The 115,343-nt window shown below is 62.8% G+C and carries 102 protein-coding genes and 5 tRNA genes (1 of these 107 running past the window's edge); 67 read left to right on the forward strand and 40 right to left on the reverse strand.

Going from position 1 to position 115,343, the window contains the following annotated elements:
* The first annotated feature begins 149 nt into the window (after positions 1-149).
* The 7 genes from MWN76_RS17685 (at position 150) to MWN76_RS17715 (ending at position 5,918) form a co-directional block, all read left to right on the forward strand.
* On the forward strand, positions 150-485 hold the full coding sequence (locus MWN76_RS17685; RefSeq protein WP_250463900.1) for a hypothetical protein: 336 nt from the start codon (positions 150-152) through the stop codon (positions 483-485).
* A 7-nt stretch (positions 486-492) separates the two neighbouring features.
* Entirely contained in the window at positions 493-825 is a 333-nt protein-coding gene (locus MWN76_RS17690; RefSeq protein WP_250463903.1) for a hypothetical protein, read from the forward strand.
* 329 nt (positions 826-1,154) lie between these two features.
* A complete protein-coding gene (locus MWN76_RS17695) occupies positions 1,155-1,508 on the forward strand; it encodes a hypothetical protein (RefSeq protein ID WP_250463905.1) in 354 nt (117 codons plus the stop codon).
* A gap of 171 nt (positions 1,509-1,679) precedes the next feature.
* The gene (locus tag MWN76_RS17700; RefSeq protein ID WP_250463910.1) at positions 1,680-2,018 is read left to right on the forward strand and encodes a hypothetical protein; all 339 of its coding nucleotides are present in this window, start codon (positions 1,680-1,682) and stop codon (positions 2,016-2,018) included.
* Positions 2,019-2,069: 51 nt separating this feature from the next.
* Positions 2,070-2,543, forward strand: coding sequence for a hypothetical protein (locus MWN76_RS17705; protein WP_250463912.1), 474 nt, complete (start codon positions 2,070-2,072; stop codon positions 2,541-2,543).
* On the forward strand, positions 2,437-4,065 hold the full coding sequence (locus tag MWN76_RS17710; protein WP_284500686.1) for a BCCT family transporter: 1,629 nt from the start codon (positions 2,437-2,439) through the stop codon (positions 4,063-4,065). The genes MWN76_RS17705 and MWN76_RS17710 overlap by 107 nt, the downstream gene beginning before the upstream one ends.
* A gap of 239 nt (positions 4,066-4,304) precedes the next feature.
* Positions 4,305-5,918, forward strand: a complete 1,614-nt coding sequence (locus tag MWN76_RS17715) for a glycosyl hydrolase family 18 protein (RefSeq protein WP_250463915.1) — start codon at positions 4,305-4,307, stop codon at positions 5,916-5,918.
* A 91-nt stretch (positions 5,919-6,009) separates the two neighbouring features.
* Here MWN76_RS17715 and MWN76_RS17720 read toward each other — a convergent pair.
* Positions 6,010-6,086, reverse strand: a tRNA-Asp gene (locus MWN76_RS17720).
* A 47-nt stretch (positions 6,087-6,133) separates the two neighbouring features.
* Positions 6,134-6,209, reverse strand: a tRNA-Val gene (locus tag MWN76_RS17725).
* A 170-nt stretch (positions 6,210-6,379) separates the two neighbouring features.
* On the opposite strand from MWN76_RS17725, the gene MWN76_RS17730 reads away from it, so the two are divergent.
* A complete protein-coding gene (locus tag MWN76_RS17730; RefSeq protein ID WP_250463917.1) occupies positions 6,380-7,087 on the forward strand; it encodes a DUF4197 domain-containing protein in 708 nt (235 codons plus the stop codon).
* Positions 7,088-7,204: 117 nt separating this feature from the next.
* On the opposite strand, the gene MWN76_RS17735 is transcribed toward MWN76_RS17730, so the two are convergent.
* A tRNA-Asp gene (locus MWN76_RS17735) sits at positions 7,205-7,281 on the reverse strand.
* A 47-nt stretch (positions 7,282-7,328) separates the two neighbouring features.
* Positions 7,329-7,404 (reverse strand) — tRNA-Val (locus MWN76_RS17740).
* A gap of 179 nt (positions 7,405-7,583) precedes the next feature.
* On the opposite strand from MWN76_RS17740, the gene MWN76_RS17745 reads away from it, so the two are divergent.
* The 12 genes from MWN76_RS17745 to MWN76_RS17800 all read left to right on the forward strand — a co-directional run bounded on the left by MWN76_RS17745 (position 7,584) and on the right by MWN76_RS17800 (position 24,671).
* Entirely contained in the window at positions 7,584-8,123 is a 540-nt protein-coding gene (locus MWN76_RS17745) for a cytochrome c-type biogenesis protein (protein ID WP_250463919.1), read from the forward strand.
* A 2-nt stretch (positions 8,124-8,125) separates the two neighbouring features.
* A complete protein-coding gene (gene ccmI, locus MWN76_RS17750; RefSeq protein WP_250463921.1) occupies positions 8,126-9,385 on the forward strand; it encodes a c-type cytochrome biogenesis protein CcmI in 1,260 nt (419 codons plus the stop codon).
* 331 nt (positions 9,386-9,716) lie between these two features.
* Positions 9,717-13,220: a chromosome segregation protein SMC gene (smc, locus tag MWN76_RS17755; protein WP_250463923.1), complete on the forward strand. Its 3,504-nt coding sequence runs from the start codon at positions 9,717-9,719 to the stop codon at positions 13,218-13,220.
* Between the two features lie 24 nt (positions 13,221-13,244).
* On the forward strand, positions 13,245-14,372 hold the full coding sequence (gene zipA, locus MWN76_RS17760) for a cell division protein ZipA (RefSeq protein ID WP_250463927.1): 1,128 nt from the start codon (positions 13,245-13,247) through the stop codon (positions 14,370-14,372).
* Positions 14,373-14,521: 149 nt separating this feature from the next.
* On the forward strand, positions 14,522-16,561 hold the full coding sequence (gene ligA, locus MWN76_RS17765) for an NAD-dependent DNA ligase LigA (RefSeq protein WP_250463930.1): 2,040 nt from the start codon (positions 14,522-14,524) through the stop codon (positions 16,559-16,561).
* 168 nt (positions 16,562-16,729) lie between these two features.
* A complete protein-coding gene (locus tag MWN76_RS17770) occupies positions 16,730-17,164 on the forward strand; it encodes a hypothetical protein (protein WP_250463933.1) in 435 nt (144 codons plus the stop codon).
* Between the two features lie 342 nt (positions 17,165-17,506).
* Positions 17,507-18,901 (forward strand): class II fumarate hydratase, encoded by a 1,395-nt coding sequence (locus tag MWN76_RS17775; RefSeq protein WP_250463936.1) that lies wholly within the window; start codon positions 17,507-17,509, stop codon positions 18,899-18,901.
* Between the two features lie 269 nt (positions 18,902-19,170).
* On the forward strand, positions 19,171-19,374 hold the full coding sequence (locus MWN76_RS17780) for a hypothetical protein (protein ID WP_250463939.1): 204 nt from the start codon (positions 19,171-19,173) through the stop codon (positions 19,372-19,374).
* Positions 19,375-20,460, forward strand: a complete 1,086-nt coding sequence (locus tag MWN76_RS17785) for an AraC family transcriptional regulator (RefSeq protein WP_250463943.1) — start codon at positions 19,375-19,377, stop codon at positions 20,458-20,460. It abuts the gene before it with no gap.
* A gap of 200 nt (positions 20,461-20,660) precedes the next feature.
* Positions 20,661-22,454: an acyl-CoA dehydrogenase C-terminal domain-containing protein gene (locus MWN76_RS17790; RefSeq protein WP_250463946.1), complete on the forward strand. Its 1,794-nt coding sequence runs from the start codon at positions 20,661-20,663 to the stop codon at positions 22,452-22,454.
* A gap of 128 nt (positions 22,455-22,582) precedes the next feature.
* The gene (locus MWN76_RS17795) at positions 22,583-22,852 is read left to right on the forward strand and encodes an SCP2 sterol-binding domain-containing protein (protein ID WP_250463948.1); all 270 of its coding nucleotides are present in this window, start codon (positions 22,583-22,585) and stop codon (positions 22,850-22,852) included.
* A 181-nt stretch (positions 22,853-23,033) separates the two neighbouring features.
* Positions 23,034-24,671, forward strand: a complete 1,638-nt coding sequence (locus tag MWN76_RS17800; RefSeq protein WP_284500689.1) for an AMP-binding protein — start codon at positions 23,034-23,036, stop codon at positions 24,669-24,671.
* 85 nt (positions 24,672-24,756) lie between these two features.
* Here MWN76_RS17800 and MWN76_RS17805 read toward each other — a convergent pair whose 3' ends face one another.
* Positions 24,757-25,659 carry a diguanylate cyclase domain-containing protein gene (locus MWN76_RS17805; protein ID WP_250463950.1) on the reverse strand — a complete coding sequence of 301 codons (903 nt, stop codon included), beginning with the start codon at positions 25,657-25,659 and terminating at the stop codon, positions 24,757-24,759.
* A 294-nt stretch (positions 25,660-25,953) separates the two neighbouring features.
* Here MWN76_RS17805 and MWN76_RS17810 point away from each other — a divergent pair, with 294 nt between their 5' ends.
* Complete coding sequence (locus MWN76_RS17810; RefSeq protein WP_250463952.1) at positions 25,954-26,424, forward strand: phosphate-starvation-inducible PsiE family protein; 471 nt, start codon at positions 25,954-25,956, stop codon at positions 26,422-26,424.
* An 85-nt stretch (positions 26,425-26,509) separates the two neighbouring features.
* Here the strand turns inward: MWN76_RS17810 and MWN76_RS17815 are convergent, their stop codons facing one another.
* From MWN76_RS17815 to MWN76_RS17825, 3 genes are all read right to left on the reverse strand, one after another.
* On the reverse strand, positions 26,510-28,318 hold the full coding sequence (locus MWN76_RS17815; RefSeq protein WP_250463954.1) for a M28 family metallopeptidase: 1,809 nt from the start codon (positions 28,316-28,318) through the stop codon (positions 26,510-26,512).
* A 187-nt stretch (positions 28,319-28,505) separates the two neighbouring features.
* On the reverse strand, positions 28,506-29,627 hold the full coding sequence (locus MWN76_RS17820) for a M14 family metallopeptidase (protein ID WP_250463955.1): 1,122 nt from the start codon (positions 29,625-29,627) through the stop codon (positions 28,506-28,508).
* A 483-nt stretch (positions 29,628-30,110) separates the two neighbouring features.
* Positions 30,111-30,704, reverse strand: a complete 594-nt coding sequence (locus MWN76_RS17825) for a lipid-binding SYLF domain-containing protein (RefSeq protein ID WP_250463957.1) — start codon at positions 30,702-30,704, stop codon at positions 30,111-30,113.
* Positions 30,705-30,887: 183 nt separating this feature from the next.
* Between MWN76_RS17825 and MWN76_RS17830 the strand changes: the two genes are divergently transcribed.
* Both MWN76_RS17830 and MWN76_RS17835 read left to right on the forward strand, forming a co-directional pair.
* Positions 30,888-31,361, forward strand: a complete 474-nt coding sequence (locus MWN76_RS17830) for a hypothetical protein (RefSeq protein WP_250463960.1) — start codon at positions 30,888-30,890, stop codon at positions 31,359-31,361.
* Between the two features lie 72 nt (positions 31,362-31,433).
* A complete protein-coding gene (locus MWN76_RS17835) occupies positions 31,434-32,342 on the forward strand; it encodes a heme-dependent oxidative N-demethylase family protein (protein ID WP_250463962.1) in 909 nt (302 codons plus the stop codon).
* Positions 32,343-32,355: 13 nt separating this feature from the next.
* Here MWN76_RS17835 and MWN76_RS17840 read toward each other — a convergent pair whose 3' ends face one another.
* Positions 32,356-33,765: a helicase HerA-like domain-containing protein gene (locus MWN76_RS17840; RefSeq protein WP_250463965.1), complete on the reverse strand. Its 1,410-nt coding sequence runs from the start codon at positions 33,763-33,765 to the stop codon at positions 32,356-32,358.
* 55 nt (positions 33,766-33,820) lie between these two features.
* On the reverse strand, positions 33,821-34,825 hold the full coding sequence (locus tag MWN76_RS17845) for an AraC family transcriptional regulator (RefSeq protein WP_250463967.1): 1,005 nt from the start codon (positions 34,823-34,825) through the stop codon (positions 33,821-33,823).
* Positions 34,826-34,939: 114 nt separating this feature from the next.
* Here MWN76_RS17845 and MWN76_RS17850 point away from each other — a divergent pair, with 114 nt between their 5' ends.
* From MWN76_RS17850 to MWN76_RS17865, 4 genes are read left to right on the forward strand one after another with little or no spacing between them, the layout of a single operon-like run.
* On the forward strand, positions 34,940-36,283 hold the full coding sequence (locus MWN76_RS17850; protein WP_250463969.1) for a flavin-containing monooxygenase: 1,344 nt from the start codon (positions 34,940-34,942) through the stop codon (positions 36,281-36,283).
* Positions 36,280-37,230, forward strand: coding sequence for a bile acid:sodium symporter family protein (locus MWN76_RS17855; protein WP_250463971.1), 951 nt, complete (start codon positions 36,280-36,282; stop codon positions 37,228-37,230). The genes MWN76_RS17850 and MWN76_RS17855 overlap by 4 nt, the downstream gene beginning before the upstream one ends.
* Before the next feature lie 10 nt (positions 37,231-37,240).
* The gene (locus MWN76_RS17860) at positions 37,241-38,212 is read left to right on the forward strand and encodes an SDR family oxidoreductase (protein ID WP_250463972.1); all 972 of its coding nucleotides are present in this window, start codon (positions 37,241-37,243) and stop codon (positions 38,210-38,212) included.
* Positions 38,213-38,238: 26 nt separating this feature from the next.
* Positions 38,239-39,033, forward strand: a complete 795-nt coding sequence (locus MWN76_RS17865; protein WP_250463974.1) for an SDR family NAD(P)-dependent oxidoreductase — start codon at positions 38,239-38,241, stop codon at positions 39,031-39,033.
* Positions 39,034-39,093: 60 nt separating this feature from the next.
* On the opposite strand, the gene MWN76_RS17870 is transcribed toward MWN76_RS17865, so the two are convergent.
* Positions 39,094-39,687 (reverse strand): LysE family translocator, encoded by a 594-nt coding sequence (locus tag MWN76_RS17870; RefSeq protein WP_250463976.1) that lies wholly within the window; start codon positions 39,685-39,687, stop codon positions 39,094-39,096.
* A 107-nt stretch (positions 39,688-39,794) separates the two neighbouring features.
* Between MWN76_RS17870 and MWN76_RS17875 the strand changes: the two genes are divergently transcribed.
* Both MWN76_RS17875 and MWN76_RS17880 read left to right on the forward strand, forming a co-directional pair.
* On the forward strand, positions 39,795-40,574 hold the full coding sequence (locus MWN76_RS17875) for a TatD family hydrolase (protein WP_250463978.1): 780 nt from the start codon (positions 39,795-39,797) through the stop codon (positions 40,572-40,574).
* Complete coding sequence (locus tag MWN76_RS17880; RefSeq protein WP_250463980.1) at positions 40,564-42,228, forward strand: aminotransferase class V-fold PLP-dependent enzyme; 1,665 nt, start codon at positions 40,564-40,566, stop codon at positions 42,226-42,228. The genes MWN76_RS17875 and MWN76_RS17880 overlap by 11 nt, the downstream gene beginning before the upstream one ends.
* A 15-nt stretch (positions 42,229-42,243) precedes the next feature.
* Here the strand turns inward: MWN76_RS17880 and tcdA are convergent, their stop codons facing one another.
* The 4 genes from tcdA to MWN76_RS17900 form a co-directional block, all read right to left on the reverse strand.
* Positions 42,244-43,044: a tRNA cyclic N6-threonylcarbamoyladenosine(37) synthase TcdA gene (gene tcdA, locus MWN76_RS17885; protein ID WP_250463981.1), complete on the reverse strand. Its 801-nt coding sequence runs from the start codon at positions 43,042-43,044 to the stop codon at positions 42,244-42,246.
* Between the two features lie 38 nt (positions 43,045-43,082).
* Positions 43,083-43,535 (reverse strand): thiol-disulfide oxidoreductase DCC family protein, encoded by a 453-nt coding sequence (locus MWN76_RS17890; RefSeq protein ID WP_250463983.1) that lies wholly within the window; start codon positions 43,533-43,535, stop codon positions 43,083-43,085.
* A 68-nt stretch (positions 43,536-43,603) separates the two neighbouring features.
* Positions 43,604-44,068: an FKBP-type peptidyl-prolyl cis-trans isomerase gene (locus tag MWN76_RS17895; protein ID WP_250463985.1), complete on the reverse strand. Its 465-nt coding sequence runs from the start codon at positions 44,066-44,068 to the stop codon at positions 43,604-43,606.
* Between the two features lie 163 nt (positions 44,069-44,231).
* Positions 44,232-44,591, reverse strand: coding sequence for a globin family protein (locus MWN76_RS17900; protein ID WP_250463987.1), 360 nt, complete (start codon positions 44,589-44,591; stop codon positions 44,232-44,234).
* A gap of 407 nt (positions 44,592-44,998) precedes the next feature.
* Here MWN76_RS17900 and MWN76_RS17905 point away from each other — a divergent pair, with 407 nt between their 5' ends.
* From MWN76_RS17905 to MWN76_RS17920, 4 genes are all read left to right on the forward strand, one after another.
* Positions 44,999-45,424 (forward strand): HIT family protein, encoded by a 426-nt coding sequence (locus MWN76_RS17905; RefSeq protein ID WP_250463989.1) that lies wholly within the window; start codon positions 44,999-45,001, stop codon positions 45,422-45,424.
* 101 nt (positions 45,425-45,525) lie between these two features.
* Complete coding sequence (locus MWN76_RS17910; protein WP_250463991.1) at positions 45,526-46,326, forward strand: GIN domain-containing protein; 801 nt, start codon at positions 45,526-45,528, stop codon at positions 46,324-46,326.
* 180 nt (positions 46,327-46,506) lie between these two features.
* On the forward strand, positions 46,507-47,940 hold the full coding sequence (locus MWN76_RS17915) for a YcjX family protein (RefSeq protein WP_250463993.1): 1,434 nt from the start codon (positions 46,507-46,509) through the stop codon (positions 47,938-47,940).
* The gene (locus MWN76_RS17920) at positions 47,940-49,091 is read left to right on the forward strand and encodes a TIGR01620 family protein (RefSeq protein WP_250463995.1); all 1,152 of its coding nucleotides are present in this window, start codon (positions 47,940-47,942) and stop codon (positions 49,089-49,091) included. The genes MWN76_RS17915 and MWN76_RS17920 overlap by 1 nt, the downstream gene beginning before the upstream one ends.
* A gap of 273 nt (positions 49,092-49,364) precedes the next feature.
* Here MWN76_RS17920 and MWN76_RS17925 read toward each other — a convergent pair whose 3' ends face one another.
* A complete protein-coding gene (locus MWN76_RS17925; protein WP_250463997.1) occupies positions 49,365-49,865 on the reverse strand; it encodes a hypothetical protein in 501 nt (166 codons plus the stop codon).
* A gap of 246 nt (positions 49,866-50,111) precedes the next feature.
* Between MWN76_RS17925 and gorA the strand changes: the two genes are divergently transcribed.
* On the forward strand, positions 50,112-51,467 hold the full coding sequence (gene gorA / locus MWN76_RS17930; protein WP_250464000.1) for a glutathione-disulfide reductase: 1,356 nt from the start codon (positions 50,112-50,114) through the stop codon (positions 51,465-51,467).
* A gap of 294 nt (positions 51,468-51,761) precedes the next feature.
* The gene (locus MWN76_RS17935; RefSeq protein ID WP_250464002.1) at positions 51,762-51,989 is read left to right on the forward strand and encodes a hypothetical protein; all 228 of its coding nucleotides are present in this window, start codon (positions 51,762-51,764) and stop codon (positions 51,987-51,989) included.
* 70 nt (positions 51,990-52,059) lie between these two features.
* On the opposite strand, the gene hpf is transcribed toward MWN76_RS17935, so the two are convergent.
* On the reverse strand, positions 52,060-52,419 hold the full coding sequence (gene hpf, locus MWN76_RS17940; protein WP_250464004.1) for a ribosome hibernation-promoting factor, HPF/YfiA family: 360 nt from the start codon (positions 52,417-52,419) through the stop codon (positions 52,060-52,062).
* A 612-nt stretch (positions 52,420-53,031) separates the two neighbouring features.
* Between hpf and MWN76_RS17945 the strand changes: the two genes are divergently transcribed.
* A complete protein-coding gene (locus MWN76_RS17945; RefSeq protein WP_250464007.1) occupies positions 53,032-53,877 on the forward strand; it encodes a hypothetical protein in 846 nt (281 codons plus the stop codon).
* Between the two features lie 70 nt (positions 53,878-53,947).
* Here MWN76_RS17945 and thpR read toward each other — a convergent pair whose 3' ends face one another.
* Positions 53,948-54,532 carry an RNA 2',3'-cyclic phosphodiesterase gene (gene thpR / locus MWN76_RS17950; RefSeq protein ID WP_250464009.1) on the reverse strand — a complete coding sequence of 195 codons (585 nt, stop codon included), beginning with the start codon at positions 54,530-54,532 and terminating at the stop codon, positions 53,948-53,950.
* Positions 54,533-54,676: 144 nt separating this feature from the next.
* Between thpR and MWN76_RS17955 the strand changes: the two genes are divergently transcribed.
* Both MWN76_RS17955 and MWN76_RS17960 read left to right on the forward strand, forming a co-directional pair.
* On the forward strand, positions 54,677-55,153 hold the full coding sequence (locus MWN76_RS17955) for an Hsp20 family protein (RefSeq protein ID WP_250464011.1): 477 nt from the start codon (positions 54,677-54,679) through the stop codon (positions 55,151-55,153).
* Position 55,154: 1 nt separating this feature from the next.
* Complete coding sequence (locus MWN76_RS17960) at positions 55,155-55,799, forward strand: class I SAM-dependent methyltransferase (RefSeq protein ID WP_250464013.1); 645 nt, start codon at positions 55,155-55,157, stop codon at positions 55,797-55,799.
* Positions 55,800-55,859: 60 nt separating this feature from the next.
* Here MWN76_RS17960 and MWN76_RS17965 read toward each other — a convergent pair whose 3' ends face one another.
* Positions 55,860-56,846, reverse strand: coding sequence for a GlxA family transcriptional regulator (locus tag MWN76_RS17965; protein WP_250464015.1), 987 nt, complete (start codon positions 56,844-56,846; stop codon positions 55,860-55,862).
* 155 nt (positions 56,847-57,001) lie between these two features.
* Between MWN76_RS17965 and MWN76_RS17970 the strand changes: the two genes are divergently transcribed.
* The 11 genes from MWN76_RS17970 (at position 57,002) to MWN76_RS18020 (ending at position 73,243) form a co-directional block, all read left to right on the forward strand.
* Entirely contained in the window at positions 57,002-58,858 is a 1,857-nt protein-coding gene (locus tag MWN76_RS17970) for a beta-ketoacyl synthase (RefSeq protein WP_250464017.1), read from the forward strand.
* Positions 58,859-59,096: 238 nt separating this feature from the next.
* Positions 59,097-59,687: a cupin domain-containing protein gene (locus MWN76_RS17975; protein ID WP_250464019.1), complete on the forward strand. Its 591-nt coding sequence runs from the start codon at positions 59,097-59,099 to the stop codon at positions 59,685-59,687.
* A gap of 415 nt (positions 59,688-60,102) precedes the next feature.
* On the forward strand, positions 60,103-62,262 hold the full coding sequence (gene fadB, locus MWN76_RS17980) for a fatty acid oxidation complex subunit alpha FadB (protein WP_250464021.1): 2,160 nt from the start codon (positions 60,103-60,105) through the stop codon (positions 62,260-62,262).
* Between the two features lie 112 nt (positions 62,263-62,374).
* On the forward strand, positions 62,375-63,550 hold the full coding sequence (gene fadA / locus MWN76_RS17985) for an acetyl-CoA C-acyltransferase FadA (RefSeq protein WP_250464023.1): 1,176 nt from the start codon (positions 62,375-62,377) through the stop codon (positions 63,548-63,550).
* 391 nt (positions 63,551-63,941) lie between these two features.
* Positions 63,942-64,026 (forward strand) — tRNA-Leu (locus MWN76_RS17990).
* A gap of 193 nt (positions 64,027-64,219) precedes the next feature.
* The gene (gene tig / locus MWN76_RS17995) at positions 64,220-65,533 is read left to right on the forward strand and encodes a trigger factor (RefSeq protein ID WP_250464025.1); all 1,314 of its coding nucleotides are present in this window, start codon (positions 64,220-64,222) and stop codon (positions 65,531-65,533) included.
* A gap of 211 nt (positions 65,534-65,744) precedes the next feature.
* Positions 65,745-66,398, forward strand: coding sequence for an ATP-dependent Clp endopeptidase proteolytic subunit ClpP (gene clpP, locus MWN76_RS18000; RefSeq protein WP_284500691.1), 654 nt, complete (start codon positions 65,745-65,747; stop codon positions 66,396-66,398).
* Between the two features lie 173 nt (positions 66,399-66,571).
* Positions 66,572-67,858 carry an ATP-dependent Clp protease ATP-binding subunit ClpX gene (gene clpX / locus MWN76_RS18005; protein WP_250464027.1) on the forward strand — a complete coding sequence of 429 codons (1,287 nt, stop codon included), beginning with the start codon at positions 66,572-66,574 and terminating at the stop codon, positions 67,856-67,858.
* A gap of 371 nt (positions 67,859-68,229) precedes the next feature.
* A complete protein-coding gene (lon, locus tag MWN76_RS18010; RefSeq protein WP_250464029.1) occupies positions 68,230-70,635 on the forward strand; it encodes an endopeptidase La in 2,406 nt (801 codons plus the stop codon).
* A gap of 291 nt (positions 70,636-70,926) precedes the next feature.
* A complete protein-coding gene (locus tag MWN76_RS18015) occupies positions 70,927-71,199 on the forward strand; it encodes an HU family DNA-binding protein (protein ID WP_193165395.1) in 273 nt (90 codons plus the stop codon).
* A 160-nt stretch (positions 71,200-71,359) separates the two neighbouring features.
* On the forward strand, positions 71,360-73,243 hold the full coding sequence (locus tag MWN76_RS18020; RefSeq protein ID WP_250464030.1) for a SurA N-terminal domain-containing protein: 1,884 nt from the start codon (positions 71,360-71,362) through the stop codon (positions 73,241-73,243).
* Positions 73,244-73,344: 101 nt separating this feature from the next.
* On the opposite strand, the gene MWN76_RS18025 is transcribed toward MWN76_RS18020, so the two are convergent.
* Complete coding sequence (locus MWN76_RS18025) at positions 73,345-74,898, reverse strand: LysM peptidoglycan-binding domain-containing protein (protein ID WP_250464031.1); 1,554 nt, start codon at positions 74,896-74,898, stop codon at positions 73,345-73,347.
* Between the two features lie 213 nt (positions 74,899-75,111).
* Entirely contained in the window at positions 75,112-75,885 is a 774-nt protein-coding gene (gloB, locus tag MWN76_RS18030; RefSeq protein ID WP_250464032.1) for a hydroxyacylglutathione hydrolase, read from the reverse strand.
* A 298-nt stretch (positions 75,886-76,183) separates the two neighbouring features.
* Between gloB and MWN76_RS18035 the strand changes: the two genes are divergently transcribed.
* Genes MWN76_RS18035 through dnaQ form a run of 3 tightly spaced genes read left to right on the forward strand, consistent with a single transcriptional unit; the run spans position 76,184 to position 78,172 of the window.
* Positions 76,184-76,972 (forward strand): class I SAM-dependent methyltransferase, encoded by a 789-nt coding sequence (locus MWN76_RS18035; protein WP_250464034.1) that lies wholly within the window; start codon positions 76,184-76,186, stop codon positions 76,970-76,972.
* A gap of 35 nt (positions 76,973-77,007) precedes the next feature.
* Complete coding sequence (rnhA, locus tag MWN76_RS18040; RefSeq protein ID WP_250464036.1) at positions 77,008-77,445, forward strand: ribonuclease HI; 438 nt, start codon at positions 77,008-77,010, stop codon at positions 77,443-77,445.
* 1 nt (position 77,446) lies between these two features.
* Positions 77,447-78,172 carry a DNA polymerase III subunit epsilon gene (gene dnaQ, locus MWN76_RS18045; protein ID WP_250464038.1) on the forward strand — a complete coding sequence of 242 codons (726 nt, stop codon included), beginning with the start codon at positions 77,447-77,449 and terminating at the stop codon, positions 78,170-78,172.
* A 72-nt stretch (positions 78,173-78,244) separates the two neighbouring features.
* Here the strand turns inward: dnaQ and nhaB are convergent, their stop codons facing one another.
* Entirely contained in the window at positions 78,245-79,780 is a 1,536-nt protein-coding gene (gene nhaB, locus MWN76_RS18050; protein WP_250464041.1) for a sodium/proton antiporter NhaB, read from the reverse strand.
* 506 nt (positions 79,781-80,286) lie between these two features.
* On the opposite strand from nhaB, the gene MWN76_RS18055 reads away from it, so the two are divergent.
* The 7 genes from MWN76_RS18055 to MWN76_RS18085 all read left to right on the forward strand — a co-directional run bounded on the left by MWN76_RS18055 (position 80,287) and on the right by MWN76_RS18085 (position 87,946).
* Positions 80,287-81,984, forward strand: coding sequence for a FimL-related protein (locus MWN76_RS18055; RefSeq protein ID WP_250464043.1), 1,698 nt, complete (start codon positions 80,287-80,289; stop codon positions 81,982-81,984).
* A 12-nt stretch (positions 81,985-81,996) separates the two neighbouring features.
* Positions 81,997-82,806 (forward strand): NAD(+) diphosphatase, encoded by an 810-nt coding sequence (gene nudC / locus MWN76_RS18060; protein WP_250464045.1) that lies wholly within the window; start codon positions 81,997-81,999, stop codon positions 82,804-82,806.
* 18 nt (positions 82,807-82,824) lie between these two features.
* A complete protein-coding gene (locus MWN76_RS18065) occupies positions 82,825-83,475 on the forward strand; it encodes a cation/multidrug efflux pump (RefSeq protein ID WP_250464047.1) in 651 nt (216 codons plus the stop codon).
* 33 nt (positions 83,476-83,508) lie between these two features.
* Positions 83,509-84,693 carry a protease SohB gene (gene sohB / locus MWN76_RS18070; RefSeq protein WP_250464049.1) on the forward strand — a complete coding sequence of 395 codons (1,185 nt, stop codon included), beginning with the start codon at positions 83,509-83,511 and terminating at the stop codon, positions 84,691-84,693.
* 100 nt (positions 84,694-84,793) lie between these two features.
* The gene (locus tag MWN76_RS18075; protein WP_250464051.1) at positions 84,794-85,795 is read left to right on the forward strand and encodes a YhdH/YhfP family quinone oxidoreductase; all 1,002 of its coding nucleotides are present in this window, start codon (positions 84,794-84,796) and stop codon (positions 85,793-85,795) included.
* Between the two features lie 215 nt (positions 85,796-86,010).
* Positions 86,011-87,258 carry a patatin-like phospholipase family protein gene (locus MWN76_RS18080; RefSeq protein ID WP_250464053.1) on the forward strand — a complete coding sequence of 416 codons (1,248 nt, stop codon included), beginning with the start codon at positions 86,011-86,013 and terminating at the stop codon, positions 87,256-87,258.
* Positions 87,239-87,946, forward strand: a complete 708-nt coding sequence (locus MWN76_RS18085) for a DUF4919 domain-containing protein (protein WP_250464055.1) — start codon at positions 87,239-87,241, stop codon at positions 87,944-87,946. Before MWN76_RS18080 ends, MWN76_RS18085 begins: the two co-directional genes overlap by 20 nt.
* A 91-nt stretch (positions 87,947-88,037) precedes the next feature.
* Here MWN76_RS18085 and MWN76_RS18090 read toward each other — a convergent pair whose 3' ends face one another.
* The 5 genes from MWN76_RS18090 to MWN76_RS18110 all read right to left on the reverse strand — a co-directional run bounded on the left by MWN76_RS18090 (position 88,038) and on the right by MWN76_RS18110 (position 93,317).
* The gene (locus tag MWN76_RS18090; protein ID WP_250464057.1) at positions 88,038-90,251 is read right to left on the reverse strand and encodes an ATP-dependent helicase; all 2,214 of its coding nucleotides are present in this window, start codon (positions 90,249-90,251) and stop codon (positions 88,038-88,040) included.
* Positions 90,252-90,334: 83 nt separating this feature from the next.
* Positions 90,335-92,053 (reverse strand): SulP family inorganic anion transporter, encoded by a 1,719-nt coding sequence (locus MWN76_RS18095; RefSeq protein ID WP_250464059.1) that lies wholly within the window; start codon positions 92,051-92,053, stop codon positions 90,335-90,337.
* Positions 92,054-92,134: 81 nt separating this feature from the next.
* Entirely contained in the window at positions 92,135-92,554 is a 420-nt protein-coding gene (locus MWN76_RS18100) for a YeeE/YedE family protein (RefSeq protein WP_250464061.1), read from the reverse strand.
* A gap of 4 nt (positions 92,555-92,558) precedes the next feature.
* Entirely contained in the window at positions 92,559-92,993 is a 435-nt protein-coding gene (locus MWN76_RS18105) for a YeeE/YedE family protein (RefSeq protein WP_250464063.1), read from the reverse strand.
* A gap of 9 nt (positions 92,994-93,002) precedes the next feature.
* Entirely contained in the window at positions 93,003-93,317 is a 315-nt protein-coding gene (locus MWN76_RS18110) for an ArsR/SmtB family transcription factor (protein WP_250464065.1), read from the reverse strand.
* 98 nt (positions 93,318-93,415) lie between these two features.
* On the opposite strand from MWN76_RS18110, the gene MWN76_RS18115 reads away from it, so the two are divergent.
* Both MWN76_RS18115 and MWN76_RS18120 read left to right on the forward strand, forming a co-directional pair.
* A complete protein-coding gene (locus MWN76_RS18115; protein ID WP_250464067.1) occupies positions 93,416-94,294 on the forward strand; it encodes an MBL fold metallo-hydrolase in 879 nt (292 codons plus the stop codon).
* Positions 94,295-94,472: 178 nt separating this feature from the next.
* The gene (locus MWN76_RS18120) at positions 94,473-94,880 is read left to right on the forward strand and encodes a protein tyrosine phosphatase family protein (protein ID WP_250464069.1); all 408 of its coding nucleotides are present in this window, start codon (positions 94,473-94,475) and stop codon (positions 94,878-94,880) included.
* A 3-nt stretch (positions 94,881-94,883) separates the two neighbouring features.
* On the opposite strand, the gene MWN76_RS18125 is transcribed toward MWN76_RS18120, so the two are convergent.
* The 9 genes from MWN76_RS18125 to MWN76_RS18165 all read right to left on the reverse strand — a co-directional run bounded on the left by MWN76_RS18125 (position 94,884) and on the right by MWN76_RS18165 (position 105,769).
* Positions 94,884-95,987, reverse strand: coding sequence for an outer membrane protein assembly factor BamB family protein (locus tag MWN76_RS18125; protein ID WP_250464072.1), 1,104 nt, complete (start codon positions 95,985-95,987; stop codon positions 94,884-94,886).
* Positions 95,987-97,888: a toxin-antitoxin system YwqK family antitoxin gene (locus tag MWN76_RS18130; RefSeq protein ID WP_250464074.1), complete on the reverse strand. Its 1,902-nt coding sequence runs from the start codon at positions 97,886-97,888 to the stop codon at positions 95,987-95,989. The genes MWN76_RS18125 and MWN76_RS18130 overlap by 1 nt, the downstream gene beginning before the upstream one ends.
* Before the next feature lie 13 nt (positions 97,889-97,901).
* Entirely contained in the window at positions 97,902-100,136 is a 2,235-nt protein-coding gene (locus tag MWN76_RS18135) for a hypothetical protein (RefSeq protein ID WP_250464076.1), read from the reverse strand.
* Between the two features lie 332 nt (positions 100,137-100,468).
* A complete protein-coding gene (locus tag MWN76_RS18140; RefSeq protein WP_250464078.1) occupies positions 100,469-101,047 on the reverse strand; it encodes a YceI family protein in 579 nt (192 codons plus the stop codon).
* 131 nt (positions 101,048-101,178) lie between these two features.
* A complete protein-coding gene (locus tag MWN76_RS18145; protein WP_250464080.1) occupies positions 101,179-102,429 on the reverse strand; it encodes a family 16 glycosylhydrolase in 1,251 nt (416 codons plus the stop codon).
* Positions 102,430-102,719: 290 nt separating this feature from the next.
* A complete protein-coding gene (locus MWN76_RS18150) occupies positions 102,720-103,220 on the reverse strand; it encodes an arsinothricin resistance N-acetyltransferase ArsN1 family B (protein ID WP_250464082.1) in 501 nt (166 codons plus the stop codon).
* A 108-nt stretch (positions 103,221-103,328) separates the two neighbouring features.
* Positions 103,329-104,027: a glutathione S-transferase family protein gene (locus MWN76_RS18155; RefSeq protein ID WP_250464084.1), complete on the reverse strand. Its 699-nt coding sequence runs from the start codon at positions 104,025-104,027 to the stop codon at positions 103,329-103,331.
* Between the two features lie 84 nt (positions 104,028-104,111).
* Positions 104,112-104,759 (reverse strand): class I SAM-dependent methyltransferase, encoded by a 648-nt coding sequence (locus MWN76_RS18160; protein ID WP_250464086.1) that lies wholly within the window; start codon positions 104,757-104,759, stop codon positions 104,112-104,114.
* 113 nt (positions 104,760-104,872) lie between these two features.
* Positions 104,873-105,769 carry an alpha/beta fold hydrolase gene (locus MWN76_RS18165; RefSeq protein ID WP_284500692.1) on the reverse strand — a complete coding sequence of 299 codons (897 nt, stop codon included), beginning with the start codon at positions 105,767-105,769 and terminating at the stop codon, positions 104,873-104,875.
* 92 nt (positions 105,770-105,861) lie between these two features.
* On the opposite strand from MWN76_RS18165, the gene MWN76_RS18170 reads away from it, so the two are divergent.
* Complete coding sequence (locus tag MWN76_RS18170) at positions 105,862-106,434, forward strand: CGNR zinc finger domain-containing protein (RefSeq protein ID WP_250464088.1); 573 nt, start codon at positions 105,862-105,864, stop codon at positions 106,432-106,434.
* Positions 106,435-106,490: 56 nt separating this feature from the next.
* A complete protein-coding gene (locus MWN76_RS18175) occupies positions 106,491-106,766 on the forward strand; it encodes an SDR family oxidoreductase (protein WP_250464090.1) in 276 nt (91 codons plus the stop codon).
* 131 nt (positions 106,767-106,897) lie between these two features.
* Here MWN76_RS18175 and MWN76_RS18180 read toward each other — a convergent pair whose 3' ends face one another.
* Both MWN76_RS18180 and MWN76_RS18185 read right to left on the reverse strand, forming a co-directional pair.
* A complete protein-coding gene (locus MWN76_RS18180; RefSeq protein ID WP_250464092.1) occupies positions 106,898-107,839 on the reverse strand; it encodes an alpha/beta fold hydrolase in 942 nt (313 codons plus the stop codon).
* Between the two features lie 30 nt (positions 107,840-107,869).
* Positions 107,870-109,093, reverse strand: coding sequence for an MFS transporter (locus MWN76_RS18185; protein ID WP_250464094.1), 1,224 nt, complete (start codon positions 109,091-109,093; stop codon positions 107,870-107,872).
* Between the two features lie 192 nt (positions 109,094-109,285).
* Between MWN76_RS18185 and MWN76_RS18190 the strand changes: the two genes are divergently transcribed.
* Positions 109,286-110,224 carry a LysR family transcriptional regulator gene (locus MWN76_RS18190; protein ID WP_250464096.1) on the forward strand — a complete coding sequence of 313 codons (939 nt, stop codon included), beginning with the start codon at positions 109,286-109,288 and terminating at the stop codon, positions 110,222-110,224.
* Positions 110,225-110,374: 150 nt separating this feature from the next.
* On the opposite strand, the gene ahpF is transcribed toward MWN76_RS18190, so the two are convergent.
* Both ahpF and ahpC read right to left on the reverse strand, forming a co-directional pair.
* Entirely contained in the window at positions 110,375-111,973 is a 1,599-nt protein-coding gene (gene ahpF, locus MWN76_RS18195) for an alkyl hydroperoxide reductase subunit F (protein WP_250464098.1), read from the reverse strand.
* Between the two features lie 294 nt (positions 111,974-112,267).
* Positions 112,268-112,834, reverse strand: a complete 567-nt coding sequence (ahpC, locus tag MWN76_RS18200) for an alkyl hydroperoxide reductase subunit C (RefSeq protein ID WP_250464099.1) — start codon at positions 112,832-112,834, stop codon at positions 112,268-112,270.
* Positions 112,835-113,125: 291 nt separating this feature from the next.
* Between ahpC and MWN76_RS18205 the strand changes: the two genes are divergently transcribed.
* The 3 genes in view from MWN76_RS18205 to MWN76_RS18215 are tightly spaced (at most 2 nt apart) and all read left to right on the forward strand, a layout consistent with a single transcriptional unit that may run on beyond the window.
* Positions 113,126-114,442, forward strand: a complete 1,317-nt coding sequence (locus MWN76_RS18205) for a DUF2157 domain-containing protein (RefSeq protein WP_250464102.1) — start codon at positions 113,126-113,128, stop codon at positions 114,440-114,442.
* A complete protein-coding gene (locus tag MWN76_RS18210; protein WP_250464104.1) occupies positions 114,439-114,966 on the forward strand; it encodes a GDYXXLXY domain-containing protein in 528 nt (175 codons plus the stop codon). The genes MWN76_RS18205 and MWN76_RS18210 overlap by 4 nt, the downstream gene beginning before the upstream one ends.
* Positions 114,967-114,968: 2 nt before the next feature.
* Positions 114,969-115,343, forward strand: partial view of a CPBP family intramembrane glutamic endopeptidase gene (locus MWN76_RS18215; RefSeq protein WP_250464106.1) — the 5' portion only. The gene runs 231 nt beyond the window's last position; only the first 375 of its 606 coding nucleotides appear in the window; the start codon lies at positions 114,969-114,971; the stop codon falls past the right edge of the window.

Raw genomic sequence — 115,343 nt, forward strand, 5'->3', positions numbered from 1 at the left:
GCAGGATCCTATAGGGCTAAGGGGGGATAAACAATTATAGCTATGTCCCCAACCCGATTGTTTGGATAGATCCTTTCGGGCTAACCTGTAAAGAAGCTATTTCTGACCCATCGCGATTACTCCCTGCGCCTAAAGATTCGAATCCTTGGATGCTTGGTACTGCTCTTGAAAGTAATGTAGTTGGGCCTGAAGGGCTAGAAGTGTTTAGAGCTCATGGTGACGGCAGGGCTACTGGTGGATGGGTGACTGTGGAGCCACCACCTAATCGGAGCTATGTACGGTCAGAGCTTGCAGTTGCACCTGAATGGAACGATGCCACAAACTCCTCTAAGATAAAATTAGCACCAGGAACTCGTTATCAATCAGGTATAGCTGGACCGCAGAATTTTCCGGGCGGAACTGGCGGTGGACATCAACTGCAGGTGCTTAATTTCGAAGATATCTTGAAGCAAGAAGTTATCGAAACACACCCATTGCCAGAATAGGTTTAATATGGCTCATTTGATTAAAAAATCTCCTAGTGAGACGAAGGCGGTCAAGTTAACTTTTGAAAGAGAGATTCACTTTGGTCCAATGTTGTTTAATGCAAGCTTTGATGGGTTTAAGCCCAGCGAGGATTTTGGCCCGATTACAGAAGACTTATGCTGGAGCGATGATGAACACTACTTGGCATTAGTTGAAGTTTTTTACGATAAGAACTATAAATCAAACATAAGTCAGCTAAAGGTGGTGGATACTCAGACGGGACTAGTTAATACAGTTTATGAAAAAGAAGGTTTGATTGTTCCAAGGCGTGTATCTAAATCTGGAAATGTAAAATACTAGATAGTTCCCGTTCTGAAACGCACACTTTTCTTGATGTATAGCACCGGAGGCTGATTTTCCCGGCACCGCGCCATTCGGATTCCGTTGTTTAGACCTGAGCGGTTAAAATTTATTCGACTCTGGCTTGAAACTGCTATGCAAAAATCACTTATAAACGAGGAATTAGGCACTTATGATGCCGTTAATAATAGTTGCGTATCGCATGTTTGTGACATTCTGGAGGCGGGTGGTCATAAACCCGTCAATCGACATGAGCTAAGTTACGCTAAGTTCTATAGAAGAAACGGCCTTAAACGGCTTGATGCAGATCCTCTCCCAAGGTAAAGAAAATGGGTCTGATAATTTGTGGCAAACACGGTGAGTCAGGCTTTACTGACCGCGTATCCAAAGAAGTGGCATCATGTATAGATGATGGGACACCGCTAAAGGAGTCTGATTTAAAAGTTGTTGTTATAAGAATGTACGATGAGGATGAGTTCTTAGGCACAAATAAATATTTATTAACCGAGAAGGAGTTCAAAAAATCTGGAATTCCTGAGGTCTCTGTGGTTGACAAGGAGTCCACCTATGACGTAATAAAAGACAAGTTGCCAAGAATGGAAGGGGCCTGCTCAAGTTGTCTAAACAATTTCTATAAAAATAATGACATTGATCCATCTTCAATTGATTTTGAGAGGCTGTAAATAATTCTGTGTGAGCCCTGCCCCAGCAGAAAGCAGTAAATCCAAAATATCCCTTCACTCAAACAGTGAAATTCGATATAAATCGATTATCAAAAAGCACCGATCAGTCAAAGACTGGTCGGTCATTTGACGTGTGAATCATATATAAACAAGAAATGGGGGAGTTCTTCTATGCTGCAGGCGCTAATAGCCGGAGGCGTAATCTACGGTCTGTTTAATTTACTGGAGCGGGGCAAGGACCGTGGCCTGGACGGCTTTACGTCGATCACTTTTGTATTGGTGCCCGCGCTGATGATCTTTCTGGCCCGGCTGGGGTTGGGGTTTGCCGGTCTGCCGCAGGCGTTGTTGTTGCCGTTGGTTGCGCTCTATTTCATCGTGCCCACCTTGATGCTGCGCCTGCAGTTCGAGTTCAGCTGGAAGAACGCCTGTGGTTACGGCGCGCTGGTGCTGGTAGTGGCTGTGGCGGTGGACACCCTTTTCGCCGTAGTATTGGGAGCGATCAGCACATAGGGAAGGGCTCTCGGGCCCGATTCAAAAGCGGAAGGAAAAGGAGGGCAGGGAATGACGAGACTGGTGGCAGTGGCGCTGTTGATGGTGCTTGCCAGGGGTGCGCTGGCCTGTTCCTGTGCCTTTCCGGAGGGAACCCTGGAAGAGAAGGTGCGCGGCTCTTTTGAAACGGCTGCCGCGGTGGTGCTGGCGCGGGCGGAATCGATATCGGAGGCGCAGCTGCCTTCGCCCTTCGGGGGTGCGGATTCCCTGCGGTTGCCCGGTGAAATCACGCATTTCAGCGAAATCCGCTCCTGGAAGGGCAGCCACGGCAAGCAGTTTTATACCAGGATCGTCACGGCCTGCTGTATGTGCGGCAAGTCATTTAGCGAGGGTGACACCTACCTGCTGTATCTCTACGGCCCCGACGACGAGGGCTTCTATGGAGCCAGCACCTGTAGCCGGACCAGCGAACAGTCGCGGATCGAGAAGGGGGAGTTGGAGGCGCTGGACCGGATCGCGGCCGAGCTGGCGGAACAAAAGGAGTAGCCGGATTCCCTACCGCAGCGTATTTTCCAGTCTCAAGCCCATTACCTTCTGGCCGGCCCTGGCCGGGATATTGCTGGTATTGGCGGTAACGGCGGCGGACGAGCAGCGTTTTATCGCCATTGCCACCGCCGTCAACGCCGCCATCATCGATCATTTTTCCGTGCTGTTTCTCTATTCGGCCGTGCTGCTGTTGGGGCTCTGTGTCTACATTTTTTGTTCACCACTGGGAAATGTGCGTATCGGCGGTGAGCGGGCGGACAGGATCTATTCCCCGTTTCGCTGGTTTGCGGTATCCCTGACCACGGTAGTCGCCATGGGTATCCTGTTCTGGGCGGTGGCGGAGCCGGTGGTGCATTTCCGGGAGCCGCCGGGTTTCAGCGGTGTGGAGCCCGGGAGTGATGCAGCGATGGTCTTTTCGCTGTCCACCGTCTTCGTGCACTGGACCCTGGCACCCTATGCGATTTACACCGTCGCCGCGCTGACCTTTGCGCTGGCCTTCTACAACCTCGGCTGCGAATTCTCCGTGGGATCGCTTTTTCGCCCATTGTTGGGGCGGCGGCTGGGTGAGCCCACAGCGGAAGCCATCGACGGGCTGGTACTCTTTGCCGTGGTGGTCGGTATGTCTGCGGTATTGAGCGCGGGGCTGCTGTTGATCGGCGACGGTCTCCTGTATTTGTTTGCGTTGCCCAAATCATCCGGCGTTTACGCTGCCATTGCCGGTTTTATCGTGACGGTGGCACTGCTGTCGGCGGCCAGCGGCCTGCGCCAGGGGATACAGCTGTTTGCCCGTATCAATACCTTTGTGTTCGTATTGCTGCTGTTTTACCTGTTGCTTGTCGGCCCCACTGCGTTTGTCGTGCGGCTCGGTGCGCTGTCGCTGTTCGACTTCCTGGTGGATTTCTTCCCCCGACAATTGCTGTTGAATGAGCCGCAGGGCAGCCGCTGGTCCGGCTGGTGGACAACCGCGTTTTACGCCAGCTGGTTTGCCTGGGCGCCGCTGTCCTGCCTGTTCCTGGGCAAGATTGCGCGCGGCTATACGGTGCGGCAGTTTATCCTGGTCAACCTGGTGTTGCCGTCGCTGTTTGGCATGCTGTGGTTTACGGTCTTTGGTGGTGCGGCCCTTTATTACGACAGTGTTGGTGAGGGCGGTATGTTCGCCGTCTATCGGGACGAGGGCCTGGCGGCCATGACCTACCAGTTGTTCGGCTATCTGCCCGGCAGCAGGGTGCTCAGCGTCTTCTTCGTGTTTGCCTGCTTTATCTCGTTCATTACCGCCACGGATTCGAATACCGATGCTATCGGCGGCCTCTGTATGAAAGCGGTCACCGCCGAGCGCATGGGCTCGCCATTTGTCATCAAGTTGCTCTGGGCGGCTGTGATCGGGGTTATCGGTTGGTGCAGCGCATCCTACCTGGGCGCGGATGGTATCAAGATGTTGGCGAATCTCGCCGGACTTCCCGGTGTGTTGATCGTTCTCGCCAGTGGGGCCTCGTTGTTGGTATTGGCGAGAAAGCTGGCGTGATGGAAATTGTGATGGCTGCGGCGAGGCGCCGGTTGAAAAATCGTCACAAAGTGAACTGCGAGGCAAAGTCCGTATCGGTTGGCGCGTTGATCCACCTCCCAATTGACAGCGTTGTCAGTGCCGGTTAAGGATGACAGCGTTGTCGACTTGAAATCGCACCGGGCGCTCTCGCAGGGAGGGCCAATCGAGTGGTTCTTTCAGCCGAGCGTCCTTCAGAAAACAATAACGGAGATCCAACAATGCTTTCAGACCTGATGGCTCGCGGCTACCGCGGGATCCTGCTCGCGCTGTTTCTGTCGTTCGGCAGTGGTGGCGCCGCGGCCTATGATTGCGCCGGTCTGCCCGAGTGGGACAGTACCGAAGCCTATTCCGGCGGTGCGGAAGTCCAGTACAACGCGATAGCCTATTCGGCCAACTGGTGGAGTCAGGGCGCGAATCCCGAAGCACACTCGGGCCAGTGGCAGGAGTGGGCGGAATTGGGCGCCTGTGACGGCGGTTCCTCGTCCAGCTCTTCCTCATCCAGTTCGTCTTCGAGCAGCTCCTCGTCCTCCAGCAGTTCATCCAGCTCCTCCTCCAGTTCTTCCGGCGGCGGCTCCTGTGATTCTCCGCAGTATGTGGCGGGAACGGCCTACGGCGTCGGCGATCTGGCACAGAATCTCGGTGAGGAATATCGCTGTGATATCGCCGGCTGGTGTTCGTCGACTTCCGCCTGGGCCTATGCGCCGGGGGAGGGCGATCACTGGCAGCAGGCATGGACCCACGTGGGCAGTTGTGGAGGCTCTTCCAGTTCGTCGAGCAGTTCCGGTTCCTCTTCCGGTGGCAGTTCCTCGAGTGGCGGTTCCAGCGGCGGCAACAGCGCGCGGATCATTTCCGGCTACTGGCACAATTTCGACAATGGCTCCGGCGTTATTCCGATCGCCGAAGTGTCGGATGCGTTCGATGCGATCAATGTTTCCTTCGCCGAACCGACCGGCGCGGCGCCGGGCGAGATCGGCTTTGCCCTGGATCCGCTGTTCGATGAGCAGGCGTTTATCGACGGTATCCGCGCGAAGCAGGCCGCGGGCAAGAAAGTCATCATCAGCATCGGTGGCGCCAACGGCCAGGTGCGGCTGGAATCCGCCGCGGCGCGTGACAACTTTGTCAGCTCGATGATTGAAATCATCGACCGCTATGGTTTCGACGGCCTGGACGTGGATTTCGAGGGGCACTCACTGGAGCTGAACGCCGGCGATGTGGATTTCCGCAACCCGACCACGCCGGTCATCGTCAACCTGATCGATGCGCTCAAGGCGCTCACCGCGCACTACGGTGACGATTTTATGCTGACCATGGCTCCGGAGACCTTCTTCGTGCAGCTGGGCTACAGCTTTTACGGCGGTTCCTGTTCCGGTTGCGACCGCCGCGCCGGCGCCTACCTGCCGGTAATCCACGCCATGCGCGACGAGCTCGACTGGTTGCAGGTGCAGCACTACAACTCCGGTGCGATCATCGGCCTCGACGACCAGTACCACACCATGGGTGTGGCGGATTTCCATATCGCCATGGCGGATATGGTGCTAACCGGTTTCAACGTCGGCGGCGATCCGGATTACCATTTCCCGCCGCTGCGCCAGGACCAGGTGTTGATTGGTTTGCCGGCCAATGTGAATGCCGGTGGCGGCTTTACGCCGGTGGGCGAGGTGCACAAGGCGCTGAACTGCCTGGTGAAGCTGCAGGGCTGTACGACCTATACGCCGCACACCCAGAGCGGCTGGACCGGCCTCGGCGGCCTGATGACCTGGTCGATCAACTGGGATGAGTTCAACAGCCTCGAGTTTTCAACCGAGCACCGGGCGTTTCTCGATGATCTCTGAGTAGAGGGGGCGGGGTGGCCCGGTGCGTCCCGATTCCCGAACCGGCAAAAACAGAAAAGCCCCGCTCTCACGAGCGGGGCTTTCTTGTATATGGCGGACCGGACGGGACTCGAACCCGCGACCTCCGGCGTGACAGGCCGGCATTCTAACCAACTGAACTACCGGTCCGCATTCCCGGTTTCCCCGTTAAAACCCGCCTGGCAGGTGAGGGGAAGTGGTGGGTGGTACAGGGGTCGAACCTGTGACCTACGGCTTGTAAGGCCGCCGCTCTCCCAACTGAGCTAACCACCCGTGTCAGGGGTTGCGTATCATAATGAAAAACACTGACCGGTCAACCGGGATCTGAAAATTTCCGGGGCGGTGGCCTGTGCGGAGTAGGGCGACTGAAGCGGGAAGCCTGTCACTGCCCCGGCGTCACAGCTGCGGTAGCATCGGCCCATCGAAAATCAGGAGAATCTCCGATGAAGCAATATTGGGTACTGGCGGGATTGTTGGCGCTGGCGGGTTGCCAGAACATGGAAGCGGTTTCCCCGTGGATCGATGTGGGCAACCAGGTGGCCAGGAATGCGGGCTACGATACCGATTCCAGGCTCGCCGGCGGCATCAGGGAGGTGTTGCTGACCAGTACCGACCGCGCAAGCACCCGCCTGTCGCAGACCGGTGCATTCCGCCTGCAGCTCCCCGCGGCGGCCCGGCCGGTGGCGGACAGCCTGCGCCAGTTCGGGTTTGGCAGCTACGTGGACCAGTTGGAAGACGCGATGAATCGCGGCGCGGAGCAGGCGGTGGCCGAAGCGGCACCGGTGTTCAAGCAGGCGATCACCGGCATGACGGTCACGGATGCCCTGGGCATTGTCCGGGGCGGGGATACGGCGGCCACCGATTACTTTCGCGGGCGCACCGAACGTGCGCTGCGCAGCCGCTACCAGCCGATCGTCGAGGCCAATCTGCGCAAAACCGGTTTCTACGACCAGTACAAGAGCATGCTGGCGGTTTACAACCGGCTGCCGATCGCAAACAAGCCCGGCATGGATCTGGAGCGCCATGTGATCGACAGCAGCATGGCGACGCTGTTTGGCCGCATTGGCGAAGAGGAGGCCCTGATCCGCAAGGATCCGGTCGCGCGGGGCAGTGTGCTGATCGGGCAGGTTTTCGGGGGCGCGCAGGGATAGCCGGGGAGGCTTTTTCTGGGGGGCGGTGCAGTAGTCCGCTGCGCCGCCGTTGCCGGTGGGCGCGTCCATCGTGCAAACAAAAAAGCCCCACTCTCGCGAGCGGGGCTTTTATGTATATGGCGGACCGGACGGGACTCGAACCCGCGACCTCCGGCGTGACAGGCCGGCATTCTAACCAACTGAACTACCGGTCCGCATTCCCGGTTTCCCCGTTAAAACCCGCCTGGCAGGTGGGGGGAAGTGGTGGGTGGTACAGGGGTCGAACCTGTGACCTACGGCTTGTAAGGCCGCCGCTCTCCCAACTGAGCTAACCACCCCGCGTCAGGAGCTGCGTATCTTAATGAAAAAATTTGCCCCGTCAACGCCTTCCGGAAAAATTTTTTGTCTTTCAATAAGTTACCGGGAGAAAGGGACCGTCGTGGCGGGTCCAGGTTAAGGTGTCGGTGGGAACCCCGGCGCTGCTATAATCGCGCAAATTTCCGGCGGAAGAATGATCGTGAGAGACCCTGTGAAACAGTCGCGCTGGCCGGCGCTGGTGGCCGCGGCGCTATGTGCGCTGTGCTTCTCCCTGGCGGGGCGGGCGGCCGTGGAGGTGGAACAGCTGTCGACGCCGGAGCTCGAGGCGCGCTACCACGTACTGATCGAGGAGATGCGCTGCCCCAAATGCCAGAACCAGAACCTGGCCGGTTCCGACTCGCCGGTGGCCGGTGACCTGCGCCGGGAAATCCGCCGCTTGCTGGAAGAGGGCTTCACCGACGAGGAAATCACCGATTATATGGTGGCCCGCTACGGTGATTTCGTGCTCTACCGCCCGCCGCTGCAGCGCAACACCGTCGCACTCTGGGTCGCTCCGGGTATTTTCGCCGCCATCGGCCTGCTGGCCCTGATCGCGATCGTGATGCGTTCGCGCAGCGGCACCGGTGCGCGCCAGGACGATGCCAGTACGGCACTGACCGACGACGAGCGCCAGCGGCTGCAGCGCCTGCTCGGCGATGATATCGGCGGAACCGGCGCCGGCGACAAAAGAGAGAAATAACGATGATTGAACTCTGGATCGGGCTGGCGCTGCTGATGCTGCCGCTGGCATTTGTGCTCCTGTGGCCGGCATTGCGCGGCGCCGGCGCCGATCGCGCCCACTCCGCCGCCAGCAAGCGCGAGACGCTAGCGAACCTCTACCGCGAGCAGCAGGCCGAGCTGAAAGCCGCGCGGGAGAGCGGCGCGCTGGACGACAATCAGTTTGCCGAACTGGAGGCGGAAATGGCCCGCCACCTGCTGGCCGCGGAGGCCTCCATCGACACCGCGGCGCCGGCCCGCCGCGGCCGCGGTGCACTTCTGGCACTGGCGCTGCTGCTGCCGCTGGCGGCGGTGGGCCTCTATATCGGCTCCGGTCACTACAGCGGCCTGACCTTGTACCGGGATATCGCCGCCAGCCAGCAGGGCGCCACCGATGCCGCCACCGAGGCGCGTATCACCCGCGAACTGCAGAAACATGCGCAGGGCCACCCCGACGACCTGACCAGCCGCTATGTGCTGGCCCAGCGCCTGATGGTCACTGGCGATATGCAGGGCGCCGTGGAGGCCTACCGCTATGTGGTGGCGCGCGAGCCCCAGGCCGCCGGCGTCAAGGCAGAGTTGGCGCAGGCGCTGTTTTTCGCCCGCGGCTCGAAGATGGACGGCGAAATCAGCGGCCTGGTGGACGAAGTGCTGGAGGCGCAGCCGGACAACGGCACCGCGCTGGGGCTGGCCGGCATCGCGGCCTTCGAGCGCGGCGACCACCGCGCGGCACGGGATCACTGGCAGCGCGCGCTGGACCAGCTGTCGCCGGGCTCCGCCGCCGCCGAGGCGTTGGCTGCGGGCGTGGCGCGGGCGGAAAAGGCCCTGGCGGATGCCGGCGAGCCGGTGGCGCCCGCCGTCGTGAAAAACGAGCAAGCGCCCGCGCGGGCAGGGGCGGACGCTGCCGGCCCCGCCATCCGCGTGCAGGTAAAGCTGGCCGACGGCGTGGATGCAAAGCCCGATACGCCGGTCTTTATCTATGCCCGCGGCACCGCCAGCCCCATGCCATTGGCGATCGTGCGCCTGCGCGCCGACCAGCTGCCGGCGGAAGTGCTGCTGGACGAGTCCCGTGCGATGATGCCCAGCCAGTCCATTGCCGGTGTGGACGAGGTGCAACTGGTGGCGCGACTCGCTGTCCACGGCGACGCGCGCCCGGCGCCGGGGGACTGGCAGGGCGATATCGAGTCACTGCCGAAAGCGCAGTGGGCAAAACCGCAGACCATCACTATCGATCGCGAACTCTGATTTCCTGGGCGCGCCGGGACTCGGCGTTCCCAGGGCTTTCGGAGCCCGCAAGCTCCGCAGGACGCGCCGTGGCAAGCGCCGCTCTGTATGCGTTGCTTGCATGACCGCCGCTCGTGGTGCCTCGTACCATTGGCGCGACTGCGCGCACGGCGCACCCTGCCTGGAGTCCCGAGTCCCGAGTCCCGAGTCCCGAGTCCCGAGTCCCGAGTCCCGAGTCCCGAGTCCCGAGTCCCGCAAAAACCCGCTGAAACCCCCGCCGCGCCCATGTACAATTGGCGGTTTGCTGGGCCGCTGCCTGCCGGCATAGAACAAATATCGAGTTAACAAATACATGCGTCTGAAGTGCATCAAGCTTGCGGGTTTCAAATCCTTCGTTGACCCGACCACTGTCCATTTCCCCTCCAACCTCAGTGCCGTGGTCGGCCCCAACGGCTGTGGCAAGTCCAACACCATCGACGCGGTGCGCTGGGTAATGGGCGAGTCCTCCGCCAAGAACCTGCGCGGCGACTCCATGACCGATGTGATCTTCAACGGCTCCAGCGGCCGCAAACCGGTGGGCCAGGCCTCGATCGAGCTGGTATTCGACAACTCGGACGGCAAACTCACCGGCCCCTACGCCGGTTTCTCCGAGGTCTCGGTCAAGCGCAAGGTGACCCGCGAGGGCCAGAACAACTACTACCTGAACGGCGACAAATGCCGCCGCCGCGACGTGACCGACCTGTTCCTGGGGACCGGCCTGGGCCCGCGCAGCTACGCCATCATCGAGCAGGGCATGATCTCCAAGCTGATCGAGGCCAAGCCCGAGGAACTGCGCGTCTATATCGAGGAGGCCGCCGGCATCTCCAAGTACAAGGAGCGCCGCCGCGACACCGAAAACCGCATGCGCCGCACCAACGAAAACCTGGAGCGCCTGACGGATATCCGCGACGAGCTGGAGCGCCAGCTGGCGCGCCTGGAGCGCCAGGCCGCGGCGGCGGAAAAATACAGCCGCTTCAAGGAGGAGGAACGCAGCCACAAGGCCCACCTGCAGGCGCTGAAGTACCGCGACCTGAACGACCAGGCGAAGGCCAGGCAGCAGCAGATCTCCGAACTGGAGCTGACGGTCGAGGAGCTGGTCACCCGCCAGGTGAGCTGCGATACCGATATCGAACAGAAGCGCGTCGGCTACCACGAGCTGTCCGACGGTTTCAACGAGGTGCAGGGCCGCTTCTACGCCGTGGGCGCGGATATCGCGCGCCTGGAGCAGAGCATCGCCCACGCCCGCGAGCGCAACACCCGCCTGCAGTCCGACCTGCAGCAGACCGAACAGGAGTTCCGCGAGGCCGAGACCGGCCTGGAAACGGATCGGGAGAAGGCCGCCCAGTTCGAGTCGGAACTGGAAGTCATCCTGCCGGACCTGGAAATGGTCCAGGCCGCCGAAGAGGAATCCGCCCAGGCCCTGCAGAGCGCCGAAGATGCCATGGGCGAATGGCAGCACGAGTGGGACCAGTTCAACCAGGGTGCCTCCGGCTCGCGCCAGAAGGCCGAGGTACAGCAGTCCCGCATCCAGCACCTGGAGACTTCCGGCCAGCGCCTGCAGGACCGCGTCGACAAGCTGCAGTCCGAGAGGGACGGCCTCAGGGACAGCGGCGACGACAGCGAATTCGAACAGCTGAACGAAGAGCTGGCCGAACTGGAGTTGCAAGCCACCGAACGCCGCGAAACCGTGGCGGAAAAGAACGAATCCCTGACCGGGCTGCGCGCCCGCGAGAGCGATATCGCCAGCCAGCTGGACGAACTGCGCCTGCAACTGCAGACCGGCCGCGGCCGCCACGCCTCGCTGGAGGCCCTGCAGCAGGCGGCGCTGGGGCAGGGCAAGGCGGTGCAGAACTGGCTGCAGCAGCAGGCGCTGGCCGACAAGCCGCGCCTGGCCGACCAGATCTCTGCCAGGCCGGGCTGGGAAAAGGCCGTGGAAACCGTGCTCGGCACCCAGTTGCAAGCGGTCTGTGTCGACCAGCTGGAAAGCCTCAGTGACAGCCTGGCCAGCCTCGACAGCGGCCAGGCGGTGTTTATCGACGCCGGCAGCGTCAGCCCCGCCGCCGCCGGCGGCCTGCCCGCGCTGGCGGAACAGGTCGAGGGCCCGCGGTCCCTGGCCGGCCTCCTCGCCGGTATCTACACCGCAGAGGACCTGAACAGCGCACTGGCTAGCCGCGCCCGGCTGCAGGCCCACGAGTCCATCGTCACCCGCGACGGCCTGTGGCTGGGGCCCAACTGGCTGCGGGTCAGCCGCGCCTCCGACGCCGAGGCCGGCGTGCTGGCGCGCAAGCAGGAACTGGAGGAGCTGGAGCAGTCCATCTCCGTCACCGAGGAGCGGATCGAGTCCCTCAGCGAACAGCGCGAGGCACTGCGCCTCGAGGCCGGCGACCTGGAAAGCGCCATCGAACAGTCCCGCAACGACGCCGAACAGCTGGGCCGCCGGGAATCCGAGCTGCGCAGCCAGCTGTCCGCCCGCCGCGCCCGCGCCGAGCAGATGAGCGAGCGCCGCACCCGTGTCGAGCAGGAGATCGGCGAGGTGCGCGAGCAACTCGAGATGGAGGGCGAATCCCTGTCCGAGGCGCGCCTGCTGCTGCAGGAGGCGCTGGAGGCCATGAGCGACGACACCGACCGCCGCGAGACACTGCTGGCCCGCCGCGACCAACTGCGCGAGGCCCTGGATGCGGCGCGCAGCCGCGCCCGCGAAGACAAGGACCGCGCCCATGAGCTGGCCATGCGCGAGCAGTCGGTGCGCACCCAGATGATGTCCCTGGAGCGCACGCTGCAGGTCATGCGCGAACAGCTGGAACGGCTGCGCAGCCGCCGCGAGCTGCTGCAGGAGCAGATGGCCGAAACCGAGGACCCGTCACAGGATTTCCAGGCCGAGCTGGAAGAGAAACTCGGCGAGCGGGTGGAAGTGGAGACCGAGCTGTCCGAAGCGCGCAAGAAGCTCGAGGAAGTCGAGAGCGGCCTGCGCGAACAGGAGCAGGAGCGCCACAAGGTGGAGTCCGCCCTGCAGGGTGTGCGTGCACAGCTGGAGCAGGAGCGCCTCGGCGCACAGACGCTGGAAGTGCAGCGCAACGGCCTGGTGGAGCAACTGAGCGAGGACGACCACGATGTGGAGCAGGTGCTGGAAGAGCTGCCCGGCGACCTGACCATCTCCCAGGTGCAGCAGGAACTGGAACTGGTGGCCGCGCGCATCTCGCGCCTGGGTGCGATCAACCTGGCGGCCATCGACGAGTACAAGCAGGAATCCGAGCGCAAGGAATACCTGGATCGCCAGTACAGTGACCTGACCGACGCGCTGGAAACACTGGAAAACGCGATCAAGAAAATCGACCGCGAGACCCGCACCCGCTTCCGGGAAACCTTCGACCAGGTCAACGGCGGCCTGCAGGAGCTGTTCCCGAAAGTCTTCGGCGGCGGCCACGCCTACCTGGAGCTGACCGGCGAGGACCTGCTCGACACCGGCATCGCGATCATGGCGCGCCCGCCGGGCAAGCGCAACAGCACCATCCACCTGCTGTCCGGCGGTGAGAAGGCGCTGACGGCCATCGCGCTGGTCTTCTCGATTTTCCGCCTGAACCCGGCCCCTTTCTGTATGCTGGACGAGGTGGATGCACCGCTGGACGACGCCAACGTGGGCCGCTATGCGCGTATGGTGGAGGAAATGTCCCAGCACGTGCAGTTCATCTATATTACCCACAACAAGATCGCCATGGAGATGGCCCATCAATTGCTGGGGGTGACCATGCACGAACCGGGCGTATCGCGCCTGGTGACCGTGGATGTGGAAGAGGCGGCCGAACTGGCATCCGCATAAGAGGCGTAAGGGAGAGGCGCTCCGATGGGAAACTGGTTGATCACCATTCTCGCACTGATATTGCTGGCGGCAGTGCTCGACGGCGTGCGCCGCGCGATCCTGCGGCAGCGCGCGTCGATGAAAGTCTCGCGGGACCTGTCGCGGGAAATGCAGCGCGACACCTACGCCGCTGAGGACGCGCTGTCCCCGGCGCGCAGTGCGAACAAGCCCGATAAAAAGAAAACAGGCGACGAGGAATATCTCGACCCGGAAGAGGAAGAGAAACGTCGCCAGATCGCCGCGGAACTGCCGGGCAGCGTGCGCGTGGTGCAGCGCCGTGCACTGGAAGATGCCCTGCAGGTGAACCGCCAGGTACAGGAGAGCTTTATGTCCTCGCGCAAACCGCTCGCCGGCAGCAATCCCGGTCGGGATGAACCGCAGCAGGCGTCGCTGAACCTGGAAGAGCAGGTGCCCACCCTGATGGATTCGGTTGTCGGCGAGGAAGATCGCCGCGAGCCGGAACTCGACGAGTCGGAAAGCCTCGAAGCCCTGGGTACAACAGAAAACCAGAGCGAGGTACCGGAAACCGCGACTGCGGCGCCGGTGCCGGAATCCAGCGATGCGCCGGCCCCGGAAGCTCCCCAGCGGGTGGAGAGGCCCGCGCGCAGGGAGAAGAGGGCCCCGGTGAAAAAGTCAGAGGACAAGAGGGCGGGCAAGCCCCGGGACAAATCCCCGGTCGAGGAAGTGCTGATCATCAATGTGATGGCGCCGGAGGGGGACCCGTTCGAGGGCAACGATATTCTCCGCGCAATGATGGCCGCCGGTCTGCGCTTCGGCGAAATGAACATTTTCCACTACCACCAGGGCGGCAGCGACGACGGCCCGGTGGTGTTCAGCCTGGCCAACATGGTGGTGCCCGGCGTCTTCGACCTGGCGCAGATGGAGGAATTCACCACGCCCGGTGTGAGCCTGTTCCTGGCGCTGCCGATCGAGGGCGAGGCGATCGTGGCGTTCGAACAGCTGCTCGCCACCTCGCGCGAGATCGCCGAACAGCTGGGCGGCGAACTCAAGGACGAAAACCGCAGTGTCTTCACCGCCCAGACCGCCGAGCACTACCGCCAGCGGGTGATGGAATACCAGCGCCGCAAGGCGCTGGCGAGAGCCAAGGCATAACCCGGGAGCGCGGAGCTCCAGCTCCGCTTGCGGGCCATAGGCCCGCCCTGTAGGAGCCTGCCCTGCAGGCGAAAAAATAGCGGAGCCACGATCTTTTTCGCCTGCAAGGCAGGCTCCTACAACGCACTTCTCTGTTTTTACGAACCGCAATGACCAAGAAAAAAATCCCGGTGGAAAAGCGCCAGCGCGCCGAAGAACTGCACAAAATCCTCCAGCGCGCCAACTACCAGTACTATGTCCTCGACGATCCGGAATTGCCGGATGCCGAATACGACCGTCGCCTGCGCGAACTGCAGGAGCTGGAAAGCGAATACCCGCAACTGATCACCCCGGATTCCCCCACCCAGCGCGTCGGCGCCGAGCCGCTGAAAGCGTTTGCCGAAGTGCGCCACGAAGTGCCGATGTTGTCACTGGACAACGCCTTCGATGACGACGAGTTGGTGGAGTTCGATCGCCGCGTGCGCGACCGCCTCAATACCGACAAGCCCGTCGAGTACGCCTGCGAACCGAAACTCGACGGCATCGCCATCAGCCTGCTTTACCGCAACGGCCTGCTGGAGCGCGCGGCGACCCGCGGCGATGGCACCACCGGCGAAGACATCACCCAGAATGTGCGCACCATCGGTTCGGTGCCGCTGAAGCTGCTGGAAGACGGCGTGCCGGATGTGCTCGAGGTGCGCGGCGAGATCTATATGCCCAAGGCCGGCTTTGCCGAGCTGAACCGCGCCGCCGCGGAGGCGGGCGAGAAGACCTTCGTCAATCCGCGCAACGCCGCCGCCGGCAGCCTGCGGCAGCTGGACTCGCGCATCACCGCCAGGCGGCCGCTGGAACTCTGCGCCTATGGCGTGGGCCTGGTGGAGGGGGGCACATTGCCGGGCAGGCACACGGAAATCCTGCAGCAACTGAACCGTTGGGGTTTCCGCATCAACAGCGAGATGACGGCGGCGAAGGATATCCAGGCCTGTATCGACTACCACAGGAAACTCGGCGAGCAGCGCGGCGAACTGGCCTACGATATCGACGGTATCGTCTACAAGGTTAACGATAGCGCGCTGCAGCGCCGCCTGGGTTTTGTCGCCCGCGCGCCGCGCTGGGCCATGGCCTACAAGTTCCCGGCGCAGGAGGAAATGACGCAGCTCAAGGATGTGGAATTCCAGGTGGGCCGCACCGGCGCGGTCACACCGGTGGCGCGCCTGGAACCGGTCTTTGTCGGCGGCGTGACCGTCTCCAACGCCACCTTGCACAACCGCGATGAGATCGAGCGCCTGGGCGTCAAGATCGGCGATACCGTGGTGATCCGCCGCGCCGGCGACGTGATTCCACAGGTGGTGTCGGTGGTCGCCGACAAGCGGCCGAAAGACGCCCGCGATATCGTCTTCCCGGACCACTGCCCGGTGTGTGACTCGCCGGTGGAATCGACCCCCGGCGAGGCGGTGCTGCGCTGCAGCGGCGGCCTGATCTGCAGCGCCCAGCGCAAGCAGGCGATCAAGCACTTCGCCTCGCGCAAGGCGCTGGATATCGACGGTCTCGGCGACAAACTGGTGGAACAGCTGGTGGACGAAGGGCTGTTGCACTCGGTGTCCGGCCTCTATCACCTGACCCTGGAGCAGGTGGCGGGTCTGGAGCGCATGGGGCAGAAGTCCGCCCGGAACCTGTTGGACGCGCTGGAGCGCAGCAAGGACACCACACTGCCGAAATTTCTCTACGCGCTGGGCATCCGCGAAGTGGGCGAGACCACGGCGCGCAACCTGGCGCGCCACTTCGGCGACCTGGAGCCGCTGACGCAGGCGGACGAGGAGGCGCTGCAGGAGGTGGACGACGTGGGCCCGGTGGTGGCGCACTTCGTGGCCGAGTTTTTCCAGCAGCCCCACGCGCAGGAGGAAATCGAGGCGCTGCGCCAGGCCGGCGTGCACTGGGCGCCGGAAGAGCGGGGCGGCGAGGAACAGCCGCTGGCCGGCCAGACCTGGGTGCTGACCGGCAAGCTGGAGACACTGTCGCGCAGCGAGGCCAAGGACTACCTGTTGCAGATGGGCGCCAAAGTGGCCGGCAGTGTCTCCGCCAAGACCGACGCGGTCGTCGCCGGCCCGGGTGCCGGCTCCAAGCTGAACAAGGCGCGGGAACTGGATATTCCGACCATGGACGAGGACGAATTCCTGGCGATGCTGCGCGGGCGCGGTATCGAAATCTGATTCCGCCGCCAGCACCCCTGCTCGGTTTTTATTCAGCAGGGGAATCGCCGATCTATTTGCGACGCCTGTTATGGCTTTCTAACGCCGTCGCCGTTAAAGTGGGCCTTCGAGTTTTCTTGTCTGCCGGCCAGTTTTTGTCCGGCAACGCCGCGCTGAGGACGAACAATAGTGGTACAGGGCGATCAGGAATCCATTGTCTACGGATGTATCAAGGACAGTAACAGCCTGGCCGGCGGCTCCGACCGGCGCCGGGTCAACCGCGAGGCGGTGCTGGCACTGCCCAGCGCCGACGAGTGGCCCTTCCTGTGCCGCGATATGTTTTCCATTCCCACCATCAAGGTCAAGCCGTCCCAGTACCAGACGGATGTGATCCATTTCGGTGCGTCCTATCGCGCGGTCGAGTACGAGTGGAATCATTGGATCCAGAAATTCGAGGAGCTGCTGCGCAGTATGTACTGGGTTTCGGCCACCGTGCATCTGGAGACGGAGCTCTCCGGTATTCACTCCTTCACCTGGGAGGCCGCCGGTCTCTACCACGAGCCCGGCAGTGGCGATATGCAAGTGCGCTGCGAATGGACCCAGGAGGGGCGCGTCAGCGTCTGAGCGGCACCTTTTACTTCTTTCCATTCCCTTTCCCTGCGTCCGGCGCTATACCCCCGAAACGGCGATCCCGACTTGGCGTCCTGCGATTGCGGCGATAAGCTGTGAAACAACGCTGTCCCCACCCGGTGTTCGCGGGTGGATTGTGGCGTTCTTTGAAGTCAGGTTTCGAAATTCGAGATACTGGATCGATCGGAGTAGCCCGGATGGAGCACAGCGGAATCCGGGACAGGGACTGGCCCAGCACCACAATCCCGGATTCCGGCGCTGCGCGCCTCCATCCGGGCTACGCCCTGGCAATCACTCCAGAGTCCGATAGATTCGGGTTTCCCGACGGGATTGATTATGGCTGACAGTTTTCGCACGGAAAAAGACAGCCTGGGAGAGGTGCAGGTGCCCGAGTCGGCCCTGTACGCGGCCCAGACCCAGCGCGCCCTGGACAACTTCGGGATCAGTGGCGAACGCCTGCCGACGGAGTTTATCCGCGCCCTTGTGCTGATCAAGAAATCCGCCGCCCAGGCCAACCGCGAATTGGGCCTGCTCGACGACGATATGGCCTCCGCGATCATCGCGGCCTGTGAACAGGTCGCTGACATGGACGAGTCGGATTTCGCCGCCCAGTTTCCGGTCGACGTTTACCAGACGGGTTCCGGCACCAGCACCAACATGAATGTGAACGAGGTGTTGGCCCATCTCGCGATACGTGACAGTGGCCTGGAAATCGGTGCCAATGATCACATCAACATGAGCCAGAGCAGCAACGATGTGATCCCCAGTGCGATTCACGTATCGGCTCTGCTGGCGGTGCGCGACAGGTTGTTGCCGGCACTGCGGCACCTGCACACGGTTTTGTGTGACAAGGCGGCGACGGTGGAGGATGTGGTCAAGACCGGCCGCACGCACCTGATGGACGCGGTGCCGATGACATTGGCACAGGAGATCAATGCCTGGGCGGCACAGGTCGAGGCCTGCCGCGAGCGCATTCGCGCCACGCTGCCGCGTCTGGCGCAACTGGCCCAGGGCGGCACCGCGATCGGTACCGGCCTCAATGCGCACGGGGATTTCGCCGAGCTCTTTTCGCAGAAACTCAGCGCCAACAGTACCCAGCAGTTCCGCCCGGCGGACAATCGGTTCGCCGCAATCAGCAGTCAGGATACCGCGGTGGAATTGTCCGGCCAGTTGAAGGTGCTGGCGGTGGCACTGATGAAAATCGCCAATGACCTGCGCTGGATGAACAGCGGGCCGCTGGCGGGTTTCCAGGAAATTGAACTGGAGGCCCTGCAGCCGGGCAGCAGTATCATGCCCGGCAAGGTCAATCCGGTGATTGCCGAATCGGTGGCGATGGCGGCCGCCCGGGTGATGGGCAACGACACCACCATCGGTGTGGCCGGACAGAGCGGCAACTTCCAGCTCAACGTGATGCTGCCGCTGATTGCGCAGACGCTGCTGGAAAGTATCCGCCTGCTCGCCGGCAGCTCGCAGATTCTGGCGGACAAGGCGATCGCCACTTTCACGGTCAACCGGCCGCGTATGGAAGAGGTTCTGTCGCGCAACCCGATCCTGGTAACCGCGCTCAATCCGGTGATCGGCTATGCCAGGGCGGCGGAGGTTGCGAAAGAGGCCTACCGCAGCGGTCGCCCGGTGCTGGAGGTCGCGGTGGAGATGACTGACCTGGATGAGGGGGAATTGAAAAAACTGCTCGATCCGGAGCGGCTGGCCCAGGGTGGCCTGATCGAATAGTGCCGCTTCAGGCGAACAGCGCCAGGCCCATCAGTATGGCGACCATGACTGCTGCCAGGCACTCGATCCATGCAAGCAGGCGGCGGATCGTATTCCGGTCCTCACGCTGCAGCATTTTCCCGCCCATGGCAAACTCCCGCGGCGTTGACAGGAATCCGGCGATGTATCACGATTCCGCGCCGCATCGGTCTATCTATCCTTGAAGGATAGTGCGATCGGCTGCGGCCGACCATTCGTTCACTTTTCACCACCGACGTTGCGGGAAACCCATGGCCAAGAAAAGTCGCCGTTCGTTTATCACCAGTGTGCTTGCCTGTGTCGCCTTTGTCGCGGCGGCGATCTGGAGCTGGGACCTGCCGGTCGAAGATGTTCTCTCCTACCTGGTGTTGCTGCTGGTGTTGCTGCTGGTGATTATCGCCGCGGCACTGGCGGGCGGTGCTCTGCTGAACTGGCTGCGCAGGCGCAAAAAATAGATGAGCGTATCGGAAGAGGATATCCGCATACCCATCGCCTATCTCGAGCGGCTGCTGGATGAAGCGGTGCGCCACGGCTGCGATCGCGCAGAGTTGCTGGCCTCCGTGGATATCGACGAGCGCGAACTGGACGGCGTCGCGGCTTTCTCCGCAGTCAAGTACGGCCGGCTTTACCAGCGCGTCATGTGGCAGGTACAGGACGAGTGGTTCGGCATGCTCAGTGGTGGCCGGGTGCGTTCGGGCTCCTTTCGCCTGCTGTGCCTGACCGTGGTCAACTGCGCGACGGTGCGCCAGGCGATCACCCTGAGTGCCGAATTTATGGAGATCTGCCGCGGCTTCAAGGTGAAGCCGATACTCGAGCCGGCCGGCGACGGTCGCGAGCGGGTGGTGATTCGGGGGATCAGTTCGCTGGCGGAGGGCGAGTTCGAGCGGTTGATCGCCGGGACCGATGCCGGTGTGATCCGCACCACGCTGGCGGTTTGGCACCGTTTCTACTGCTGGCTGGTGGGGCGCGAAATCCCGCTGGCGCGGCTGCATTTTTCCTTTCCCTGCCCGGAGGAGTTTCGCACCCTGGCCCAGAGCGAGGCCGGGGAGTTGCTGTTCGACCAGCCGGCCAACGCGCTGGAGTACGACAGCCGCTACCTGGACTACCCGGTGGTGCAAAGCCCGCAGACGCTGGAGGATTTTATCCGTACGGCGCCCTACCACCTGGTGATCAGCGACGGCAATGCCAACAGCATCAAGACCAAGGTCAAGACGATCCTGAACCGCGACGTGAGCGAATCCATGCCCGCGGCGGAGGTGGTGGCCGAGCGCCTGAACATGTCGGTCACGACGCTGCGCAGGCGCCTGCAGCAGGAGGGCACCTCCTACCAGAAATTGAAGGACGAGTGCCGTATGGAGGCCGCCTTCCACTACCTGAGCTGCCCGGATCTCTCCAACGGCCAGATTGCCGAGATGCTCGGTTTTGACGAGTCCAGCGCTTTCTTCCGCGCTTTCAAGAAGTGGACCGGGGTGACGCCCGGCGAATACCGCAGCCGCAAGCCGGCCGACATTGATCCCGTATCAACTATCAATGACCAGTGATTCATCGGTATTTGATATTTGGTTTTTGCTATTTACTTTCCTTTTCCGCGCCCCATTCTGTCATCGCTTTGGACGGATTTCGCCATAGAGCGGCTCGCCGCCTTGCTACTATGATGAACCAATTGTAAGAATGAGTCACAAGCCTGACCGACCGGTTCCCTCTGGTCGGTGGCTTACAACAGTGAATTGAGGGTAGCAGGATGACCGATATCAAGATTCCACTGCGCGATATGCGCTTCGCCATGCGCGAACTGCTGGACTGGGACAAACACTACGAGTCCCTGGGCTACGACGAGGCCACCCCGGATCTGGTGGATGCCATCCTGGAAGAGGGCGCCAAGTTCTGTGAAAACGTCCTCGCGCCGCTGAACCAGGTGGGCGACCAGCAGGGTTGCACCTGGAACGACGGCGAAGTCACCACGCCCGAAGGCTTCAAGGAAGCCTACCAGCAGTTCGTGGAGGCCGGCTGGCCGTCCCTCGCCCACAATCCCGACCACGGTGGCCAGGGTCTGCCGCCGTCGCTGGGGACCGTCATGAGTGAAATGGTGGGCACCAGCAACTGGTCCTGGGGCATGTACCCGGGCCTGTCCCACGGTGCCATGAACACCCTGGAAGCCCATGGCACCGACGAGCAGAAGGAAGCCTACCTGACCAAACTGGTCGAGGGCACCTGGACCGGCACCATGTGCCTGACCGAGCCCCACTGCGGTACCGACCTGGGTATCCTGCGCTCCAAGGCCGAGCCCAATGATGACGGCTCCTACTCCATCACCGGCACCAAGATTTTCATCTCAGCCGGTGAGCACGATATGGCCGAGAACATCGTGCATATCGTGCTGGCGCGCCTGCCCGATGCCCCCGCCGGCACCAAGGGTATCTCCCTGTTTATCGTGCCCAAGTTCCTGCCCAACGCGGACGGTTCCGTCGGCGAGCGCAACGGCGTGACCTGCGGTTCCCTGGAGCACAAGATGGGCATCCACGGCAACGCCACTGCCGTGCTGAATTTCGACGGCGCCAAAGGCTTCCTGATCGGCCCCCCCAACAAGGGCCTGAACTGCATGTTCACCTTCATGAACACCGCGCGCCTGGGCACCGCCCTCCAGGGCCTGGCGCACACCGAGGTGGGCTTCCAGAAGTCCCTCGCCTACGCCAGGGACCGCCTGCAGATGCGCTCCCTGAGTGGCCCGAAAAACCCGGATGGCGTCGCGGACCCGATCATCGTGCATCCGGACGTGCGCCGCATGCTGCTGACCCAGAAGGCGTTTGCCGAGGGCGGCCGCATGCTGGTGATGCTGTGTGCTCAGCAGGTGGACCGCACCCACAAGGGCAGCGAGGATGAGCGGAAAGAGGCCGACGAGCTGCTGGCCTTCCTGACGCCGATCGCCAAGGCCTTCCTGACCGAAACCGGCTTCGAATCCGCCAACCTGGGCCTGCAGTGTTTCGGCGGCCACGGTTACATCGCCGAGTGGGGCATGGAGCAGAACGTGCGCGACGCGCGTATCGCCACCATCTACGAGGGCACCACCGGTATCCAGGCATTGGACCTGCTGGGCCGCAAGGTGCTGATGAGCCAGGGCGAAAAACTGCGCCGTTTCACCAAGATGGTGCACAAGTTCTGCCAGGCCGAGATCGACAACGAAGCGCTGGCGCCCTTCGTCACCAAGCTGCAGGATCTGAACCAGCAGTGGGGCGAGCTGACCATGAATGTCGGCGCCAAGGCGATGGAAAACCCGGACGAGGTTGGGGCGGCTTCCGTCGACTACCTGATGTACTCCGGCTACGCCGTACAGGCATTCCTGTGGGCCCGCGCGGCCAGGGTTGCCAACGACAAGCTGGCCGCCGGCGACGGCGAAGCGGAGTTCTACCGCGCCAAACTGGCCACCGCTCGCTTCTACTTCGACCGCATCCTGCCGCGTACCGCGACCCACGCGGCGGCGATGCAGAGCGGCGCCGACAACCTGATGGAACTGGACGCGGAACACTTCGCTTTCTGATCTCCCGCAGTAATGAAAAACCGCCGGCATCCCGGCGGTTTTTTTATGGCGCCGCCAGCGGCTTTTTTTGAGGGGATCTGATGCAGTTGCCAGACCAGACAGTCGCACGCCTGCGGCGCCTCACTTGTTTGCACCCACTCACTCGGGTACAGTTCCGGCTTCCCGACGCCAGTGATTTCTACGTCCTGTTGTCGCTGGAAGCCGGCGATGTCTCGGCGGTTTCGCACTACGGTGAGACACGCGATCCGGCCCTGACGCTGGAAATGTCGAATGGCACATTAAGTGCTATATTGGATGGCCGCCTCAGCGCCCGACACGCGTTTCTCCTCGGTGAGATCCGCTACTCCGGCGACCGGGACCTGGCCGCTTCGCTGGCCGATCTGTTCCCGGCCGGTTGATTGCGGGCGCGGCGTCTGCCGTCGCCAAGACCGTTATACAAACGAAAGGCAACCGGGAAAGCTCGACGGCACCCGGTTGTACAAAAACAAACAATAATTATTGGTCCGTGGCGATCCGCCTTGCGCGAATTCGTCTATAAACGGACAGGCGACAACAACAAACAGGACTGGGAGAAGACAGTTGGATATCGATCGCAGCATTCTCGACGTATTTTCAAGCGCCTGCGCCAAATTCAGTGAAAGACCGGCATTTACCTGCCTCGGGCAGACGCTCACCATCGGCGACATCGACAGGCTGAGCGCCAGGTTTGCTTCCTACCTGCAGCACCACACCGACCTGGAGCCCGGCGATCGTATCGCAGTCCAGCTGCCCAATGTGCTGCAGTACCCGGTAGTGGTATTCGGTGCCCTGCGCGCCGGCTTGGTGGTCGTGAATACCAACCCGCTCTATACCCATCGCGAACTGAAACACCAGTTGAATGATTCCGGCGCCAAGGCGCTGGTGGTGCTGGCGAACATCGCCGATACCGCCTCCCAGGTCGTCGCCGAGACTGGGGTCAAGCAGGTCATCGTCAGCGAGATCGCCGACCTGCACAGCCCGCTGAAGCGCGTGCTGATCAACAGCGTGGCCAAGTACATCAAGAAAATGGTGCCGGACTTCTCCTTTGCCAACCAGGTGAACTTCCGCGATGCCATGTCCATGGGCGGCAACCAGCCGCACGAGGATGTCCAGCGCTCCCCGGACGATATCGCCGTGCTGCAATATACCGGCGGCACCACCGGCGTCGCCAAGGGCGCTATGCTCACCAACCGCAACCTGGTGGCCAATATGGAGCAGGTGCGCGAGGCACTGGGAGACTCCATGAAGGAGGGCGAGGAGTTCTATGTGGCACCGTTGCCGCTGTACCATATCTACGCCTTCACCATTCACTGCATGTGCCTTTTCTCCTCCGGCAACCACTCGCTGCTGATTCCCAACCCGCGGGACATCCCGGCGTTCGTCAAAACCCTGAAGGGCCTGCGCTTTACCGGTTTTGCCGGCCTGAACACCCTGTTCAACGGCCTGATGCGCAACCCGGAATTTGCCGAGCTGGATTTCAGCAAGCTGCACACCACCTGTTCCGGCGGCATGGCCTTGACGCGCGACACGGCCAAGCGCTGGGAGGAGATGACCGGTTGCGTGGTTACCGAGGGTTACGGCATGACCGAAACCTCCCCGGTAGTTTCCTTCAACCCGGCGGATGCCGTGCAGCTGGGCACCGTGGGTGTACCGGTGCCCGGTACCGAGGCCAAGGTGGTGGACGAGAACGACAACGATCTGCCCAACAATTCCCCGGGCGAACTGTGCGTGCGCGGCCCGCAGGTCATGAAAGGCTACTGGCAGCGCCCGGAGGCCACAGCCGAGACCATCGACAGTGAGGGCTGGTTGCGCACCGGCGATATGGCGGTGATCCAGGACGACGGTTACATCAAGATTGTCGATCGCAAGAAGGATATGATCATCGTGTCCGGCTTCAATGTGTACCCGAACGAGATCGAGGACGTGGTCAGCGCGCACGAGAAAGTGGCCGAGGCCGCGGCCATCGGTGTGCCCAATGAGAAAAGCGGCGAACAGGTCAAGCTGTTCGTGGTCAAGGCGGATGCATCCTTGACCGAGGAAGAGGTGATCGCCTACTGCCGCGAAAACATGACCGCGTACAAAGTGCCGAAGAACATCGAATTCCGGGAAGACCTGCCCAAGACCAACGTCGGCAAGATCCTGCGCCGCGAGCTGCGCGACGAGGAACTGAAGAAGATGGAGACCGCGGTCAGCGCTTGACCGGTTTTCCCCGAAGGTCGCAGGCATAACAAAAAAGCCCCGCCAGTCCGGCGGGGCTTTTTTTGTTGTGCCTGTGAAAACCCGATCAGGGATCCACTGTCTCCCTCTGTGGCGGCGCTTCACTCCAGGTTATAGCGCAACGCTCGTCCCGTTCGCGCGCCGATTTCAGCGCCTGCCTGGCGCGCAGCAGGAGTGTCCCGGCAGTGGCCTGCGGTGTGGGTCGGCAGCTGTGGCCGCCGATGCTGACCGACAGCCATTCGGAAAGCGGCCTGTCCCGCCACCGGAGGCTGTCAATGGCCTGCGCCAGGCGGCGGGTCAGGGCGCCGATACCGGTCGGGTCCGTGCCGGCCAGTATCAGTGCAAATTCATGTTTGCCGATGCGCGCCACGAAGTCGCTCCAGCGGCCGGCATTCCGTTCCAGGCAGCGCGCCAGGCACTGCATGGCGCTGTCGCGCTGTGCCCGCGCCACAACATCTTTTCCTTCCGCCGGCGCGACTGGTCCGGTTTCCAGTAGCAACAGGGACAGGGAGGTGCGCTGGCACACCGCCAGTTTCCACTGGTGCTCGAGTTGTCGTGCGAAGACATCGTATTCCGGTAAACCCGTGACCGGGTCAACCGTGTTGCCGCCCGCGGCAACCTGCAACTGTCGGGCTGGGGCCGCAGGCGCGTCGGAGCGGGCAAGAAACTCCACCAGGTAGGTGATATCGGCGGCATCGAGAAAGTCGACACGGGTGACCCGGGCCAGCCTGTCGGATAGTGGCCCGGTAAACACGGTATCCACCAGGTGTATCTGTCGGTTGCGATTGATTGCCGTCCAGGCAGTCTGCCATGCGGCATCGCTGGCGATATGGTCCGCGAGGCTGTGGTGGCGTTCGCCGGCGAGGAGTGTCTGCAGTTTGCTGCTGAGGGCGATCCAGTTACCGATGCCGTCGCAGATTCCGCTGGGAACCGAGTAGGTGTTGAGTAGTGAAACCAGTTCCGGAGTCATGGTGACAGGGCTTTATCAATTTATCGTGGTTCGCTGTACGTCAAATTGCGACACCCGAGTATAGGTTTCCGTCCCGGACGCGATAGTGGCCGGACATCAAATCGGAGCATCCGGGGTGAATTTCTCCGCCGCGGGGGCGGCAATGGCGCCTGTTTCGTTGGTATAAAGGGCTTCGCGCTTCCGGTATCACCTGCGGTGGTGTTGCCGTGCCGGCTCCCGCCCGGGCCTCCTCGCGCCAGTCTGCGCTATAAGTAGGGGGCAGGGATTTCCTATCGGTGGGTGCTGGAGTGGGCGATGGCAGGTGACAACGAGCGACATACTCTGATTCACGAGGAGTTGCCCAAGGAACACGACGATCCGCTGATCCGTGTGCTGCATGGAATCATCCGCAATTCGGTGCGGTTGCTGGCTGTACTGATGGCATTGGTGATCGTCTGGGGTGTCGCCGATGTGGTCCTGGTGCTGTACGAGCGGCTGATGGCGCCGCCGGTTTTCCTGCTCGATTACAGCGATCTGTTCGATGTATTCGGCGCATTCATGCTGGTGCTGATCGCGATAGAGATCTTTATCAATATCCGACTGTACCTGGGGTCCTATGTCATCCCGATTCAGTTGGTGATCGCAACGGCACTGATGGCCATTGCCAGGAAGGTGATTGTGATGGATCTCGCCGACATAGCGCCCCTGTACATCCTGGCCATCGCGGCAGTGGTGCTGGCGCTGGGTGTGACCTACTGGCTGGTGGCCAAGAAAGATCACTATTGAAAGAAATATCTTCGCTTTCCTGCTTCTTTTTTTGGCCAATAAAAAAGGGCGAACCGCAGTCCGCCCCTTAATAGTCTTTCCCCGTCTACTGCCTGGTATCGGCGCTGCTGTCGCGGATTGCGCGGAACTCGTTGCCCTCGTACCAGTTGGGCCAGTCGCGGCTGTTGGCCAGTTCCAGGCCCAGTTGCAGGCCCAGTTGCAGATCCATGGCGGCGCCCTTCAGGTTCCAGTCCGGATCGTATTCATCGCCGGGTTTGTGATAGGCGTGGGCAGTGTATTCCTCGCTCTTCTGTTGTGCCCACTCGCGGCCGTGCGCGAAGCTGTCGCTGCCCGAGTCGAAGTAGAGCATCGGCACGCCTTTCTTGGCCAGGCTGAAGTGATCGGAGCGGTAGAAGTAGCCGCGTTCCGGATGCTCTTCCGGCGCCAGGTAGCGGCCCTGTTTTTCCGCGGCTTTTTCCAGCAGTTTTTCCAGTTCACTGTTGCCGTAGCCCACCACGATCACATCGCGCATCGGGCCCAGTACGCCCATGGCGTCGAAGTTGATACCGGCAACTGTATTGGCCAGCGGTACCACCGGGTTGGCGGCGTAGTACTTGGAGCCCAGCAGGCCGGATTCCTCGGCGGTGACAGCCACGAATACCAGCGAGCGTTCGGGGCGTTCCGGCATTGCCGCAGCCTGGCGCGCCATGGCCAGCAGGCCGGCGGTGCCGGTGGCATTGTCGACGGCGCCGTTGAAGATGTGGTCCCCGCCCTCGGCATTGTCGTTGATGCCCAGGTGATCCCAGTGCGCGGTATAGATGACCGCCTCATCCGGGTGCTTGCTGCCCGGCAGTTTGGCTACCACGTTGCGCGAGTCGGAGGTGCGCAGCTGGTTCTCCAGCTTGACGCTGGCGTTCAGGCCCAGCGGTTTGGCCTTGAAGTCGCGGGTCTTGGCCGCTTCCATTTCCTCTGCAAGGTCGAGGCCGGCGGCCTCGAAAACGGCTTTGGCGGCATCGTTGGTCATCCAGGATTCCACGGCAATGCGGCCGGCGTTCTTGTCATCCGCCGCCAGGCTGATCTGGGCGCCGGACCAGCTGCCGCTGACCACTTCCCAGGGATAGCCGGCGGCGCCGGTCTCGTGGATGATGATGGCGCCGTCGGCGCCCTGGCGCGCGGCCTCCTCGAATTTGTAGCTCCAGCGGCCGTAGTAAGTCATGGCGTTGCCGTTGAACAGGTTTTTGTCCTGGGTGGCATAGCCCGGGTCGTTGACCAGGATCACGGCGGTTTTGCCGCTCATGTCCAGGCCGGCATAGTCGTTCCAGTCGTTCTCCGGTGCGACGATACCGTAGCCGACGAACACCAGCTCACTGTTGTCCAGTTCGGAAGCGGCGGTCTGGCGCTGGGTGAAGGCGACCATGTCCGTGAGCGGTTGCAGTGACTTGTGGAAGTCCTTTCCCTCGTCGGCGCCGGTGATTTCCATCGGTGTGGATGTGATCTGCATTTCCACCACCGGTACCTGCTGGAACCAGCTGGGATTGCCGTCGGCGTCGGTGGCGCCGGGCTCCAGCCCCAGTTCCTTGAAATGGTCCGCCAGGTAATTGACGGTTTTCTCCTCGCCCTCGGTGGCCGGTGCGCGGCCCTCGTAGGCGTCGGAAGCGAGGATTTCAACATGCTTGTGCAGGTCTGCGGCCATGGCATCCACCTGGGCCTGCTCGGCGTCGCTCAGTTGCGGCTGCTTGGCGGGGGCGGTGCTGTCAGTGTCAGGGGTGGTCTGTGCCGGTTGCGCCTCGCTCGGCGGTGTGGCTTCGGCGCCGGCTTCACTGCCGGGAGCCCGGGTGTCCTTGCCGCAGGCGGTGAGGGCGCCACTGACGGCGACCACCAGGCCGAGATGGCGCCAGAGAGTCGGTATTCGCATGGTTTGTTTCCCGTGAGTTTTATTCTGAACGAATTAAGGTAGCAAAAAGCGCGCCGGTGGCCGAGAGATTCTGTGCTGAATATCCGCAGCAGGGCAGTCGATTTTATCAGTGGGGGCGGTTGTCGGCGGGAAAGGTGTGGCGTCGACCGTCCGCCGGACGGAAGTCCGGCGGGCGGTCCGGGATGGGTCAGAGGCTCTTCAGGGTCTCGCGGATCGGCAGGAAGATGTCCTGCGCCAGTTGCCGGCAGCGCGCCGGCGACCAGCCCTCGATCGGGTCCGGCAGGTTGTCGTTGTCCTTGAACGGCATTTCCAGTGTCAGCGCCAGGGTACGGAACTGGTGCCCGCACCAGTTGGTGCCCACGGTCATGTTGGCCTCGCCGGGCTTGTCCAGGTCGTAGCCGCGTTCGGTCTGGAAGTCGGCACTGGCGCTGGCAAAGGCGCGCTTGAAGGTGTCCTCCAGTTTTGCGTGGCGCTCGTCGTAGCCGGGAATGCCCTCGCAGGCGGCGACGAAATTGAATGGCAGTGCCTCGTCGCCGTGGATATCGAGGAAAATATCGCCGCCGATCTCCAGCATTTTCTCCCGTACCAGGTAGACCTCCGGGCTGCGTTCCATGCTCGGCTCCTGCCACTCGCGATTGAGGTTGGCGCCGGCGGCATTGGTGCGCAGGTGACCGCGCACACTGCCGTCCGGATTCATGTTCGGCACCACGTAGAACACGGTATCGGCGAGCAGGGATCGCGCGGCCGGGTTGGCTTCGTCGAGCAGTGCATCGAGGAATCCCTCCACAAACCATTCCGCCATGGTTTCCCCCGGATGCTGGCGCGCGATCATCCACACCCGGTGCCTGGCCTTCGCCGCGTCGCCGACCGTCAGCAGGCTCATGTCGCGGCCGTCCAGGGTTTTGCCGAGAGTCTGCAGCTGCACCCGCTCGTCGAGCTGTGCCCAGGCAAGCAGGTCCAGGTGCCGCTCCCACGAAAAGGGCGCGAAGTAGGCGAGGTAGATGGCGGGTCTCTCCAGATCGACGGAGAAATCCAGGCTGTGGCCGTCGTAGCCGGCATCGATCCGGAACCAGTTGTGGCGATCGTAGGAGGCGCAGACGCGGTAGTTTTCCCAGCCCTCCGGATAGGCCGCCTTGCCGGCGTTGACGATGCGCAGGGCGTAGCTTTTCCCTGCCTCGCCCTCCAGCCGGAAGTGGAACCACTGGTAAAAATGGGAGTGGTTGTCCTGGCGGATCGCCAGTTCCACCGGGCTGCTGTCGGCGTTGACGACTTCGATGTTGCCGCTGTCAAAATCGCTGGTGATATACATGCAAATGGCTCCAGTCGTTGAATCCGTGGTTGGTGCCCGGCGGTCGGGGGCGGGCAGCCGTTCTCACAGCGCGCCGACCACCAATCACTGGCCACATGAACTGCGCGGAGGATACAGGGGAAGAGGATAGACGGGAAATTTGCTGTGGGATATGGCAATAAAAAAGCACGGTACCGCGGGGGTACCGTGCTTTTGCCATTCCATGGCGGCACCTGCTGCGACTACTACTCCATGGAATTTCCGGTGTTCGACCCCTGGCGACTGCTCACTGCCCGGTCCGACCACAAGTGCGTTGGAACGCACCGCCAGAAATTGTGTACTGCTCCCTTACAATTCGCAGCAGATGCTGATTAAAGTTTAGGCATCGGTTTGCCGGTTGTGGTGGGCTCCCGGCAGGTTGTCGTCGATTTGGTCAACTTCCATTCGATTGCTTCCGGTGTGCGGGGTTGTCGATTTTGTTGCAACAGCGGTAGCGTCGGCCGGTCAATCGTAATTCAGTTCGTCGTCCTTCCAGAACTTGGTGCCCTTGAGGGTGGCCTGCAGCGCAATACCGCTTTCGGTAAGCTGGTACACGCGCATACCGTTCAGTGCCACCTCGGCGCTCACCGCCGCACCTTTCTCCTGTGCCTTGGCCGTGGCATCCGCCTGTCCACCGAAAGCCCAGCCCCGGTTGACGAACCGTTCCATCACGGCCGGCGAGTCGAACAGGAACAGCGCGCGGAAATCCTTGACGCCCAGGCCCAGGCCGAAGCCCAGCTCGCCCATCCTCATATAGGTGCGCTCGCCGGTGCGGTTATTGACCGCCACGCCGTAGCCGGCGGAGGCGCTGGCCAGCAACACATTGACATTGACGTTGCTGAACACGGCGTAGCCCGGTGCCTGCTTGACGTCTTCCTGCAGCCCCGGTGTGCGCTGGTAGAGCTCCGCCCGGACTTCCCGGTCGGTGCGATCGATATACTCGCGCTTGTCCATCCCGGTCTGGCCCGGGGCCGCGCATCCGGACGCCAGCAGGGCTGTGAGGGCGAGACCGCAGAACAGGGTGAAGCGATTGGCGCAGGACGACATGGTGTTCTCCATTGAATCATTCTTTCCCCGATTAAATCAGAGCCGGGCCGAAGGCTCGACTGTTGGTTGCCGGCTTTGCGACCTGTGCCACAATGCGGCTTGCGGCGCCACTTCCTGCGCCGCCCGGCATTCGGTAAGCTTACCGGCCTGTCTGCGGGCTTGTCCGCGCCAATACATTCTAATACGGGAATGACCATGAACAGATCTGTAAAACGCGGCGTCGCCGCCAGCTGCCTGCTCGTACTGATGATGAACCTGACCGCTTGCGGTTACTTCCTGTATCCGGAGCGCAAGGGCCAGACCGGTGGACGGGTCGACCCGGTGGTGGTGATTCTCGACGGTGCCGGGCTGCTGTTCGGCATCCTGCCGGGCATCGTCGCCTTCGCGGTGGACTTCACCAATGGCACCATCTACCTGCCGGCGGGCGGTTCCTCCGCAATCGATCGCCACCTGACGGAGGCGGATATCCGCGATGCGAAGAGAGTGATCGACCAGGACGGCCAGGTATGGCTGCAGCTGCCGATCGACCAGCTGTCCACCCAGGGTGGCGAGCTGCAACAGCTGGGTGAAGCCCTGTCCAGCGAACAGATGGCGGCGCAGGATATCATCTGGCTGGAAGACCTGGCCGCCCTGCGCGCCGCCAGCGCGCGCAATACGGCCTCCCTCTGACGACTGCCCCCGGATCGCGGCGGTTTTCCGCCGCGATTGCCCAACACCGATAACAGGAAGCGCCAGAACGCCATGAGCCGGTCCCGCCTTCCGGGCGAGCGCCGCTACGCCCAGGAGGGTGAAGCACTGCTGCTGCCGTTTATGCAGTCCAGCGAGATGGTGCATATGGGGCTCGGCCGCCTGGATAGCGCGGGCTGGATACCGCCGTGCGCGAAACTGCCCCATTACCTGCACAACAAGCTGCGCGTGCGCCGGCAATTCGGCGAGCGGGTCTGCGCCTGCCTGCCGGGCTCGGCGGCGGCGCAGCGCGAGTTGCACTCGCTGCTGCTGGCACACCTGTGCCGGGATCACGCCCTCCGCTACGCCCTGTCTGCCGGATGCCTGCACTGGCGCGGGCCCGGCGGCGCATTGCGCTGGCCGCTGCACGGCGGCGAGCCGCTCTGGGACGCGAGCTGCTGGATCGCGGACGACCTCTGCATTCTCGAGCCCGGCGAGCGGGGCTATCGGCTCACCGCGGCCTCGCTGGCGGCACCCAGTTACTGGCGGCTGGAAGAGAAGATCGGGCGGCCGCTGGATGCCATCCACGCCCCGGTACCGGGCTTGGCCGGGAAAATCGGCGAGCGGGTGGCGCGATTTTTCGATCACCTGCTGCCGGACTATCCGGTCTGGCGCAGCAACTGGTCGGTGGTGGCATCGCCCGAGCTGTTGCAGCGCGGCGGTGGCGGGGAAGGTGGTAGCGAGCGGGGTGGGGATCTCTACCTGCGCGTCGAGCGGCAGTCGCTGCGGCGCTTGCCGAAAACGGGCGCGGTGGTATTCAGTATCCGGGTCGCGATCAATCCGCTGGCCGATATCCTGCCGGTGCCCGGCGCGCCGGCGGCACTGGCGCGCGCCGTGCGCCAGCTCTCTCCCGACGAGGCGAGGTACAAGTCGCTGGCACCGCTGTTGCCGGCCCTGCACGACTTCCTTGCGACGCGCGGCTGAAAGCCCGCATCGATCAGCGCCTGCGCCCGCCCAGCGCGCCGAGCAGGCCCCGCACCAGTTCCCTGCCCAACTGGCGGCCGAAGCTGTTCGCCATCCTGCCCAGTGCCCGGTCCAGTTCCGGTGTCCCGCAGGTGAGACGGTCGGGTTTGTCCCGCCCGGAGCCACTCCGGCCGGCATCGAGTTGCCGTTGTTGCAGTTTCTCATAGGCGGACTCGCGCTCCACCGGACGCCGGTATTTGTCCGCCAGGACACTGGCCTGCACCAGTTGTTGCAACTCTTCCCCATCCAGCGGGCGCAGGCGGCTGGCGGGCGGCTGGATCAGGGTGCGCGCCACCGGTTGTGGTACACCGCGGCTGTCGAGGCAGGAGACCAGGGCCTCGCCGACCGCCAGCTGGCCGATTGCCGTTTCGGTGTCGAAATCCGGATTGGCGCGAAAGCTCCGCGCGGCCGCGCGCAGGTTGCGCTGCTCGTTGGGGGTGTAGGCCCGCAGCGCATGCTGGACCCGGTTGCCCATTTGTGCGAGCACCGCTTCCGGAATATCCAGCGGGCTCTGGGTGATAAAGAAGATCGCGACGCCGCGGGATCGAATCAGCCGCACTATCTGCTCCACCTGCTCGACCAGGCGCTGGGGCAGGTGGTCGAACAGCAGGTGGGCCTCGTCGAAAAACAGCGCGATCCTGGCCGCGCTGCCGCCGGATTCCGGCAACTGTTGGTAGAGCTCCGCCAGCAGCCACAGCAGCAGTGTGCCGTACACACGCGGATGCATGCGACTGGCATCGAGCAGGTGAATCCTGTCGCCGCGGAGCAGGTCGCCGGGGTCCAGCGCCGGTTCGCCGAACAGGTCGGCGGCGTTGTCGCGCTCACTGGCGAGGAATTTGCGCTTGATGGCGCCGAGGCTGGCGGGGGACAGGGTGCCGTAGCGCTGCGACAGCGCCTTGCGCTCTGTCTCTGCAAGGTGGATCAGCGCCTGCAGGTCCTTCCAGTCGAGCAGTAGCAGTCCCGACTCGTCGGCGATCTTGAACAGCAGTTGCAGCAGGCCGGTCTGGTTGTCGTTCAGTTCCAGCATCTGCGCCAGCAGCTCCGGGCCCAGTTCGCTGGGGGTGAGGCGCAGGGGCAGGGCGGCGGGGCCCCAGGGTTCCACCGGGCTGGCGCGGAAGTAACTCTGGTCCAGCTCGAATGACGCCAGTCGCTCGCGCACCGGCGGGCTGTCGCCGCCGGGCGCCGCCAGGCCGCTCAGGTCGCCCTTGAAGTCGGTGACGAAGACCGGCAGGCCGGCGCGGTTCAGCTGTTCCGCCAGCAGGCGCAGGGTGACTGTCTTGCCGGTACCGGTGGCGCCGCAGATGATGCCGTGGCGGGTGATCATTTCCGGCAGCAGTTCGCAGCGGGCGCCGCCGCTGGCCAGGCCGAGGGAGATGGGTGGCATGCTCGGTTTCCGCAGTGATTACTGCACTACTGTAGCCGAGTGTCGGGGCCGGACTTCAGGACGCGGCCTGCTCCGGCTGGCTGCGGTAGGTGCGGGGGGAGACACCGGTCCAGCGCCGGAAGGCCTTGCCGAAGGCGCTCTCGTCACAGTAGCCGAGGGCCGCGGCGATCTCGGCATTGTTCTGGTCGCCCTGGCGCAGCCACTGGCATGCATAGTGGCTGCGCACCTGGTCCTGGATGGCGCGGAAGCTGGCGTTTTCCTCCAGCAGCTTGCGCCCCAGGTGACGCGGACTGATACACAGGCGGCTGGCCACCTGTTCGCGGGTCAGTTGCGGTTCCTGCTGCAGCAGGTGCGAGACCTGTTGCTGCAGGCTCTTGTGGGTCAGGGCGCGCAACAGGGCGTCGGCCTCCGGTTTGAGGCGCGCCATCACCTGTTGGTCCGCCGCCACCAGCGGGATTTCCAGGTCCTGCGGCCGCAGGCGGATCGCCGATACCGGCGCGTTGAACTGCACCGGTGTCTGCAGTACCTGCTGGTACTGCTGCTGGATGGCCAGGGACGGGGCCGGGTAGGCCAGCTGCACACTCTGGGCGCGGAAGGGGTGGCCGGTCATGCTGCGGGTCTGGGTCAGGCAGGCGGACAGGATCGTCTCCACCCGCAGCCGCGCGCAGCGCAGGAAGCTGGGCTGGTAGCAGAGATCCACATGGTGGGCGCCGCGGCGCAGCTCGAACTGGCCGCCTTCGCCCACCAGCGGGTGGTAGATCAGCAGCTGCTCGATGGCCGCGCCCAGGGTTCTCTGGGTCATCAGCAGGTAGCCCACCAGCCCCATCTGGCTGCTGTGCATCGCCCGGCCGAGCCTGGCGCCCAGCAGTGGGTCCGGGTAGGTTTCCTGCAGCGCCAGCCACAGCTGTTCCTGTACACCCATGGGGACCCGCTGTGATTCGTCGATCCCGGACAGGGCCTTGCGGGCCACTGCGGGAACCTCGAGTCCGAGGCTCTTCAATGCCGCGGAAATTGCGCGTGTGTAGTTCAGGGTGACACTTCTGCAATCGGCCGTTTTCACAAGTCCTGTCCGTAATTAACCACCAGATGCCCGATTATGACGATCTGCCGCAGGCTTGTCACGGTATATTGGCTGGCATACGCAATCGAAGGCGTGGCGATCGGGAGAACAACAATGAAACCCTACGCAGTAATCGGCGCCGGCCCCATGGGCCTCTGCACGGTGCGCAACCTGCACAAGTACGACATTCCCTGTGTCGGTTTTGAAATCCACGGCGATGTGGGCGGGCTCTGGGATATCGACAGCCCCACCAGCACCATGTACGAGTCGGCCCACCTGATCTCGTCGAAGAAAATGACCGAGTTCGCCGAATTTCCGATGGCGGAAGAGGTGGCGCCCTTCCCGCACCACCGCGAATTGCGGCAGTATTTTCGCGATTACGCGCGGGAATTCGGTCTCTACGATCTGTACGAATTCAATACCGAGGTGGTGCACTGCGAGCGCGACGGCGACGACTGGCTGATCACCACCCGCTGCAACGGCGAGGAACAGACGCGCAGTTTCGGCGGCCTGCTGATCGCCAACGGCACCCTGCACCATCCGAATCAGCCGCCGCTACCCGGGGACTTTGCCGGCGAAGTGCTGCATTCGAGTGAATACCGCGATCCCGCCATCTTCGAGGGCAGGCGGGTGCTGCTGGTGGGCTGCGGCAACAGCGGTGCCGATATCGCCGTGGACGCGGTGCACCGGGCGGCCAGCGTGGATATCAGCCTGCGCCGCGGCTACTACTTCCTGCCCAAATTTATCGGCGGCAAACCGACCGATGCCGTGGGCGGCAAAATCAGGCTGCCGCGCTTTGTGCAGCAGCGTGTCAGCGCCGCGTTGAGCCGCTTTATGCTGGGTCGCCCGAGCCAGTACGGTCTGCCGGAGCCGGACTACCGGATGTTCGAGTCGCACCCGGTGATCAACTCGCTGATCCTGCATCATATCGGCCACGGCGATATCCGCCCGCAGGGGGATATCGAGTCGATCGACGGCCATACCGTGACCTTCAGGGATGGCCGCAGCGGTGACTACGATACAATCCTGATGGCCACCGGCTACAAGCTGCACTATCCGTTTATCGACAGCGGGCACCTGAACTGGCAGGGCTTCGCGCCGGGTCTCTACCTGAATGTGTTCCATCCGCAGTACGACAACCTGTTCCTGATGGGCATGGTGGAGGCCGCGGGCCTCGGCTGGGAGGGACGCAACGAGCAGGCGGAGCTGGTGGCACTGTATATCCGCCAGCTGTCCTTCGGTGCCGACTCCGCGCGCCGCTTCCGCGACATCAAGCGCGAAAGGGTCGCGCTGCGCGCCGATGGCGGTATGAACTATCTGCAACTGGAGCGCATGGCCTACTACGTGCACAAGGACACTTACCTGAAAGCACTGCGCGGTCACACTGCGGACTTGCGCCGGGATCTGGCTAGCCGGGATACTGGCCAATTCGTCAGCAGTGCGGGAGCAGCCCGGTGAATCCAACCCTCGATGCCGCCAGCCAGTTCCAGATGTCGCCGGCGGCACTGCTGGTGCTGAACGGAGTACTGGCATTCATGATGTTCGGTGTCTCCCTGGGGCTGCGACCGGCGGATTTCGCCGCGGTGCTGCGCCGGCCGCTGGCACCGGTCACCGGACTGGCGGCGCAGTTCCTGCTGCTGCCGGCGATTACCTGCCTGGTCACCTGGAGGCTGGAAATCGATCCCGGCCTGGCGCTGGGCATGATCCTCGTGTCCTGCTGCCCCGGCGGCACCTTCTCCAATGTGATGACCTGGATCGGTCGCGCCAATGTGGCCACCTCGGTGAGTATGACGGCGGTTTCCAGCCTGGTGGCGGTGGCAATGACCCCGTTCAACTTCGCCCTTTACGGCAGCCTCAATCCCCATACCCGCAGCATGCTGCAGGACATCGCGCTGCCGGCCGGCAATATGGTGGCGCTGGTGGTGCTGGTGCTGGCGGTGCCGATGCTGCTGGGGATGCTGGTGGGCGCCCGCTTTCCGGATTTCGTGCGCCGCAGCGAGCGCTATTTCCGCAGCGGCTCGCTGCTGGTTTTCCTGCTGTTCGTGGCGGTGTCGTTCAGCAAGCACTGGCAGACGGCACTGCAGATCGCCGGTTCGGTGCTGCTGTTGGTGATCGCGCACAATGCGCTGGCCTTCCTGATCGGCAATCTCAGTGCCCGCGCCGCGCGCCTGCCGCTGGCGGACCGGCGCGCAGTCACGATGGAGGTGGGTATCCAGAATTCCGGCCTGGCGCTGGCCATCCTGTTCACCTTCTATCCCGCCGCCGGCGCGATGCTGGTGGTGGCGGGATTCTGGGGTGTCTGGCACCTGGTCTCCGGCCTGGGCCTGGCCGGCTACTGGCATTACCGCGATCGAAAAATACAAGGGGCAGGGCGCCTGCAGGGCGATCCGCAAACCGGGCAATAAGAAAATCACCATGAGCGAAAAGAAAGTGCTGATTACCGGTGCCTCCGGTTATGTGGGGCACCAGTTGGGGGAATTGCTGGCTGGGGAAATGGCGGTGGTGGGGGTGGACCTGCGCCCGCGCCCGGCCGCCTTCCCGATGTTCCAGATGGATATCTGCGACGGCGCCCTGGGCGAACTGTTGCGGGCGGAGGGCGTGACCCATGTGGTGCACCTGGCATCGGTGATGGCGGCGGGTCGCGATAGGGACCTCGAGTACCGCATCGATGTGGAGGGCACCGAGAATGTGCTCAAGGCCTGTATCTACGCGGGCGTCGAACATGTCACCGTGACCAGCAGTGGCGCCGCCTACGGCTACCACGCCGACAATCCCGAATGGCTGCAGGAGCACCACCCGCTGCGCGGCAATCCCGAATTCGGCTATTCCGACCACAAGCGCCTGGTGGAGGAAATGCTGGCCGCCTACCGCCAGCGCTACCCGCGACTGAAACAGCTGGTGTTCCGCCCCTGTTCCATCGTCGGCGCCACCACCAGCAACAAGATCGGTGAGCTGTTTTCCGGCCGCGCCATCCTCGATCCCGGCGGCTACAACTCGCCGTTTGTGTTTGTCTGGGACCGGGACGTGGTGCGCGCCATCCAGTTCGGTGTGCAGCGCGGTGCGGACGGCGTCTACAACCTCGCCGGCGACGGCGCACTGACGCCGCGGGAGATCGCGCGGCTGTTGGGCAAGCCGCTGCGCACACCGCCGGTGTGGCTGGTGAAAGCGCTGCTGTGGATTGGCTACAGCCTGCGCCTGACGGACAGGCAGCCCGGGCAGGTGATGTTCCTGCAGTACCGACCGGTGCTGTCGAACCGACGCTTGAAAGAGGAGCTGGGCTTTGTGCCGGAAAAAACCTCCGCGGAGGCTTTTATCTATTTTGCCCGCGAGGCGCTGGATATCCGCGTGGCTGCGGATGCGGAAATCGCGGAGGGCACCACCGTATGAGTGGGGAAAGCGCGAGGAAAGTTTTTGTGGTAACCGGGGCCGCCGGCGGTCTCGGCTGGGCGACGGTGGAGGCGCTGGCGGCGCGTTACCGGGCGCGCTTTGCGCTGGTCGACCTGCATCGGGAGGCGCTGGAAGCGCGCGCCGAGGCGCTGCGCGACCGCGGCGTCGAGGCCGATCTATTCACCGTCGACCTGTCCGATGAATCGGCCACGGCCGGGCTGGTCGCCGCGCTGCGGGCCCGCTATGCGCGCGTCGATCTGTTGGTCAACAACGCCGGTATCACCCACCGCAGCCTGTCGACCCGCACCAGCAATGCGGTGATCCGCCGGGTGATGGCGGTGGACTATCACGCGCCGGTGGAGCTGGCCCAGGGACTGCTGGCGGAACTGCACGTGGCATCCGGCTGCGTGGTCAATATCAGCTCCATGGCCGGCTGGATGCCGGTGCTCGGTCGCGCCGGTTACTGTGCGGCCAAGAGTGCGCTGCACCAGTATTTCGAGACCTTCCGCGAGGAGGTGCGCGACGAGGGCATTCGCGTATTGATGGTCTACCCGAGTTTCGTCGCCACCGATATCGAACAGAATGCGCTGTCCGGCGACGGCGGTCGGGCGACCCACAAACAGAGCACCGTCGGCCAGGTGCGCAGCGCCGACTGGATGGCGGAAAAGATCGTCACCGCGCTGGAGCGCGGACAGGAGCGGCTCTTCCCGCGGGACCGTAGCCTGCTCGGCGCCTACCTGTACAAGCTGTTTCCACGCCTGTTTATGCAACAGATGGTGAAAAACTTCCGTGTGGAGCTGGATGTTGCCAGGCCTGGTTAGCAGCAGCGGCGTTGGGCCGGTTTGCGCGCGGGTCTCATCGCGCCGCCGGTCCGGCGCCAATCAATCCAGCACCATCGGCACCACACTGGCTGCCAGCAGCACCCCCATGGTGATATTGAAACGGCGCAGGTACAGCGGGTCGTTCAGGACCTGCTTCAGGCCGACGCCGAACAGCAGCCAGATAATAATGCACGGACCGCCGATCGCGATAAATGTCAGCGCAATGCGCGCGATATCCTGCCACATCTCACCGGCTGGGCTGGTGAAGGCCGCCAGCGCGCCCACCGCCATGATCCAGCCCTTGGGATTGACCCACTGAAAGGCCACCGCCTGCAGGAAGGTGAAGGGTTTGCGGTTGTCCGCGGAGCCCACCTCGCGGGTATTGGCGATCACCCACGCCAGGTACAGCAGGTAGGCGATACCCGCCCAGCGAATGATTTCGTGCAGTACCGGGAAGCGGCTGAACAGGGTGCCCAGCCCCAGGCCAATGGCCACAATCATGGCCGGAAAGCCCAGGCAGATACCCAGCAGGTGCGGCAGCGAGCGGTGCACGCCGTAGTTCAGCCCGGACGACATGATCATCAGGTTGTTCGGGCCGGGTGTGATGCTGGTGGAAAAGGTGAACAGGGCGATGGGGATCAGGGCTTCTAACACGGTTGCCTCGGGCCGGATGTACAGGGGGGAGCATATCCCAGGCGCGGCGGTCAGGCGACGGGTCGTGCTAAAATTGGGGAGAATTTTTCTTCCGAAGCGGAAATTCCGTGCGACTGATCGACAGCCACTGCCATTTCGATTTCGATGCGTTCGATCCGGACCGGCACCGCGTCTGGCAACAGTGCCGCCAGGTGGGTGTCGAGCGGCTGGTGATTCCCGCTGTCAGTCCACCGCGCTGGCCGGCGTTGCGGGAGCTGGTGGCACAGCAGCGCGACTGGTATGCGGCGATCGGGCTGCATCCCTGGTGGGTGGCCGAAACGGAAATTGCCCCGGCGGAGTTGCAACGGCAGATTGCGCAACAGGTGGCGGAGTCCCCCTGTGTGGCGATCGGCGAGTGCGGCCTCGACGGGGCCATCGTCACACCGCTGGCGGAGCAGGAACCACTGTTTCGCGCCCAGCTGGCACTGGCCGGCGAACTGAAGTTGCCGCTTATCGTGCACGCCTGTCGCTGCCACAGCGAATTGTTGCGGCTGCTGAAAGAGTACCGCCCCAGCCGCGGCGGCGTGATCCACGCCTTCACTGGCAGCCCGGAGATAGCACGGGAATACTGGAAACTGGGGTTTTACCTCGGCGCCGGCGGTACCATCACCTACCAGCGCGCGGCCAAGACGCGCCGCGCTTTCGCCGCGCTGCCGCTGGAGGCCATACTGCTGGAATCCGACGCGCCGGATATGCCGTTGCAGGGGCACCAGGGCCAGCGCAACAGCCCCGAGTACCTGCCGCATATCGCCGCGGCCCTGGCCGGGCTGCGGGGCATTTCCGTGGCCCGGGTGGCGGAACAGACCCGCCGCAACACTGAACGGTTATTTGCCCTCGATGAATTTTGATCCCCATGCCTTCAAGGAGTGTTTCCCGCTGTTCGCACAGCCGGAAAACAGAGACCTCGTCTACCTGGACAACGCCGCCACCACCCAGAAACCGGAGGTGGTGATCGGCGCGATCGGCGATTTCTACCGGCACTGCAATGCCAACACCCACCGCTCCAGCCACCGGCTCGCGCGCCGCGCCACGGAAATGGTGGAAAGGGTGCGTCGCCAGTCGGCCGCCTTTCTGAACGCGGCCAGTGCCCGCGAGATGATTTTCTGCCGCGGTGCCACCGAAGCCCTCAACCTGCTTGCCTACAGCCTCTGCAGCGAATTGCGCCGCGGCGACGAAATCGTGATTTCCACCGCCGAGCACCACGCCAATATCGTGCCCTGGCAGATGATGGCGCAGCGTCACGGCCTGATGCTGCGCTATGTGCCCCATGTCGCCGGCGTGCCGCAGTTCGGGCGCCTGGACGAAGTGCTGAATGAGCGCACGCGTATCGTCTCGCTGGCCGGGGGCTCCAACGCGCTGGGCCTGCGCCCGGACCTGGCGGATATCGGGCGGCAACTGCGTGGACACAACCTGCGCTGGATTGTCGATGGCGCGCAACTGGCCGCCCACGAAACGGTCGATGTGCGGGCGATCGGCTGCGATTTTTTTGTCTGTTCGGCGCACAAGTTTTACGGTCCCAGTGGCATCGGCCTGCTGTATGGCCGCGAGTCGCTGCTGCGCAACCTGCCACCCTGGCAGGGCGGCGGGGAGATGATCGCCCGGGTCGATCTCTACGCGAGCGAATACGCCGCGCCGCCACACCGGTTCGAGGCGGGCACGTCGCCGCTGGCCGCGATCGCCGGATTGGGCGCTGCGCTGGAATTTCTCACAGCCTGCGATCGTGCAGCCATTGCAACCCACGAGCAGTCGTTGTTGTCTGAGCTGCATCGCGACGTGGCGGCGCTGGCCGGCTTGCGCCTGCTCAGCCAGCCGCGGGACAACCTGGGTATTGTCGCCTTTGCACTGGAGCAAGGCAGTCCGACAGACCTGATGCACTGGCTGGATGAAAAAGAGATCGCCGTGCGCGTGGGGCACCACTGCGCCCAGCCGCTGATACGCGCCGCCGGCGAGACGGTCACCCTGCGCGCGTCGCTGGCCGGTTACAACACGCGCGAGGACATTGAGGCACTGTTGAATGCACTGCGGGACTACCAGTCATTCTCCGGATCTGCAGTCGATACCCCGACACTGTCGCTTGCGGGCGACTGGGATGGTGATGATCTCTCGGGCCTGCCGGTGGAGCAGCTTGCAGCACAGCGCAGCTGGCAGGATCGCTACCGGGAGGTGATGCGCTGGGGCAGGGCCATTGGCCGCAAACCCGCGATTCGCAGGCCGGAAAACCTGGTGCGGGGTTGTGAGTCCGATGCCTGGCTGGTGCACCGGCAGCGGGGTGGGCGGCACTATTTCGCATTGGACAGCGACAGCCGTATCGTCAAGGGGCTGGGGGCCCTGCTGTTGTCGCAGGTGGATGGCCACAGTGCAGCGGAGATTCGCGCGCGCGACCTGGCCGGACTGTTCGCTGAGCTGGGGCTGGAAAAACACCTGAGCGAATCCCGCAGCAACGGTTTTTACGCGCTCTTGCAACAGGTACTGGAATATGCCGGCCGGGCGGGAAGCGCGTAGCCGGCGTATTTCCAGTCAGCGCTGTTTCTGCAGCAGCCGCTCGATCCCCCGCGCTGCGGCGGCGAAGCCGAAGCTGCCGGTGACCATGGTGGCGGCGCCGAAGCCGCCGCTGCAGTCCAGTTTGACGCCGCCCTGCATGGCACTTTTCTGTTGGCATACGGCGCCGTCCGGCTGCGGGTAGACCATCGGTTCCGACGAATAGATGGTGTCGACTCCAAACTGGCGCCTGCGGGATTTCTGGAAGTTGTGGAAGCGATAGAGGTGGCTGCGCACCTTGGCCAGCATCGGGTCGTTGTGGGTGCGGCCCAGGTCGGCGCAGGTAATGCGGGACGGATCGCGCTTGCCGCCGGCGGAGCCCACGCTGACCAGGCGCAGTTTGCGCGCCTTGCAGTAGGCAATCAATGCGGCCTTGACCCGCGCGGCATCGATCGCGTCGATCACCACGTCGATCGGCTGCTGTTCCGGGTCCAGCAGTTCCGCGAAGTTGTCGGCGGCGATGAAATCCTCCACCGCCTCCAGTTGTATTTCCGGGTTGATGCCGCGCAGGCGCTCCGCCATCACTTCCACTTTTACCCGGCCGATGGTGTCGGCCAGGGCGTGGCTCTGGCGATTGCTGTTGGTGATGCAGATATCGTCCAGATCGACCAGCGTGATCCGGCCCACGCCCGAACGCGCCAGCGCCTCGGCGGTCCAGCTGCCGACGCCGCCGATACCGACGACCACGAAGTGGGCGCCGTGCAGCAGCGGCAGGGCATGTTCGCCGTATAGGCGGGCGATACCACCGAAGCGTTGCAGGTATTGTTCAGACAGGTCCATGGACACCTCTATAGATCTCTACTGCGCGGGCGCATGGCTCACCGGGGCTTCCAGGGGGCTCCACTATCGTTCAGATCCTCCAGAAACCGGTGCTCTTCCGCCGCGTCGGGTAGCCGGCACTGCGCGGGGCGGCCGAACAGGCGGTAGCGATTGCGGGCGATCCGGTCGTAGATCCAGTCGCGCAGTGGGCGCGGTACTATACGCAGCAGTGCCAGATGACGCCAGGGGCCCGGTAGCCGGGCGATGATGCGCAGCGCGGCTTCACTGCGGTGGTACTGCTCGCAGTGGTCGCCGCGACACTCCAGCAGGATCACTGTCTCATAGCGATCGAGCGGCAGGCCCAGCCGTGTCAGTAACTGCTGGCCGGCGGGGGACTGTACCCGGCACAGGGTAAATACGGCATCCCGGTCGCGTTCCAGCACAAAGCGGCTCCAGCCGTTGCACAGGTTGCACTGGCTGTCGAACAGGATGATCTTCTCGGGTGGGGGCATGGCGGTTGCAGGCCGGGGAGGGCAGGCCTGGGGCGAGGGGCGGCGGATAGCCGCCCCGGTGTGCAATATCAGTGCACGTGGCCGTGATCAATCTCTTCCGCAGTGGCTTCGCGTACGGAAACCACTTCGATATCGAAGTGCAGTTCCACGCCGGCCAGCGGGTGGTTGCCGTTGATGGTCACGTTGTCGCCGTCGATATCGATAACTTCCACCTCGATCGGCTGGCCCTCGGTGCTCTGGGCGCGAAACGCCATGCCGACTTCCAGCTTATCCACACCGCCAAAGGCACTGCGCGGCAGAGTCTGGATCAGCTCCGGATTCTGGGGGCCGTAGGCCTCTTCCGCCGGGATGACGGCGGTGAACTTGTCGCCGGAGTCTTTCTCGAGCATTTCCCGCTCCAGACCGGGGATGATGTTACCCACGCCCTGCAGGTACTTGAGCGGTTCGCCACCGGAGGAGGAATCGATGACTGTACCGTCGGCATCTTTCAGGGTGTAGTGCATTTCCACTACGGAGTGGTTGGCAATCTTCATGAATAATCTCTGGGAAGGTCGATGAGTGATGTAGCGCTTACCGCATGCGGTGTCTATGGGAAAGGCTGCGAGCGGCCATTGTATTGACAGGTCCGCCGGGTCGCAACCGGCGGCACTGGGGCAAGTATAGAAGGAATGGGGAGGCGGGGGACAGCGGTTGTGTTCAGCAGGCGATGCAGAGGTCTTCCTCGCAGTCCTGGTAGAGGCTCCCGGCGGTCTCGACCAGCTGCGTGCTCAACTGGCAGGAAAAGCCCAGCTCCACCAGGCGCAGTTCGAGAAACTCGAGCATGGCTTCGAACAGGGTGGGGTTGAGGCCGCGGGCGAGAAAGCTGGCCCGGCTGCTGCGGACCGGTTCCGGCTGCGATGAAAGGGCGTGGTTGAGAAACTGTGCCTGGCGCGTCTGTTGCTTGCCGTGATCGCTGGTCTCGAACTGGGACAGGTGGCGGCCGATGGCCTGGTAAAATTCCGCCACCGTCCGGTTTATAAATCGGCTTCCGCCGACCTGGTCCAACAGGTTGCTCATACTCGCTTCCCCCCAAGAGAAGTTGACGCTGTAATCGGATGTAATTCGAAGGGTATCGCCGAGCCAAAAAAGGACGGCAGGTAACTTCGGTCTTGCCGCGGCTCAATGGCGGTAAATCTTTATGGGGCGCAGACTACGGTATAACCTCTGCGCTGCCAACGCGCATTCAAGAAATTGTCATCTTGTTCGTCGGGTTGTCCTTCGGCAACAGGATATGAATTGACGGTCACTGCCGGGCTGCAGGTGCCTGTCTTTGCGCCCGGCGATTCTGTTTTTCGACAACAATGCGCGGGCTGAAACGGGTGGTGTCCGGCGTGGTGCGGGGCGTTGACCGGTGCGGGCCCGCCGCCTTGAAAGCTGGTAGACTCCCGGGTCGGATTCACCCAATTTGACCAGCGAGGTTAGCGATGGCGAGTATCTTTACCCAGATCATCAACGGCGACTTACCGGGGCATTTCATCTGGCGCGACGACAAGGCGGTGGCGATCATGACCATCGCGCCGATCAAACCGGGCCACTGCCTGGTGATTCCGGTGGAAGAGATAAATCACTGGGACGATGTGCCGGAGGACATTGCCGCACACGTGATGCTGGTGGCGCAGAAAGTGGCCAAGGGGCTGAAAGCGGTTTACAAACCGGAGCGGGTCGGTGTGATGGTGGCCGGGCTGGAAGTCCCGCACACCCATTTCCACCTGTTGCCGGTGGACGCCATTTCGGAACTGGATTTTTCCCGCCAGCAGCCTGCGGAATCGGCAGAACTGGCCGCTGAGGCGGAGAAAATCCGCGCCGCGCTCGGCGAAATGGGATACACCGAGGCGAATTGCGGCCAGTGACGGCCCACGGCCCCCGCTGTGATTTTTCCCGGCCCTGCATCCGGGGCCGGCCGGTGGCGCGTCTATTGGACAGAATCGGTAAAAACTACGAGGGGCAACTCATGACCGTCAGGAACTTTCTCGACCGCGTTACAGCGCTGTTGCTGTTGGTCGCTATCGCCGCCAGTGCCGCGGCGCACGCAGATGGCGACAGGCGCCGGCAGTTCGATGCATCGGGCTTTACCCGCATAGAACTGAAAGGCAGTTCGCAACTTGAGGTGGTGCAGAGCGACTCTTTCACCGTCGAGGCCGAGGGCGGCGCGGAGGCGGTGGCGAGTGCCGGCGCCGAAGTGCACGGCGACACGCTGGAGCTCTGGGTCGGCAACAGGCGCGAACACTTTTTCGGCCTGGTGACCATCAGCGGGGACCAGTCGGTCAGGTTTCGGGTAACCCTGCCGGAGGTGGAGGAGATCCTGGTCACCGGCTCCGGCGAAGTGCGTGCCGACACGCTGGAGAGCGAGGCGCTGGCACTTCGGGTCACCGGTTCCGGCGAATTGCAGGTGGACAAGGTGGCTGCCGAATCGCTGCTGGCATCCATCACCGGCTCCGGTGACCTGCTGCTGGGAACAGTGTTGGCGGTGAACGGTGAGGCCTCGATCAAGGGCTCCGGTGATATGCGCCTGGAAAGCTACGCCGGCGAGAGCCTGAAGGCGGAGATCAAGGGCTCCGGCGACATGACCGTCGGCGGCCGCGTGGCCAGTCTCGAAATCGGCCTGATGGGTTCCGGCGACTTTATCGGCCGCAAACTGCATGCGGACAACGCCGGCGGTTCGGTCATGGGGTCCGGCGATATCGTACTCCGCCGGCCGGTGAAGGAATCCTTCTCGGTGATGGGATCCGGCGAGATTGCGCTGGTCGATTGATCGTGCCGCGGGCAGGTCGCGAAGGCGCGCCGGGTGATCCCGGCGCGCTTTTTTCGTTTGGATGTGGTTCCGCTGGCCGTGCGGGTCCACCGGGAGCGTCCCCATTATTCCCGGTATTCTTTATCACCCCGATTAACGCCCCGAGCGCTATTGGCGTCGGGCAGACAGACGGAATAGCCTATGAGCAACAGTGAACAGGTGAGCGGGCGCGGCCAGCGCCTGCGAAGCCGGTTGCGGCAGTGGCGCCGCGAGGCTCGGGAAAAATCCCACTGGGCGGCGGAGCGCCTGCTCGATCGCCGCGTCTGCGTCGGCATCACCGGCCTCAGTGGTGCCGGCAAGTCGACGCTGCTGACCAGCCTGATCTACCAGTTGAGCCATCCCCAGCGGGCGCAGTTGCCGGGCTTTGCGCCCGCCCTGAACGGCGACCTGCTGGGTGCGGAGCTGAAGCCGGCGCTGGATTCGGGGCTGCCGCCGTTTGATTACCCGCCGTGCCTGGAAGCATTGATGGCACAGCCGCCGCGCTGGCCCGAAAGTACCCGGGAAGTATCGGCGATGGAGCTGCATATCCACCTGCGCCACCGACGCCGCCTGGGCGGCAGCAGGACCCGCACCCTGATCCTGGAGTTGCGCGACTATCCGGGCGAGTGGTTGATGGACCTGCCGCTGCTACACCTGGATTACCGCGACTGGTGTCGCCAGCAGGCACACCTGATCGACGGGGATGCGCGCGCTGGACTGGCGCCCGCTGCGATTTCAAAACTGGCGGCCCTGGATCCCGCCGCCAGTGCCGAAGAGACGAGGCTGTCGGCACTGTGGCGCGATTACCGCCAGTTCCTGCTCGACTGCCGCAGCCGGCGAAAACTCAGCTATCTGCAGCCGGGCCGCGCCCTGCTCGACGAGCGCGACTACGGTCTGCTGCCGTTGCTGGACCTGCGCAGCCACTCCGCCGAGGAGTTGGCGGCGCTGCCGGAGGACAGCAACTACAAAACGCTCGCCCGTCGCTACCGCGATTATGTGGAAGGGGAGGTGCTGCCTTTTGTAGAGAGCCATTTCCGCCACCTGGATCGCCAACTGGTACTGGTGGACATGATCGGCACCCTGTTTGCCGGCGAGCAGGCGTTGGACGATATGCGCCTGGCCTTCGGTCATATCGCCGACACCTTTCGTTACGGCAGCACCGGCCTGTTGCGCAAACTGTGGCGACCGCGGGTGGATCGCCTGCTGTTTGCCGCCACCAAGGTGGACCAGGTGCTGGCGGCCGACCACGATGCCTTGCGTCAGCTGCTGGGACAGCAACTGCAACAGGCGTTTTCCGGCGCCCGCCATCGCGGCCTGCCGCTCTACTGCGAGGCGATCGCCGCGGTGCGCTGCTCCAACGAGAGCCAGCGCAACGGCCGCCGCATGCTGGTGGGGCACGATATGCAGGGGCACTACCTGGGGTTTGAGAATGCCGAGATATTCGCCCGCCTGCCGCGCGAGGGAGAGGGTTGGCAACACTACGCCGATGCGGCGCCGCCGCAACTGCGCCCGCCGGCCGGTATGGGGGCGGACCAGTGCATTCCCCATATCCGCGTGGACGCCCTGCTCAATCTGCTGCTCGGAGATAAGGTCTGATGAGTGACGTAAAAGACGAATCCCGGCGTCGACGGACGCGGATCGAGGCCCTGGACGAGCCGGAGGCGGAGACGGTGCACCGGGACGCCACTCGCGTCGAGCCCCTGAGCGAAGAGGGCAGCGAAATACCGCGGTCGATCACAACCGGCGAATCCCTGCCGGACCGGATTTCCTTCACCGAGTTGCGCCTGCCGGTATTCCGGCTGCGCTTCTGGAAGCCCGCGTTGCTGGCGGCACTGGGGCTGGCGGGTGCCGCCGTCGCCTGGGAGCTGCGCCAGCTGTTTCGCTGGGCGGCGGATATTCACTGGAGCCTGGGTGCATTGGCCGGTGTGGTAATCGCCGCTTTCTGCGCCACTATCGCCAGTGCCATCTGGGAGTATTTCCGCGCCGGCAAGCCGCTGCGCAAACTGCAGCGGACCCAGCGACTGGCGGCCGACCTGCGCGATTGTCGCAGTGATGAACAGGCGGAGCCATTTCGCCGGGAGCTGGCAGAGCACTTCGCCGGCAAGCCCCAGGGCGTATTGCTCAGCCGGGTATTGGAGGAAACGCCCGACTACTACGACAGCAGCGAGCTGTTGCGCCACCTGGAAGTGACTTTTCTCGAGGCGCTGGATCAGGAAGCGTTGCGCCGTATCGTACGCCACGGAACCACCACCGGGGCGCTGGTGGGGCTCAGCCCTTTCGCCACCCTGGATGTGCTGGTGGCGCTGCGGCAGTCGCTGCGGATGATCGACGATGTGGCCCAGATCTACGGCGTGCGCCCGTCCATTGTCGTGCGCTGGCGGCTATTCAGGAAAGTGCTGGCCCTGGTGGCCTACAGCGGGGCCAGCGAGTATGCGATCAGTGAACTCTGGCCGGAACTGGTCGGGGACAGTGTACTCAGCAGTGTTTCCGCGCGCTTGGGGCAGGGGATGGGGGCGAGCCTGTTTATGGCGCGCATCGGTCTGGCGGCGGTCCACGCCTGTCGGCCGATTCCCTTTTCGGACAAGCAGCGCCCGCGGCTCGGGGCCCTCACGCGGCGGATTGCCACCAGTCTCAAAGAGCGACTGCTGGGGCAAAGCGGTCGATCGGAGCTCGCCGACCTGCTGGCAGAGAATGCGCGGCACGCCGGCAGTGAATCGCGGCGAAGAGAAAATGGTGGAGATGGCTGAATAATGATACGGGTAAAGCGGATTGCCCGAATAACGGGGGCCTGCCGTAGAGTGTGGCATTGTGCGCCAGGGTGAAAAGTCGGTACTGATCTGGGAGTATCGCGTCTGCGGCGGCGGACACCTCCAGCTCGACGGCATCGCAGATGCCGGTCGACCGTGTGCTGGCCCGGCAACTGGATACGCTGGCCGAGCACCTGCCGGGTGGCGAGGCGAGCAGTTGCGGGAACTGATGGGTCGGTACCGGCCCCGGTGGTGGAGCCGGTACCGCAGCGACTACTGGAACTGCTTCTGCATCAGCATATGGGTGTGGTGCTGGTCTACCAGCTCCGCCAGCGTCTGGTAGCGGCGCTTGATAAACGGGGCCGGGTTGTCGTTGCCGGCGCCGTCCGGGTATTCCACACCCTCGCGCACATGCTGCAGCTCAGTGGCGAGTTGGTTCATTGCGGAAAAGATATCCTGGGTAAGCTGTTCGCTATGGAAAATGCTGCCCTGGCTGGTGTCGAGTAGATAGTCGTTGCATTCGCTCAACCAGCTCTCTCGCTGTTCCAGGAAATTGATGGTGTTGCGGATGCCACCCCGGTAGCGGGGGTCAAAGTTTTCGTTGACATAAGTGTCCAGGCTGCGCATGCCGGAGTTGACAAACTGTTCCACCACACTCCGGCAGTATTTGGGAGTCAGGTACGACGGATGGCTTTTGGCATGGCTCAGGCCGCCGGCCAGCATGAGGCAGAGCAGACACAGGAGTCGCTGGAAGGGAGAAGAGAAGAAGTCCATTTTTAGTGGCCCATAATTTGTTGTTTTCGCTAACAGGCTTCTTTTTGTGATAAACATCACAATAAATATCGAAAGCGTCAGTGGATGTCAACGTGTATTAAGTAAAAACTGTCTCAATTGTACCAATTGAGCACTAACAAATTACAGATTACATTAAATTGATTAAAAGAGCGGCGATTTGCGTTCTTTTCCGGGTATCGCCGCTGTGGCGGTATAGAAGTAGTGTGTTGTCAACAGGAGCCTGTTTTGGCCGAATTCGATTTTGACCTGTTTGTGATTGGCGCCGGTTCCGGCGGCGTGCGCGCTGCGCGTATGGCGGCCAACGCGGGTATGCGCGTGGCGGTTGCGGAAGACCGCTATATGGGGGGGACCTGTGTCAACGTCGGTTGTGTTCCCAAGAAGCTGTTTGTCTTTGCCAGTGGTTACCGCGAGGCGTTCGAGGACGCGCGGGCCTATGGCTGGAGTACCGGTGGGCCCGAGTTCGACTGGCCCACGCTGCGCGACAACAACGCCAGTGAGGTGGCCCGCCTGAATGGCATTTACCGCAACCTGTTGGCAAATGCCGGCGTTACGGTTGTCGATGGCCGCGCGCGGCTGGAGGACCCGCACCGGGTGGCGGTCGGCGATCGCAGCTACTCCGCGGAACACATCCTGGTTGCCACGGGCGGCTGGCCGTTTGTGCCGGATATTGCCGGGCGCGAACACGCGATCACATCCAACGAAGTGTTTTCCATGCCCGAGTTCCCGCGGCGCATCCTGGTGGTGGGTGGCGGTTATATCGCGGTGGAGTTTGCCGGCATCTTTGCGGGGCTGGGAGCCGAGACCCACCTGTCCTATCGTCGGGAGTTGTTCCTGCGTGGCTTTGATCGCGATGTGCGCCATTTCACGCGCGACGAAATGGGCAAGAAGGGGGTACAGCTGCACTTCAACCACCGCATCGAGTCAATCGAGAAACGGAATGACGGCAGCCTGCTGGTTCGTGCCGAAGGGGGCGCAACCCTCGCGGTGGATGCAGTGCTCTACGCCACCGGTCGCCGGCCCAACACCCGGGGGTTGGGCCTGGAGGCACTGGGTGTGGTGATGCACCGGGATGGCACCATCTCCGTCGACGACAACTTTCGCACCAATGTCCGCTCGATTTACGCGCTGGGCGATGTTACCGGTGAGCCGCAGCTGACGCCGGTGGCGCTGGCCGAGGCGATGGCACTGGTAAAACACCTGCAGACCGGGGAGCCGACGCGGATCGACTACAACAATATCCCCACGGCCGTCTTCTGCCAGCCGAATATCGGCACTGTGGGGCTGTCGGAAGAAGAGGCCCGCGACTCGGGGATCGCGGTCACCATCTACAAGGCGGACTTCAAGCCCATGCGCCATTCTGTGAGCGGCCGCGACGAGCGCACGCTGATGAAGCTTGTGGTGGACTCTTCCGATGACAGGGTGATCGGTGCCCATATGGTCGGACCCGAGGCGGGAGAGATCATCCAGGGAATCGCCGTGGCGATAAAGGCGGGGGCTACCAAGGCGGTATTTGACCAGACTGTCGGTATTCACCCGACCTCCGCCGAGGAGTTCGTCACCATGCGCACGCCGGTGGGCTGAAGTACTGTTTTCGGGGTTTCGGTCCCGGCGCTGCGGGAACGCATAGCCGTGGGCACAAAAAAGGCGATGCCACGGCATCGCCTTACTGCTAGCCCGGATATTTCACCAGGCCGCTTAGTATTTAGCGTAATTCTATGTCTTCGTTAATGTTTTCGGGGATCTCCCCCGGGGGCAGATTGTCACCGGCCAACGCTGGCCACGCCTTCGCTTGATCTCTGCACGCTCAGCACATTTTTGCGGCTAATACGTGCAATAAGCATGCATGTACGCCGCACAAATCCTACAGGATAGGATTTGGACGCCCACCAGGGCGCCCGCAGGGTGAAAAACAAGGATGTTTTTCATCCAAAACGCACTGAGCGCACAGATCTCGGCGCGATCATCGTGGCCCCTGATGAAATATCCGGGCTAGTGGGCCGCTCGCAAAGTCAGGTAACAGTTCGCTTCGCCAAATCGTCCAGCTCTGCGTTGAGAAAGCTTGAAATAACGCTGCTATTCCAGCGCTTTCTTGCCTTGACCTGAACGATTTGGCTGTGCTCCTTTGTTACTGTTACCGAACTTTACAAGCGGCCCGTTAGTGTATTTTGTCGTTCTATTCCTCTACCACCACTGCGGCGGCGGACAGCCCCTGGTGCCGTTTGGCCTTGCGCCGCTCGCTGCGCTCCTTCAGGCAGCGCTCGGCTGACTCGAAGGCGCTGTTGACCGCGCGGTGGATGGATTCGTTTTCGTTGCTGATGGTCACGGGGCTGCCGCTCAGCGCGAGTTCGACCGAAGCCTTGTATTGCTTGCCTTTGGTTTTGTGCTGGTGAGGGGCTTCGAGAACAACGCGACTTCGGATGATGTCGCCACAATAACGTTCCAGTTTATGCAGTTTTCTCGATACGGTGTCAGCCAGGGCGGCCGATTTATCGATGTCCCGGAACACGATGTTATCGTTGGGCGCAGATTTCATGGGCAAATACCTCCGGTTAAAAGGAACCTTGCAGGCCGCGTTTGCGGTTTGCTGAAAAGAAGGTAGGGCGCCCTATGGGGAGTGCCGCGTTCGACAGTGGTACCGGAGGCGAGGTCGCAACGAGTGTTTGCTGATTGAACAGCGCTGGGTGTTTTACGCCCGCTCCGGAAAGCCGCTGAGTCCAGCGATCTTCTCCCTAGTACCCATAATGCTTCCGTGCCAAAAAAAATCAAGCGCTGTGAAGGCAAAATGTCACAAAAAGTTCGCGCTACTGTAGCCGGTGTGACATAGGGCGCTATCCCCCGGCGCCGTCCGCCGATGGAACACAACCGCCTGCCGAACGGTCATTGCCCGCGGGGCGGTCGCTGCGTAGAATTAGCCCACAGCGCAATGGGACGACTGTACAAAAAGTGATCCCCGCGCACTTTTCCTATGGATTCAAAAAAACCGGGTAATAGGTTCTTTGCTATGGCGGTAACGCGGTACTGCTCGCTGTTTCTGGCGGGCCTTTTAATGATTGGGGGCGCGGGCGCTGCTACGGCGCAGACACAGGCGACTCTGGCGGCGGAGAAGAATCGGCTGGCGCGGATGGAGCAGTCGCAGGAAAACCGCATGGTTCAGATCGAGGATATCGAAAACGAGATCCTGTCCTACGACTACAAGATCACTCGCGCGGAGAAGTCTCTCGAGGAGGCCCGCCAACACTACGAGGAGAGCCGCAGCGAGCTGGAGCGGGCCGAGAGTGCGCACCAGCAGAAGGGCAACTCCGATACCGAGCGGGAGCTCCACAAGGCCAGGCACGGCTTCAAGATGGCGGAGCGCGGTGTCGACAGCCGCACACGCCGGGTGGAGTTTATTCGCGAGAACTACGGTGAATTGCAGGCCGACCTGAACAAGGCCAGGGATGCCGTCGCCCGCGGCGAGCAGCGCATCTCCGAGCAGGAGCTGAAGATCGAGAAGATGGTCAACACCATGCTGGCCCGGGCCGATGCGGCCAAGCGGCAGGCCTCGGCCAAGAAAGCCGCCGCCCCGGTGGGCAAGCCGGAAGTGCCAGCCCCCTCTGTCGCAGCGGTGGAGCCGCAGAAGCCGGAAGCCGCCGCCGAGCCGGAGCGGGAGATCGACCCGGAACTGCTGGAATACGTCAGGGGCGAGAAGGACCGGCTGGCGAAGCTGCTGGCCGGCGGAGAGGAGGGCAAGCACACCTTCCGCACACTGGACCTGGAGCCGTCGCGCGGCGAGTCGATCCCGTTCGAATTCCTGGGACACAACCAGTACCGTCTGGTGGCGCCGGTGGAATCGGGGCGCCAGACCTACGAGATCAACACCTGGAAGTTCCGCCGCACCATTCCGTCCGACGACGATGGTGTGCGCTACGTGTTCATCTTCGACGGCCGGCGCCTGTCGCGACCGCGCCTGGTGATGTATCCGGAGTATGTGCTGGATTACCTGAAGGACTGATTGGTAAAACGGATTGAGGGGCCCGCTTCGAGCGGGCCTTTTTGTATCAGCAGTAGCGCCACGCGGCTGGTCAGGTAGCCGCCAGCGGCGTCTCATACAGCGGCAGGTACTGGCTGCCACCCGCTGCCAGATGGCTCTGGTAGAGGGCGATGTTGTCGAGCCGCAGCACGAAGTCTGTCGCCAGCGGTTCGAAACCCGCAAATCCACCCCTGGTGCGGGCCAGGGTGATGTGTGGCCGGTAGGTGGCGCTCTCGGGTTTCATGCCGAGATCGATCATCAACCGGCGGCAGGCCCCGTGGAGCCGGTCGAGATCCGGATTGGGGAGCATCTCGGCAGCCAGCAGTCGCGAGCGCCGCTGTGGGAACGGCTGCAATGCCACGATCCGCGCCTCGCACGGGGGCTGTTGCGCGGCGATCTGCTGTAGCCGGTCCTCTATCCGGGCAGTCTGACCGTCGGGAGTCTCGCCGAGGAATGCCAGTGTCAGGTGCCGGTTGCCATGGCTGGTCCAGCGGGTGTCCCCGAACCGGTCGGTCCGCCACCGTTGCCTGCAGTGATTGGCCAGCTCATCCAGGAACTGCTGGGTGCGGGCATCCGGGCGCACGCCGATAAACAGGCGCGAAAATCCCGGTGGTATTTTCCTTCGATCCTGCCGCATAAATTTTTTCCTGTTTCTCTTGAATCCCTTCGCCGCGCCCCTATTTAACCGTTGTGGGTGGCAGGCTCAAGCGAGGTGCCCCCGATCGACGCCCGGTCTGTGGACGGGCGAATTTCAATATTGCTCTGAATTGAGGATATGACAATGCGTAACGTAGATTTTTCCCCCCTGTACCGCTCCGCCATCGGTTTTGATCGCATGGCCAGCCTGCTGGATGCGATGACCGCCAGCGAGCAGAAGCAGCCTTCCTATCCGCCCTATGATATCGAGCTGACCGGTGACGACAGTTACCGTATTACCATGGCGGTGGCCGGCTTCGAGGAATCCGAACTCGATATCCAGCTCGAGCAAAACCGCCTGACGGTCGCCGGCAACAAGGCGGAAGAGAGAGCCGAGTCGAAATATCTGCATCGCGGTATCGCCGCGCGCAATTTCGAGCGCCGCTTCCAGCTTGCCGATCACGTCAAGGTGACCGATGCCAAGCTCGCCAACGGCCTGCTGCATATTGAATTGGTGCGCGAAATTCCCGAGGCGATGAAGCCGCGCAAGATTGAAATCAGCAGCGGCAGCCTGCTGCAACACGGCGCCGCGGAGCGAAAATCCGACACCGCAGCGGCCTGATTTGGCCGGTCCGTGTCCCCTGTGCCGCCAGCCGGTGGCACAGCTGTATCATCGCGATAAATTTCGCAGTTACTACCAGTGCGCCGGGTGCGCACTGGTTTTCGTGCCCGCTGAATATCACCTTTCCCCGGCCGATGAGCGGGCTTACTACGAACTGCACGAGAATTCCCTCGAAGACCCGGGGTACGGCCGGTTTCTCAGCCGCTGTGCAACTCCCCTGCTGAAAGCGTTAAAGCCCCACAGTCAGGGACTGGATTTTGGCTGTGGCCCCGCGCCGCTGTTGGCGAAAATGCTCGCCGGGGCCGGACACCGGGTCGAGCTCTACGACACCTTCTTCCTGCGCAATGTGGATGCAATGCAGCGGGATTACGATTTTGTCGTCGCCACCGAGGTGGTCGAGCACCTGGCCGATCCGGCTGCGGAACTGGAGAGGCTCTGGGCGCGGCTGCGCCCCGGTGGGCTGATGGCGCTGATGACCAAGCTGGTGATCTCGCGCGAGCGCTTTGCCAGTTGGCACTATATCCGCGATCCCACCCACATCTGTTTTTTCAGCGAGCGGACTTTCCGCTGGCTTGCCGGGCGCTTCCCCGCACAGTTGCAGTTCGCCGACAGCGATGTGATTTTCCTGCGCAAGACGTGTACGTAGGGTGTACCGCGCGCACCATTGAACAGTGCGCACGGTAGACCCTGCCGGAGCCCCGGTCTGTCAGGTATTCACCCGGAACAATTTTGCCCGCACGGTAGTGCGGTACTCGCTGGGTGTGGTGGACAGGAATTTCTTGAACAGTGCGGTGAAGTGCCCCATGTCCTGGTAACCGACCTTCTCGGCAATTTCATTGACGGACAGGTTGCTGGACTGCAGCAGTTCACGCGCCGTGTCCACGCGCACATTCTGCAGGTATTGCAGCGGCGTCTGTCCGGTGGCGAGTTTGAAACGCCGGTTGAAGGAGCGCACGCTCATGTCGAAACACGCCGCCACTTCGCTCAGGCGCACCTCCTCGCTGCAGTGCTCCTTCAGCCAGGTCTGGGCCTGGACGATCTCTTCGTCCGGGTGCAGGTGCACGGCGCCCTCGGAGTAGGCGATTTCCTCGAACGGCCGGCGGATTTCGTGGGAGAAGTTGCGTTCCACATGGCTGGCCACGGCCGGGTCGTAGAGCTGGCGGATCAGGTGCACGGTGACATCCGCCAGGGCGTTGACGCTGGCGGCGCAGAACAGCTTGTCGGCCTGGGTGATGAAATACTGCCGCTTCAGTTTCACCTTCGGATAATCGGACGCGAAGCGGTCGAAATAGTGCCAGTGGGTGGTGGCCGGTTTGCCGTCCAGCAGTCCGGCGGCGGCCAGGAAGCAGACCCCGGTGCCCACGGCGCTGATGGCCGCGCCGGCGTCCGCCTGGCGTCGCAGCCAGTCGAGCAGGGCGCCACTGCGCCTGAGCGCCGGGCGGGGATTGCGCCACAGCGCGGGGATATAGACGATATCGCTGTCCGGAGCCTCCGCCAGCGCCACATCCGGGGGGAAGGCGAAACCGGAGCGGGTGCTGACCGGTTCGCCGTCGAGGCTGGCGGTCAGCAGCCGGATGCGGGACTTCTCGCCCTGTACGCGCGCGCGGCTCTCGGCGCCGCGCAGCATTTCCAGTGGCAACACGGTGCCGGTTGCCAGCATCTGATCAATCAGGAGAAATGTGACTGTTCGCATTACTTCTTCAGCACTTCTTCAGCGCACACTGGCGCAATTGGCCAAAAACTCAATTTTGCTGGCCAGTATGCCCATAACCCGGCCGAATCGCCACCCCCTACACTGACCTTCCCTTGGAAATTGTTACTTGAGCAGCGTTTTTGCTGGAGGTCAGGATGCAGCGCCTTCCCGTTATCACCGCTTTCGGCGGCTTCAACCCCGCCGGACGGAGTTCCTTCCACCGCGGTTACCGCCGCCTGGTGCTGGACAAGCTGGGGGCTGCCGAGCGCGCCGATACCCTGTCGGACCTGGCGGCCCTGATGGGCCTGCGCAAGGGTGAGGATGCCGGCGGCCCGCTGGATCCGGCGTTGGAGCAGCAGGTGTTGAACGGGACCCTGGTGCGGGAGCTGGAGAAGCGTTTCTACGACTACCGCAAGTGTCATTTTCACCAGTCGGCAGAGCTCAGCAGTGGCGATGGCTTCACCTTCGAGATGTCCGCGCGACAGCTGCCGGAGCCGCTGCCGGCGGACTGGCGGGTGGAGTCCCTCGGCGATGGCCGGGTGCGTGTCCGCTGCGATGGCCTGTCGGTGATGCTGGACAGCTACCGGGAGATCCCGGTGGCCTCTGCGGGGCAGCTGCCCACCGGTTTCGAGCCCGGCGACGAATACAACTCCCGCTTCCATCCCCGCGGCCTGCAGCTGGCCATTCTCGGCGCTTCCGACGCGGTGCGGTCGCTGGGTATCGACTGGCAGACCGTGGCGGCCGCGGCCGGCCCCGACAGGATTTCCGTCTACGCCAGCTCCGCCATGAGCCAGCTGGACCCCTACGGCAACGGCGGCCTGCTGCAGTCGCGCCTGCGCGGCAACCGCGTCAGTTCGAAGCAGCTGGCCCTGGGCCTGACCAGTATGCCGGCCGATTTCGTCAACGCCTATGTGCTCGGCAGTGTCGGCACCACCGGCGCCGTGGCCGGCGCCTGTGCGACCTATCTCTACAACCTGCGCGCCGCGGTCGAGGATATCCGCAGCGGACGCGCCCGCGTGGCCGTCGTCGGCGCCGCCGAGGCGCCGCTGGTGCCGGAAGTGGTGGATGGTTACGCCACCATGGGCGCGCTGGCCAACCTTGACGGCCTGCGCAAGGTGTTCTCCGGTGAGATCGATTTCCGCCGCGCCAGCCGGCCATTCGGGGAAAACTGCGGTTTTACTCTCGGAGAGGGCAGCCAGTGGGCGATCCTGATGGACGATGCGCTGGCACTGGAGCTGGGCGCGCCCATCCATGGCGCGGTGGCCAATGTGTTCGTCAACGCCGATGGCACCAAGAAGTCCATTTCCGCCCCCGGGCCGGGCAACTACCTGACGGTGGCGCGAGCGCTTTCCGAAACCCGCGCCATTGTCGGCGACGAGAGCCTGCGCCGGCGCAGTTTCGTACAGGCCCACGGCTCCAGTACACCGCAGAACCGGGTCACCGAGTCGGCCATCTTCGATCGGCTGGCGGCCACTTTCGGTATCGAAAGCTGGCCTGTGTGCGCGGTCAAGGCCTACCTGGGGCACACCGTGGGTGCCGCCAGCGGCGACCAGCTGATCACCAGCCTGGGCATGTTCGAGCGCGGCATCCTGCCCGGTGTCACCACCGTCGACCGTATCGCCGATGACGTCCATCACGAGCACCTGGATATCGCCCTGCAGCACACCGAGCGGGAGCCGGAATCCCTGGATGTGGCGTTCCTGAACTCCAAGGGCTTCGGCGGCAATAACGCCACCGCCAGTGTGCTGGCACCGCACCTGGTGCGGCGCATGCTGGCGAAGCGTCACGGGGAAAAGGCACTCACCGGGCACAGCCGGCGCAACGAGGAGGTGAGTGCAAGGGCGGCCGCCTATGACCAGCGCGCCAGCCGCGGGGATCTCGACGCCATCTACCGCTTCGGCGAGGGGCTCGTGGATGAGAGTGCCATCGAGATGTCCGCCGAGCAGGTGACCCTGCCGGGTATTTCGCCGGTGACACTGTCCGGCGAAAACCCGTTCGACGATATGGTCTGATCTCCGCTGCCGAGTGGCCAGCGGTGTGGAATCTGGGGCAAACTGGTGGCCCATGCGGAAAGTTGTGTAACAGTTCGCTGCGCCAAAGCGTCCAGCTCTGCGTTGGGAAAGCTTGAAATAGAACCACTATTCCTGCGCTTCCCCGCCTTGATCTGAACGCTTTGGCTGTGCTCCTTTGTTACCAAACTCTCCGCATGGACCACTTGGGTCATACATCACTGGTCGCTGTTAAAACAACATGGCAAATATGGAATCGGTGCTGCAGTCGCCGGAAGCGGGAAACAACGACGACGTGGGTGCGCGCCTGAAAGTGGTCCGCAAGATGCACGGCTGGTCCCAGCGCGAGCTGGCCAAGCGCGCCGGCGTCACCAACGCCACCATTTCGCTGATCGAACAGGGCCGCGTCAGTCCGTCCGTCGGCTCGCTGAAAAAGGTGCTCGATGGCATCCCGATGTCGTTGGCGGAGTTTTTTACGCTGCGGTTCGACGACAAGTCACAGGTGTTTTTCCGCGCCGACGAAATGCCCAATGTCGGCACCGGCCCTATCCAGTACCGCCTGCTCGGCGCCTCCAACAGCCGGCGGGACATGTCGATTCTCCACGAAACCTATCCGCCGGGGGAGGACACCGGGCCGGACCTGCTCAGCCACGAGGGCGAGGAGGGCGGTATCGTCATCTCGGGCCAGCTCGAGGTCACTGTCGGTGGCGAGGTCGCTGTGCTCGGTCCCGGGGATGGTTACTATTTCAGCAGCCGCCGTCCGCACCGCTTCCGCAATCCCGGCGATACGGACTGTGTTCTCGTCAGTGCAAACTCCCCGCCCAGCGTCTGAACGGATCGCCGGTCGGGACACTCTGTACAGATATAGGCAGATAAAAGCAGAGCCGCGCCACGCGGCTTAATAGTGCCCGCCGCTGCATATAGACTTGCTGCCACACCCGGACTTTCTTGCCGGTGGTGAAATAGTGAACTCCCGCGTCACTGCAGCCATCCAATTTGTAAGAAATGGTATTCAAACAAACGTTTGAATCTGGCTATACTACGGCTGGCTGACCACAATGGGTCTACGCGTCACCGCCCTGCGGAGGCGTGTACGCCCGGTCACGGCAACAGGTTCGCCGGGTGCGGACCTGGCCGACTACCGAGCCACAGGGCGGCGACTGCGCGCGCGCGGACCGCGACTGGATGTGGCGAGATAAACCCGACCCCGGGCTGTGTCTCAAGCCCCGAATACAAGAGGTCATTCAATGTTATTTAGTGGCAAAGCGCTATCGGTGCAGATGCTGGACAACGGCATCGCCGAGCTCAAGTTCGATCTGCAAGGCGAGTCCGTCAACAAGTTCAACCGCCAGACGGTTTCCGAGTTTTCCCAGGCGCTGGACGCGATCGAAAAAGCGGACGGCCTTAAGGGTGTGTTGCTGACCAGTGGCAAGGACGTATTTATCGTCGGCGCGGACATTACCGAATTCGGCGGCGCTTTCTCGGCCGGTCCCGAGGGTATTTCCGAGCTGATGAACAAGAACAATGAAAACATCAGCCGTCTGGAGGACCTGCCGGTACCGAGTGTGGCGGCGATCAACGGCTATGCGCTGGGCGGTGGCTTTGAGGTCTGCCTGGGCTGTGACTACCGGGTGATGGGCGACAGGGCCAAAGTGGGCCTGCCGGAAGTCAAGCTGGGCCTGATCCCCGGCTGGGGTGGCACCGTGCGCCTGCCGCGTATTGTCGGCGTCGATGTGGCGGCCGAGTGGATTGCCGCCGGCAAAGAGCAGAAGCCGGACGCCGCGCTGACCGCCCATGCGGTGGATACGGTCGTGCCTACCGATGAGCTGAAGAATGCGGCGCTGAAACTGCTGGGTCGTGCCATCGACGGCGACCTGGACTACAAGGCGCGCCGCGAGATCAAGAAATCCCCGATCCCGCTGAACGACACCGAAGCCCTGATGGCTTTCTTCACCACCAAGATGTTTGTCGGCCAACAGGCGGGTAAAAACTACCCGTCCCCGGTCGCTGCAGTGACCTCTATCGAACAGGGTTACAAGTTGGAGCGCGATGAAGCGCTGAAGATCGAGCAGCAGCAGTTTATCGAATGCGCCCAGACCGGCACCGCCAAGTCCCTGGTGGGCCTGTTCCTGAACGACCAGAAAATCGGCAAGGTCGCCAAGAACTGGGAGAAGAAGGCCGACAAGAAGATCGAGCGCGCTGCGGTGCTGGGTGCCGGTATCATGGGTGGCGGTATCGCCTATCAGTCCGCCTACAAGGGCACCCCCATCAAGATGAAGGATATCGACCAGAAGGGCATCGACCTGGGCTTGAAAGAGGCCGGCAAGCTGTTGTCCAAAATGGTCGATCGCGGCCGCATGACACCGGAAAAAATGGCCGAAGTACTGAACCGCATCGAACCGACCCTGAGCTACGAGGGCTTTGACGATGTGGATGTGGTCGTTGAGGCCGTGGTTGAAAACCCCAAGGTCAAAAATGCCGTGCTGACCGAGGTGGAAGGCAAGGTGAGCGACGATACCGTGATCGCGTCCAATACCTCCACCATCTCCATTGATTCCCTGGCCGGTCCGCTGAAGCGTCCGGAAAATTTCCTCGGTATGCACTTCTTCAACCCGGTGCACAAAATGCCACTGGTGGAAGTCATCCGGGGTGAGAAAACCTCCGAAAACGCCATTGCGCGCGTCGTGGCCTTCGCCAACAAAATGGGCAAGAAAGCCATCGTTGTGCGCGACTGCCCCGGTTTCCTCGTCAACCGCGTGCTCTTCCCGTACTTCGCCGGCTTCTCCATGCTGGTGCGCGACGGCGCCGACTTCCAGGAAGTGGACAAGGTCATGGAGCGCTGGGGCTGGCCGATGGGCCCGGCGTACCTGATGGACGTGGTGGGTATCGACACCGGTGTTCACGCCGAGAAAGTCATGGCCGAGGGCTTCCCGGAGCGTATGGGTAAATCCTTCAAGGCGGCCTCTGACATCATGTATGAGGCCGAGCGCTACGGCCAGAAGAACGACAAGGGCTTCTACAACTACGAAGAGGACAAGAAAGGCAGGCCGAAGAAAGTGGCTACCGATGAGTCCTACGAGCTGTTGAAACCGCATGTCGCCGAGCGCAAGGAATTCGACAAGACCGAAATTATCGAGCGCATGATGGTGCCCATGGCCACCGAACTGGCGCGCTGCCTGGAAGAGGGCATCGTCGAGTCCCCGGCCGAGGCCGATATGGCACTGATCTACGGCATCGGTTTTCCGCCATTCCGCGGCGGCATCTTCGCCTGGCTCGACAGCATGGGCATGAAGACTTTCGTCGAGATTGCCGACAAGTACGCCGACCTGGGCGAGCTCTACAAGCCGACCGAGCGTATGCGCGAAATGGCCGAGAAAGGCGAGACCTACTACCAGGCCGCCGACTGAAGCGAAATATTGTTGTGGGAGCCCGGATACCCCGCCGGGAGAAATCGCCTGCAGAGCTTACCCCGGACCTGATCCGGGGGCGGGTTCCCGCAGCGAGTGAGGAGAAATTGTAATGAGTTTGAATCCCAGAGATGCAGTGATCGTCGACTATGCGCGTACCGCCATGGGCCGTTCCAAGAACGGCGTCTATCGCAATGTCCGCGCCGACGACATGTCCGCCGAGCTGCTGAAGAAATTCCTGCAGCGTAACGAAAAACTGGATCCGGCCGAAATCGACGACCTGATCTGGGGCTGTGTCATGCAGCGCGACGAGCAGGGCTTCAATGTGGCGCGCATGATCGTGCTGCGTGCCGGCCTGCCACACACCATTCCGGCGCAGACCGTGAACCGCCTGTGCGGTTCCTCCATGTCCTCCCTGCACACGGCCGCGGCCAGCATCCAGGCCGGCCTGGGTGACGTCTATGTGGTCGGTGGGGTCGAGCATATGGGGCACCTGAACATGATGGAGCACGTCAGCCCCAACCCGATGCTGGGTCGCTATATGGCCAAGGCCGCCGGTTCCATGGGCATGACTGCCGAATACCTGGCGATGATGCACGGTATCCAGCGCCAGCAGATGGACGAGTTCGGTGCCCGCTCCCACCAGCGCGCGGCCGCGGCCACCAAAGAGGGCAAGTTCAACCGGGAAATCATCGCCATCGAAGGCCACGACGATGACGGCGTGCCTTTCCTTGTGGAAACCGACCAGACCATCCGCCCGGATACCACGGTGGAAGGGCTGGCACAGCTGAAACCGGCCTTCGACCCGAAGAACGGCCAGGTGACCGCCGGGACCTCCTCGCAGATCACCGACGGCGCCTCCGTGATGCTGGTGATGTCCGCCGAGCGCGCCAAGGCCCTGGGCCTGGAACCGATCGCCAAGGTGCGCGATATGGCGCTGGCGGGCGTGGATCCGTCCATCATGGGTTACGGCCCCGTGCCGTCCACCCGGAAGGCCCTGAAGCGCGCCGGCCTGACCATCGGTGATATCGACAAGGTGGAGCTGAACGAGGCCTTCGCCGCACAGGCGCTGCCGGTGCTGAAGGACCTGGAGCTGCTCGACCAGATGGATGCCAAGGTCAATCTCTATGGCGGCGCCATCGCCCTGGGCCACCCCTTCGGCTGCTCCGGCGTGCGCATTACCGGCACCCTGCTGTCAGTTATGCAGAACGAGGGCGGTGACCTGGGTATCTCGACCATGTGTATCGGTCTGGGGCAGGGGATTACTACGATCCTCGAACGGGTCTAGGCTGGTTTCGGGACTCGGGACTCGGGACTCGGGACTCGGGACTCGGGACTCGGGACTCGGGACGAGGGCGCCTTTCGGGGCGCCCTTTGTCGTTGGGAGGGGAGGCGGAGAACAACTCCGTAGTCTGATGCGAAGGCCCTGCTGCCGGGAGCTATTTGCGGGACCTTATGAGACAGGGATGTCGATTAGAGCCTACATGGATGTATTCACGGCGTGTCCCGCAAATAGCTCCCGGCAGCAGGGTCGCCCGGTACCTGTCTTACTGCCCGGTGCCGGGTTTTGTTGAAGCGCTTATGCGGCTGTGGCACAATCTGCTGCCCTCGTCGCGGGGGTCCGGTGTTTTTGCGTTAAATTGCAGGAATATCAAGGAGTTAGCGCCGAGGACGATTCCGGGGACGTGGTGGAATTGGTAGACACGCCAGATTTAGGTTCTGGTGCCGCAAGGTGTGGGAGTTCAAGTCTCCCCGTCCCCACCAATCGAGTATTCGCGCAGTCCGCACGCTTGCCTCCAGGGGCAGGTGCGGGCTGCTTGTATTTGGCGTCGGTCGGGAATTGCTCTGCAGTTCCGCTGTAAATGCCATGCGAGGCGGTCGGCCGGCTGAGTTCCGGGGCCCCTGTAAAGTTGGTGCCGCGGCGCCGATAGAAAGAGAGAGTCTCACGAGGATTAACATGCAGGTTTCCATCGAAACAACTTCCGGCCTGGAGCGTCGTTTAACGGTTAATTTGCCGGCTGAAACCGTCGACAAAGAAGTTGACAAGCGTCTCCAGCAGGCGGCCAAGACCGTCCGTATGAACGGTTTCCGCAAGGGCAAGGTGCCGCTGAAAGTTGTGCGCCAGCGCTACGGTGCCGGTGTGCGCCAGGAAGTACTGGGCGAAGTGATGAGCCGCTCTTTCTACGAGGCGGTGCAGAAGGAAGACGTCAAGCCGGCTGGCCAGCCGAGCATCGAGGTGGTCAAGAGCGAGCCCGGTGAAAACCTGGAGTACGTGGCCAGCTTCGAAGTCTATCCGGAAGTGGAACTGAAAGACCTGTCCGAAGTCAGTGTCGAGCGCCCGGTGGCCGAAGTGACCGACAAAGACGTCGACAACATGATCGAAGTCCTGCGCAAGCAGCAGTCCGGCTGGAAAGAGACCAAGCGCAAGGCGCAGAAGGGTGACCGCGTAACCATCGACTTCGTCGGCCGCAAGGACGGCGAGGAGTTCGAAGGCGGCAAGGCGGAAGGCCAGCAGCTGGAGCTGGGCTCCGGCCAGATGATCCCCGGTTTCGAAGATGGCATCCTGGGCATGAAGCCGGGTGAGGAAAAAGACATCGAAGTCACCTTCCCGGAAGATTACCAGGCGGAAGACCTGCGCGGCGCGGAAGTGACCTTCAATATCAAGGTAACCGCTTCCGAGAAACCGGAGCTGCCGGCGCTCGACGAAGAGTTCTTCAAGGCCTATGGCGTCGAAGAGGGCGGCGAAGAGAAATTCCGCGAAGAGGTGCGCAACAACATGGGCCGCGAGCTGAAAAACGCGGCCCTGAACAAGGTCAAGACCCAGGTCATGGACCAGCTGTTCGAGAAGCACGAAGTGGAATTGCCCGCTTCACTGGTCGCCGGTGAAGTGAAGACCCTGCGCGGCCAGATGGTGCAGCAGTTCGGCGGCCAGATCAAAGCCGAGGATGCGGAAAAAATGCTGCCGGACACCATGTTTGAAGACCAGGCCAAGCGCCGTGTCGTGCTGGGCCTGGTTGTCGGCGAGATCGTCAAGGAGAACAAGATCTCCGTCGATGCCGATCGCGTCAAGGCCAAGGTGGAAGAACTCGCCTCCACTTACCAGCAGCCGGAGGAAGTGGTCGAGTACTACTACAGCAACCGCGAGCTGCTGTCCGGCGTCGAGTCCGTTGTGCTGGAAGACCAGGTCGTCGATTTTGTGCTGGACAAGGCCAAAGTCGAAGAGGTGCAGAGCAGCTACGACGACGTGATCAAGCCGCAGCAGCAGGGCTGATCATTCCAGTGCGGTGCCGGTGGTTTTGCGCTGCCGGCCCTGGAGATTGGCGACTGGGACTGTCAGTCGCCGATCCTTTCCCCTCCTTTTCCGCTGGCTGGCTTTCTCGCGCCTGACCGGTTAAGCTCAGAAAGACTAAATTTTCAGTCCCCGGCAGGTTGCAGGGCGGGCTGGCTCGCCTGATACGCCACATAAGGAAGCTACGGTATTTATGGCACGATTTGACTATTCCTCCGAAAGGCCCCAGTCCTCAATCGATCCCTCGGCCACCGGCCTGGTGCCCATGGTAGTGGAGCAGACCGCGCGTGGCGAACGCTCCTTCGACATCTATTCCCGCCTGCTCAAGGAGCGGGTGATCTTCCTGGTGGGCCCGGTTGAAGACCAGATGGCCAACCTGGTGGTGGCGCAATTGCTGTTCCTCGAGGCGGAAAACCCGGACAAGGATATCCACTTGTATATCAACTCGCCCGGGGGCTCCGTTACCGCCGGCATGTCGATTTACGACACCATGCAGTTTATCAAGCCCGATGTGAGTACCATGTGCATCGGCCAGGCCTGCAGCATGGGCGCTTTCCTGCTGACTTCCGGCGCCGAGGGCAAGCGTTTCGCAACCCCGAACTCGCGTGTGATGATCCACCAGCCCAGCGGCGGCGCCCAGGGGCAGGCCAGCGATATCCATATCCACGCCCAGGAAATCCTCAAGATCCGCCAGCGCCTGAACGAATTGATGGCCCACCATACCGGCCGCAGCGTGCAGGATATAGAGCGGGATACCGAGCGGGATCACTTCCTGAGCGCCGACGAGGCCCGCGAGTACGGCCTGGTCGACGACGTACTCTCCCACCGCCAGGCGATGAACAAGTAGTGAACCGACCGGGCCTCCAGCGGCCCGGTGCGGTTGCAGCCCGGTGTTCGCGGGGCCCCGACGGGGCCTCTGTGGCACAAAGGGCTTGAAAAACCCGCCGAAAGACAGCATCTTGCTATAGAACGTATGAGTAACGCCGGGCCACGGCTGGCTGCAGACCACGGAGTATTTTGATGACCGACCAGAGCAGCGGAGAAGACAACGGCAAACTGCTGTACTGTTCTTTCTGTGGAAAGAGTCAGCAGGAGGTGCGCAAACTGATCGCCGGACCGTCTGTCTTCATCTGTGACGAGTGCGTCGAGCTGTGCACCGATATCATTCGCGAAGAGGTGCAGGAGAGCTCTGACGGCCCCGAGGGTCGACTGCCCACCCCGCGCGAAATCACCGAGATTCTCGACCAGTATGTCATCGGTCAGGAGCGGGCCAAGCGCGTGCTGGCGGTAGCGGTGTACAACCACTACAAACGGCTGCGCAGCAAGTCCGGAGTCAAGGGCAAGGACGAGGTCGAGCTCAGCAAGTCCAATATCCTGTTGGTGGGCCCCACCGGCAGCGGTAAGACCCTGCTGGCAGAGACCCTCGCGCGCCTGCTGAACGTGCCTTTCACCATTGCCGATGCCACCACCCTCACCGAGGCCGGTTACGTCGGTGAGGACGTGGAAAATATTATCCAGAAGTTGTTGCAGAAGTGCGACTACGACGTCGAGAAGGCCCAGCAGGGCATTGTCTATATCGACGAGATCGACAAGATTTCCCGCAAGTCCGACAACCCGTCCATTACCCGCGACGTGTCCGGCGAGGGTGTGCAGCAGGCCCTGCTGAAGCTGATCGAGGGCACAGTCGCCTCGGTGCCGCCCCAGGGCGGACGCAAGCATCCGCAGCAGGAGTTCCTGCAGGTGGATACCGGCAACATCCTGTTTATCTGTGGCGGTGCCTTTGCCGGCCTGGACAAGGTTATTCGCGACCGTTCCGAGAAGGGTGGTATCGGCTTCAGCGCCGAGGTCAAGTCGAAGGACAGCAACAGCAACTTCGGCGAGATACTGCTGGATCTGGAGCCGGAGGACCTGGTGCGCTACGGCCTGATTCCCGAGTTCGTCGGCCGCCTGCCGGTGACCGCGACCCTGGAAGAGCTCGATCGCGCGGCCCTGGTCGAGATCCTCACCGAGCCGCGCAATGCCCTGACCAAGCAGTACGCCAAGCTGTTTGAGATGGAGGATGTGGAGCTAGACTTCCGCCCGGACGCGCTCGATGCGGTGGCGGACAAGGCCATGGAGCGCAAGACTGGCGCCCGGGGCCTGCGTTCCATTATGGAATCCGTCCTGCTGGAGACCATGTACGACATCCCGTCTAGCGACAATGTTGCCAAAGTCGTAATCGACGAGGCGGTCATCAAAGGCGAGTCGGCACCTCTGCTGGTGTACGAAACCAACGAGACCCCGTCCAAGGCCGCACCGGAAGAGTGATTCCGGTCGCCGGCAGAAGAGCCCCTTCCCGGGGCTTTTCTGTATTCCGGTGATGTTCACCGCCTGTCCCGCACCCCGCCCGCCACAGGCCCCGACGGCGCCCTCTTGGAGCGCAGTTGATGGTCAATTTTTGGGGCGTATTTCTCAACGAATACGTAGTCTCCCGGCGCCCTGGAGTAAGGCCGGATGGCGGTTGCGGCAAAACCGTTTTTTACGGTCGGCACCAATTCACCGTTAGATTAGACTTGTATTCCGCTGTCCCGCCCCCCATCTTCTAGCTCAGATGGGCGCCAGCCGGGCTGCGGAACGTGTCTGCAGTGTGTAATGCCGCGCCAATACAGTACCCCAGTGATCGGGCCGAGAGGAGTTCTATGGATCAGCCATCCGACACCAAACTTGAATTTCCGTTGTTGCCGCTGCGCGATGTCGTGGTCTATCCGCATATGGTGATCCCGCTGTTCGTCGGCCGGGAGAAGTCCATCGACGCGCTCGAAGAGGCAATGCGCGACGACAAGCAGGTTCTGCTGGTGGCGCAACGCCAGGCTTCGGAGGATGATCCGGGCGCGGAGGATATCTACCGCGTCGGCACCGTGGCCAGTGTGTTGCAGCTGCTCAAGCTGCCCGACGGCACAGTGAAGGTGCTGGTCGAGGGCAGTCGCCGGGTCAATATCGCCAATGTGACCGAGGGTGACGGCCACTATCGCGCCACGGTGGAGCCGCTGGAGACCGAGGAGCTGCCCGAAGCCGAGGCGGAGGCACTGGTGCGTTCGGCAATGACACAGTTCGAGCAGTATGTCTCCGTCAGCAAGAAGGTGCCCAATGAGGTGATCACCTCGCTGTCGGGGATCGACGAGCCCGGTCGCCTGGCGGACACCATCGCCGCACACATGTCGCTGGAGTTGCCGCAGAAACAGGAACTGCTAGAAACCACCAGTGTAAAGGAGCGCCTGGAGCACCTGCTGGGCCTGATGGATTCGGAGATCGACCTGATCCAGGTCGAGAAGCGCATCCGTGGCCGTGTGAAAAAGCAGATGGAAAAGAGCCAGCGCGAGTACTACCTGAATGAGCAGATGAAGGCCATCCAGAAGGAACTCGGCGAGATCACCGAAGAGCCGAACGAGATCGAGGAGCTCGAGAAGAAGATTGCCGAGTCCGGCATGAGCGCGGAAGCGGAAAAGAAAACCCGCGCAGAGCTGGCCAAACTGAAGATGATGTCGCCGATGTCCGCCGAGGCCTCGGTGCTGCGCAGCTATATCGACTGGATGTTGAGCGTGCCCTGGAAGAAGGCCAGCCGCGTCCGCCACGACCTGAAAAAGGCCGAGGAGATCCTGGAGAAGGATCACTACGGTCTCAAGGAAGTGAAAGAACGTATTCTCGAATACCTGGCAGTGCAGAAGCGGGTCAAGAAAGTGAAGGGGCCCATCCTCTGCCTGGTGGGACCGCCCGGCGTTGGTAAAACCTCCCTCGGCCAGTCCGTTGCCCGCGCCACCAACCGCAAATATGTGCGCATGGCGCTAGGCGGCGTGCGTGACGAAGCCGAAATCCGCGGCCACCGCCGCACCTATATCGGTTCGCTGCCGGGCAAACTGATCCAGAAAATCTCCAAGGTCGGTGTGAAAAACCCGCTGTTCCTGCTCGACGAAGTGGACAAAATGGGTATGGATCACCGCGGCGACCCCGCCTCGGCGCTGCTGGAAGTACTGGATCCGGAACAGAACAAGACATTCAATGACCACTACCTGGAAGTGGACTACGACCTGTCCGACACGATGTTTGTGTGCACGTCCAACTCGATGAATATTCCCGGCCCATTGCTGGACCGGATGGAAGTGATCCGCCTGCCCGGTTATACCGAGGACGAAAAGGTCAATATCGCGCAGCGCTACCTGGTACCCAAACAGCGCAAGGCCAACGGCTTGAAGGACGACGAGCTGTCACTGTCGGACGAAACCGTGCGCGATATTGTCCGCTACTACACCCGCGAAGCCGGCGTGCGCGGCCTGGACCGCGAGATTGCCAAGATCTGCCGCAAGGTGGTGACCGAGCATGTGCGCGAATCCACGACCGTGAAGGCGACCATTGCGCCGGAACAGCTGGACGACCTGCTGGGTGTGCGCAAGTTCGATTTCGGTCGCGCCGAAGAGGAGAACAAGATCGGCCAGGTTACCGGCCTGGCCTGGACCGAGGTGGGCGGCGAGCTGCTCAGCATCGAGTCCTCCGCCGTTCCCGGCAAGGGGCGGGTCATCAAGACCGGCTCCCTGGGTGACGTGATGCAGGAGTCCATCCAGGCGGCGCTCACCGTCGTGCGCGCCCGCGCCCAGTCGCTGGGTATTGCTCCGGATTTCCACGAGACTCGTGACATCCATATCCACGTGCCGGAAGGCGCCACGCCCAAGGACGGTCCCTCCGCGGGTATCGCCATGTGCACCGCCCTGGCCTCCGTACTGACCGGCATCCCGGTGCGCTCCGATGTGGCGATGACTGGCGAAATCACCCTGCGCGGCGAGGTGTTGCGTATCGGTGGCCTGAAGGAGAAGCTGCTCGCGGCCCACCGCGGTGGCATCCAGACGGTATTGATTCCGGCCGATAACGAGCGGGACCTGAAGGACATCCCGGAGAATATTCTCCAGGATCTGGTGATCAAGCCTGTCAAATGGATCGACCAGGTCCTCGAACTGGCGCTGGAGCACAAGCCGCAATCCCTGACCGACGAGGAGTATTCGGCTCTCCAGAAGCAGGCGGAGGAGCGCTCGCAGCGTTCCATGCGCACCCACTGAGCCGGCGGCGCGCTGCGCGGGCCTGCGCCCCGCCCGGCGACGCCATGCCCCGTTATTATCCGCAACGGCTAAAAAATAATCTGCCGATGGATAAAACCGGGCACAAACTTGTCCAACTGCCCGGAAACCCCCGTGGTTCCTTGACCCACTACCGGGCAGTTGGTATAAAACGTGCCTTATTGGCCGGCGCATATTTTGTCGGTGACCAAAGGCTCGAATGCAAAGCAAGTAAGAAGGTAAGCCCGACCGGGATACCTGAAACATACCTAGAAAAGAACAGAGGGATTAAGCGTGAACAAGTCCGAACTGATTGAAGCGATTGCCGCATCTGCAGACATTCCGAAAGCAGCCGCAGGCCGTGCTCTGGACGCGATGGTAGACAGCATCACTGGTGCCCTGAAAAAAGGCGATCAGGTTGCACTGGTAGGCTTCGGCACTTTTGCCGTTAAAGAGCGCGCAGCCCGCACTGGCCGCAACCCGCGTACCGGCGACCCGATTGAAATCGCAGCGGCAAAAATCCCGAATTTCAAGGCCGGTAAAGCGCTGAAAGACGCAGTCAACTAAGAAGCCTCGAATACAGCCGAAGCTTCAAAGAGGCGTATCTCCCGATGCGCCTTTTTTGTATCTGATCACTGTTTGAATTCAATAATAGGGCGCCCTCAGGAATCGATGCCACAGGCAGTGGATTTTTGGGTTGCCACAAGAGTTAATTTCGGAGCTGAGCATGCTTCAGTCCATGCGAGACAACCTCAAAGGCACCGCGGCGATCATCGTTGCGGCGTTTTTCGGTTTCATTATGGTCATCGGGGGGATCGACTTTTTCTCCGGCGCCAGCGGCGGTTCCGCCGACGAAGTGGCGGAAGTCAACGGCGTGAAAATCAGTAACCTCGATTTGCAACGCGCTATCCAGAATCGCCGCAACATGATCATGAATCAGTACGGCGAAAATGTGCCCCAGGATCTGCTCAGCGATGAAAAGCTGCGCGGACCGGTGTTGCAGCAACTGATTTCCAGCTCGGTCATGCGCCAGGCTGCGAAGGACAGTGGAATGGTCATGAGCGCCGCCGAGGTCGACAGGGAAATCGTGCAGATTCCCGGTTTCCAGGTGAATGAAAAATTCGACCCGCAGATGTACCGCGACGCGCTGCGCCGGATGGGCTACAGCCCGGCCAGTTTCCGCGAGGTGATGGAGCGGGACCTGGTGTTACAGCAGTATGCGGATGGTGTGACCGAGAGCGCATTTACCACCCGCGCCGATGCCGAACAGCTGGTGGCGATTTCCATGGAGGAACGCGACTTCGACTACGCCGTTCTGCCGGTGGCGGACCTGCTCGAGCAGGTTTCCGTCAGCGACGATGAGGTCGAGACCTATTACGGCGAGCACCAGGGTGACTTCCAGCGTCCGGAGCAGGTGGCCATCGAGTATATCGAACTGAAACCGGAGCTGTTCGCCTCGAATATCGATGTTTCCGAACAGGATGTTCGCGCCCAGTACGAACAGGAAGTGGCAAATTTCGCAGCCAGCGAGCGCCGCCACGCAGCGCATATCCTGATCGAGGGCGATGACGAAGCCAAAGTGGCCGAGGTGCAGCAGAAACTGGATGCCGGGGAAGATTTTGCCGAGCTGGCAAAAACCTACTCCGACGATGTGGTCTCCAGCGAGGAGGGCGGTGATGTCGGTTTTACCGGCGGCGATGTGTTCCCGGAGGCGTTCGAGAATGCGCTGGCATCCCTCGAGGTCGGCCAGGTGTCCGGCCCGGTAACCACCGATGCCGGTACCCACTTTATCAAGTTGCTGGAAGTGAAGGGCGACGAGCCGCCGGCTTTTGAGGAGCGTAAGATGGCCATCACCGCCCAGTTGCAGAACGCCGAGGCCGAGCGCGAATTCGTCGGTGCCCTGAGTCGCCTGGCGGATCTCGCCTACAACGCCGAGACGTTGGCCGGGCCGGCCGAGGAGCTGGGTGTACCGGTGGAGTCCACTCCGCTGTTCAGCCGCGAGGGTGGCCCGGGCGTCGCTGCCAACGACAAGGTGGTTGCCGCGGCCTTTGCCCCGGAAGTGATGCTGGATGGCAATACCTCCAATGTTCTGGACCTGAGCAATGACCACTCGGTGGTATTGCGGGTGACCGAGCACAAGCCCGCCGGTGTCTATCCGCTGGAGGAAGTGCGCGAACAGATTGTCGACAGCATCAAGCGGGACAAGGCCAGTGCCCAGCTCGCCGAACGCGCCGATTCACTGCAGGAGCAGCTCCAGGCGGGTGCCGATTTTGCCGAGCTGGCCGAGTCCGAGGGCCTGACGCTGGAGACCAGTGACAAGACCCGCCGCGGCGGCTTCGGCCAGCGCGGCGAGATCATCGAGCAGGCGTTTGAAATGCCGGCACCGGCGTCCGGCAGTGCCGTGAAGACCTTCGCCACCAGCGGTGGAGATCGGGTGGTGCTGGCCCTGCGCGATGCGCGCCCGGGCGAGCTGTCCCGCCAGAGCCCCGAACAGCGCCGCGCACTGATGCAGCAGCTGGCGTCGGCCAGCGGCAGTGCCGAACTGGCGGCAGTACAGGAATACCTGTCCAGCCGTGCGGATGTCGAGATCGCCGAGACGGACAGTCAGTGAGCGTCGGGCCGGCCGGAAGGCCGGCGGCCCTACCCATAAAAAAAGCCCGCATTTGCGGGCTTTTTTATGGGCGGTTGTTCGGGTGCGACTCGCGCTCCGGTTCAACCGCTGGTTGCAGAATCGACAAACAGCGTCAGTCGCTGTCCAGGCTGCAGGTAGCTGGACTTGCTGATCTTGTTCCAGCGCAGGATATCGCCGATATCCAGGCTGAATTTTCTCGCGATGCGGTACAGGGAGTCGCCGCTGCGCACGCGGTAGGAAAGCTTGCGGGTGGTGCGGCTGTTGCCGCCGCCGGAGGCGTAGGCGACCAGCTTGTGGCCCGGGCGCAGGGTGTCGCCGGGCGCCATGCTGTTCCAGCGGGCCAGCTGGCGCACGCTGACGCCCAGCGTGCGCGAGATCTCCCAGAGGGTATCGCCGGGGCGCACGGTATAATCGGTTCTGCGGCCACTGCCGGAGGCCTGGCCGCGTTTTACCCGCTGGTCCAGCGCGTAGGCATATTCCCCAGAGGGGCCGGAAGCGCTCGGGATCAGCAGTGTCTGGCCGGCGCGAATGTTATTGTTGCGCAACTTGTTGGTATCGCGGATGGCTGCCACCGTGGTCTCGTAGCGGCGGGCGATGGTGGACAGGGTGTCGCCGCGGGCGATTCTGTAGCGCTGCCAGGAAACCCGCTGGTCCCTGGGCAGTTTTGCCAGCGCGGCGATGAAGGTATCGCGTTTGTCCCGCGGGATCAGCAGGTCGTGGTCGCCGTTGGGATCGGTGGCCCAGCGGTTGAAGCCGGGGTTCAGCAGGTAGAGTTCCTCGGTTTCGATATCGGCCAATTCCGCCGCCTGGGCCAGGTCGATCTGGCTGCCCACATCCACTTCGGCATAGTAGGGTGCGTTGGGAATTTCGTGCAGCGGCACATGGTAGTAGTCCGGCCGCGAGACCACCTCGGCCAGTGCCAGCAACTGCGGCACATAGCGCTCGGTCTCCCGCGGCAGGTCCAGGTCCCAGAAGCTGGTGCCCCGGCCGCGGCGCTGGTTGCGCTCGACCGCGCGTCGAACCCGGCCCTCGCCGGCATTGTAAGCGGCCAGTGCCAGTTCCCAGTCGCCGTCAAAATGCTCCGACAGGTAGGTGAAGTACTTGATTGCCGCGCGGGTGGATTCGTCCACGTCGCGGCGGCCGTCGTACCACCAGTTCTGGTGCAGCCCGAAGTGGCGGCCGGTGGCGGGAATGAACTGCCACATGCCGGAGGCGCGGGCGTGGGAATAGGCGAACGGGTCGTAGGCGCTCTCCACGATCGGCAGCAGCGCCAGCTCCAGTGGCAGGTTGGCCTCTTCCAGCAACTCCGCTACGTGGAAGATATAGCGCCGCGAGCGTTCGGTAACCCGCGCCATATAACTTTCATTGCGGGAAAAGTAGGTGATGTAGTCCTCGACCTTGGGGTGGTTGGTATGGCGGTCGAGCCGGAAACCGCGGCGCAGGCGTTCCCAGATGTCCGTTGGTGGCAGGGCTTTTTCCGCCGGGCTCCGGACTGGATTGGCGGTGATGTCGGCCGCCAGGGCCCTGGAGGGCTCGGCGCTGGTGTCCTGCGGTGCCGCCGGCCTGTCGGCCATTTGCGCGCAGCCCCCCACCGCCGCTGCCAGTAGCGCAACGGCAAATTTTTTATGAACCATGCTGGTGTCCGCGAGTCGTTGTTCTGATTTACGGGTTCTGGGCACCACTTTGGAGTCGTACCTGAACTTTTCGTTGTAATTGTCTGATTCTAAAGAGGTGGATAAGTTTCGGTCAATGACACCTGGATGGAATTTAGGCAAAAAGTCGGCGTATTCCCCCGCTTGGCGGTAGTTGTTTTTTTGTTCGCTGGGTGTTGTGATAGGGAGAGCTGGTTAAAAATTGTCCTTCCAGCGGCGCAGGCTTGCAAACACTTCCACCTCGTCGGAATTCTCCTTGCCCGCGCACTCGGCCGCGCGGCGGGCCACCGCGGGGACATGACAGCGCAGAAAGGGATTGGTGGCCAGTTCCTCGCCGACGGTCGATGGCAAACTGGGGCGATTGTCGGCGCGCAGGGCCTCCACCTCGGCGATGCGGTTGTGCACGGCGTTATTCCCGGGCTCGGCTGCGGCGGCGAACTTGAGGTTGGCCAGGGTGTATTCATGGGCGCAGTAGACACGGGTTTCCGGCGGCAGGGCGCTGAGTTTGCCCAGGGACGCATACATCTGCGCCGGGGTGCCCTCGAACAGGCGACCGCAGCCGGCGGCAAACAGGGTGTCGCCACAGAACAGGTGGATGTGGGCGCCGCTGCCCTCCGCCGGTTCGCGCAGCAGCAGTGCCAGGTGGTCCAGGGTGTGGCCGGGCACGTCGATCACCTCCGTCGGCATTCCCAGCACGCTGAGGCTGTCGCCGGCGGCGATGGGATGGGTTACGCCATCGATACTGCCGGGGCCATAGACCGGGCAGTCATAGCGTTTGCACAGCGCCGCGATACCGCCGGTGTGATCCGCGTGGTGATGGGTGATCAGGATTCCGTCGAGAGGCTTCCCGTCCAGCGCCTCGACAACCGGCGCCGCATCGCCGGGATCTACCACCCAGTGTTCGCCGCCGCGTTGCAGATGCCAGATATAGTTGTCATTGAAGGCGGGAATAGGGGAGATTGTGAGCATTTTCCAGACCCGGTAAAGTGTACTGTCCCATTGCAAGCGCAGTTGCCCACCGGCTGCGGCAGCCGCTGGATACCCGGTGCATTTACGCAGGCACAGGGCCGTTGCGTCAAGACAATTCAGCGCCGCAAACGGACCCCCGACAATCTGTCCGCCGGGAGTCCTCCAGACCGCAATTGCGTTTAGTATTGGGTCGGACCCTACCATAGGGTAACGGTGGGTTGTTGCGGCACTGCCAGTGTTGCCGGCAATAGCCCGGCAAGCCTCTTTTTCATGGACGACCAGTCGCGCGGGAGACAATATGGCCAAACAGTCCCTATGGGGTCGCAAAAACGGGCCCCGCTCCCTGGCGGATTCCTGTCCGGGTCTGGCGCGCTGGTTCGATAGCGGCCTGGGCCGGGAAATTCTCAGCCAGCAACTGGCGCTGGCGCAGCCGCTGGTGGAGCGCCTGTTCGGCTACCACCTGATGCAGGCCGGTGTTACCAGCGCGGTCGATTTCTCGGCCTGCAGTCGCATCAATCACCGTTTCCGGCTCAGTCCCACGCCCGAGCAGGGCGGTGCCGCACTGGTGGAATTCGAGCAGTTGCCCCTGCCGTCGGAATCCATCGATGTGGTGCTGCTGCACCACCTGCTGGACTTCTCCAGCCACCCGCACCAGGTTCTGCGGGAAGCGGGTCGGGTGTTGATCCCCGGCGGCCACCTGGTGCTGATCGGCTTCAACCCATTCTCGCTGCTGGGATTGTCGCGGGTACTCTTCTCGGGCGGCGCGCACCAGCGCGGCAACCAGCTGCGGGCAGCGCGCCTTGCGGACTGGATGAACCTGCTGGACCTGCAGGCCAGTACCCTTGAGCGGGGCTTCTTCCGCCTGCCCCTGCAGCAGCGCGAACTGCTGGCCAAGACCACCTGGATGGAGCGGCTCGGCGCCCGCTGGCGCTTGCCTTGCGGGGGCTTTTACATCATAGTCGCGCGCAAAGAGGTGGCGCGTATGCGCACCATCAAGCTGAATTGGCGCGGCGACAGGAAGCCTGCGCTGACGGCGGTGCCATCGAGTCCGCGCGTGGCCGCGCGCCGCCGACACCGAAAACACTGAGGTCACACCGGGCCGGAAAAAGACAAGCGATCACGTTGAAAGAAGTCACCATCTACACCGACGGCGCCTGCCGCGGCAATCCCGGCCCGGGTGGCTGGGGAGCGCTGCTGGTTCACGGCGACCGCGAGCGCGAAATATTCGGCGGCGAAGGCCATACAACCAATAACCGTATGGAGTTGCTCGCGGCTATCAGGGCTCTGCAGGCCCTGAAACAGCATTGCCGGGTCGATCTGCATACCGATTCCCAGTACCTGCGCCAGGGCATTACCAGCTGGATTCACGGCTGGAAAAAGAACGGTTGGAAGACATCCAGCAAGAAGCCGGTCAAGAACGCCGATCTCTGGCGTGAACTGGACGACAGCATCGCGGATCATGAAGTGCACTGGCACTGGGTAAAAGGGCACGCTGGTCACCCGGGCAACGAGCGTGCCGACCAGTTGGCCAACCGCGGCATCGACGAACTGGAGGATTGAGATGCGCCAGGTAGTTCTGGATACCGAAACCACCGGCCTCGACCCGAAAAGCGGTCATCGCATTATCGAGATCGGTTGTGTGGAACTGGTCAATCGCAAGCTGACCGGCCGCCACTATCACCAGTATATAAACCCGGAGCGCGAGGTCGACGACGGTGCCATCGAGGTACACGGCATCACCAACGAATTCCTGGAGGACAAACCGGTATTCGCACAGGTCGCCGACGAGTTCATGGCGTTCTGTGAGGGCGCCGAGCTGGTGATCCACAACGCACCCTTCGACGTCGGCTTTATCAACTGGGAGCTGAAATGGCTCGGCAGCCCGCGCTGGCAGAATGTGGCCGCGCACTGCAGCGTGCTGGATACCCTGGCACTGGCGCGGGAAAAGCACCCGGGGCAGAAGAACAACCTGGACGTGCTGTGCAAGCGCTACTTCGTCGACAACTCCCAGCGCGATCTCCACGGCGCCCTGCTGGATGCGGAAATCCTCGCCGACGTCTACCTGATGATGACCGGTGGCCAGACAGACCTGGCCCTGGGGCAGAACGACGATCAGCAGGCGGAAGGCGATGAGGGGAGTGAGCAGCATCTGGCGACGCCGGGTATTCGCCGCCTGTCACGGGAGCGGGCGCCACTGAGTGTGGTGGCGGCGTCGGCCGAGGAGACGCGGGCCCACGAGGAGATGCTGGTGGAGCTTGAGAAGTCGGCCGGCAAACACTTCTGGTAAGCCGGTCGGCGAAAATATCCAGATACAAAAAAGCGGACGCGAGAGCGTCCGCTTTTTTGTTTGCGGCGGCAATTAACCGACTATGAATATCACCGATACCAGTGCCACGGCGCTCAGCACCAGGGTATAGGGCAGTGCCATCAGCACCATGCGCCCGTAGGACAGCCGGATCAGCGGCGCCAGTGCGGAAGTGAGCAGGAACAGGAAGGCGGCCTGGCCGTTGGGCGTCGCTACGCTCGGCAGGTTGGTGCCGGTATTGATGGCAATGGCGAGCTTGTCGAAATGTTCGCGGGTGATCTCGCCGGCGGTGAGTGCCGTCTTCACTTCATTGATATACACCGTCGCCACAAATACGTTATCGCTGATCATCGACAGGATACCGTTGGCCAGGAACAGCATGCCGGGCTGTTGTTGGGGCTCCAGGCCGAGTACGAAATGCGTGACCGGTTCAAACAGGTGCTGCTCGTGAATCACCGCCACGACCGCGAAAAATACCACCAGCAGGGAGGTGAATGGCAGCGCTTCCTCGAAGGCGTGGCCGATGCGCGCCTCCTGCACCACGCCGTTGAATGAAGTCAGCAACACAATGATCATCAGGCCGATGATGCCGACTTCGGCTACGTGGAAGGCCAGTGACAATACCAGCAGGATGGCCACCAGCCCCTGTATCCAGAGTTCTGCGCTGTCACTGGCGGTGCGTTTCTTTTCCTGCTCGGTGGCGAAGTTCACCAGAACCTCGCGCACTGCGCTCGGCAGCTTGGCACCGTAGCCGCAGATGCCGGTTTTTTCCAGTAGCACGCAGGTAAGCAGGCCGGCGGCGAAGGCGGGCATGGTGACCGGCGCCATATTGAGGAAGAATTCCACGAACTCCCAGCCCGCCTTTTCGGCAATCAGCAGGTTCTGCGGCTCGCCCACCAGGGTGCAGACACCGCCCAGGGCGGTGCCCACGGCCCCGTGCATGATCAGGCTGCGGAGGAAGGCGCGGAACTGGTCCAGATCCTCGCGGTGGTATTCCACGATGTGTTCGTCATCGGCGTGGTCGTGATCGTGCTGGTGTGGCCGGTTGCTCGCCACGCGGTGGTAGACCGAATAAAAGCCGACCGCCACGGCGATCAGTACCGCGGTGACCGTGAGCGCGTCGAGAAAGGCCGACAGGACTGCGGCCACGGCGCAAAACAGCAGTGACAGCAGGGCCTTCGAGCGCACGCCGATCAGGATCTTGGTAAAGGTGAACAGCAGCAGGCTCTTCATGAAGTAGATGCCGGCCACCATGAACATCAGCAGCAGAATGACCTCGATGTTTTCCGTCACCTCGTGATAGACCGCGTCGGCGCTCGTCATGCCGAGCAGTACCGCCTCGATGGCCAGCAGGCCGCCGGGCTGCAGCGGGTAGCACTTGAGTGCCATGGCGAGCGTGAAAATAAATTCGCCGACCAGTACCCAACCGGTGAAGAAAGGACCGGTGGCGTAGAGGAGAATCGGGTTGACGATCAGGAATACTGCGATTGTCAGCTTGTACCAGTCGGGTGCCTCGCCGAGAAAATTGTCGGTAAAGGCGCGGGCAAAGTGGCCGTCAGAGGTGGAGAGCGCACTGTTATAGGTATTCATTTGTCGATTACTTCCTTGGTTACCCAAAGGGACCGGATTGACAGCCCCCCAGATGTCGCCGGCTGTCGACGCCGCCGCTGTGTTGGCTGGAGAGCGCGCGGCGCGACGTCGGTCTGCGCAAATCGTGCGCCTGGCGGCGGGAGCGGCAGATGGACGAAGCTGGAAAGCTACCCAATTTGCAGGAAAAATCAAGGGATAGAACGCGATCTGTACCAATCTGGAACCGGTTCCCGACCGCCCTGTGCAGGCCCCGCTGCCCGCGGAGGGCGCCGGCCCTCGGGGACGGGCGTCCGCAGTATTGCCGAAATCGGGCCGGTGGAGGTCGTTTTGTCGATTGTTCGATGGAAATTATTGCCGCAAAGGTGGACTCTTGCGCGGTTTGGTATAAATTGTTTGAACCCTCTCGCAGGTAGCCCCGATTCAATCAGACCCACTCTTGACTGGTTGAGATTTGTACAAAACTCTAAAAATTTCTGTAATTTCTGTAGAGTGCAGCGGTGTAGGCAGTGACTGAATTGCGCGATATCAATATAACTTCCGTAAACTTGGTCCGGGATGAGCTGGTGACGGCCGTGGACGGCGCCGCTTCACATCTGGACCAGTTTGCGGCCGACAACAGTAACAAGGTGTCCCTGGAGCAGTGCATGGCCGCGCTGCGCCAGGTCAGCGGCGTGCTGCAGATGGTGCAGCTGCACGCCGGCGAGCTGCTGGCCCAGGAAATGCTCAGCGCCCTGGCCGACCTGCAGGAAGAACGCCAGGAGGCCGCCGTCGACCTGATGGAGGGCCTGGGTACCGGTTTCTATGTACTGACCCGCTACCTGGATTTCGTGCAGAACCGGGGCACGTCGCGGCCCGAACTCCTGATTCCCTATATCAACAACCTGCGCGCGGCCCGCTCGCAACCGCCGGTACCGGAGAGCCACTTTTTCCGCTGTCGCCTGGATGCCAGCGTGCCGGGCGCGGTGTCCTCGGCGGTGATGTCCGAGGACCTGCGCAATTTCGTGCGGCGCTTCCGGCATATGTACCAGGTGGGCCTGCTGGCACTGTTGCAGGGCAAGCCCTGCAAGCCGGCCTATACCATGATGGCGCGGGCCCTGCAGAGGATCGCCAGTATCTCCGCCGGTCGCCCCAACGGCAGGCTCTGGGCCGTGGCCGGCGCCGCCCTGGGCGGCATGGCATCGCGGGAAATGACCATCAACCGCTCGCGGGTAATGGTATTCAGCATGCTCGACCGGCGACTGCGCGCGCTGCAGAAAGAGGGCGATGCGGTACTCGACCAGCCCGCGCCGCCGGTATTGCTCAAGGAGAGCCTCTACTGGCTGGCCCTGTCCGCCCCCGGGGGGCAGGGCGCCGGGGTGCTGGAGGCCTTCTCCGTGGCCCCGCTGGGCTACAGCGAGACGGAACTGGAGCGCGAGCGGGCCAGCCTCGGCGGTCCCGGTGCCACCGCCATCAACGCCGTCGCCAGTGCCCTGGACGAGGAACTGGCCGGCGTGCGCCGCATGCTCGACGACGCGGAGTTGATCGGCGCCGCCGGTCTCGACGAGGAGGACGGCCTCGCCGGTACCCTGCGCCGCATTGCCAGTACCCTGCAACTGCTGAATTTCAAGCGCGTCGGAGAGGGGCTGCGGGGGGCGATAGACGAATACTGCAGCTGCGCCGGCGCCGGTGGCAGCGCCGCGGAAGCGGCGCTGCAGAAACTGACCGGCCAGGTGCTGATGGTGGACAGTACGGTTCGCGCGCTGCGCCAGAGTTCCAGTATCGACGTGGACGAATTCGGCCACGCCGACCTGGCGCTGGAGCACAGCCAGCTGGCGGAGGCTGAGGTGGCGGTGCTCAAGGAGGCGGAATCCGGCCTGTCCCTGATCAAGCGCGCCCTCGGTTCCTACGCCGAGTCCAACTACGACCACGGCCATATCCGCAATGTGGCCACCACGCTCAACTCGGTGCGCGGCGGTATGGTGGTGCTGAACCTGCGCCACGCCGCGGCGGTGGTCGAGCGGCTGGTGGATTTTGTCGAGGCGGTGGTCGACCAGCGCGATGCGGCACCGCAGATCGAGCAGTCACTGGAGATATTTGCCGATGCGATCATCAGCCTCGAGTACTATCTCGGCGAAGTGAAAATGCACCGCAAGGTGGATGTGCAATCTCTGAACCTGGCGGTGGAAAGCCTCGATGCGCTCGGCTATCCGGTCGAGGTTGCCTGATCCGGAGGTGCCGTGAGCGACCTGTTTGTCCCCGCTGCCAGCGCGCACCCCGCGCCGCGGTTTGCCCGCCATATTGTCATCGCCGACGGCCAGTTGCTGTGTCGCGGCGATGTCTTCCTGCACGTCCAGCCGGTCGCCGCGCCGGTTGTCTCGAGTCACTACCTGGGCGAATTGGCGGGGGAATCCTGTGGTGTGCACCTGCTGTCGCACCGGGTAGAGGTTCCCGGCTGCGAGTGGTGCAACCTGCGCAGCCTGCTGGGGCGCGTCGATGAAATCCACTTTGCCCTGGCCGGGCGCGCCTTGCAGGTGGTCAACTGGGACCGCGACCACCGTTTCTGCGGCCGCTGTGGGCGCGAGACCGAGTACCATGCCAGCGACCGCGCGCGCATCTGCCCCGGTTGCCAGCTGGCGGTATATCCGCGCATATCCCCCTGTGTCATCATGTTGGTCACCCGCGGAGAGGAATGCCTGCTGGCACGCCACGCACACCACCGCCACTCGCTCTACACGGCACTGGCGGGTTTTATCGAGCCGGGTGAGAACGCCGAGCAGGCCCTGAGGCGCGAGGTGCAGGAGGAAGTGGGGTTGGAAGTGGGCGAGAGCCGTTATATCGGCAGCCAGTCCTGGCCCTTTCCCGGCCAGTTGATGTTGGGGTACCTGGCGCAGTGGCGCGCCGGCGAGGTGCAGCCCGATGGCGATGAAATCGCCGAGGCGGATTGGTACCACTACAGTGAACTGCCGGAAATTCCGCCGCCGCAGACCCTGTCGGGACAGTTGATTCGCACCTTTGCCGCCGCCATATCGAAAGCGGGGAAACAGTAACGCGAGCGGAGCATAACAATGTATATCGCCATTACTTTTCTGATAGCGCTGATCGCGCTGTTGCTGGTCTTCTGGGGTGGCCGGGTGCTGATGAAGGGCACCTGGGTGTTCGGTTTTATCCGCGGCAGCATCGGGTTGCTGCTGCTGGCGGTGGCGCTGATGATCGTTCTGGTCGCCGCCGACGTATACAGCTACCGGAACCTGGCCGAGGAACACAGTGTCGGCACCGTGGCCTTCCGCGAACTCGGCGCTCAACACTACGAGGCCAAGTTCTCCGATGAGGACGGCCTCGCGCAGCGTTTCGAGCTGCACGGCGACCAGTGGCAGCTGGACGCGCGCCTGCTGAAGTGGAAGGGCCCGTTGGCGCGCTGGGGAATCCAGCCGGCCTACCGGCTGGACCGGCTCAGTGGCCGCTACCTGACCCTGCAGGACGAGCGCAGCAAACAGCGGACTGTCCACCAGCTCACCGGCAGCAATTACGGCGTCGACGTCTGGCAGTCCCTGCGCAGCATCGACAGGAAACTGTCTTTCGTGGATGCCGTATACGGCAGCGCGACATTCCTGCCGATGGAGGACGGTGCTGTCTACGATGTGCGGATCTCGCACAGCGGCCTGCTCGCGCGCCCGCTGAACCAGCAGGCCAGCTCGGCGCTCGAAGCCTGGCAGTAAGCCGCCCCTTTCAATTTTCAGACTGGAGTCTCAGTGGAATTTCTCAGTGAATACGGCCTGTTTCTGGCCAAAGTGGTAACCATCGTTGTCGCACTGCTGGTGCTGGTTGGTTTTATCGTCGCCAACCGGGAGCAACTGAAAGAGCGGGTGCATGGGCATATTCACGTCACCCGCCTGAACGACCGCTACGAACAGATGAAAGAGACCCTGCTCGAGGCGGTGATGGACAAGCACGAGTTTGCCAGCCGCCAGAAAAAGCATGCCAGGGAAAAGAAAGCGGAGGAAAAAGCGCAGCGGAAAAAGCACAAGGCCGAGCTGAAAAAGAAACCGCGCGAGAAAGTGCAGCACAAGGGGCTGGAAAGCACCGAAACACCGCTGCCGGAACAGGGCGAGGCCGATGCGGAGAGCGGCGAACCACACAGTTCCGCACTGGTGACGGAGAAACCCGGCGGTGAACGCAAGCGCATTTTCGTGTTGCATTTTGACGGCGATATCAAAGCCAGTGCGCTCGATCACCTGCGCGAGGAGGTCACTGCGATACTGCAGGTGGCGGAGCCGGGGGATGAAGTGTTGCTGTGTCTCGAGAGCCCCGGCGGTATGGTGGCCAACTACGGCCTCGCCGCCAGCCAGTTGACACGCGTGCGCAGCGCGGGCATCCAGCTCACCATCGCCGTGGACAAGGTGGCGGCCAGCGGCGGCTATATGATGGCCTGTGTCGGTGACCGCATCCTGGCCGCACCCTTTGCGATGCTGGGTTCCATCGGCGTGCTGGCGCAGCTGCCCAACTTCAACCGCCTGCTGAAACGCCACGATGTGGATTTCGAGCTGTTTACCGCCGGCGAGTACAAGCGCACCGTCACCATGTTCGGCGAGAACACGGAAGAGGGCAAAGAGAAATTCCAGAGTGACCTGGAGGAGATACACGCGCTTTTCCAGCACTTTGTCGGCGAGTACCGGCCGGGCCTGGATGTGGCGAAGGTCGCTACCGGCGAAGTCTGGTTCGGCCAGCGCGCGCTCGACCTGGGGTTGGTGGACGAGCTGAAAACCTCGGACGAATACCTGACCAGCTGCGCCAGGGACGCCGACCTCTACCAGGTGGAATACAAGGAAAAGGCGAACATCGCCAAGAAAATCGGCCTGGCGGCGCAGTCCGGTGTCGAGGCGGCAACCATGCGGCTGTTCTCGCGGCTGGAGGCCTGGCGGCACCAGGCCCAATAGTGGTCAATGAGAGGCGGTCAATGCGGGGCCGTCCCATTCTCCATCGGTAAAAGAGAGCGCGCTTCGAGCGGTAATCCAAGCAGCTTATCGGGTTGGTTTTATGGAAAAAACTTTTCGTGCAATCCTCGTGGATGAAGTGGCTGCCGGCAAATACGACCAGCAGCTGGTGGAGCGGCGGCTGGACCAGCTGCCGGACAATCCGCTGTTGCTGGCGGTATCGCACTCGTCGCTGAACTACAAGGATGCACTGTCCGCATTCGGCAATCGCGCCATCACCCGCGTCTATCCGCACACACCCGGTATCGACGCCGTCGGCAGTGTGGTCGAGGACAAGAGCGGCACCTACGCGCGCGGCCGGCAACTGCTGGTCACCGGTTACGACCTGGGCATGAATACGCCCGGCGGCCTCGCCGAGCGCATCGCCATCCCCGCCGGTTGGGCGCTGCCGCTGCCGGAGGGGCTCAGTGCGCGCGAATCGATGATTCTCGGCACCGCGGGGCTTACGGCGGCCCTGTGCGTCGAGAAGCTGCTGGAGGCGGGGGCCGGGCCGGAGGATGGCGAGGTGCTGGTCACCGGTGCCACCGGCGGTGTCGGCTCCATTGCCGTGTCGCTGCTGGCACACCTGGGGTTCCGGGTGGCGGCGGTGACCGGCAAGCTCGAGTCGGCGGAGTTCCTGACCGGTCTCGGCGCCTGGAAAGTGCTCGACCGCGACACGCTGGCGCCCTTCGCCAGCAAGGCGATGGCCAAGCCCCTGTGGGCCTGGGCCGTGGATACCGTCGGCGGCGAGACGCTGTTCAATGTGATCAAATCCCTGTCCTACGGCGGCGGCGTCGCGGCCTGCGGCATGGCTTCCGGCGCGCAGTTCCAGGCCAATGTCTTCCCCTTTATCCTGCGCGGTATCAGCCTGCTCGGTGTCGACAGCGTCGAGTTGCCGCTGGAGAAAAAGGCCGCGGTGTGGGAGAAACTGGCCGGCGACTGGTATATCGGCGAACAGCTCGATCGCCTGGCGGAGGATATTTCCCTGGAGCAGGCGCCGGAATTCCTGGCCCGGCTGCACCGAGGGCACGGTATCGGTCGCTATGTCGTCGATATGTCGCGCTGATCGGGACGGCTGCCAGGTTGGCAGGGCGCCCGGCGCCCGCCAATCTGTGACCAGGTTCTCTATCGGGTCACGCAGGTGTATGCCGGCGCCTGCTATGCTTGTTGCCCCGGCCGTCAGTCGTATTGGGGGACGGGGTTCGCAGAGCATAGTATTTGGCAATGTGTTGGTCTGTATATTGCTGCTATTGGTAGAACAAATTGTCTTCGAATAACGAATTGCCAAAGCTCACGCACCAGTCGAGCGCGCTGGTTCTCTCCGGCGGCGGCGCCCGTGCCGCCTACCAGGCCGGGGTGCTGAAGGCGCTGGCGGAACTGACGCCGGAAAGCAATCCCAATCCATTCCAGATTATCTGTGGTACCTCCGCCGGCGCCGTCAACGCGCTGCTGCTCGCCACCCACCCGGGCACTTTCCGGGAGGCGGTCGATCGCCTCTGCGACCTGTGGCTGCAACTGACGGTGGACCAGATCTACCGCAGCAGCTGGCGCAGCCTGCTGGGCAATATGTTCACCATCACCCGCTCGCTGTTCAACCAGGGGGTGGCGCGCCAGCGCCCGCTGGCGCTGCTGGACAATGCACCGCTGCGGGAACTGGTGGAGGAGGTGATCCACTTCCGGAATATTCCCCTCAATATCGCCGAGGGACGCCTGCGCGCGGTGAGTGTCAACGCGCTGTCCTACAGCGAGGGCGAATCGGTCAGTTTCTTCCAGGGTGTGGAGGAGTTGCGCGAGTGGCGCCGTTTTCGCCGCTACGGTGTGCGCACGGAGCTGACAGTCGACCACCTGATGGCCTCGGCGGCGATTCCGACGCTTTTCTCCACGGTGCAGATCGGCAACGACTATTTCGGCGATGGCGCCGTGCGCCAGCTGGCGCCAATCAGCCCGGCGCTGCATTTGGGCGCCAACCGCGTATTCGTGGTCGGGGTGTCGGACAACCGCTCACCGGTGCACTGGGGCAAGCGGCGCATCAAGACACAGCGGCACTCGCCGTCGATCGCGCAGATCGCCGGCCAGCTGTTCAATGCGGCCTTTATCGACAGCCTGGAGGGGGATCTGGAGCATCTCGACAGGGTCAACCTGCTGCTGGATTCGGTAGCGGCGGACAAACTGGAAGGCCTGACGCCGCTGCGGCCGGTGGAATCGGCGGTGATCGAACCGTCCCAGAGCCTCGACCGGCTGGCCGGTCGCAAGGTGCGCCACCTGCCGCCGGCGTTGCGCTGGTTGTTCCGCTCCACCGGCGCCACCACTTCCGGTGGCGGGGCATCGGCCGCCAGTTATCTGCTGTTCGAGAAACCCTTTCTCGGGGAGCTGATCGAACTCGGTTATCAGGATGCCATGTGGGAGCAGGACAAGCTGCGGGAATTTCTACGGCCGAATGTGGCGGAAGTGGAGACGGAGCGCAGGAACCTGTTCGGCATCAAAGTAAAAAATGTAACGGAAGCAGCCAATGGCAATTCGCAATCGTAAATCCGGCGCCTGGCTGGCGCCGCTGATCCTGGCAACCCTGGTGTCGGCCTGTAGTGCGCCGGGAGTGCAACAGGCGGACAGGGACAACGCCGCGCAACAGGGCGGGCAGCCGCCGCATCCTGCAGCGCTCAGCGAGTACCGGCGCCTGCTGGCGGAAGCACAGCAATTGTCCTTCACACTGGATTTCAACCAGCTGCGCCGCGCCTTCGTGGAGTCCGCAGAGTACAACCCCCACGGCGGGGTCGAGCTGGCCGGCCTGCCGGAGGCCTACGAGTCGGTGGAGCAGTCGAAATTCGACGAGTGCCTGCAGCATGTGGATGAGGTGCTGGCGCGCAATTATATGAGCCTGGAGGCACATATGATCGGTGTCGTCTGCAGCGGTCGCAGCGCCGATATGGAACGCGAGGACCGCCACCGCTATATGGTCGAGGGATTGATGGGCTCGATCGAGAGCAGCGGCGACGGCCGCAGCCAGGAGAGCGCCTACCAGACCATCAGCACCTCGGAATTGCGCGGTTTCGTGCGGCTGAAAGGGCTGCAGGTGCTGGATCAGTCACTGGTCTACGACCAGCAGGGCGTCTACGACAAGATGCAGGTGCGCGACCCCGAATCCGGCGACGAATACCCGCTGTATTTCAATGTCAGCGAGCAGTTTGCGCACAGCGTGGACACCGCTGGCGGTGAGTAGTAAGCGGCGCCTGCCGGCTGAAAACTTCGCGCCGTCTTCCCGGATTCCGCTGCGCTTCATCCGGGCTACGCTCGGGTGTGCCGCCGGGAATTTACATCAGGTGTTGCTGTAGCTTTTCCCAGTCGAAGCGCCGCGTCTGCTTGTCGCTGAACAGGATTTCCAGCCTTTCGTCTTCCCACTTGATCACCCGCCCGTGACCGAGTTTGCGGTGGCGGATGCCGTCGCCGACCGCCGGTCTGCGCATGGGCGCGCGCGGGCCCTCGATGTCCGGATTGTAGCCGCAGGCCTCCAGGTAGTGCAGCGCCTGCCGGGTGACCGGGACATCGCTTTGCACCCTGTCCGGGCGCTCGCGCAGGGCGTCTGCCATCAACCGGCACAGTGGCAGCTGCATCTCCTCCAGAAACAGCGATGGCTGTTGTTCATCGACGGCCTTGCTGTCCGCGGCCGGTGCCAGCAGGGTGAGCTGCCGGCGGGCGCGGGTCATGGCCACGTACATCAGGCGCCGCTCGCTCTCCATCGATGCCGGCGTGGAGAAATCCCGCTGTGGCTGGTAGGGCATATTGTGCTGGGTCAGCGACGGGATGATGACCCGGTCCCACTCCAGCCCCTTGGCCTGGTGCATGGTGGTGATCAGCACCGCCTCGGCGGAGGACTGCTCGCCCTCGCGGTGCTGGCGCTGCAGTTCCTGCAGCTGTGCCAGCGCGTCGGCGGGCTTCTGTTTCAGGTGGTCGAGAAACTGCACGAAGGCGAGCACCGTCTGCTGCCGCTCCTCTCCCTGCTGGCGGGTAAAGCTGTCGTCGGCGATACCGGTCAGGTAGTCCAGCGCGCCCAACTGCCGACGCAGCAGCTCGCCGGCCAGGCCGCGCCAGTTTTCCATTTCCATCAGCAGCTCGGCGCGCTTGCGCAGCCGTTTCAGTTGCGGCTTGCTGAGGTTGTCCGGCACCAGTGACATCATGTGCAGGCCCCAGCCGTCGTCGCGCTTTGCCAGCTCCCCACAGAGTGGCTCCAGCTGCTTGCGGGCAATGCGGATATGCGGTGCGGTCAGCCATTCGTAAAGCCCCTGCTGGCGGCGCGCCGGGGGCAAATCGGCAAAGCGCCCGGAGGCGATATTCAGGCTCCAGAACAGCGGCCGCAATTCGCGCCGCGAGAGCACCGTGTTGCGACTGCCGGAGCGGTAGGGGATATTCGCGGCCAGCAGCGCCAGTTCGATCGGTGCGGCCACGGACCAGAGCCGCACCAGGATCGCAACCTGGTCCAGCGGCTGTTCCTGCAGCTGTGCCCGGCGGATCTCCTCCACCAGCCAGCGGGTTTCCTTTGCCGTCTGTACCAGCTGGATATCCGTCTGGCGTTCGCCGTCGGCGGACACACAGAATATATCGGCGCGCTCGCGGTTGTTCTCGATAAAGTGATTGGCGGCCATCGACAGCTGGTGGCCGTAGCGGAAGGTGCGGCTCAGGTGATAGATATTCGACGGCGGGAAATCGCCGTCGAAAAACTTCAGCAGGTAGTCCGGCTTGGAGCCGCGCCACTCGTAGATGGTCTGGTCCGGGTCGCCGATGGCGATCACATTGCCGGACTTGCCGTATACGACCCGCAGCAGGAAGTGCTGCACTTCGTTGATATCCTGGTACTCGTCCACCAGGATATCCTCGTAAAAGCTGCCGTACTGCTCGGCGATGCCGGGTTCCAGGCTCAGCAGCATGGCCGGGTCGTAGATCAGGTCGGCATAGGTCACCGCCCGCTGGCTGCGCCGCCACTCCTCGAAGGTGCGGAATACCTTGAGAAAGTACATGTAGCCGTCGCCGAGCTTGAGCTCGTGCAGTGCGTCCAGGTCGCCGCGCAGAATCGTCTTGGTGTAATCGATGAAGTACTCCGCCGCCTCGATCTCCGACTGTTTGCGCGCGCGGATCTCCTCCAGTTCATAGGGTGGTGCACAGGCCTCGATAGCCTTCCAGACCTGCAGCTGTACCGTGGATTGGGGCAGGGGCGTGAGGTTGGCTGGGGCGATATGGCGGTTGTCGATCATCCGCTGGTAGAGGCGGTAGCCGAGGCTGTGGAAGGTGTGCACCGGGGGTGTTTCGCCGCGCACCAGTTGCCGCAGCCGCTGGCTGAAATCCTCGCGCGCGCTGCGGTTGTACATCAGCACCAGCATGCGGGCGGGGGCGGTGCCCGACTGCAGGCGCTTGTCGATGTAGTGCAGCAGTGCCGTGGTTTTGCCGGAGCCCGCCACCGCGATGATCTTGGCGTGGCCGCCGGGGTGGTCGGCAATGGCCTGCTGTTCTTCCGTAAGTGCGGGTGCCTGCATGGAGTCGGGTCGTCCAAATACTGGATATTTTGCCAGTATTGCGGGTGTGGGCACAAGTTGCGGGAGCCTGCCGTGCAGGGTGTTCAGGCCTCGGTAGCGGAATCCCCCCGCCGCAGCGCCAGCTCGGCGATATAGGAGGACAGGAACACCCGCCCGTTCAGCTCCTCGAGAAATTTCGAGCGCCCCAGCCGGTCCAGTACCGGCCCCTTGACCTCCGACAGGTGCAGGCCGATATCGCGATCGCGCAGGTCCCGGTTGACCTGTTGCAGCCGCTCCAGCGCGGTGCCGTCGATGCGGCTTACCGACGACAGTATCAGTACCAGTTCGCGCACATCCGCATGCCGTTTCAGTTCGCTCAGTATGCGTTCCTCCACGGCGCTGATATTGCTGAAAAATAGGCTCTCGTCGATACGCAGGAACAGGATGTCCGGCAGCGTATCCACCGTGTGCCGCAGTACATTGCGGAAGTGTTCGGTGCCCGGTACCCGCCCCACCACGGCGATGTGCGGCCGGCTGCTGCGCCAGATCAGGGTGGCGAAGGACAGGCCGATACCGAGCCCGATACCCGCCTCCACACCGAACAGCAGCACGCCGAGGAAGGTGCCGGCCATGGCCAGGCCGTCGGTGCGGTCGTAGCGCCAGTTGTGCACGAAGCCGCGCGCGTCGATCAGGCCGGCGGCGGCGACGATGATGGTGGCGGCCAGCACCGTCAGTGGCAGCTCGGTGAACAGCGGCGTCAGGAACAGCAGCACCAGCGCCATCAGTGCCGCGGCGATCAGGCCGCTCATCGGCGAGACGGCGCCGGCCTCGTCGTTGATCGCGGTGCGGGCGAAGCTGCCGGTGACGGCGAAACCGCCGGACAGGGCGCTGAACAGGTTGGCTGCGCCCAGGCCGCGCAGTTCCGCATCGGCGTTCAGCCGCTGGCGGCGGCGCAGGGCGATGGCGTGGGCGATCGACAGGCTCTCGACAAACCCCAGCAGCGCGATGACCAGCGCCGGCAGCAGCAGCCGGTGGGTCAGGTTCCAGTCGAACGCCGGCAAGGTGAGTGCGGGCAGGCCCGGCGGAATTTTTCCCACCACCGCCATCTCTTTTTCCAGGTGCAGGATCGCCGTCAGCGCGATGGCGGCCAGCACCACCAGCATCGGCGCCAGCCGCGCCAGCAGCCGCGCGTTGTGCGCGCGCATACCCATTTTGACCAGGGTGATACCGAGCCAGAACTTGGCCGACACCAGGATCAGAACCGCGCCGACCCCCAGCGCCGCTGTCAGGGGCACAGCTTCGGGCAGGTGGGCGAGGGTGCTGACCAGTAGCTGCAGCGCCGTGTCGCCGTCGCTTTCCACGCCCACCAGGGGACTGATCTGGCCGATGATGATCAGCGCCGCGGCGCCGGAGACGAAGCCGCTGATGACCGGGTGGCTCAGCAGGTTGGAGAGGGCGCCCAGGCGCATCAGGCCCATGGCGAACAGGAAGAAGCCGCTGAGCGCCGCCAGCAGCACGGCGCCGGCGATATATTCCGCGCTGCCGGGCGCCGCCAGCGGCGTCAGTGCGGAGGCGGTCATCAGCGCCAGCACCGCCACGGGCCCCACCGACAGCACCGAGCTGGAGCCGAACAGCGCGTAGCCGACCAGCGGCAGCAGGCTGGCGTAGAGGCCGATATGCGGCGGCAGGCCGGCGAGCGCGGCGTAGGCCAGCGCCTGCGGCACCAGCATCATGGTGGCCACCAGCGCGGCGGTCGCGTCTCCCGCCAGCCATTGGCGCCGGTAGTTTTTCAGCCAGTCGGGTATCAGTTTATTCGCGCGCATATCCGCGATTATTCCATGGCCGTGGCACGGATGCAGACTGAAAAGATAGACGGGAATTGTCGCCGCGGCGGCCCGGGCATGTCAGCCACGCCGGCCGGCCAGCTGGAACAGCCCCATACCGGCCAGCATGGCGGCGGTAAAGACAATGGCCTTCAGCGCGCCGGCACCGCTGGCGACGATGGCCGGCCCCGGGCAGAAGCCCGCCAGGCCCCAGCCGATACCGAACAGCAGGCTGCCGATCACCAGCGGCCGGTCGATATCGCGCCGCCTGGGCAGCTGCATCGGCGCGCCCAGCAGGGACAGCGTGCGCCGCCGGGTCAGTTGGAACACCGGCAGGCCCACGGCGATGGCGCCGGCCATCACCAGTCCCAGGGACGGATCCCAGGCGCCGAACAGGTCGAGGAACGCCAGCACCTTGTGCGGGTTGGCCATGCCGGACAGCAGCAGGCCCAGGCCGAACACCAGTCCGGCGGCGAAGGCGGAGAGATCATACTTTTTCATCGCATCAGGCTCCCGGCAGATGGCGGACGACATACACGGTGGCGAAACCGGCGCCCATAAACAGCAGCGTGGCGACCAGGGAGCGCGGCGACAGCCGCGACAGGCCGCAGACGCCGTGGCCGCTGGTACAGCCGGAGCCGTAGCGGGTGCCGATGCCCACCAGCAACCCGGCGGCGACCAGCAGGGGGTAGCCGGCGTCGATGCGGATCGGCGGCAGCGCCGCGAACAGGCCCCACAGCCCCGGTGCCAGCAGCAGTCCGGCGACAAACGCCAGCCGCCAGCCGGTTTCACCCGCTGTGGGCTTCAGCAGGCCGCCGACAATACCGGAGATACCGGCGATACGGCCGTTGGCCAACAGCAGCAGGGCCGTCGCCAGTCCGATCAGTGCGCCGCCGGCGAGGGCGGACAGCGGCGTGAAGGCATTCCAGTCTATGTTCATGTTTGGCAGTTACTTCGCACAGTAGAGTTGATACAGGGTCTGCAGCAGCGCCAGTATCCGCCGGTCTGCGACCCGGTAGTAGATGCGTTTGCCTTCCCTGCGGGTGGATACCAGCCCCTCGCGGCGCAACACGCCCAGCTGCTGCGAAAGACTCGGCTGGCGAATCTGCAGGCGCTCTTCCAGGTCGCCCACGCACAACTCCTCCTGGCTCAACTGGCACAGCAGCAGCAGGCGGTCGCGGTTGCCCAGGGAGCGCAGCGCGGCTGCCGCCTGGTCGGCCGAGGCGAGCATCTTGTCGAGGTCGATATCCGAAGTGTCGGGCATGGCGGTGGCAGTTCAAATGATTTACAGATTTATATTATATTGATTTGTATAGTGTATACAAATATAGTGTTGCCAATACCGAAATCGGGAGACGAATCATGTCCGCAAGCAAGCCTGTCACCCAGGTGCAGCCCTTTCTCGATCCGGACACCGAAACCTGGAGCTATGTGGTCTACGACCATCCGGGTGGTTCCGCCGCGGTGGTGGATCCGGTGCTGGATTTCGATGCCCCGTCGGGTCATACCGGCACCGGCGGCGCCAAGGCCATTATCGAATTCCTGCACCGGGAGAAGCTGACCGTCGAGTGGGTACTGGAGACCCACGCCCACGCGGATCACCTGTCGGCGGCGCCCTTTGTGCGCCAGCAGGTCGGTGGCAGTATTGCCATCGGCGACCGGATCACGGAGGTGCAGGCCATTTTTCGCGAGGTGTTCAACCTGGAAAAGGCGTTCCTGGTCGATGGCAGCCAGTTCGACCACCTGTTCCGCGACGGCGATACCTTCCGCGTCGGTGCACTGGAGGCGCGTGTCATCTATGCGCCGGGCCACACACCGGCGGATATGGCCTGGCTGATCGGCGATGCGCTGTTTGTCGGCGACACCCTGTTTATGCCGGACGTGGGCAGCGCCCGCTGCGATTTTCCCGGCGGCGATGCGGCCACCCTGTACCGCTCGGTGCAGAAGCTGCTGGAACTGCCGGAAGAGACACGTATGTTCATGTGTCACGATTACCCGCCGGCCGGTGGCCGCAGGCACCGCTGCGAAACCACGGTGGGCGAACAGAAACGCAATAACATCCATCTGCACCAGAGTGTCAGCGAGGCGGAGTTCGTCGCCATGCGCAATAAGCGCGACGCAACGCTGCCGATGCCGCGGCTGATCATTCCGTCCATCCAGGTCAATATTCGCGCGGGCCAGATGCCGCCGGCGGAAGACAACGGCACCGTCTATTTGAAAGTGCCGATCAACAAACTCTGATCGCGCATAGACCGGATAGTTACAGGCGTAGCCCGGATGGAGTGCAGCGGATCCGGGACAGGGGGTCGGCACCACAATCCCGGATTCCGGCGCTGCGCGCCTCCATCCGGGCTACGCCCTTTCATCGCGGTAAACTCCTGACTTGAGCGACTAAAGCGTGCGAAAAGCTGAGGTAAATATGCATATCAAACAGCTCGACGAGCAGGTCAGTGTCTCGGCGCAGTTCAGCTGCGACGCCATGGCCGAACTGGCCGCATCCGGTGTGCAGGTGATTGTCTGCAACCGTCCCGAGGGAGAGACCGAAGACCAGCCGACGTATGCGGCAATGGAAAGTGCCGCGGCGGAGCAGGGCATGGCGTTCGTGGCCATCCCCTTCGCCCGCATGACCGCGGATCACTGCCGGCAGTTCGGCGAACTGCTCGACAGCGGCAAAAAGATCCACGCCTTCTGCCGCACCGGCAACCGCTCGTGTAACGTCTGGGCCGGTGCCCGGCTGTTGGCCGGCGCGGACGGGAAATCGCTGCTGAAAAGCGCCGGCGGCGCCGGTTTCGATATCAGCGGCGTGCTGGTGGCGATGGACCACTAGCGTTTATTGCAGTGCGTAGATATAGCCATCGATGGTGCCGACGTAGAGCCGCTCGCCGTAGACGGTAATACTGGTGACCGTATCGCTGAGCGGGCTGGAGCGCCACAGCAGCTCGCCGCTGCGGGGCGCCAGTGCACAGATCTGCTCGCCACAGGCGGCGTAGAGCCGCTCGGCGGTGGCGGCTACGGAGCGGAAGATGCGCTCGCCGAAGGACCAGCGGAGTTCGCCGCTGCGCGCATCCACCGCCTGCAGCGGTCCCAGGCCGCTGATATACACCAGCCCGTGGGCGACCGCCGGCGGCTGGTCGATGCGCATACCGGTGTCGTAAGTCCAGTTGATGTCGCCGCTGCTGGCGTCGATGGCCGACAGCTTCTGTCCCCAGCCGCCCACGAACACCTGGCCATCGCGTACCACCGGCGCGGTGGTCAGCCACTGCCCGTCGCCGGCCGGGGTGCGCCAGCGCTGCTCGCCGGTTTCCGCGTCCAGCGCGTAGAGGCGGCTGTCGAATGAGGCGGCGAAGAGGGTGTCGCCGGCCAGTGTGACGCCGGCGCCGACTGCCCTCCCGGCTGCGAATTCCCAGGCCGTATCCCCGCTGGCCCTGTCCAGCGCATGCACCTTTTTGTCGAAACCACCGAAATAGACGCGATCGCTGTCGATCGCGGCGGGGCCCTGCGGTGTCTTGTCGAAGTGCTCGCGCCACAACAGCTTGCCGGACGAGCGGTCCAGGGCGTAGAAGCCGCGATCCTCGCTGGCGACATAGACCCGCTCCCGGTCGACGGCGACGCTGCCGCGGATATTGCCTGTGGTCTTGAAGCGCCAGCGCCGCTCGCCACTGTTCACATCCACGGCGTAGACGGAGTCGTCGGTGGTGCCGACAAACAGGGTGTCGCCGGCGATGACCGGTGTCTCTGTCAGCACCCCGAGGGTCAGGAACCGCCAAAGCTCCCGCGGCTTGTCCGCCGGCCCGTCGCCGGCGAAGAGTCCGGTGCGCTGGGCGTTGCCTCGGTACTCCACCGGTGGACCGCCGTCGCTTTGCGGCCCGCAACCGGCGAGCATCGCCGCCAGCAGCAGGGGCGCGATACGACCGCCGCGCGCAGATTTTGCCATCACTGTTCTTCCGCCCCGCTGTCGTCGCGTTCCAGTGAGCGCACATAGGTGCCGTTGTCATATTCCTCGGCCATATAGCGCTCGCCGTTGGACAGGAAATACTCGGTGACGCCGTGCTGTCTGCCATTGCGGAAGGGTTCGACGGCGACCAGGGTACCGTCTCTGTATTTCTCGTGCCGCCCGTGTCTTTTGCCGTCCTTGTAGGGGGTCACTTCCCGCACCGAACCGTTGCGGGCGAAGATGTAATTCTTGCCGACGGGGACGCCGTGCTCGAAGCGTAAGCGGGCCATTTCATAGCCCTCGGGGGAACGTGCCAGCCACAGGCCGTGGCGCTTGCCGTCGACATATTCGCCCTCGAAGAGGCCCTTCGCGTACTCGTCGTACTCCTGCCAGGTGCCGACCTTTACTCCGTGGCGGTATTCGCCGCGGCTGGTCAGCCTGCCGTCCCGTTCGCGCTTGACCTGTTCGCCGTGCAGCTCGCCGGCGACATAGTGCGACCGCTCCAGCACCAGGCCGTCGTCCAGTTCCCGGCGGCGCTCGCCGTGTCGCCGGCCCCGGCTGTCGTAGGACTCGTAGACCGTGGTGCCGTATTCCCGCCTGACCCAGTCGCCGACCTGTTTACCGCGCTCGTACTGGCCGTGGGAGAGCACTTTGCCATCCCTGTCGACTTCGCGGTAATCGCCCACCGCCAGGCCGTGCTGGTAGCGGGTGATATCGTAGCTGCCGATGCCGCCCGGCTGCGGGTTGCCGCTGATCTGGAGGCCGTGCTTGTCGCCATCGACGGTCTCGCGGCGGTAGCTGGGCTTGTCGCCGCGGCCGCGATAGCGCTCTTCCAGAATCCAGCGCCGGTCCACGCTGTAGATGGTGCGCCGGGACAGGCTGCCGTCGTCCCTGTAGGATTCCTTGCGCTCCGCCGGGCCGTAGGTACTGTCCTCGACAACGAAAAGCTGCGTCAGCCCGCCCTGGCGGTTGTATTCGCGCCGCTCGGTCAGCTCGCCTTCTTTATTGCGGTGCTCGTAGCTTTCCGGCGAACCGTCCTGGTAGTAGTAATGCGCCTCCCCGCGCTTGCGGCCGTCCACATAGTGGAGTGCCTTCACCAGCACGCCATCTTCCCAGCGTTTGGCCGTACCGTGGCGTTTGTTCGCCCGGTAGTAGGTTTCGCGGGTGAGCTGTCCCTCGTGCCACTCCCTGACAGCGCCGAGCCGCTCGTCGTCGACGTAGTTAGCCTCGAATATTTTCTGGCCGTCTCTGGAGAAGCGTTGCACCAGGCCGTCGTATTTGCCGTGCTTGTAGTGAACGCGCTTGTAGATGACGCCATCATCGCGGAAGTATTCCTGGACACCGTGCTTCTCGCCGTCGACGATCGAATAGCGCAGTTTCACCTGGCCGTCTTCGTTGTAGCAGATGCGCTCGCCGTCCTGCTCCTCGCCATCGATATAGGGGACCTCGATCTCCAGCTGGCCGTCGGCGTAGAAGTGCCGCTTGCTGCCGTGGAGGACGCCGTTGCGAAACTGGCTGACGGTGTAGTGACCATTTTCCCGGTAGCGGGTGAATTCGCCCTGCCAGCGGCGGTTTTCGTTGAGGGTGCCCCGGAGCTTGACGCTGCCGTTCGGGTAGTAGCTGGTGTATTCGCCGACCTGGTGTGCGCTGGCCAGGTCGGGGCCGTCCAGTTGCGTTTTGACGGCGGGTACCGCCTCCTCGCCGCTCTCGGCGAAATAGAGCGTCACTCTCCAGAGTTCGCCGTCTCGTGTGGGGGGCGCCGCATAGTAGTAGGCACTGTCGCTGTCGGCGTCCACCAGCTCGAAATTGCGATCCAGCCACAGCCGCGGCTGTTTCGCGGCGTACGATGCGGACGGCAGCAGGGCCAACAGAATCCAGAAAAGCGTTGTTTGGGCTCGCATGCTGTTCACCTCCCTACGGCAGCGGTTGGAAGTCGGTGGACCAGAGCCGCTCTTCGGGCTCGCCGGTAAATACCCGTTGTTCGACGCGCTGTACCTCGCCGGCCAGTCTCAACAGACCGTCGCGGGTCAGGTAGTCGCCGACCGTGGATGCGCTGAGTGAAACTTCGCTGTTCGGTGGTACCGGGGCGAGGGGCCAACCCTGTGTGCCGATAAAGCGATAGCGCTGCAGGAAATCGGCGATGGGCTGGTGCGGGTCGAACTGGTCCCCCAACTGTGTCGGCTCTACCAGCCAGGGCCTGTCGCCCAGGGAAATCGGGACCGCCCGCCACTCGCTGCGGCCCTTGCAGCGGATGGCGTGCTCGATTTCCAGGCCGTAGAAATAGTGGCGGATGCCGTCTTCGGTACTGAGTTGCCACTGCTGTGTAGTGCCCAGCTGGTTATTGTTGGTCGCGTTTTCGGTCAGTCGGCGCCAGACCAGTGGGTGGCCATCGATATCCGGCGCTTCGACCACAGTGGGCTGGCAGCTGCCCACCAGAGAGGCGGGCAGTTCCAGTGCCAGCTGGTTGTTCTGTGGCTGTGGCAGCTCGAGTTCGCCGAGGGCGATATCGGCGGTATCGTCGCCGTCGGCATTCTCATACAAGGGCACTTCGGTGGTGGGCGGCAGGCTCAGGTCGTTGCGCATCGCCGCTTCTGTCACGAAGCGCAGCTGGTAATCGAAGGGTTGGCGATCGCTGTCGCTGAGCAGGTAGAGCGTCAGTTCGTCCGGTACCTGTTCGCTGAACACCATTCGGATATCCCCGAGGGCGTAGTGGCCCAGTGCCACCAGCCGCAGAATCTCGCGCTCTTCCGCGCTGAGCCACTCGCCGTCGGGCTGGATGCCGCGCGCCTCTTCGAGGCCGTGAATGCGGGAGCTGAAGTGGTGTGTGCCCGTGTGCTGCAGACGCAGCCGGAATTCGCGCGGGTTGTCGGTGGGAATTGCCTCGGCGCGGGCGCCGTGCAGTGTCACTTCGGTGGCCTTTTCTCCATCCAATGGCAGGGTCACGGCTTCCACATCGAGCGCCTGGTAGTGCCCGGTTGCGGTAATCTGGCCGATTTTCTCCAACTGCTCGCCGGCGTTGTCCCAGCCCAGGGGGACATACCGCGCCATGGTACTGTGCTTGCCGGCATCGGGGTCGAAAAAGTCGTAGCGCGACATGCGGAACAGTTCCAGGGGCAGGGGCTCGCCGTCGGCGCCCTGCAACTGCAGGTCCTCCAGGTCAAAGCGACCCGGGAAGGCGTTGCGACCCAGGTCGTGCCCCACTTGCAGGAGCAGCCAGTCCTGGGTCTGCACGAGGCTGCCGACCGGTACCGGCAGCACCTGTTCCGCAGTGGCGGTGTCGGCGACCTTGTTCGCGGTCGGCGCCGGCTCGAAGGGGCGGCCCTGCTCACCGCCCAGGCGCATATTCAGGAGCCAGCTGCCCAGTACCGAGGGCGAGTCCTCGGGCAACACCAGCAATTGCTGGCGGCTGGAACCCCCGATGTCATCCTGCTCGATGTGATTCTCGCTGATCAGCGCCAGGCGTTTCAGCCAGCCGCTGTCCCGCTCCAGCACCATGGTGCCCTGTAAGCGCATCGCTTTCCCGTGCGCTTCCAGCCTGGTGACCACTTCGCTGTCGGTCACCCGCTCGACTGTCAATTGCAGCTGGTCGGCTCCACGGAAATTGGAGAGGGTCACCGTCTTGCCCTCAATGGCTGGCACAGCCAGTTGCGGGACGCCGGGAGGGCTCATCTGCTTTTCCAGGTTGTCCACCACCGGGCCGCCAGCATCTTCCAGTACGGTCTGCCACAGGGCATCGTTGCTGCTGGCGAAGTGTTCGATGGTGCCGGTTTCGGTATCGATCTCCAGCTCGAAACCGGCGGACATCAGCTCGCGCAACACGTTGCCGGCGCGACTGTCGTCGGCTCGGGCATTGGAAAAATTAGTGCGGCCGTCGAGGGAAAACCTGGTGTAAGTGGGTTCTATCGCCAGTTTCAGGGTGCGGCCGGTGCCGAGTACCTTGTAGCGAAGCACGGTATCGCTATCCACGGTCAGGCTGCGCTCGAGGGACGGGGCCCCCACGCGGATGCGGGAACGGCTGTGGACCTGGTAACTGCGCGTGTCGCCCGTCGACGGAGAGAACCGGACTGTGCCCGGAGGCGCGTCGGAACAGGCGGTAAGGAAAGCCAACGTGGCCAATACGGTGGGGAAAAGGTAGCGGGCGCTTTTCATGGAATTCCCTGTCTTCTTGCTCGTCCCCCAAAAACACAGCTTCTCGCTGATCGCCTGGCGTAGCGCTGCAGTGAAACGGGGCTTTGTGGAGATATGACTGAACTGTTACAGGCTATGGCGTCACCGCGGCCACGCTGGAATATCGTGAAAGGGATACAACTACTGGACGGGCAGACTGCAGATCGGAATAGATTCTCCGCTGAACTTCATAACCGGCGGCGGAGTGTATCACTGGTGGGTGGTGACGTGTAGGCGGGGGATTCAGTGGCGTCGCGGGCAATCGATTGAACCGGGAGACCACCTTGCGCGATCTCCCGACGGCGCGGTGCCGGTTATTCTTTTGCGAAAACCAGTTGTGCGCTGACCGGCACTATGGGGCTGATGGTGTCGAGACCGGCGATCTGGCGCAGTTTCTCGATACCTTCCAGCAGTTTGAAGTCGGCGGCGTTGAGGACGATGGGGGATTCGGTGCTGACCAGCAGGCGGTTGTCCTTCAGGCCGGTGACCTGCAGTTTGGCCGCTTCACTGTGTTCACTGCCGTGAATGGACAGCTGCAGTTCCGCATCCAGGGTGGCTGTCTGGCCCGGTTGCATGGCCTGCAGTTTCGCTGCATCCACCTTGGCGTTCACCGAAGCGCGCGCATACTTGGTGGTTTCGAACAACAGCTTCTGCATGCGCTCGTTGCGGATGGGAATATTGGTTTCCACGCTGGCCAGCGGGATCGACAGGGTGGCTGTGCCGCTATCGGCAATCTGCCCCTCCAGTGCCTTGAAGTGGTGGGTCTCGGCGATGGTGCCTTTCTTGACGGATACAAACGAGATCTGTGATGCATCGCCCACCAGCTTCCAGTCCGCCAGTGCGGCGGGGGTGGTGAACAGCAGGGTTGTCAGAGCAAGCAGTCGGATCAGCATGATGTGCGGTCCCTATCTGAGAATGAATAGCAGTGACCATATCATATCCCGGCCGTGGCGCTCACGAAAACCCGTCCCAGGGGCGGGGCGCCACTGGCGCCCCGCCGGATTTACAAAAATTTACAGTCTGTTTACTGGTAGACCCGCACATAGTCCACATACATGCGCTGCGGGAAACTGCTGGAGCCGTCCGGGCTACCGGGCCAGTTGCCGCCCACGGCCACGTTCAGCAGGATAAAGAACGGGTGGTCGTAGACCCAGTTGCCATACTGCTCCACCTGGGCGCGGGTCGCGCTGTAGAACTGGTTGCCGTCCACAAACCAGCGGATGCCGTTGCTGTCCCACTCCACGGCGTAGACATGGTAGTTGGCGTCCACGCTCTGGCCGACATTGTAGGTGCCGGTGATCGGTGTGTTGCCGGAATAGCCGGGGCCGTGCAGCGCGCCGTGGGTCAGCGTGGGCTCGTAGCCGACGTGTTCCATGATGTCGATCTCGCCGGAATTCGGCCAGCCGGTACCGCTGAAAATGTCGTTGCCGAGCATCCAGAAGGCGGGCCAGATACCCTGGGTCTGCGGCAGCTTGATGCGCGCCTCGACGCGCCCGTACTGGAATTCGCGCTTGCCGGCGGTAATCATGCGGGTCGAGGTGTACTGGCAGGCCCCGTACCAGCAATTGTGGCCGCCTTCCTGGCGGGCCTCGATCACCAGCACATTACTGGCCGCCTGGCCGTCGTACTGGATGGACGCGTTCTGGCCACCGGTGTAGTACTGCAGCTCGTTATTGCCCCAGCCACCGCCGCCGGTTTCGAAGGACCAGTTGGCCAGGTTGAGGCTGTCGAACTCGTCGCTCCAGACCAGGTTCTGGCCGCCGCCACCGCCGGCGCCGACCACTTCGATCCAGTTCAGGTTCCAGTTGCCGGTGGTTGCATAGACACCCAGGCTGTAAGTGCCGGCGTCGATGTGCACCGTATGGGAGATGGTCTGCCAGTTCTGCCAGCCGCCGGTGTCCGGCACGTTCAGGCTGCCCAGCACGATAGAGCCGCCGTTCAGGTCGTTGGATAGGGTGCCGCCGCCCTGGCTGGCGACACGGAAGCGGATGGTGTAGTTGCCGGACGTGGGGATATTGACGTTGTTGTACGCCAGCCATTCGCCGGTTTCAGTCCAGCCCACATTGAAACCGCCGCCGCTGTCCTGGGTTGCCTCGATGTCGACGTCGTCACTGCGGTAGGCGCCGCCGGTGTTGCCCGGCGTCGTGTCGTAAAATGCGTTGTAGTCCTCGGCCTGGATCACCGCCGCGTTTGCAGGTGCCAGGGCAAAAAGCAGGAGCGGCGCCAGTGCCGCTCTCAGTGTCTGTCGCGTCTTCTTCAGTTGCAAAAAGTTCATGGGTTTATCCCCTGTGACTGGGTCGAGGGCGGGCCGGGAACCTTCCTGAACAGCAGTGCACCTCTCGTCATCCCTGCGCAAGCGCCCTACGTTGTTTGAGTTTATTTGGTTATTGGTGCCGGGCCTTTTGGACCGGCCGGACCATTGTCCAACCGGTGTGCCAGCCATTTCGCCCCGGTAAGCGCTGTCAGCGGAAAGTGGTACAGGGGTATGCAGAAGAGGGCGCCAGTTTTTGACATCAGGGCGAAAGTGGGAAATGTTCGGGAATTGTCCTGGCAGAAATAATTTCCTTAAGGCGCATTCCTGTCCAGCAGGCATTGCCAGTAGCCGACGTCGATCCAGCGATCAAACTTGTACCCAACTTCGTTGAAATGCGCGACTTTTCGCATGCCCATCTTTTCATGCAGGGTCACGCTGGCGGGGTTGGGCAGGGCGATACCGCCGATGGCGGCGCGAATGGAGCGGCTGCGCAGCGCGTCGAACAGCTGTTGATACAGGAGGGAGCCCCAGCCGCGCCCCCGCGCCTCCCGGTCCAGATACACGGTGACCTCGACCGAGTGCCGATAGGCCGGGCGACTGCGCCAGGGGCTGGCATAGGCGTAGCCGACCGGCTGCCCGTCTTCTTCGGCGACCAGCCAGGGCAGTCCGGTCGAGCGGATGTGTTGGATGCGTTCCGCCAAATCCGCAGCAGTCACCGGCTCGGTTTCAAAGGTGATGATGGTACTGTGGATATAGTGGTTGTAGATGCCGGCGAGTTTGCCGGCATCCTCTGGGCGGGCGTTGCGGATCATGGTGGCGATTTCACTGCAGCAATTTCATTGTCTGCGGCCAGCATAACGGCGGCCGTATAAGCTGGCAACGCGCGTACCGCGACCGGTGAGCGCACGGCCGCATGACCGTCAATCCCGATCCGGCGCTCCCAGTGGGAACAGCGGCCGGTAGGGGCGCGCCTCGTCGACCGCGCGGGCAAACGACGGGCGCTGCAGCAGCCGTTTGCGGTAGTTGTGCACATGGGTAAACGACGGATCGATGGGATAGGTCCAGTCGGCGTAAAAGAGTGCAGGGGCCGCGGCGCAGTCCGCCAGTGTGAAGCTGTCCCCCGCGGCCCATTTGCGGTCCCGCATCTTGTCGTCGAGCCATTGATAGGCCGTGTCGAACATCCTCCCGGCCTCCTCGACGCCGAATGGATCGCGGCTGTCTTCCGGTCGCAGGCGATCGAGTACGAATTTCTGTTGCGGGGTGGAGATATACAGGTCGAAGAAGCGATCCATAAAACGCACTTCCAGTGCCGCCCGCGGGTCTTCCGGCAGCAGCGGCACCGGTCCCGGGTGATAGAGCACCAGGTGCTCGATGATGACACTGGATTCGCACACCGCCCGGCCATCTTCCACCAGCACCGGGAAGCGCCTGAACGGCCAGATCTCTGCCAGCCGTTCGGTATTCTCTGGCTCATCCGGCGACAGCATGCGGAATTCGAACGGGGTCCCATTTTCGTAGAGCGCTACTAACACCTTCTGGCAGTAGGAGGAAAAGGGGTGCGCGTAGAGTGTCAATGCCATATCCGGCTCCTTGTATTGCCGCTGATTGTGGAATTGCACGGCATTTCCCGCACAGGGTTCTGCAGTGCTCCCCCTGGTCGTCTGGCGAAGACAGAAATCGACAACGGGTGTGTTGCCGGTCGGTCAGCAGCGCTGGCAGAGCGCGATATTGATGATCTTCTCCACTTCCTCACCGGTGTTACCGACTTCAGTTTCCCGGTGCTGCTGGAATTCCAGCACGTCGAAGCCTGAACTGCGCAGCAGCTCCTGCCCCAGGATCGCGTCGTAGAGCCGGAAACCGTACGGTACAAACGGCAGGTGCTGCATGAATTCCAGGTCGCCAAAAGCGATACAGAAAAGCCCGCCGGGGTTCAGGACGCGCCGCACTTCTGCCAGATGATCGGTGGGTGTTTCCCAGAAATAGAGAGTGTGGACCGTCAGGGCCTTGTCGAATGAGGCCTCTTCGAAGGGCATGCTGTCGGAGCTGCCCTGCAGGAAGCGTGCGCTGCCGGAGGTCACAGCCCCGGCATTCGCCTCCCCGGCTTCGGCCACCATATCGGCAGACCAGTCCAGCCCCGTGTAATGTACCTCCGCCGCCTTATTGACGATCCTGTCGACAAAGGCACCGTTGCTCGGCCCTATCTCCAGAATCCGGTCCGCCGCAAAGATCTGCAGCAGGTCGATACACTTGTGGTTGAGGCTGCGGTTGGCCTCGTTCATCCTGCCTGCGACTTCGGCTGCGTCGGCCCCGTTGGGGCAGCGCAGTTGGGCGGCCAGTTCCCGGTCTTCCATATATTTTCTCTCCTTGGGTGGGCTACTTTGCCGTAAAATTTAGACCAATTTCAGCTCCAGTTAAATTTCCTGTCCAAGTTGCGCCATTGCCTCAGTGCGAATTCTGCGGTGTTCTACAGCTCTTTTACATTGGCATCCAGGAATTCGCGAATAGCAGGGATGATCACGTCGCCATGGGTTTCCAATGCGAAATGCCCCGTGTCGTAAAAGCGAATGTCCGCCCGGGGAATATCCTGTTTCCATGCCTCGGCGCCGGGCGGAAGGAAGAATGGATCGTGTTTCCCCCACACGGCGAGCAATGGCGGTTGGTACTCGCGGAAATAGGCCTGGAACTCGGGATATTTTTCCACATTGGTGGCGTAATCCAGCAACAGGTCGAGCTGAATATCCGCCATGCCAGGTCGGGAGATCTGAACCCCTTCCAGTGTATAGGCGTCTGGTGCGACAGCACTCGTATCGCTTACGCCCTCCACGTACTGCCACTTAATGGATTCCGGCGTCGGGAAGTCGTTGAGGGCATCCCGGTTCTCTTGCGTAGGATTGTTCCAATACTTCTGGATGGGTTCCCACCCTGTCGAGAGACCTTCCTCGTACGCATTGCCGTTTTGCGAAATGATGGCCGTGACTCTGGACGGGTGGGCCAGAGCCAGGCGCCATCCGACAGGCGCGCCGTAATCGTGAACGCCAATTGCGTAGCGGTCGAGCTTCAACTGTTCAGTAAATCGATCGACCGTCTTCGCGAGATTGGCGAATGTATAGTCATACCTGCCGCGCTCAGGTGATTCGGTAAAGCCAAAGGCCGGCAAATCCGGAGCAATCACGTGATACCCGTCTGCCAGCGCTGCAATGACATCGCGCCACATGTATGAGGAGGCGGCGAATCCGTGCAACAGCAGAACGGTCGGTGCCGCCGGATCACCCGCTTCACGATAGAAGATGTTTACATCGCCCACTTGCTCGAAACGATAGTGGACCTGCGGCTTTGTCGATGGGGAAGCGTCAGATGTCATGGTCGAGCTCCTTGATAACCAGTAATGAGTGATATTGAAGGTTATTCAAGATAGAGGTAACCTGTCAATAGTAGAATTAAAGGTTACTCTGCATGTCGTCAAAAACTACGCCACCGTTTATTGCAAGCAATCTCGCAATCGACTTCATCAACACGCAATTTGGGGTCGGGGCTGAGCGCCGGGAGTGTCTGGATGACGACGGCAGCGTCCTCGCGTGGCTTCAACAGGCGAACGTGTTGTCGGAAGATCCCGAAAAGGCACCGGCGGGGATAGTCAAACTAGCCCGGGAATTGCGTGAAAATATGAGGGATCTGATCATCTTGGCAAAACAGGGCCGGGCCGCGGATCCCGCAGTGGTCAACCATGTGCTGGAACGGGGTTGCCCCATAGAGAAAATCGAATGGGAGCCAACTGAGGCTGTGTTTGTGAAAAAAGCGTGTAAGCGCGATATGGAGAGCGAGAGCCTGCTGCAGCCCGTAGCGCGGGCCCTGGTCCAGTTGCTTACAGAGGAAGATCTGCAGCTCGTGAAAGAGTGCGAGGCCCCGGACTGCGTCCTGATGTTCCACGATCAAACGAAATCCCATCGCCGCCGCTGGTGTAGCATGGCCTCTTGCGGAAACAGAATGAAAGCGGCAGCGCATCGGGCCAGGAAAAAAGCCGGATAGTTCGTTTCACCGGGATTACTATTTTTTCGGCGCTGCCATCCGCATGACAAGCGTACTTGGCAAAAGCGGCCGTGGAGGGGCTGGTCAGGGTCCTGGCGAATGGAGTGCGGGGCAGGGGAATCACCGTCAATGCGGTGGCCCCCGGCCCGGTGGAAACGGAGTTGTTCCCGGCGGGTAAACCGCAGGAAGTCATCGATAGCCCGGCCAAGGCCTCACCCTTTGAGCGGTTGGGACAACCGGCTGACATAGCGCGGGTCACGACCTTCCTCGCAGGCGCCGAGAGCGGCTGGATTCACGGTCGGGTGGCAAGGGTCAATGGCGGCTTCGCCTGATATCGCGTCGATAGCCGAAAACTGGCAGTGGCCGCTGTTGATCTGCAGTGGTCAAGCGGTTGACTCAGTATCAAGAACAGACAAAAGCCCCTCCATTTGGAAGGGCTTATGAGGCGTGTGACTGCCGGTCGTCAATTCCCGAAAAAGCCTGCCAGTTGGCCGGCGACCGTGTCGGGGGCCTCCTCCGGCGGAAAGTGCCCGCATTGCTCGATCACGCCGCCCTCAACCCGGTCGGCGATATCCCGCATCGTGGTGTAGAGCCGGTTTCCAACACCGCCGTCTGCACCCCAGGCCATAACCGGCATGGCCAGCTTTTTGTCGGCGCGCTGCCGGTTCTGTTCGAGTCCCCCGGCATTGAACAGCGTGCGGTAGTAGGCAAACGCGGCCCGCATGGCGCCCGGCGCGCTGAATAGGCGCGTGTATTCATCCAGGTCCGCCGGGGTGATGGCTGCGGGGTTGCGTGTCTTGGTTCTGAACAGCCAGTCCAGATAGGGCCGCTCGCGCCCAGTGATCAACAGTTCCGGAAGGTCGTCCAGCCGGTTGAAGCCGAAGTGCCAGGTCCGCACATTGATGGTCTCATCGGGAATGCCGCCGGGGCCGGCCGGGCTGATGCCGGGCAGGGCCGCATCGTAGAGCGCCAGCCGGCGGATATCGTCCGGCCAGTCCGCGGCCCAGGCATAGGCGATCCAGGCGCCGATATCGTGTCCGGCCACATTCAGGGGGCCGTTGTCGGTCAGTCCCAGGTGCCCGGCAAACCGGTGCAGGTCGTGGGCGACCGTCGCCAGGTCATAGCCGCCGAGTGGTTTATCCGAGTCGCCGATTCCCCGCGGGTCGACGGCAATCACCCGGTGGCCGCTTGTCGCCAGCCGTTCCATGACGTGGCGCCAGGTATACCAGCTCTGCGGCCAGCCGGGGATCAGCAGGATGGGTTTGCCTGACCCGCCTTCGACATAGTGCAAGCGGATATCATCCAGAACGGCGTAGTTGCGGCTGAAGCGGTTCCAGAAAGAACCGGGGTCAAACGCAGGCAAGGGTGCTGTGGCGTGCGCGTTTTGCTGAATCTGTTCAGTCATGGGTAAAAGCCTCTGTTCTGGAAAGGTAAATCAAACGGGGGATGGCGCCTGGCGTCGAAGACGCCACAGGGCGAGCAGGGTGAAGGCAATCAACACCATGATGGCCGCCGTAAAGGCGATGCCCGCGTCCCGCAATCCAAATGCCTCGACGGCGAGCCCGAGGCTGACGATTGGTACCGAGATGGCAATGTAGGCAATCACGAACAGCAGCGAGGTCACCTCCGCTTTTTTCCCCGACGGGCTGGCGTCGGCTAACGCTGCGAGACTGGCCGCAAAAATAGCGCCCTGGCCGGCACCGGCAATCAGCGCGGCCACGATCAATGCCTGCAGGGCGCCGCAGGCAATCGACAGCCCGAGCAGCCCGACACCGATGAGCAGTGCCACGCAGGCAAGGGGCAGGCGCATCGAGTCCGGTATGCGACGCTGCACCATCTGGCCGGCAAGGGAGGCGGCAAAGACGGTGAAGACCAACACGCCGATACCGGCCCGATTGGTCAGGCCCAGAACCTGGCCCATGACTGCCGGGGCCAGCGAGGTAAACAGGCCGAGTACCGCGAAGCCGGCAAAGCAGCCCACGGCGGCCGGCACGAACAGCGGGCGAACTTCCGGCGGCAATCCCAAGGGCTGCCGTCGCAGTTGCAACCGGGGCGGCGGTGTCACGGTTTCGGGCAGCCGCCACAGCAGCACTGCGGCGACCAGGATCAGGACCAGGTGCAGCAGGTAGGGGAGGTGAAGCGGCCAAAACGCGTATTGGGAAAGGAGGCCCGAGATCAATGGCCCCATGCCCAGGCCGCCCATATTCGCGACGCCGGCGGCCAGTGTTGCCCGGCCGCGTTGTTGCAGGGGCGCCAGCTCGATCACCGCGATGGTCGCCGTCGCGGTGAACAGGCCCGCAGAGATGCCCGACAACAAACGGGCCAGCAGCAGGATCGGGAGCGAGCCCTGGCACAGGAACAGCAGGGCGCTCAGGGCGGACGCGATCAGACCGGCGAAGAGTACCGGACGGCGCCCGACCTGGTCCGACCAGGGGCCGGTAGTCACCAGCGCGCCCAGAACCCCCACGGCGTAGGTGGCAAAAATTACTGAGACGGTGAGATTGCTGAAACCGAAGACGTGCTGGTAGAGCGGATACAGTGGCGCAGGCAGTGTGGTGCCCGCCATGTTGATGGCGAATATCAGTGCCATCAACAGAAAATAATGCGAGGGGAGTGGCGGCGACCCGATGTCGTCGATGGATCTGTGCTCAACTGGCATACGGCATATTCCCTGTCAGGAGATAATCGTTGGATCGAAGTTCCGGTGTGCCACCGGCACCGGCCGGTGGCAATCAGCGGCAACCGCCTGGCCGGGAATACCGGCGAAGGTTGCTCGGGCGATGTGGAGTGTCACCGATGCGCTGCCTTGCCGGTAGACGGCTGACGGGAAAGACTGTTATACACTTGGCGTATGAGCCAACTAAGTACCTTGGGAATAGACCGTATAGAACTGATGCGGACATTCGTGCGGATCGTCGATAGCGGCAGTCTCTCGGCGGCCGCCCGGCAGCTCGGCACGACCCAGCCCACCATCAGCCGCCGCCTGAAGACCCTGGAGAAACTGCTGGGAACCGAGCTGATCCTGCGCAGCACCCACGGCCGGAAGCTGACCGACGATGGCGAGCGCTGCTATGCCCACGCGAGAACACTGATCGAGCAGTGGTCCGAGCTGGAAGACGGCCTGCGGGGTGCGGGAGAGGAACCGATGGGGCGCCTGCGGGTGCGCGCTCCCCATGCCTTTGGCCAGGATCAGATGATCCGGCCACTGAGCCGTTACCTGCAGCGCTATCCCGGGGTGTCCATCGACTGGATGCTGAACGATCATTCGCCCGATTTTATCGCCGACAACATCGACTGCGCGATCCATGTGGGCAGCGTGACGGACCCGTCGGTGATCGCGGTCCTGCTGGCGGAGGTGCCGCGTATTGTGGTTGCGGCGCCGGGACTACTCGAGCAATTCCCGACCATAGAGCGGGTGCAGGATCTGGAGCGGCTTCCCTGGGTTGCCTTGAGCACCTATTACCGCAACGAGGTGACCCTGGTCGATCGGCGAGCGGACCGCTCACAGCAACTCAATATCCAGCCCCGGGTCAGTACCGACAGTCTCTATGCCCTGCGCCAGAGTGCGCTCGAAGGCTTGGGGGTCGCGATCGTGTCGACATGGATTGTGCAGGAGGACCTGGAGGCCGGGCGCCTTGTCCGTATCCAGCCGCAGTGGTGTGCGCATCCGCTGCCCATTTATCTGCTGTACCCCTACGCCGCCTATTACCCGGCCCGACTGCGCACCTTTATCGACCTGATGCGCGAGGTCATGCCAACGATGGCGGGCACACGCCCGCCGGGTGTGTAGAGACAATTGTTGGCGGAGTCTGGATAACTGGTAAGCCCTGCATTCACTCCCCTGAGTCGTCATTCCGGGCTCGATCCGGAATCCAGGGCGCCGGGGGCACCTTCGCTGGATCCCGGATCGAGTCCGGGATGACGACTGCTACGGGAGGGTTCAGGCACTCTCGGCCAGCGCTTCAGGCTCACTCTTGTCCGAGGCTTCGTCAGAGACGGAAGAGCGGATCAGGTAGTCAAAGGCCCCCAACGCCGCGGTAGCGCCCGCGCCCATGGAGATCACGATCTGCTTGTAGGGCACGGTGGTGGCGTCGCCGGCGGCGTAGACGCCCGGCATGGAGGTCGCGCCGCGCGCATCGATGGCGATTTCGCCCACGCGGTTCATTTCCAGGCCGCTGTCCTGCAGGAACTCGGTGTTGGGCACCAGGCCGATCTGGACAAAGACGCCGGCCAGTTCCAGTTGTCTGCTGTCGCCGCTCTCGCGATCGGTGTAGACGAGGCCGTTGACCTTGTTGCCGTCGCCGACGATTTCCGTTGTCTGGGCGTTAACGATGATATCGATGTTGTCCATCGAACGCGCCTTGCGGACCAGGACGTCGTCCGCGCGCAGCGTGTCGGCGAATTCCAGCACGGTGACGTGCTTGACGATACCCGCCAGGTCGATGGCCGCCTCGATCCCGGAGTTGCCGCCGCCGATCACCGCCACGTGTTTGCCCTTGAAGAAGGGGCCGTCGCAGTGCGGGCAGTAGGCCACGCCCCTGGTTTTGTACTCATCTTCACCGGGCACACCCAGTTGCCGCCAGCGGGCGCCGGTAGCCAGTACCACAGAGCGGCCGGACAGGCTGGCGCCGCTCTCCAGCTCCAGTTTAACCAGTCCGTCGCGGCTGAGGCCGGCGGCGCGCTGGTCGGTGATGATGTCGACACCGTATTCCTTGACGTGCTGCTCCAGGCCCGCGGACAGTTTCGGGCCCTCGGTGTAGGGCACGGAGATAAAGTTCTCGATGCCGACCGTATCCATCACCTGGCCGCCGAAGCGCTCGGCGACGAGGCCGGTGCGGATCCCCTTGCGCGCGGCGTAGATGGCGGCCGCGGCGCCGGCGGGGCCGCCGCCGACAACCAGTACATCATACGGGTCCTTCTCGCCCAGCTCGTCGGCCTTGCGTTCCGCGGCACCGGTGTCGAGTTTGCCGACGATCTCCTCGAGGGTCATGCGGCCCTGGCCGAAGTGTTCTCCGTTCAGGTAGACCGACGGCACCGCCATGATATTGCGCTGCTCCACTTCCTCCTGGAAGAGGGCGCCGTCGATCATTACGTGGGTGATCTTCGGGTTCAGGGTGGCCATCAGGTTAAGGGCCTGGACCACGTCCGGGCAGTTCTGGCACGACAGCGAAATATAGGTTTCGAAATGGAATTCGCCGTCCAGGTTACGTATCTGTTCCAGCAGTTCCGGGTCCGCCTTGGACGGGTGGCCGCCCGCCTGCAGCAGGGCCAGTACCAGCGAGGTGAACTCGTGGCCCATGGGGATGCCGGCAAAGCTGACACGCGGTGTTTCACCAGCGCGGCCGATGGCCATGCTGGGGGTGCGCCGGGCATCGCCCTCGCTGGCACGGATCCTGTCGGACAGGCCGACAATCTCGTAGGCGAGTTCTTCCAGTTCGGCGGATTTGGGGCTGTCGTCGCCGGACACTCGGATCTCGATCGGCTCCTTGATATTGCGCAGGTAGGTGTCCAGTTGCTGTTTCAGGTTTGCATCCAACATCGTTGTGTCCTGTTTTCGGTTTGGCTTGAGAAGTCTCTGAATAAATTCCCTGATCGCTCAGGAATTTTGTTCAGGGGCTCCCTAAAAATGCCCACCCGGAGGTGGGCCAATGGGGATGGCAGTCCCGGTTGAGGTTTGGGAATTGGGGGAGGGCCTTTGCCCCGGCCCTCTGGCTCGGGCCATCTCCCCGGGTCGTCATTCCGGCGCAGGCCGGAATCCAGCGGGGACTGGATCCCGGATCGTATTGTCATGCCGGACTTGATCCGGTACCGGGATGACGACTGTCGGGGCGGCTTAGATCTTGCCGACCAGGTCCAGGGACGGCGCCAGGGTTTCCTCGCCTTCTTTCCATTTGGCCGGGCAGACTTCACCCGGGTGGGCGGCGATGTACTGGGCTGCCTTGATCTTGCGCAGCAGTTCCTGGGCGTCGCGGCCGATACCGCCGGCGGTGATCTCGACGATCTGGATCTTGCCTTCCGGGTCGATCACGAAGGTGCCGCGGTCGGCGATGCCTTCTTCCTCGATCATCACGCCAAAATTGCGGGTGATGGTGCCGGTCGGGTCGCCGATCATCGGGTACTGGATCTTGCCGATGGTTTCGGAAGTGTCGTGCCACGCCTTGTGGGTGAAGTGGGTGTCGGTGGATACGGAGTAGATTTCCACACCCAGTTTCTTGAACTCCTCGTAGTTGTCGGCCAGGTCGCCGAGCTCGGTCGGGCAGACGAAGGTGAAGTCGGCCGGGTAGAAGAAGAACACGGCCCACTTGCCCTTGACGTCGGCATCGCTCACGTCGAAGAAGTCGCCGGCCTGGTAAGCTTTGGCGTTGAAAGGTTTCAGTTCGGATTCGATGTAGCGAGACATAGATTGCTCCTCGTTCACTGTGTGTTTTGCGGATAAAGTTGTCTGGAACGCGAGTAATACTATGGGTGGGAGGTGACTAATAAAAATAATCTATTCCAATGATTCTGATAGTCTTTAGTGATTGATTGCTTTTTGTCCATAGTCTGTATGGCAGATTGACTACAGCGGCGCCCAATTGCACCTTCCGGCGCCATTCGGGATACTCGGCAAGCAACTGACCACCGCGTCGCCCCGATCCGGGTGACCGGGTGGCGGATAGGGATTCCCAATACCGGTGAGCGGAGCCACAGGATGCGCTTGATACGACTGCTGAAGAACGACCTGGCGCAGGAGGCGGCCGAATGGGTGGAAGAGGGCCTGATCAGCGAGCCCCAGGCGGAGCAGATCTGCCGGCGCTACGACGTGGACTACCACCGGGCCAAAAACCGCTCCTTCGGTTACAACGTGCTGGTAGGGCTGGGCTACCTGTTTATCGGCCTCGCCATCATTACGCTGCTCGGCGCCAACTGGGACGAGATTCCCCGGGCCCTGCGCATGGTCGGCCTGGTCGCGCTGACCGTGACGACCCAGGTGCTGGCGCTGCGGCGCTACTGTGGCGGCGATCGCAGCGGCGGGGTGGGGCTCTTCCTGCTCGGCAACCTCTTCTTCGGCGCCGCGATCATACTGATCGCGCAGATCTACCACCTGGGCGAGCATATGCCGGACGGCGTCTTCTGGTGGGCACTGGGCTGCCTGCCGTTCGCGCTGCTGACCCGCAACCCGTGGCTGGCGCTGCAGGCGAATATCCTGGCGCTGACCTGGTTCTTCCTGGAGATCTCGCTGGGTTTCTACCCGGCGCTGTTTCCGCTGTTTGTGCTCGCCTCTGTGTTCGCGCTCTGGCGCGGGCCGCGCAGTATCGTGCTGTTGCTGGTGGTGGTCGCCAGTATCGGTTTCTGGGTCGAGTACTCGCTGGCGGCGCTGTGGCGCGACGGGGGGCGTTTTTTCCTGTTCGACTTCCACCCCGGAAACCTGGCGGTGGCCGCGGCCCTGTTTGTGCTGCTGTTCGCCTTCAGCCACTGGCTGGCCGGGCGCGCCTCGGTGACGGCGAAGGACTACGCGGCGGTGATTTCGGTCTGGTGCCTGCGCTTTGCGCTGGTGCTGATGCTGGTGATGAGTTTTGCCAGGCCCTGGGAGGGGCTGCTGGAGGCGGACTGGCGCCACCAGCCATCCATGTGGCTGGTGATGGCCCTGTTCGGAGCGTTGGCCCTGTGGCTCGGCTGGCGCGCACGGCGCCTGAAATCCGTCGCCGCGCTGCTGGTGGCGCTCTGGGGGCTGGTACTGGCAGTGGTGCTGTCGCGCAACCCGGATGACGCGGTGCCATTGCAGGTGATTACCAATTTTGCCCTGGTCGGCGGCGGTATCTGGCTGATCGTGCGCGGTATTCACGGCGGCATTTCCCACTACTTCTTTCTCGGTGTGGCGGCCATCCTGGTCACGGCCTTCCTGCGCTATATCGACCTGATCGGCGACTACATCGGCGGGGCCCTGATTTTCGCCGTGTTCGCCGCACTGCTGCTGGGAGCGGCCAAGTACTGGAAGCGCCATCGGGCGCGGGAGGAAAGCCGGTGAAACCGACACTGAAGCTGGGCCTGGCGGCCGCCATTGCCTTCCAGTTCCTGATCCTGGTGGGCATGTATGTCAGCGCGCAGGTACCGCTGTGGACCGGCGAGGAGATCCGGCTGAAGACGATCCCGGTGGATCCGCGCTCGCTGTTCCGCGGCAACTATGCGCGCCTCGAGTACGAGATTTCACAGGTGTCCGCGAACCTCTTTAAGGAAGGCAGAAAGCTGCGCGAGGGGGAGGTGGTCTATATCGCGCTCAGGCCCGGCCGCAACGGTCTCTACGAACTGGCCGATGCCGGCCTGCAAAAACCGGAAGGGGGAATCTTTCTGCGCGGCAGGGTCAGCGGCACCTGGTTCGGCGGTGACTCGGACAAATACCGCGTCCAATACGGGATAGAGGCATTCTTTGCGCCGAAGGAAAAGGCGCTGGGGCTGGAGAGCGACCTGCGCAACGGCGGCGTGGCGGAAGTGATGGTATCCGGCGGCGGCCGGGCGCGGCTGAAAGATGTGATCGCCGCGGAGGAGGACTGATCGTGACGGGCCCGGCAATGAAAGACCCGGACACTTTCGGGCTGGCCATGGGGATCCAGCTGGTCACCCTGTTTATCGCCCTGGCCTGCCTCTATTTCGTCGACGTTGCCGTCTCCTGGTGGGGCGGCGGTGCGTTCGAATCCCTGGCGCTGGGCCTGCTCGGCGCCGCCTTGAGCTACGCCGCGATCCTGGCGCTGACCCGCTCGCCGACCGCACTGGGAGAGCGGCTGCGCGTACTGTGCGGCGCGCTGCACCCGTTTTTCCGCCATTTTTCCTGGCCGCAGATCGCGGCCACCGCGCTGGCCGCCGGTGTCTGCGAGGAATTGCTGTTTCGCGGTTTCCTGCAGCCGTGGCTGCAGGGCTTCACCAGTCCGCTG

The sequence above is a fragment of the Microbulbifer litoralis genome, assembly GCF_023634065.1.
GTDB lineage: Bacteria > Pseudomonadota > Gammaproteobacteria > Pseudomonadales > Cellvibrionaceae > Microbulbifer > Microbulbifer litoralis.

Coding starts and splice junctions, on each gene's coding strand:
- MWN76_RS17780 (WP_250463939.1), top strand. CDS start 19,171: ATGGCCAAGAAAAGTCGCCGTTCGTTTATCACCAGTGTGCTTGCCTGT.
- MWN76_RS18020 (WP_250464030.1), top strand. CDS start 71,360: ATGCTTCAGTCCATGCGAGACAACCTCAAAGGCACCGCGGCGATCATC.
- MWN76_RS17685 (WP_250463900.1), top strand. CDS start 150: ATGCTTGGTACTGCTCTTGAAAGTAATGTAGTTGGGCCTGAAGGGCTA.
- MWN76_RS17860 (WP_250463972.1), top strand. CDS start 37,241: ATGAGCGAAAAGAAAGTGCTGATTACCGGTGCCTCCGGTTATGTGGGG.
- MWN76_RS17700 (WP_250463910.1), top strand. CDS start 1,680: ATGCTGCAGGCGCTAATAGCCGGAGGCGTAATCTACGGTCTGTTTAAT.
- MWN76_RS17705 (WP_250463912.1), top strand. CDS start 2,070: ATGACGAGACTGGTGGCAGTGGCGCTGTTGATGGTGCTTGCCAGGGGT.
- MWN76_RS17815 (WP_250463954.1), bottom strand. CDS start 28,318: ATGCGAATACCGACTCTCTGGCGCCATCTCGGCCTGGTGGTCGCCGTC.
- MWN76_RS18190 (WP_250464096.1), top strand. CDS start 109,286: ATGAGCCAACTAAGTACCTTGGGAATAGACCGTATAGAACTGATGCGG.
- MWN76_RS17880 (WP_250463980.1), top strand. CDS start 40,564: ATGAATTTTGATCCCCATGCCTTCAAGGAGTGTTTCCCGCTGTTCGCA.
- MWN76_RS18170 (WP_250464088.1), top strand. CDS start 105,862: ATGTCGTCAAAAACTACGCCACCGTTTATTGCAAGCAATCTCGCAATC.
- MWN76_RS18075 (WP_250464051.1), top strand. CDS start 84,794: ATGGAAAAAACTTTTCGTGCAATCCTCGTGGATGAAGTGGCTGCCGGC.
- MWN76_RS18145 (WP_250464080.1), bottom strand. CDS start 102,429: ATGAACTTTTTGCAACTGAAGAAGACGCGACAGACACTGAGAGCGGCA.
- MWN76_RS17925 (WP_250463997.1), bottom strand. CDS start 49,865: ATGGACTTCTTCTCTTCTCCCTTCCAGCGACTCCTGTGTCTGCTCTGC.
- MWN76_RS17890 (WP_250463983.1), bottom strand. CDS start 43,535: ATGCCCCCACCCGAGAAGATCATCCTGTTCGACAGCCAGTGCAACCTG.
- tcdA (WP_250463981.1), bottom strand. CDS start 43,044: ATGGACCTGTCTGAACAATACCTGCAACGCTTCGGTGGTATCGCCCGC.
- MWN76_RS17965 (WP_250464015.1), bottom strand. CDS start 56,846: ATGCGAACAGTCACATTTCTCCTGATTGATCAGATGCTGGCAACCGGC.
- MWN76_RS17905 (WP_250463989.1), top strand. CDS start 44,999: ATGGCGAGTATCTTTACCCAGATCATCAACGGCGACTTACCGGGGCAT.
- MWN76_RS17920 (WP_250463995.1), top strand. CDS start 47,940: ATGAGTGACGTAAAAGACGAATCCCGGCGTCGACGGACGCGGATCGAG.
- MWN76_RS18095 (WP_250464059.1), bottom strand. CDS start 92,053: ATGCGCGCGAATAAACTGATACCCGACTGGCTGAAAAACTACCGGCGC.
- MWN76_RS18025 (WP_250464031.1), bottom strand. CDS start 74,898: ATGGTTCATAAAAAATTTGCCGTTGCGCTACTGGCAGCGGCGGTGGGG.
- MWN76_RS18140 (WP_250464078.1), bottom strand. CDS start 101,047: ATGCTGATCCGACTGCTTGCTCTGACAACCCTGCTGTTCACCACCCCC.
- fadA (WP_250464023.1), top strand. CDS start 62,375: ATGAGTTTGAATCCCAGAGATGCAGTGATCGTCGACTATGCGCGTACC.
- MWN76_RS17820 (WP_250463955.1), bottom strand. CDS start 29,627: ATGTATATCACCAGCGATTTTGACAGCGGCAACATCGAAGTCGTCAAC.
- MWN76_RS18090 (WP_250464057.1), bottom strand. CDS start 90,251: ATGCAGGCACCCGCACTTACGGAAGAACAGCAGGCCATTGCCGACCAC.
- gloB (WP_250464032.1), bottom strand. CDS start 75,885: ATGCTCACAATCTCCCCTATTCCCGCCTTCAATGACAACTATATCTGG.
- MWN76_RS17955 (WP_250464011.1), top strand. CDS start 54,677: ATGCGTAACGTAGATTTTTCCCCCCTGTACCGCTCCGCCATCGGTTTT.
- MWN76_RS17805 (WP_250463950.1), bottom strand. CDS start 25,659: ATGACTCCGGAACTGGTTTCACTACTCAACACCTACTCGGTTCCCAGC.
- ccmI (WP_250463921.1), top strand. CDS start 8,126: ATGATTGAACTCTGGATCGGGCTGGCGCTGCTGATGCTGCCGCTGGCA.
- MWN76_RS17690 (WP_250463903.1), top strand. CDS start 493: ATGGCTCATTTGATTAAAAAATCTCCTAGTGAGACGAAGGCGGTCAAG.
- MWN76_RS18135 (WP_250464076.1), bottom strand. CDS start 100,136: ATGAAAAGCGCCCGCTACCTTTTCCCCACCGTATTGGCCACGTTGGCT.
- MWN76_RS18160 (WP_250464086.1), bottom strand. CDS start 104,759: ATGGAAGACCGGGAACTGGCCGCCCAACTGCGCTGCCCCAACGGGGCC.
- clpX (WP_250464027.1), top strand. CDS start 66,572: ATGACCGACCAGAGCAGCGGAGAAGACAACGGCAAACTGCTGTACTGT.
- MWN76_RS17970 (WP_250464017.1), top strand. CDS start 57,002: ATGCAGCGCCTTCCCGTTATCACCGCTTTCGGCGGCTTCAACCCCGCC.
- MWN76_RS17785 (WP_250463943.1), top strand. CDS start 19,375: ATGAGCGTATCGGAAGAGGATATCCGCATACCCATCGCCTATCTCGAG.
- MWN76_RS17840 (WP_250463965.1), bottom strand. CDS start 33,765: ATGCCACCCATCTCCCTCGGCCTGGCCAGCGGCGGCGCCCGCTGCGAA.
- MWN76_RS17775 (WP_250463936.1), top strand. CDS start 17,507: ATGGCTGACAGTTTTCGCACGGAAAAAGACAGCCTGGGAGAGGTGCAG.
- nhaB (WP_250464041.1), bottom strand. CDS start 79,780: ATGAATACCTATAACAGTGCGCTCTCCACCTCTGACGGCCACTTTGCC.
- MWN76_RS17910 (WP_250463991.1), top strand. CDS start 45,526: ATGACCGTCAGGAACTTTCTCGACCGCGTTACAGCGCTGTTGCTGTTG.
- thpR (WP_250464009.1), bottom strand. CDS start 54,532: ATGCGGCAGGATCGAAGGAAAATACCACCGGGATTTTCGCGCCTGTTT.
- MWN76_RS17975 (WP_250464019.1), top strand. CDS start 59,097: ATGGCAAATATGGAATCGGTGCTGCAGTCGCCGGAAGCGGGAAACAAC.
- hpf (WP_250464004.1), bottom strand. CDS start 52,419: ATGAAATCTGCGCCCAACGATAACATCGTGTTCCGGGACATCGATAAA.
- MWN76_RS18185 (WP_250464094.1), bottom strand. CDS start 109,093: ATGCCAGTTGAGCACAGATCCATCGACGACATCGGGTCGCCGCCACTC.
- ahpF (WP_250464098.1), bottom strand. CDS start 111,973: ATGTTGGATGCAAACCTGAAACAGCAACTGGACACCTACCTGCGCAAT.
- MWN76_RS17835 (WP_250463962.1), top strand. CDS start 31,434: ATGAGCCGGTCCCGCCTTCCGGGCGAGCGCCGCTACGCCCAGGAGGGT.
- MWN76_RS18180 (WP_250464092.1), bottom strand. CDS start 107,839: ATGACTGAACAGATTCAGCAAAACGCGCACGCCACAGCACCCTTGCCT.
- MWN76_RS18130 (WP_250464074.1), bottom strand. CDS start 97,888: ATGCGAGCCCAAACAACGCTTTTCTGGATTCTGTTGGCCCTGCTGCCG.
- MWN76_RS18065 (WP_250464047.1), top strand. CDS start 82,825: ATGTATATCGCCATTACTTTTCTGATAGCGCTGATCGCGCTGTTGCTG.
- MWN76_RS17945 (WP_250464007.1), top strand. CDS start 53,032: ATGGTTCAGATCGAGGATATCGAAAACGAGATCCTGTCCTACGACTAC.
- smc (WP_250463923.1), top strand. CDS start 9,717: ATGCGTCTGAAGTGCATCAAGCTTGCGGGTTTCAAATCCTTCGTTGAC.
- zipA (WP_250463927.1), top strand. CDS start 13,245: ATGGGAAACTGGTTGATCACCATTCTCGCACTGATATTGCTGGCGGCA.
- lon (WP_250464029.1), top strand. CDS start 68,230: ATGGATCAGCCATCCGACACCAAACTTGAATTTCCGTTGTTGCCGCTG.
- MWN76_RS17825 (WP_250463957.1), bottom strand. CDS start 30,704: ATGGAGAACACCATGTCGTCCTGCGCCAATCGCTTCACCCTGTTCTGC.
- MWN76_RS17850 (WP_250463969.1), top strand. CDS start 34,940: ATGAAACCCTACGCAGTAATCGGCGCCGGCCCCATGGGCCTCTGCACG.
- MWN76_RS17830 (WP_250463960.1), top strand. CDS start 30,888: ATGAACAGATCTGTAAAACGCGGCGTCGCCGCCAGCTGCCTGCTCGTA.
- MWN76_RS18150 (WP_250464082.1), bottom strand. CDS start 103,220: ATGATCCGCAACGCCCGCCCAGAGGATGCCGGCAAACTCGCCGGCATC.
- dnaQ (WP_250464038.1), top strand. CDS start 77,447: ATGCGCCAGGTAGTTCTGGATACCGAAACCACCGGCCTCGACCCGAAA.
- MWN76_RS18110 (WP_250464065.1), bottom strand. CDS start 93,317: ATGCCCGACACTTCGGATATCGACCTCGACAAGATGCTCGCCTCGGCC.
- MWN76_RS18085 (WP_250464055.1), top strand. CDS start 87,239: ATGGCAATTCGCAATCGTAAATCCGGCGCCTGGCTGGCGCCGCTGATC.
- MWN76_RS18205 (WP_250464102.1), top strand. CDS start 113,126: ATGCGCTTGATACGACTGCTGAAGAACGACCTGGCGCAGGAGGCGGCC.
- MWN76_RS18125 (WP_250464072.1), bottom strand. CDS start 95,987: ATGGCAAAATCTGCGCGCGGCGGTCGTATCGCGCCCCTGCTGCTGGCG.
- MWN76_RS17810 (WP_250463952.1), top strand. CDS start 25,954: ATGGCAGGTGACAACGAGCGACATACTCTGATTCACGAGGAGTTGCCC.
- MWN76_RS17710 (WP_284500686.1), top strand. CDS start 2,437: ATGGAGCCAGCACCTGTAGCCGGACCAGCGAACAGTCGCGGATCGAGA.
- tig (WP_250464025.1), top strand. CDS start 64,220: ATGCAGGTTTCCATCGAAACAACTTCCGGCCTGGAGCGTCGTTTAACG.
- MWN76_RS18035 (WP_250464034.1), top strand. CDS start 76,184: ATGGCCAAACAGTCCCTATGGGGTCGCAAAAACGGGCCCCGCTCCCTG.
- fadB (WP_250464021.1), top strand. CDS start 60,103: ATGTTATTTAGTGGCAAAGCGCTATCGGTGCAGATGCTGGACAACGGC.
- MWN76_RS18165 (WP_284500692.1), bottom strand. CDS start 105,769: ATGACATCTGACGCTTCCCCATCGACAAAGCCGCAGGTCCACTATCGT.
- MWN76_RS18115 (WP_250464067.1), top strand. CDS start 93,416: ATGTCCGCAAGCAAGCCTGTCACCCAGGTGCAGCCCTTTCTCGATCCG.
- ahpC (WP_250464099.1), bottom strand. CDS start 112,834: ATGTCTCGCTACATCGAATCCGAACTGAAACCTTTCAACGCCAAAGCT.
- MWN76_RS18105 (WP_250464063.1), bottom strand. CDS start 92,993: ATGAACATAGACTGGAATGCCTTCACGCCGCTGTCCGCCCTCGCCGGC.
- MWN76_RS17900 (WP_250463987.1), bottom strand. CDS start 44,591: ATGAGCAACCTGTTGGACCAGGTCGGCGGAAGCCGATTTATAAACCGG.
- clpP (WP_284500691.1), top strand. CDS start 65,745: ATGGCACGATTTGACTATTCCTCCGAAAGGCCCCAGTCCTCAATCGAT.
- MWN76_RS17715 (WP_250463915.1), top strand. CDS start 4,305: ATGCTTTCAGACCTGATGGCTCGCGGCTACCGCGGGATCCTGCTCGCG.
- MWN76_RS17730 (WP_250463917.1), top strand. CDS start 6,380: ATGAAGCAATATTGGGTACTGGCGGGATTGTTGGCGCTGGCGGGTTGC.
- MWN76_RS17695 (WP_250463905.1), top strand. CDS start 1,155: ATGGGTCTGATAATTTGTGGCAAACACGGTGAGTCAGGCTTTACTGAC.
- MWN76_RS17895 (WP_250463985.1), bottom strand. CDS start 44,068: ATGAAGATTGCCAACCACTCCGTAGTGGAAATGCACTACACCCTGAAA.
- MWN76_RS18100 (WP_250464061.1), bottom strand. CDS start 92,554: ATGAAAAAGTATGATCTCTCCGCCTTCGCCGCCGGACTGGTGTTCGGC.
- MWN76_RS18120 (WP_250464069.1), top strand. CDS start 94,473: ATGCATATCAAACAGCTCGACGAGCAGGTCAGTGTCTCGGCGCAGTTC.
- MWN76_RS17915 (WP_250463993.1), top strand. CDS start 46,507: ATGAGCAACAGTGAACAGGTGAGCGGGCGCGGCCAGCGCCTGCGAAGC.
- MWN76_RS17790 (WP_250463946.1), top strand. CDS start 20,661: ATGACCGATATCAAGATTCCACTGCGCGATATGCGCTTCGCCATGCGC.
- ligA (WP_250463930.1), top strand. CDS start 14,522: ATGACCAAGAAAAAAATCCCGGTGGAAAAGCGCCAGCGCGCCGAAGAA.